At 71.9% G+C, this 97,209-nt stretch carries 87 protein-coding genes and 1 pseudogene; 41 read left to right on the forward strand and 47 right to left on the reverse strand.

Features of this window, described 5'->3' with window-relative positions:
- Positions 1 to 76: 76 nt before the first annotated feature.
- The 9 genes and pseudogenes from Adu01nite_RS28505 to Adu01nite_RS28545 all read right to left on the reverse strand — a co-directional run bounded on the left by Adu01nite_RS28505 (position 77) and on the right by Adu01nite_RS28545 (position 13,712).
- Complete coding sequence (locus Adu01nite_RS28505; RefSeq protein WP_203731117.1) at positions 77 to 1,237, reverse strand: alkaline phosphatase family protein; 1,161 nt, start codon at positions 1,235 to 1,237, stop codon at positions 77 to 79.
- Complete coding sequence (locus tag Adu01nite_RS28510; RefSeq protein ID WP_203731119.1) at positions 1,234 to 2,019, reverse strand: methyltransferase domain-containing protein; 786 nt, start codon at positions 2,017 to 2,019, stop codon at positions 1,234 to 1,236. Before Adu01nite_RS28510 ends, Adu01nite_RS28505 begins: the two co-directional genes overlap by 4 nt.
- An 11-nt stretch (positions 2,020 to 2,030) precedes the next feature.
- Complete coding sequence (locus Adu01nite_RS28515) at positions 2,031 to 2,420, reverse strand: SSI family serine proteinase inhibitor (RefSeq protein ID WP_203731121.1); 390 nt, start codon at positions 2,418 to 2,420, stop codon at positions 2,031 to 2,033.
- 85 nt (positions 2,421 to 2,505) lie between these two features.
- A complete protein-coding gene (locus Adu01nite_RS28520) occupies positions 2,506 to 5,904 on the reverse strand; it encodes an error-prone DNA polymerase (protein WP_203731123.1) in 3,399 nt (1,132 codons plus the stop codon).
- A gap of 155 nt (positions 5,905 to 6,059) precedes the next feature.
- On the reverse strand, positions 6,060 to 8,156 hold the full coding sequence (locus Adu01nite_RS28525; protein ID WP_307836656.1) for a DNA polymerase Y family protein: 2,097 nt from the start codon (positions 8,154 to 8,156) through the stop codon (positions 6,060 to 6,062).
- 430 nt (positions 8,157 to 8,586) lie between these two features.
- Positions 8,587 to 9,393 (reverse strand): annotated as a pseudogene (gene imuA', locus Adu01nite_RS28530) (DnaE2-dependent mutagenesis accessory factor ImuA'); the annotation flags it as partial.
- Positions 9,394 to 9,701: 308 nt separating this feature from the next.
- Positions 9,702 to 10,202 carry an SAV_6107 family HEPN domain-containing protein gene (locus tag Adu01nite_RS28535; RefSeq protein ID WP_239132762.1) on the reverse strand — a complete coding sequence of 167 codons (501 nt, stop codon included), beginning with the start codon at positions 10,200 to 10,202 and terminating at the stop codon, positions 9,702 to 9,704.
- A 393-nt stretch (positions 10,203 to 10,595) separates the two neighbouring features.
- Positions 10,596 to 11,705: an acyltransferase family protein gene (locus Adu01nite_RS28540; RefSeq protein ID WP_203731127.1), complete on the reverse strand. Its 1,110-nt coding sequence runs from the start codon at positions 11,703 to 11,705 to the stop codon at positions 10,596 to 10,598.
- A 57-nt stretch (positions 11,706 to 11,762) separates the two neighbouring features.
- Positions 11,763 to 13,712, reverse strand: a complete 1,950-nt coding sequence (locus tag Adu01nite_RS28545) for an APC family permease (RefSeq protein WP_203731129.1) — start codon at positions 13,710 to 13,712, stop codon at positions 11,763 to 11,765.
- A 39-nt stretch (positions 13,713 to 13,751) separates the two neighbouring features.
- On the opposite strand from Adu01nite_RS28545, the gene Adu01nite_RS28550 reads away from it, so the two are divergent.
- From Adu01nite_RS28550 to Adu01nite_RS28600, 11 genes are read left to right on the forward strand one after another with little or no spacing between them, the layout of a single operon-like run.
- Complete coding sequence (locus tag Adu01nite_RS28550) at positions 13,752 to 14,564, forward strand: SDR family NAD(P)-dependent oxidoreductase (protein WP_203731131.1); 813 nt, start codon at positions 13,752 to 13,754, stop codon at positions 14,562 to 14,564.
- 7 nt (positions 14,565 to 14,571) lie between these two features.
- The gene (locus Adu01nite_RS28555; RefSeq protein ID WP_203731133.1) at positions 14,572 to 15,573 is read left to right on the forward strand and encodes an aldo/keto reductase; all 1,002 of its coding nucleotides are present in this window, start codon (positions 14,572 to 14,574) and stop codon (positions 15,571 to 15,573) included.
- A gap of 5 nt (positions 15,574 to 15,578) precedes the next feature.
- Entirely contained in the window at positions 15,579 to 16,052 is a 474-nt protein-coding gene (locus tag Adu01nite_RS28560) for a YbaK/EbsC family protein (protein ID WP_203731135.1), read from the forward strand.
- Positions 16,053 to 16,058: 6 nt separating this feature from the next.
- Positions 16,059 to 16,727 (forward strand): monooxygenase, encoded by a 669-nt coding sequence (locus Adu01nite_RS28565; RefSeq protein WP_203731136.1) that lies wholly within the window; start codon positions 16,059 to 16,061, stop codon positions 16,725 to 16,727.
- Positions 16,724 to 17,302, forward strand: a complete 579-nt coding sequence (locus Adu01nite_RS28570; protein WP_203731138.1) for a GNAT family N-acetyltransferase — start codon at positions 16,724 to 16,726, stop codon at positions 17,300 to 17,302. Before Adu01nite_RS28565 ends, Adu01nite_RS28570 begins: the two co-directional genes overlap by 4 nt.
- Positions 17,289 to 18,089 (forward strand): carotenoid biosynthesis protein, encoded by an 801-nt coding sequence (locus Adu01nite_RS28575; RefSeq protein ID WP_203731140.1) that lies wholly within the window; start codon positions 17,289 to 17,291, stop codon positions 18,087 to 18,089. The genes Adu01nite_RS28570 and Adu01nite_RS28575 overlap by 14 nt, the downstream gene beginning before the upstream one ends.
- A 58-nt stretch (positions 18,090 to 18,147) precedes the next feature.
- On the forward strand, positions 18,148 to 19,248 hold the full coding sequence (locus tag Adu01nite_RS28580; protein ID WP_203731142.1) for a glycosyltransferase family 2 protein: 1,101 nt from the start codon (positions 18,148 to 18,150) through the stop codon (positions 19,246 to 19,248).
- Entirely contained in the window at positions 19,245 to 20,807 is a 1,563-nt protein-coding gene (locus tag Adu01nite_RS28585; protein WP_203731144.1) for a phytoene desaturase family protein, read from the forward strand. Before Adu01nite_RS28580 ends, Adu01nite_RS28585 begins: the two co-directional genes overlap by 4 nt.
- A gap of 29 nt (positions 20,808 to 20,836) precedes the next feature.
- Entirely contained in the window at positions 20,837 to 22,516 is a 1,680-nt protein-coding gene (locus tag Adu01nite_RS28590) for an ATP-binding cassette domain-containing protein (protein WP_203731260.1), read from the forward strand.
- On the forward strand, positions 22,509 to 23,891 hold the full coding sequence (locus Adu01nite_RS28595; protein ID WP_203731146.1) for an aminotransferase class V-fold PLP-dependent enzyme: 1,383 nt from the start codon (positions 22,509 to 22,511) through the stop codon (positions 23,889 to 23,891). Before Adu01nite_RS28590 ends, Adu01nite_RS28595 begins: the two co-directional genes overlap by 8 nt.
- A 17-nt stretch (positions 23,892 to 23,908) precedes the next feature.
- Complete coding sequence (locus tag Adu01nite_RS28600) at positions 23,909 to 24,508, forward strand: sugar O-acetyltransferase (RefSeq protein ID WP_203731148.1); 600 nt, start codon at positions 23,909 to 23,911, stop codon at positions 24,506 to 24,508.
- Here Adu01nite_RS28600 and Adu01nite_RS28605 read toward each other — a convergent pair.
- Complete coding sequence (locus Adu01nite_RS28605) at positions 24,501 to 26,138, reverse strand: substrate-binding domain-containing protein (RefSeq protein WP_239132763.1); 1,638 nt, start codon at positions 26,136 to 26,138, stop codon at positions 24,501 to 24,503. The genes Adu01nite_RS28600 and Adu01nite_RS28605 overlap by 8 nt on opposite strands.
- A 446-nt stretch (positions 26,139 to 26,584) precedes the next feature.
- Between Adu01nite_RS28605 and Adu01nite_RS28610 the strand changes: the two genes are divergently transcribed.
- Both Adu01nite_RS28610 and Adu01nite_RS28615 read left to right on the forward strand, forming a co-directional pair.
- Positions 26,585 to 26,968, forward strand: coding sequence for a toll/interleukin-1 receptor domain-containing protein (locus Adu01nite_RS28610; protein WP_203731152.1), 384 nt, complete (start codon positions 26,585 to 26,587; stop codon positions 26,966 to 26,968).
- Positions 26,965 to 32,103 carry a HEAT repeat domain-containing protein gene (locus Adu01nite_RS28615; RefSeq protein WP_203731154.1) on the forward strand — a complete coding sequence of 1,713 codons (5,139 nt, stop codon included), beginning with the start codon at positions 26,965 to 26,967 and terminating at the stop codon, positions 32,101 to 32,103. Before Adu01nite_RS28610 ends, Adu01nite_RS28615 begins: the two co-directional genes overlap by 4 nt.
- Here Adu01nite_RS28615 and Adu01nite_RS28620 read toward each other — a convergent pair.
- Positions 32,100 to 33,023 carry a LysR family transcriptional regulator gene (locus tag Adu01nite_RS28620; protein ID WP_203731263.1) on the reverse strand — a complete coding sequence of 308 codons (924 nt, stop codon included), beginning with the start codon at positions 33,021 to 33,023 and terminating at the stop codon, positions 32,100 to 32,102. The genes Adu01nite_RS28615 and Adu01nite_RS28620 overlap by 4 nt on opposite strands.
- A 72-nt stretch (positions 33,024 to 33,095) precedes the next feature.
- On the opposite strand from Adu01nite_RS28620, the gene Adu01nite_RS28625 reads away from it, so the two are divergent.
- From Adu01nite_RS28625 to Adu01nite_RS28635, 3 genes are read left to right on the forward strand one after another with little or no spacing between them, the layout of a single operon-like run.
- Entirely contained in the window at positions 33,096 to 33,827 is a 732-nt protein-coding gene (locus tag Adu01nite_RS28625) for a succinate dehydrogenase cytochrome b subunit (protein ID WP_275414704.1), read from the forward strand.
- 1 nt (position 33,828) lies between these two features.
- Entirely contained in the window at positions 33,829 to 35,769 is a 1,941-nt protein-coding gene (locus Adu01nite_RS28630; protein WP_203731158.1) for a fumarate reductase/succinate dehydrogenase flavoprotein subunit, read from the forward strand.
- A complete protein-coding gene (locus tag Adu01nite_RS28635) occupies positions 35,769 to 36,518 on the forward strand; it encodes a succinate dehydrogenase/fumarate reductase iron-sulfur subunit (RefSeq protein ID WP_203731159.1) in 750 nt (249 codons plus the stop codon). Before Adu01nite_RS28630 ends, Adu01nite_RS28635 begins: the two co-directional genes overlap by 1 nt.
- A 36-nt stretch (positions 36,519 to 36,554) precedes the next feature.
- On the opposite strand, the gene Adu01nite_RS28640 is transcribed toward Adu01nite_RS28635, so the two are convergent.
- Positions 36,555 to 37,142 (reverse strand): TetR/AcrR family transcriptional regulator, encoded by a 588-nt coding sequence (locus tag Adu01nite_RS28640; protein WP_203731161.1) that lies wholly within the window; start codon positions 37,140 to 37,142, stop codon positions 36,555 to 36,557.
- A 35-nt stretch (positions 37,143 to 37,177) separates the two neighbouring features.
- On the opposite strand from Adu01nite_RS28640, the gene Adu01nite_RS28645 reads away from it, so the two are divergent.
- Positions 37,178 to 38,563, forward strand: coding sequence for an FAD-dependent monooxygenase (locus Adu01nite_RS28645; RefSeq protein ID WP_203731163.1), 1,386 nt, complete (start codon positions 37,178 to 37,180; stop codon positions 38,561 to 38,563).
- Between the two features lie 78 nt (positions 38,564 to 38,641).
- Entirely contained in the window at positions 38,642 to 39,457 is an 816-nt protein-coding gene (locus tag Adu01nite_RS28650) for an SGNH/GDSL hydrolase family protein (protein WP_203731165.1), read from the forward strand.
- On the opposite strand, the gene Adu01nite_RS28655 is transcribed toward Adu01nite_RS28650, so the two are convergent.
- From Adu01nite_RS28655 to Adu01nite_RS28665, 3 genes are all read right to left on the reverse strand, one after another.
- Positions 39,424 to 40,584 (reverse strand): MFS transporter, encoded by a 1,161-nt coding sequence (locus Adu01nite_RS28655; protein WP_203731167.1) that lies wholly within the window; start codon positions 40,582 to 40,584, stop codon positions 39,424 to 39,426. The genes Adu01nite_RS28650 and Adu01nite_RS28655 overlap by 34 nt on opposite strands.
- A gap of 61 nt (positions 40,585 to 40,645) precedes the next feature.
- Positions 40,646 to 41,131, reverse strand: a complete 486-nt coding sequence (locus tag Adu01nite_RS28660; RefSeq protein WP_203731168.1) for a hypothetical protein — start codon at positions 41,129 to 41,131, stop codon at positions 40,646 to 40,648.
- 19 nt (positions 41,132 to 41,150) lie between these two features.
- Entirely contained in the window at positions 41,151 to 41,381 is a 231-nt protein-coding gene (locus Adu01nite_RS28665; protein ID WP_203731170.1) for a TetR/AcrR family transcriptional regulator C-terminal domain-containing protein, read from the reverse strand.
- Positions 41,382 to 41,450: 69 nt separating this feature from the next.
- Between Adu01nite_RS28665 and Adu01nite_RS28670 the strand changes: the two genes are divergently transcribed.
- Positions 41,451 to 42,632, forward strand: a complete 1,182-nt coding sequence (locus Adu01nite_RS28670) for an MFS transporter (protein WP_203731172.1) — start codon at positions 41,451 to 41,453, stop codon at positions 42,630 to 42,632.
- Here Adu01nite_RS28670 and Adu01nite_RS28675 read toward each other — a convergent pair.
- Positions 42,589 to 43,155: a sigma-70 family RNA polymerase sigma factor gene (locus Adu01nite_RS28675; protein WP_203731174.1), complete on the reverse strand. Its 567-nt coding sequence runs from the start codon at positions 43,153 to 43,155 to the stop codon at positions 42,589 to 42,591. The two genes, Adu01nite_RS28670 and Adu01nite_RS28675, sit on opposite strands and share 44 nt — an antisense overlap.
- A 142-nt stretch (positions 43,156 to 43,297) precedes the next feature.
- Between Adu01nite_RS28675 and Adu01nite_RS28680 the strand changes: the two genes are divergently transcribed.
- From Adu01nite_RS28680 to Adu01nite_RS28690, 3 genes are read left to right on the forward strand one after another with little or no spacing between them, the layout of a single operon-like run.
- Positions 43,298 to 43,828 carry a copper chaperone PCu(A)C gene (locus Adu01nite_RS28680; RefSeq protein ID WP_203731176.1) on the forward strand — a complete coding sequence of 177 codons (531 nt, stop codon included), beginning with the start codon at positions 43,298 to 43,300 and terminating at the stop codon, positions 43,826 to 43,828.
- Positions 43,825 to 45,003, forward strand: coding sequence for a Dyp-type peroxidase (locus Adu01nite_RS28685; protein WP_203731178.1), 1,179 nt, complete (start codon positions 43,825 to 43,827; stop codon positions 45,001 to 45,003). The genes Adu01nite_RS28680 and Adu01nite_RS28685 overlap by 4 nt, the downstream gene beginning before the upstream one ends.
- The gene (locus Adu01nite_RS28690) at positions 45,000 to 45,593 is read left to right on the forward strand and encodes a copper resistance CopC family protein (protein WP_203731179.1); all 594 of its coding nucleotides are present in this window, start codon (positions 45,000 to 45,002) and stop codon (positions 45,591 to 45,593) included. The genes Adu01nite_RS28685 and Adu01nite_RS28690 overlap by 4 nt, the downstream gene beginning before the upstream one ends.
- A 57-nt stretch (positions 45,594 to 45,650) precedes the next feature.
- Here the strand turns inward: Adu01nite_RS28690 and Adu01nite_RS28695 are convergent, their stop codons facing one another.
- The gene (locus tag Adu01nite_RS28695) at positions 45,651 to 47,078 is read right to left on the reverse strand and encodes a PepSY-associated TM helix domain-containing protein (RefSeq protein ID WP_203731181.1); all 1,428 of its coding nucleotides are present in this window, start codon (positions 47,076 to 47,078) and stop codon (positions 45,651 to 45,653) included.
- A 150-nt stretch (positions 47,079 to 47,228) separates the two neighbouring features.
- Complete coding sequence (locus tag Adu01nite_RS28700) at positions 47,229 to 47,939, reverse strand: CTP synthase C-terminal region-related (seleno)protein (protein WP_203731183.1); 711 nt, start codon at positions 47,937 to 47,939, stop codon at positions 47,229 to 47,231.
- A gap of 73 nt (positions 47,940 to 48,012) precedes the next feature.
- Between Adu01nite_RS28700 and Adu01nite_RS28705 the strand changes: the two genes are divergently transcribed.
- Positions 48,013 to 48,873 carry a LysR family transcriptional regulator gene (locus tag Adu01nite_RS28705; RefSeq protein WP_203731185.1) on the forward strand — a complete coding sequence of 287 codons (861 nt, stop codon included), beginning with the start codon at positions 48,013 to 48,015 and terminating at the stop codon, positions 48,871 to 48,873.
- Here the strand turns inward: Adu01nite_RS28705 and Adu01nite_RS28710 are convergent.
- The 3 genes from Adu01nite_RS28710 to Adu01nite_RS28720 all read right to left on the reverse strand — a co-directional run bounded on the left by Adu01nite_RS28710 (position 48,857) and on the right by Adu01nite_RS28720 (position 52,518).
- A complete protein-coding gene (locus Adu01nite_RS28710; protein WP_203731186.1) occupies positions 48,857 to 49,738 on the reverse strand; it encodes a deoxyribonuclease IV in 882 nt (293 codons plus the stop codon). The genes Adu01nite_RS28705 and Adu01nite_RS28710 overlap by 17 nt on opposite strands.
- On the reverse strand, positions 49,729 to 51,678 hold the full coding sequence (gene pknB, locus Adu01nite_RS28715; RefSeq protein ID WP_203731188.1) for a Stk1 family PASTA domain-containing Ser/Thr kinase: 1,950 nt from the start codon (positions 51,676 to 51,678) through the stop codon (positions 49,729 to 49,731). The genes Adu01nite_RS28710 and pknB overlap by 10 nt, the downstream gene beginning before the upstream one ends.
- A 135-nt stretch (positions 51,679 to 51,813) precedes the next feature.
- Positions 51,814 to 52,518 (reverse strand): hypothetical protein, encoded by a 705-nt coding sequence (locus Adu01nite_RS28720; RefSeq protein ID WP_203731190.1) that lies wholly within the window; start codon positions 52,516 to 52,518, stop codon positions 51,814 to 51,816.
- A gap of 32 nt (positions 52,519 to 52,550) precedes the next feature.
- Here Adu01nite_RS28720 and Adu01nite_RS28725 point away from each other — a divergent pair, with 32 nt between their 5' ends.
- Genes Adu01nite_RS28725 through Adu01nite_RS28735 form a run of 3 tightly spaced genes read left to right on the forward strand, consistent with a single transcriptional unit; the run spans position 52,551 to position 53,574 of the window.
- Positions 52,551 to 52,901 (forward strand): Rv2175c family DNA-binding protein, encoded by a 351-nt coding sequence (locus Adu01nite_RS28725; protein WP_203731191.1) that lies wholly within the window; start codon positions 52,551 to 52,553, stop codon positions 52,899 to 52,901.
- Positions 52,901 to 53,227, forward strand: coding sequence for a lycopene cyclase domain-containing protein (locus Adu01nite_RS28730; RefSeq protein ID WP_203731193.1), 327 nt, complete (start codon positions 52,901 to 52,903; stop codon positions 53,225 to 53,227). Before Adu01nite_RS28725 ends, Adu01nite_RS28730 begins: the two co-directional genes overlap by 1 nt.
- Entirely contained in the window at positions 53,224 to 53,574 is a 351-nt protein-coding gene (locus Adu01nite_RS28735) for a lycopene cyclase domain-containing protein (protein ID WP_203731194.1), read from the forward strand. The genes Adu01nite_RS28730 and Adu01nite_RS28735 overlap by 4 nt, the downstream gene beginning before the upstream one ends.
- Positions 53,575 to 53,587: 13 nt before the next feature.
- Here the strand turns inward: Adu01nite_RS28735 and Adu01nite_RS28740 are convergent, their stop codons facing one another.
- The gene (locus Adu01nite_RS28740) at positions 53,588 to 54,655 is read right to left on the reverse strand and encodes a polyprenyl synthetase family protein (protein WP_203731196.1); all 1,068 of its coding nucleotides are present in this window, start codon (positions 54,653 to 54,655) and stop codon (positions 53,588 to 53,590) included.
- Between the two features lie 42 nt (positions 54,656 to 54,697).
- Here Adu01nite_RS28740 and metF point away from each other — a divergent pair, with 42 nt between their 5' ends.
- The 4 genes from metF (at position 54,698) to Adu01nite_RS48000 (ending at position 58,473) form a co-directional block, all read left to right on the forward strand.
- Complete coding sequence (metF, locus tag Adu01nite_RS28745; RefSeq protein ID WP_203731198.1) at positions 54,698 to 55,621, forward strand: methylenetetrahydrofolate reductase [NAD(P)H]; 924 nt, start codon at positions 54,698 to 54,700, stop codon at positions 55,619 to 55,621.
- Positions 55,622 to 55,629: 8 nt separating this feature from the next.
- The gene (locus Adu01nite_RS28750; RefSeq protein ID WP_203731200.1) at positions 55,630 to 56,280 is read left to right on the forward strand and encodes a CDP-alcohol phosphatidyltransferase family protein; all 651 of its coding nucleotides are present in this window, start codon (positions 55,630 to 55,632) and stop codon (positions 56,278 to 56,280) included.
- Positions 56,281 to 56,347: 67 nt separating this feature from the next.
- Positions 56,348 to 56,785, forward strand: coding sequence for an HNH endonuclease (locus tag Adu01nite_RS28755; RefSeq protein ID WP_203731202.1), 438 nt, complete (start codon positions 56,348 to 56,350; stop codon positions 56,783 to 56,785).
- 119 nt (positions 56,786 to 56,904) lie between these two features.
- On the forward strand, positions 56,905 to 58,473 hold the full coding sequence (locus tag Adu01nite_RS48000; RefSeq protein ID WP_239132764.1) for an HNH endonuclease signature motif containing protein: 1,569 nt from the start codon (positions 56,905 to 56,907) through the stop codon (positions 58,471 to 58,473).
- A gap of 241 nt (positions 58,474 to 58,714) precedes the next feature.
- Here the strand turns inward: Adu01nite_RS48000 and fdhA are convergent, their stop codons facing one another.
- Positions 58,715 to 59,959: a formaldehyde dehydrogenase, glutathione-independent gene (gene fdhA / locus Adu01nite_RS28765; RefSeq protein ID WP_203731204.1), complete on the reverse strand. Its 1,245-nt coding sequence runs from the start codon at positions 59,957 to 59,959 to the stop codon at positions 58,715 to 58,717.
- Between the two features lie 221 nt (positions 59,960 to 60,180).
- On the reverse strand, positions 60,181 to 61,167 hold the full coding sequence (locus tag Adu01nite_RS28770; protein WP_203731206.1) for a S66 peptidase family protein: 987 nt from the start codon (positions 61,165 to 61,167) through the stop codon (positions 60,181 to 60,183).
- Positions 61,168 to 61,342: 175 nt separating this feature from the next.
- On the opposite strand from Adu01nite_RS28770, the gene Adu01nite_RS28775 reads away from it, so the two are divergent.
- Entirely contained in the window at positions 61,343 to 61,810 is a 468-nt protein-coding gene (locus Adu01nite_RS28775; protein WP_203731208.1) for a MarR family winged helix-turn-helix transcriptional regulator, read from the forward strand.
- 67 nt (positions 61,811 to 61,877) lie between these two features.
- Positions 61,878 to 63,494, forward strand: a complete 1,617-nt coding sequence (locus Adu01nite_RS28780; RefSeq protein ID WP_239132765.1) for an MFS transporter — start codon at positions 61,878 to 61,880, stop codon at positions 63,492 to 63,494.
- Between the two features lie 42 nt (positions 63,495 to 63,536).
- Here the strand turns inward: Adu01nite_RS28780 and Adu01nite_RS28785 are convergent, their stop codons facing one another.
- Together Adu01nite_RS28785 and Adu01nite_RS28790 are read right to left on the reverse strand one after the other, a co-directional pair.
- On the reverse strand, positions 63,537 to 63,893 hold the full coding sequence (locus tag Adu01nite_RS28785; protein ID WP_239132766.1) for a PCC domain-containing protein: 357 nt from the start codon (positions 63,891 to 63,893) through the stop codon (positions 63,537 to 63,539).
- A gap of 182 nt (positions 63,894 to 64,075) precedes the next feature.
- The gene (locus Adu01nite_RS28790) at positions 64,076 to 65,317 is read right to left on the reverse strand and encodes an MFS transporter (protein ID WP_203731211.1); all 1,242 of its coding nucleotides are present in this window, start codon (positions 65,315 to 65,317) and stop codon (positions 64,076 to 64,078) included.
- 363 nt (positions 65,318 to 65,680) lie between these two features.
- Between Adu01nite_RS28790 and Adu01nite_RS28795 the strand changes: the two genes are divergently transcribed.
- On the forward strand, positions 65,681 to 66,838 hold the full coding sequence (locus Adu01nite_RS28795; protein ID WP_203731213.1) for a PP2C family protein-serine/threonine phosphatase: 1,158 nt from the start codon (positions 65,681 to 65,683) through the stop codon (positions 66,836 to 66,838).
- Here Adu01nite_RS28795 and Adu01nite_RS28800 read toward each other — a convergent pair.
- Positions 66,835 to 67,761, reverse strand: a complete 927-nt coding sequence (locus Adu01nite_RS28800; protein WP_203731215.1) for an SDR family NAD(P)-dependent oxidoreductase — start codon at positions 67,759 to 67,761, stop codon at positions 66,835 to 66,837. The two genes, Adu01nite_RS28795 and Adu01nite_RS28800, sit on opposite strands and share 4 nt — an antisense overlap.
- 102 nt (positions 67,762 to 67,863) lie before the next feature.
- On the opposite strand from Adu01nite_RS28800, the gene Adu01nite_RS28805 reads away from it, so the two are divergent.
- Positions 67,864 to 68,706, forward strand: coding sequence for a helix-turn-helix transcriptional regulator (locus tag Adu01nite_RS28805; protein ID WP_203731217.1), 843 nt, complete (start codon positions 67,864 to 67,866; stop codon positions 68,704 to 68,706).
- A gap of 8 nt (positions 68,707 to 68,714) precedes the next feature.
- Here the strand turns inward: Adu01nite_RS28805 and Adu01nite_RS28810 are convergent, their stop codons facing one another.
- From Adu01nite_RS28810 to Adu01nite_RS28825, 4 genes are all read right to left on the reverse strand, one after another.
- Positions 68,715 to 69,689 (reverse strand): sialidase family protein, encoded by a 975-nt coding sequence (locus Adu01nite_RS28810; RefSeq protein WP_203731219.1) that lies wholly within the window; start codon positions 69,687 to 69,689, stop codon positions 68,715 to 68,717.
- A gap of 20 nt (positions 69,690 to 69,709) precedes the next feature.
- A complete protein-coding gene (locus tag Adu01nite_RS28815; protein ID WP_203731221.1) occupies positions 69,710 to 70,738 on the reverse strand; it encodes a threonine aldolase family protein in 1,029 nt (342 codons plus the stop codon).
- The gene (locus Adu01nite_RS28820; protein WP_203731223.1) at positions 70,731 to 72,137 is read right to left on the reverse strand and encodes a class II 3-deoxy-7-phosphoheptulonate synthase; all 1,407 of its coding nucleotides are present in this window, start codon (positions 72,135 to 72,137) and stop codon (positions 70,731 to 70,733) included. Before Adu01nite_RS28820 ends, Adu01nite_RS28815 begins: the two co-directional genes overlap by 8 nt.
- Positions 72,138 to 72,224: 87 nt before the next feature.
- Entirely contained in the window at positions 72,225 to 73,706 is a 1,482-nt protein-coding gene (locus Adu01nite_RS28825) for a glycosyl hydrolase family 18 protein (protein ID WP_203731224.1), read from the reverse strand.
- A 243-nt stretch (positions 73,707 to 73,949) separates the two neighbouring features.
- Here Adu01nite_RS28825 and Adu01nite_RS28830 point away from each other — a divergent pair, with 243 nt between their 5' ends.
- On the forward strand, positions 73,950 to 74,627 hold the full coding sequence (locus tag Adu01nite_RS28830) for a DUF429 domain-containing protein (RefSeq protein ID WP_203731226.1): 678 nt from the start codon (positions 73,950 to 73,952) through the stop codon (positions 74,625 to 74,627).
- On the opposite strand, the gene proC is transcribed toward Adu01nite_RS28830, so the two are convergent.
- The 4 genes from proC to Adu01nite_RS28850 form a co-directional block, all read right to left on the reverse strand.
- Positions 74,614 to 75,441 (reverse strand): pyrroline-5-carboxylate reductase, encoded by an 828-nt coding sequence (proC, locus tag Adu01nite_RS28835; protein ID WP_203731228.1) that lies wholly within the window; start codon positions 75,439 to 75,441, stop codon positions 74,614 to 74,616. The two genes, Adu01nite_RS28830 and proC, sit on opposite strands and share 14 nt — an antisense overlap.
- A gap of 77 nt (positions 75,442 to 75,518) precedes the next feature.
- Positions 75,519 to 76,547 carry a 6-phosphofructokinase gene (locus Adu01nite_RS28840; protein WP_203731230.1) on the reverse strand — a complete coding sequence of 343 codons (1,029 nt, stop codon included), beginning with the start codon at positions 76,545 to 76,547 and terminating at the stop codon, positions 75,519 to 75,521.
- A 189-nt stretch (positions 76,548 to 76,736) separates the two neighbouring features.
- Entirely contained in the window at positions 76,737 to 77,243 is a 507-nt protein-coding gene (locus tag Adu01nite_RS28845; RefSeq protein WP_203731267.1) for a polyadenylate-specific 3'-exoribonuclease AS, read from the reverse strand.
- A 68-nt stretch (positions 77,244 to 77,311) separates the two neighbouring features.
- Positions 77,312 to 78,211, reverse strand: a complete 900-nt coding sequence (locus Adu01nite_RS28850) for a phosphotransferase enzyme family protein (RefSeq protein WP_239132767.1) — start codon at positions 78,209 to 78,211, stop codon at positions 77,312 to 77,314.
- Positions 78,212 to 78,493: 282 nt separating this feature from the next.
- Between Adu01nite_RS28850 and Adu01nite_RS28855 the strand changes: the two genes are divergently transcribed.
- On the forward strand, positions 78,494 to 79,186 hold the full coding sequence (locus tag Adu01nite_RS28855) for a Crp/Fnr family transcriptional regulator (protein ID WP_203731234.1): 693 nt from the start codon (positions 78,494 to 78,496) through the stop codon (positions 79,184 to 79,186).
- Here the strand turns inward: Adu01nite_RS28855 and Adu01nite_RS28860 are convergent.
- On the reverse strand, positions 79,137 to 79,865 hold the full coding sequence (locus tag Adu01nite_RS28860) for a lysophospholipid acyltransferase family protein (RefSeq protein ID WP_203731269.1): 729 nt from the start codon (positions 79,863 to 79,865) through the stop codon (positions 79,137 to 79,139). The genes Adu01nite_RS28855 and Adu01nite_RS28860 overlap by 50 nt on opposite strands.
- A gap of 159 nt (positions 79,866 to 80,024) precedes the next feature.
- On the opposite strand from Adu01nite_RS28860, the gene Adu01nite_RS28865 reads away from it, so the two are divergent.
- Positions 80,025 to 80,852 (forward strand): DUF308 domain-containing protein, encoded by an 828-nt coding sequence (locus Adu01nite_RS28865; RefSeq protein ID WP_203731236.1) that lies wholly within the window; start codon positions 80,025 to 80,027, stop codon positions 80,850 to 80,852.
- A 98-nt stretch (positions 80,853 to 80,950) separates the two neighbouring features.
- Complete coding sequence (locus tag Adu01nite_RS28870) at positions 80,951 to 82,390, forward strand: alpha,alpha-trehalose-phosphate synthase (UDP-forming) (protein WP_203731238.1); 1,440 nt, start codon at positions 80,951 to 80,953, stop codon at positions 82,388 to 82,390.
- Here Adu01nite_RS28870 and Adu01nite_RS28875 read toward each other — a convergent pair.
- Genes Adu01nite_RS28875 through Adu01nite_RS28900 form a run of 6 tightly spaced genes read right to left on the reverse strand, consistent with a single transcriptional unit; the run spans position 82,373 to position 87,845 of the window.
- On the reverse strand, positions 82,373 to 83,140 hold the full coding sequence (locus Adu01nite_RS28875) for an alpha/beta hydrolase (RefSeq protein WP_203731240.1): 768 nt from the start codon (positions 83,138 to 83,140) through the stop codon (positions 82,373 to 82,375). The two genes, Adu01nite_RS28870 and Adu01nite_RS28875, sit on opposite strands and share 18 nt — an antisense overlap.
- Positions 83,137 to 84,480, reverse strand: a complete 1,344-nt coding sequence (locus Adu01nite_RS28880; protein WP_203731242.1) for a flavin-containing monooxygenase — start codon at positions 84,478 to 84,480, stop codon at positions 83,137 to 83,139. Before Adu01nite_RS28880 ends, Adu01nite_RS28875 begins: the two co-directional genes overlap by 4 nt.
- A gap of 25 nt (positions 84,481 to 84,505) precedes the next feature.
- Complete coding sequence (locus tag Adu01nite_RS28885; protein WP_203731244.1) at positions 84,506 to 85,183, reverse strand: endonuclease/exonuclease/phosphatase family protein; 678 nt, start codon at positions 85,181 to 85,183, stop codon at positions 84,506 to 84,508.
- Between the two features lie 2 nt (positions 85,184 to 85,185).
- Positions 85,186 to 86,136, reverse strand: coding sequence for an ROK family glucokinase (locus tag Adu01nite_RS28890; protein ID WP_203731246.1), 951 nt, complete (start codon positions 86,134 to 86,136; stop codon positions 85,186 to 85,188).
- A 22-nt stretch (positions 86,137 to 86,158) separates the two neighbouring features.
- Positions 86,159 to 87,376 (reverse strand): hypothetical protein, encoded by a 1,218-nt coding sequence (locus Adu01nite_RS28895; RefSeq protein WP_203731275.1) that lies wholly within the window; start codon positions 87,374 to 87,376, stop codon positions 86,159 to 86,161.
- A gap of 16 nt (positions 87,377 to 87,392) precedes the next feature.
- Positions 87,393 to 87,845, reverse strand: coding sequence for an SRPBCC family protein (locus tag Adu01nite_RS28900; protein WP_203731248.1), 453 nt, complete (start codon positions 87,843 to 87,845; stop codon positions 87,393 to 87,395).
- Between the two features lie 81 nt (positions 87,846 to 87,926).
- Here Adu01nite_RS28900 and Adu01nite_RS28905 point away from each other — a divergent pair, with 81 nt between their 5' ends.
- Together Adu01nite_RS28905 and Adu01nite_RS28910 are read left to right on the forward strand one after the other, a co-directional pair.
- A complete protein-coding gene (locus Adu01nite_RS28905; RefSeq protein WP_203731250.1) occupies positions 87,927 to 89,624 on the forward strand; it encodes a sensor histidine kinase in 1,698 nt (565 codons plus the stop codon).
- A gap of 7 nt (positions 89,625 to 89,631) precedes the next feature.
- Positions 89,632 to 90,300 (forward strand): response regulator transcription factor, encoded by a 669-nt coding sequence (locus Adu01nite_RS28910; protein ID WP_020512124.1) that lies wholly within the window; start codon positions 89,632 to 89,634, stop codon positions 90,298 to 90,300.
- On the opposite strand, the gene Adu01nite_RS28915 is transcribed toward Adu01nite_RS28910, so the two are convergent.
- Both Adu01nite_RS28915 and Adu01nite_RS28920 read right to left on the reverse strand, forming a co-directional pair.
- The gene (locus tag Adu01nite_RS28915) at positions 90,297 to 90,713 is read right to left on the reverse strand and encodes a DUF4395 domain-containing protein (protein ID WP_203731251.1); all 417 of its coding nucleotides are present in this window, start codon (positions 90,711 to 90,713) and stop codon (positions 90,297 to 90,299) included. The two genes, Adu01nite_RS28910 and Adu01nite_RS28915, sit on opposite strands and share 4 nt — an antisense overlap.
- 54 nt (positions 90,714 to 90,767) lie before the next feature.
- Positions 90,768 to 91,289: a MarR family winged helix-turn-helix transcriptional regulator gene (locus Adu01nite_RS28920; protein WP_239132768.1), complete on the reverse strand. Its 522-nt coding sequence runs from the start codon at positions 91,287 to 91,289 to the stop codon at positions 90,768 to 90,770.
- A gap of 67 nt (positions 91,290 to 91,356) precedes the next feature.
- Here Adu01nite_RS28920 and Adu01nite_RS28925 point away from each other — a divergent pair, with 67 nt between their 5' ends.
- On the forward strand, positions 91,357 to 92,589 hold the full coding sequence (locus tag Adu01nite_RS28925) for an MFS transporter (protein WP_203731255.1): 1,233 nt from the start codon (positions 91,357 to 91,359) through the stop codon (positions 92,587 to 92,589).
- Between the two features lie 80 nt (positions 92,590 to 92,669).
- Here Adu01nite_RS28925 and Adu01nite_RS48005 read toward each other — a convergent pair whose 3' ends face one another.
- The 3 genes from Adu01nite_RS48005 to Adu01nite_RS28940 all read right to left on the reverse strand — a co-directional run.
- The gene (locus tag Adu01nite_RS48005; protein WP_239132769.1) at positions 92,670 to 93,545 is read right to left on the reverse strand and encodes a TlpA family protein disulfide reductase; all 876 of its coding nucleotides are present in this window, start codon (positions 93,543 to 93,545) and stop codon (positions 92,670 to 92,672) included.
- 46 nt (positions 93,546 to 93,591) lie between these two features.
- Positions 93,592 to 95,733, reverse strand: coding sequence for an ABC transporter ATP-binding protein (locus Adu01nite_RS28935; protein ID WP_239132770.1), 2,142 nt, complete (start codon positions 95,731 to 95,733; stop codon positions 93,592 to 93,594).
- Positions 95,734 to 96,113: 380 nt separating this feature from the next.
- On the reverse strand, positions 96,114 to 97,209 hold a 1,096-nt coding region (locus Adu01nite_RS28940), incomplete at its 5' end, for a glycosyltransferase family 4 protein (protein ID WP_203731257.1).

Below are 97,209 nucleotides of genomic sequence, written 5' to 3' on the forward strand. Positions count from 1 at the left end.
GGGCGATCAGCTGCGGGCGATCAGCTGCGGGCGATCAGCTGCGGGCGATCAGCTGCGGGCGATCAGCTGCGGGCGATCAGCTGCGGGCGATCAGCAAGGGGATCGTCATCTCGGCGGCGGTGAGGGCGCCGTGGTAGGCGATCAGCTTGCCGATGATCGAGGGCTCCACGTGGCCGGCCAGGATGACCGCGCGGTCGCGGCAGATCACCACGATCTCGCCGATCCGGCCCAGGTGGTCGGCGGGGACCGGGCCGAACCAGCCCTCGGCGATCGCCTCTTCTCTGGTCAGGACGGAGGCGGCGGGGCCGAGCACGCCCTGCCAGGCGGCGATCACGTCGGCCTGGGCGCCGGGGGCCGGATAGAGGTAGCGGACCCGCGGCTCACCGGCCACCGTCGCCACCCCGGCCGACAACTCCGGAATGGCGGCCATGTCGAAACGGCCGGTGAGCGGGACGTTGAGCTGACCGTGGTCGGCCACGACCAGCAGCGCCGACCGGGCCGGCAGGCCGTGGACCAGGCGGTCCAGCAGCGTGTTCACGTCGGCGGCCGCCGATCGCCAGCTGTCCGCGTCGACGCCGTCCTCGTGCCCGGCCTTGTCCAGGTCGGGGTGGTAGCCGTAGACGATGCCGGGGCCGGCCGACAGCGCGGCGAGCATCTCGGCGGCCAACTCGCCGGGGTTCGCGGCGCCGGCGAACGTCGCACCGCGGTTCGCGGAGACGCTCAGCCCGGTCCCGGCGTACTCCGGCCGGCTGACGACGGTGACCGGCACGCCGGCCGCCACCGCCCGCTCGAAGGTCGTCGGCACCGGCTGCCAGCTGCGCGGATCGGGGATGTCGTCCCAGTGGATGTGGTTGAGGATCGAGCCGTCCGGCTGCCGCACGGTGAAGCCGAGCACGCCGTGCGCGCCGGGCAGCGCGCCGGTGCCCACGGTGACCAGGCTGACCGGGGTGGTCGACGGGAAGCCGGCGGTCAGCGTCCGCGAACCGGCCGCCAGGTCGGCGAGGACCGGGGCGTGCGGGGCGGCGACCGGCAACTGGTACGCGCCGAGGCCGTCCACCAGCAGCACCGCGACCCGGTCGACCCCGTCGAGCGGCGCCGCGAGCCCGAGGACGTCGACCGCCCCGGGCACCCCCAGCACCGCGCAGACGCTGGGCATCAGGTCGGCGAGGCTCCCCGACCCGTAGGCGGGCCGGACGGTCGCGAAGGCCGAGGCCGGCAGCCGGTCGTCGGGGATCATCGGCGGCGGGCGAAGAGGTGCAGCTGGGAGGCGATGTCGCGGAACGGCGGCCGGGCCGACAGCGCCAGCTCGAGGTCGAGCAGGGCCTGCGGGTCCTCCTCGACGACGGTGGCCGGCAGGAGATCGGTCAGAACGCGTACGCCATGGATCTCCTCGACCTCGAGGCCCGCCGAGCGCAGGAGAGCCCCGGCGGTCTCCGCGTCGTAGCGGCGGCGCAGCGTGTCGCGCGCGCCGGCATGCCCGTCCTCGTCGTTGACCAGCGCCAGCGCCGACCGCAGATGGCCGTTGATGGCTCGCCCGAGGACGGCCGCGGCCCGGCTCGCCACCAGCACGCTGACCGCGCCGCCGGGGCGCAGCGCCGCCACGATCGCGGCGACCACGTCGGCCGGCTGGTCGACGACCTCGAGCACCGAGTGGCAGAGGATCAGGTCGACGCTGCCCGGTTCGACCAGGCCGGCGAGCGCGTCGCCGTCGCCCTGCACGGCGCGCACCCGCGCGGCCACCCCGGCGTCGGCGGCCCGGCGGGTGAGGGCGGCGAGCGCGTCGGGGCTGGCGTCGACGACGGTGACGGTGTGTCCCGACTGGGCGAGCGGCACGGCGAAGCCACCGGTGCCGCCCCCGACGTCGAGGACGGTCAGCTCGCGTCCCTCGTTTCGTTCCAGCTCACGGCGCAGCACCGCCCAGACGGCGGCGGTGCGGGCGGGGACGAGCGGTCGGGCCGTGCGCGTCGATGCGGTTTCCACACGGGCAGCGTATCGGCCTGCGCCACCGGTTACCGGCATCGCCCAGCGGCTCAGAAATCGAAAAGGGCACCCGTCGCGCGGCGCATCTCGCACATGTTGCCGAATTTGTGACTCCACGTGACCGGAACGCCGCGCCAGTCGCCGGTGATCTCGGCGGTCACCGGCGCGTAGATCAGGAAGCAGGCGTTCCGGGCCGGCTCGATCCGGTCGACCTGCCCATCGACCAGCGCCAACTCCGCACAGGCAAGGTCGGGATGCGGGTGCCCACCGCCGGCCGGGTCGCATTCGAGCTTGACCGCATCGGCGAACCCGGAATCCGCCATGTAACTCAGCGTCAGCTTCGAGCTCCCATAGCCGCCCGGGTGGTCCCGCGGACCATCCGCCGCTCCGCCGGCAACGAGCGCGGCTGACGCCGCCAGGGCCAGGACGGTGTTGATCATGGTGAGCTCTCTCCCGCTTTTGGTGACTTTTACTGCGTACGCCACCAAAGGTTCTTTTTCAGCAAAGCGGCAGAATACCGACCGATCACCGGAAGTCGCGGGATGCCGGCGTGACCGGCGGGGTGGCCGCGTCGAGCCGATCCGCGACCAGGTTGAGCACCCCCTCGGCCTTCTCCAGGCGCCCGCGAACGATCAGCGCCGAACTGGTCCGCGCCACCCGCCGATACCGCTGCCACAACCCCGGTGAGCAGGTCACATTCAGCATCCCGGTCTCGTCCTCCAGGTTCACGAACGTCACCCCGCCCGCGGTCGCCGGCCGCTGCCGATGGGTGACGATCCCGCCCACCCGGATCCGGGTCCCCGCCTCCACCACCCCGAGCTGCGCGATCCGCAACGCCCCCACCCGCTCGAACTCCTCCCGCAGGAACTGCGCCGGATGCGCCTCCGGCGACAGCCCGGTCGCCCACACGTCCGCGACCAGCCGATCCACCTCGTTCATCCCGGGCAGCATCGGCGCGTCGGTCCCGGTCACCGTCCCCGGCAACCGGTCCGGCCGGTCCTGCGCGGCCGCCCCGGCGGCCCAGAGCGCCTCCCGGCGGGAAAGCCCGAAACCGGCGAAGGCATCAGCGGTGGCGAGAGCTTCCACATGCGAAGTTCCACATCCGGTACGCCGGGAAAGGTCGGTCATGCTGCGATACGGCCCATTCGCCCGCCGCTCCGCCTCGATCGCCTCGGCCAACTCCGTCCCGATCGTGCGGACACTCGCCAGCCCCTGCCGGACGGCCGGCCCGCCCAGCCCCCACGCCTGCGGCGGCTCGTCCGCACCGGCCTTCTTCTTGCCGTCCGGCTCCTGCTCCAGGACGGCGGCGGCGTCGCTGAGGTTGATGTCCGGCCGGCGCACCTCCACCCCGTGCCGGCGGGCGTCGTCGACCAGCGACTGCGGCGAGTAGAAGCCCATCGGCTGCGCGTTCAGCAGCGCCGCGCAGAACGCCGCCGGGTGGTAGCGCTTGAGCCAGGCACTGACGTAGACCAGGTACGCGAAGCTGATCGCGTGGCTCTCCGGGAAGCCGTAGTTCGCGAACGCGCACAACTTCACATACAGGTCGTCGGCCAGCTCGCCGCCGATCCCGTTGGCCGCCATCCCCTGGTAGAGACGCTCGCGCATCTCCTCCATGAGCCGCACCGACCGCTTCGAGCCCATCGCCCGGCGCAGCTTGTCCGCCTCCAGCGGGGTGAATCCGGCCGAGTCCATCGCGAGCTGCATCAACTGCTCCTGGAAGAGCGGCACGCCCAGCGTCTTCTCCAGGGCCCGGGCCATCGTCGGGTGCGGCATCTCCCATTTCTCCAGGCCGTTCTTGCGGCGGATGTACGGATGGACCGAACCGCCCTGGATCGGTCCCGGCCGGATCAGCGCCACCTCGACCACCAGGTCGTAGAAGACCTGCGGCTTGAGCCGGGGCAGGGTCGCCATCTGGGCCCGGCTCTCCACCTGGAACACCCCGACCGAGTCGGCCTTGCACAACATCTCGTAGACGTACGGATCGGACGGCCGGATGTTGGTGAAGTCGAGTTTGGACTCGATCATGTCGAACGCGTAGTGCAGCGCCGACAGCATGCCCAGGCCCAGCAGGTCGAACTTGACCAGGTTGATCGCGGCGCAGTCGTCCTTGTCCCACTGCAGCACGGTCCGCCCCGGCATCCGGCCCCACTCGACCGGGCACACCTCGCTCACCGGACGGTCGCAGATCACCATGCCGCCGGAGTGGATGCCGAGGTGCCGCGGGAACGTCTGCAGCTCGTTCGCGTACGCCACCACCTGCTCGGGGATGTCCTCGACATCGACCGTGGCGACACTCCCCCAGCGGTCGATCTGCTTGCTCCACGCGTCCTGCTGACCGGGCGAAAACCCAAAAGCCTTTGCCACATCCCGTACGGCTGACCGCGGCCGGTAGGAGATGACGTTGGCGACCTGTGCGGTGTGCCGGCGGCCGTGCCTGCGGTAGACGTACTGGATGACCTCCTCGCGCCGGTCCGACTCGATGTCCACGTCGATGTCCGGCGGCCCGTCCCGTTCCGGCGCCAGGAACCGCTCGAAGACCAGGTCGTACTCGAAGGCGTCCACATTGGTGATGTAGAGGGCGAAGCAGACCGCCGAGTTCGCCGCCGAGCCGCGCCCCTGGCAGTAGATGTCCGCCTCCCGGCAGAACCGGACGATGTCGTAGACGATCAGGAAATATCCCGGGAAGTCGAGCTCTTCGATCATCCGCAACTCGTACTCGAGCTTCGCGTAGACCTCCGGCATCTCCTCCCGCGTCCCGTAGCGGGCCCGGGCGCCGCGCATGGTCAGCTCGCGCAGCCAGCTCATCTCGGTGTGCCCCGCCTCCGGGATCGGGAAGGCCGGCAGCTGCGGCGCGACCAGCTGCAGGTCGAAGGCGATCTCGGCGCCCAGCTCCGCGGCCCGTTCGACCACCCCCGGGTAGGCGGCGAACCGGCGCGCCATCTCGGCGCCGCTGCGCAGGTGGGCGGTGCCGGCCGCGGGCAGCCAGCCGTCGATCTCGTCGAGGCTGCGCCGGGCCCGGACCGCGGCCACGGTGGTGGCGAGCCGGCGCCGGGCCGGGGTCGCGTAGTGCACGTTGTTGGTGGCGACCGCGCTCAACCGGCGGCTGCGGGCGAGCTGGTGGAGCACGTCGTTGCGGTCGTCGTCGTAGGGGTGACCGTGGTCGGTCAGCTCGACCACCACGTTCCCGGCGCCGAACAGCTCGACCAGCCGGTCCAACTCGCCGGCCGCCGGCCCGACCCCGCCGGTGGCGAGGGCGTCCGGGACCAGCCCCTTACGGCAGCCGGTCAGCACCAGCACGTGCCCCGCCAGCGTCTCGGCGATCCGCTCCACCGAGCCGTAGTCCGGTTTGCCCTTCTCGGCCCCCGCGAGCTGGGCCTCGCCGATGGTCCGGCCCAGCGCGGCGTAGCCCGCCGCGTCCCGGGCCAGCACCAGCAGATGCCGGCCGGCCGGATCGGGCTCGCCGTTCTGCGGCCTGGTCAGGCCGAGCGAGAGCTCCGCCCCGAAGACGGTCGGCAGCCGCAGGTTCGCCGCCGCCTCGGAAAACCGGACCACGCCGTAGAACCCGTCGTGATCGGTGACGGCCAGCCCGGTGAGCCCCAGCCGCGCCGCCTCCTCGGCGAGTTCCTCCGGGTGACTGGCCCCGTCGAGGAAGCTGAAGTTGGTGTGACAGTGCAGCTCGGCGTAGGGGACGGCGGTCTCGGTGGCGCGCACCAGCGCCGGCGCCTGGTAGGGCTGCCGTTTCCGGCTCCAGGCCGGCGAATCCCCGCCGTCCGCGTCCACCGCCAGCGGATCCACGGTGAACGGCTGCCGCCGCTGCTCGCCGATCCGGTGGGTGCCCTCCTCCGGCGGCGGCGGTTTCACCGGCCGGCCGGTGAGCTCCTGCTCCAGCTCCGACCAGGACTTACGCGGGTTGTGAAAGCCCATACCCGCCCCCTGCCGGTGCCGATGCCGGCCACGCCGGCCACCGGCGGCTCCGTCGTGCCGCCATCTCGGTCATAGATCGCCCCTCAGCCGTAGCCCGGCCCTCAGCCACAGCCCGGCCCCCAGCCACAGCCCAGCCCTCAGCCACAGCCCCGCCCTCAGTCATAGATGGCCTCCACCGCCCAGTGGCCGCCGGCCAAGGCCAGCAGCAGCGCCCGGCCGTCGGTCAGCGCCACCTGAAATCTCGCCCGCCGCCGACTCTCGCCGGCTGCCCACCAGCGTTCGTCGACCGGCCACGGGCCGGCCCACCCGCTGATCTCGATCGGGCCGCCGCGCTCCACCACCAGGGCGGCCGGCTCGCCGGTCAGCTCCAGGCGGGCGCTGACGCCGACCGGGGTGCCGCTCTCGTCGAGCACCACCGCGGCCAGCGGATGCAACGGCACCACCGCGGGCGAGGGTTTCGGCAGCCGGCCCGGCCACGGCGGCAACCCGACCACGGGCGCGGCCGCCTGCCCGCCTTTACGCCGCCCCGGCGGAACGGTCACCACCGTGAGCCCAGCGGGCGGGCTCACGGATTCCGCACTGTCCCGGCCGGCTCCGGCCGGGGCCGGCTCGACGGCCGGGCTCGCCGATTCCGCACTGTCCCGGCCGGCTCCGGTCCCGGCCGGGCCGGCGGCCGGTGCCGCCTCCTCGAGGCCTCGAATCGGCGCGGGGCTGCCCTGGGCGGGACCTTCCTCCTTACCCCCGCGCTTACCTGTGCGCGACGAAACCGGCAGGTGGGAGACCGTTGCGAGGCCCTCCTGTTCCGCGGCGGGAGCGGGCCGGCGGGACGACAGCTCGATCACTTCGGCGTCGGCGTCGGCGGGCTCCGGGCGTACGCCAGGAAGCGGCGGCGCCGGAACGCCTGGGTCTTGGGTCTCGGGGTTCTCCGTCTCCGGATCTTCGGGGAGGGCGGGGACCAGGGAAAGTGTGGGCAGCGGGGTGGCCTCGGCGTAGGTCTGCAGCGGGACGGTGGTCAGATCCGGGATGGGGTCGTGGTGCGGGGCGGTGGGGTGGTGCGGGTCCCGTTCGTCGCCCCAGGGGATCAGGCGAATCTGGTCGTCGGCGGAGCGGCCGCCGGTCGGGATCGGTGTCACCAGGGACTCCGGGCCCAGCAGTCCCTGCACCCGGCTGAAGGCCCGGTGGGCCCGCTCACGGTCGGCGCCGGCGTCGCCCCACAGGCCCGGTTGGAGTCCGAGATGGACCAGGACGCCGTCGGGGATCAGGCGCAGCCGCACCAGACCGGCCGTCGGACGGGCCGGGGCGCCGCGACGGGCGCCGGTGAGCCAGCCGTCGAGTTGCCAGCGGACCCGTTCGGCGATGGCGGCCGCGGTCAGGGTGCCGTCGTGCCGCCACACCCGGTGCAGCTCCTGGCCGTCCGCGGTGACCGCCTCGATGCCGAGCCGGGTGCAGGCCAAGCCGTGCGCAGCCAGCCGGTCGTGCAGGCGCTCGGCCAGATTCTTCCCGGCGAACGCGGCCACGTCGACCCGGTCCAGCGGTTCGTCGTAGGTGTCGGCGACGTCCAGGTCCAGGGGCGGCTGCCGGACCGCGAGCGGACGGTGGTCGCGGCCCGAGGCGAGCCGATGCGCGAGCGCGCCGTCGAACCCGAACCGGGTCAGCACATCCCCGGCCGGCAGCGCCGCGAAGTCGCCGAGCGTCTTCACCCCCAGGCGTTTGAGCAGGTCGACCAGCTCCGGCCGCTCCAGCGCGCTGATCGGCATGCCGGCCAGGAACGCGACGGTCTCCCCGTCACCGAGCACCCGGCCGTCGCGGGCCGCGAGCCCCGCCGCGAACACTCCGTCCGCGATCCCGACCTGACTCTCCACCGCGCAGACCTCGGCGATCTGCTCGACGATCCGCTCGGCCGCGGCTTCCTCACCGCCGAAATACCGGGCCGGGCCGCGAGCGGCCAGCGCACAGGCCCCCGGCCGGATCACCTCGACCCCCACCGCGACTTCTTCGACCGCGGCCACAACCGGCTCGAAGGCCCGGGCATCCCGCCCCGGATCATGATCAACAACAACAAGCCGCGGTGACCGGCTCTGCGCTTCCCGCCGCCGAAGCCCTCGGCGCACGCCGTCCTGCCGCGCCGCCTCCGAACAGGCGATCACCCGGTTCTCCCGCAGCACGGCCACCGGCCCGGCCGCCGGCACCCCGTCAACGATCTCCGCCGCCGTCACCGGCCAATCCGGACACCACACCAGCAGCGTCCGCACCTCACCCACGTCAGACCACCGCCCCAGCCGGCGGCTCCCACCAGGCTTCTGCTTCCGCCGCCGTCGTCCAGCAGGGCGAAGCGATCGGGTAAGGCGAAGCCGGCCGGCCAACCGAAGCCGCCAGGCCAGGCGAAACCGTCCGGCCAGGCGAAACCGTCCGGCCAGGCGAAACCGTCCGGCCAGGCGAAACCGGCCGGCCAGGCGAAACCGCCAGGCCAGGCGAAACCGGCCGGCCAAGCGAAACCGCCAGGCCAGGCGAAACCGGCCGGCCAGGCGAAACCGTCCGGCCAAGCGAAGCCGCCAGGCCAGGCGAAACCGGCCGGCCAAGCGAAACCGCCAGGTAAGGCGGAACGGACGGAAACCGGATCATGCGCGAGCCGGGAGCAGAGACGGCTCGCAGGCCGAGGATCGAGACAGCGCGCAGGCCGGAGGCCGGGACGGCGCGCAAGGCGGGAGTGGGAACGGCGCGCAAAGCCGGTGACGGGACGGCGCGCAGGGCGGGGGTGGGCGTTGGCTCGGGGGTGGTTGTGGTGGGGGGTTCGGGGGTGGTGGTTCTGGTGGGTGGGGGTGGGATGGTGGACGGGCGGAGGGTTACGCCCGGCATCCACATGGTTATTTCCTTCGGGCGGGCGGCGGCGCCCCGGCCCCGGGCCAGGACCGTCACCTTGCGGCGGCGCAGCCGGCCCCGGCCGGCGCCCAAACCCTCCCAGCGGCCCTCGGTGACGCGCAGCGTCACGTCAGCGCCGTCCCACTGGCCGAACGGCACCAGCACACAGCCCCGCTGCCGGGCCCGGGCGGCGAGCCGGCCGGCCACGGTCGCGGCTATCGGGCCGGGCACGGCGGTGACCACCACGTCGACGCCGTCGATCAGCGCGGCCACCACGGTGGGCCAGTCGGGGCCGGGGTTGGGCACGAGCGCGAGTCGTTCCAGGACGATGCCGCTCTCCTGAGCGGCGAGCGCGCCCAGGGCCGGCACCCCGACCACCGCGCACCAGGAACCGGCCCGCGATGCCTCGGCCAGCAGCGCGAGCATCAGCGACGTGCCGCCGCCGGCCGGCGCCGCGCGCCCGGTGGCGACCGAGACGGTGCTCCCCCGGCGCAGCCCACGGCCGGGCAGCAGACCGCTCAGCTCGGGCGCCACCGGCAACACCCGGTGCACGCCCGGTTCATCGGTCTCCCCCGCCGTCCGGATCAGCTCCGCGAGGGCGGCCGCACCGTTGATCATGCGTCCCGCCATCGTTGCCCCGCTCCGTGTCACCAGTGTTCCCACCCGTCCGCAGATCAGACGGGCCCTACCAGGCCGAACAGCCGCCCCCAGCGCGGCGGTCAACTACTCACCGACCGCCGACGCGGACGGCCGGCCAAGCCGAACCAGCCGGCCAACGCCGGTAACGTGGATCGCTCGTCCGCAGCGGGCAGGCCGCAGGAGCCTGGCGGCCCGGGCCGCCTCGGCCGTCAGCGTCTTTGGTTACCGGGCAGCCTGCTCGGATCGAGTCGGCCGACCATGCAGCGGCCGGCCTGATGCGGCGCGAAAAGAATGGGTGGTCAGGCGGCCAGGGGTGGCTGGTAGCTCACGCCCAGGGAGGACTCGACGACCGCTACGAACTGTTCGGCTGCTCGCAACAGGTCGTCGGCCTCTCGGGGGCTTACCACCCTCGGGATGCCGGCCTCGGCGGCTGCTCGTTTGGTGGCGCCCAGGGCGAAATAGCTTGCCCAGTCGCCGAACTCGGGGGCCACCAGCACCAGCAGGGACCAGACGCTGGTCACCCGGCTTCGGCGGGTGGGGGCGGCGGGGCGGGCGCGGGCCGCGAGGATCGCGGCGGCGGCTCGCAGGGCGGCCAGGTGGGCCGCGGCGTAGCGGAGGCCGTCGGGGCGGGTCAGGGCCGCCTCGGTCAGGCCCTGCCGGGCTATCACCAGCAGCTGGGCCGGGGTGCGGTGCGGCAGCATGTGCGCCGGGACCGTGGGGGCCTCCGTCTGGACGGCCGCGGTCGGCGCGTGCGCCAAGCCGGGAACCTGCCGAAGGCCCGGCGCCGTATTGCTCGCCATAGGTCGTTCTCCTCGCGTATCTCGCATCCGACGTGCCGGGGTCGAACCGAATCCGCTGCGGAGGAAGACGCAGCTGCCCTTGGGGGGCGAACCGGCCGGGTGCGAAGCTTCCCCACACCGCACCCGGCCGGAACTGGCGGCGGGTCCGCCGCCCGCCTCCCGGGGGTCGGGGGGTGACGGACGGCGGTCCTGCCTTGTCTTGAGGGCACCGGACCCGCGAATGCCCGGAACCTCATGTGCAGCACTTCGCGGGTGCCGCACCCGGGGGCCGTGCCGCGAAACATCGCTCCCGGCGTCAGAGCGAGCGCTCGGAGCCTTCAAAGAAGAGGCTTTCGAACATCCGTTCTAACTACGGAGAAGACTAGCACTGCTGTACGACAAAAATGCAACCCCTCAGGTGGACACCGGCGAAGGCGCCGGCACGACCGCGGGCGGGCGCCGCGAGACGAACGGCGAAAGCCTCGGCCGGCGCCGGGCGGCCAGGTCCTCCACCCAGCCGAACGCGAGCACCGCCACGCCCAGCAGGGCCGACATCACGGCCAGGCCGGCCAGCGCGGCCGGCCAGTGGGACGAGACGCCCGGCCAGGGCGCGCCCCAGGCCGGCGCCGAGCCCGCCCCGAGCGGTTCGCAGAGGTGCACGGCGACCACCAGGGCCGCGACGTGCCACAGGTAGATGGTCACCGCCCGGTTGTTGACCAGCGAGACGAACCCGCCGACCGGCCGGAGCCGGTCCATCCACCCCATCGGCGGCGCCCAGCGGAGCAGCACGAGCACGAACCCGAACATGTAGACCGGCCACGCGATCGGCAGCGCGTGCGGGGCGAACTCGCCGTCGACCGGATGCCGCCACGCCCAGGCCGACGCGCCGGCGACGCAGGCCACCGCCACGCCGAGCACGACCGGCGCGCGCAGCCGGGCGAGATCACCCTCGCGGTGCGCGATGCCCAGCACCCAGAACGTCCCGTACGTGAAGATGTTCTGCAGCACCCAGAAGACCTCGACGCTGAAGATCCCCTGGTAGCCGAAGAGCAGCAGCAGGCAGACGAACGGCAGCAGCACGGCCGGGAGATTCCACAAGCGATAGAGACGCAGCAGCCACGGCGAGAGAAGCACGAGCCAGACGTACGTGTAGATGTACCAGAGCACGCCGGCCCCCAGGTGCTCGCCGAATTCGCTGGCCGGCGGCAGCCCCACCGGCACGGCCCAGAGCAGCAGCGACGACCATCCGGGCCGGTCCGGCCAGCCACGGTAGAACATCAGCGGCACCAGGATCAGGCCCATCAGCCAGACCGCGGGCAGCAGCCGGCGCAGGCGGTTACGCACCGCGCGCCCGGCGTCCCGGTCCACCGACCTGGCCATGAGCGACCCGCCGAGCGCGAACATCACCCCCATCGCCGGGAAGGCGAGCTGCAGGGCGACCACGGACATGAACGAGTGGTGCAGCACCACCCGGATCAGCGCCAGCGCCCGCAAGAAGTCGAAATACCGATCACGGCCGGACACCGACACGTACACCCCCGAATTTGAAGTTTCAGGGATGTTAATCGATACGTAAGAAAGTCAGACGCCGCCGACGTGGATCACCGGGCGGCGTTCGATGTCGGGTTCGGTCTTGCGGATGATCTCGCGGACCACCGGGGCCGTGTCGCCGCGGCCGAGCAGCAGGTAGCGGAACAGGTGGACCAGCGGGCTGCCCTCGGCCCAGGCGAAATAGCAGTGCGGGCGGACGCCGGTGGCGTCCCGCAGGGCGAGCAGCACCGCGGCGATCGCGTTCGGCGCGGCCGGGCTCTGCACCCGCAGCACCCGGTGGCCGCCGACGTCGGCGCCGTGCACCTGGAGCACCTCGCTGAACTCGGACGGGTCGGCCACCGCGACCTCGAGGAAGAGGATGTCGTTGCGACCCGGCACCGGGTTCATCCGGCGCTGCTCGTCCTCCTTGTGCGCGTACTCGGCCGAGTCGCCGGCCTCCCGCCGGTTGGCGACGATGTCGAGCTCGCCGTCGTTGGCGATGGAGTCGGCGATGTAGGTGCGCGCGACCTCGTCGAACTCGATCCGCTCGGCCCGCAGCTCGGTGGTGCGGCTGACCCGGGAGATTAGCGAGACCAGGATGATCCCGGCGACGAACACGGCGGAGATCGCGATGCCGTCCGGCTTCTCGATGATGTTGTCGCCCAGGGCGTACAGCAAAATGAGGGTGAGGATCGCGAAGCCGGCGGCGGCTCGCCGGTGTTGCGCCCGCCAGGCGGAGATCGTGACCGCGACCGCGCCGGAGACCATCATCGCCAGGATGCCGGTCGCATAGGCACCGGCCTGCGCGTTGACGTCGGCCCCGAAGGCGATCGTGATGCCGATGCTGATCACGGTGTAGACCAGCACGACCGGGCGGACGGCCCGGCCCCACTCCGGCGCCATGCCGTAACCGGGCAGGTAGCGCGGCACGATGTTGATCAGGCCGGCCATCGCCGAGGCGCCCGCGAACCAGAGGATGAGGACGCTGCTGATGTCGTAGGCGGTGCCGAAGACCTCGCCGAGCTTCTCGTGCGCCAGGAAGGCGAGGGCCCGGCCGTTCGCCGCGCCGCCGGGCTGGAACTCGTCCGCCGGGATCAGCACGGTCGTCACGAACGACGTGGCGATCAGGTAGACGCTCATGATCAGCGCGGCCGTGGTGAGCAGTTTGCGGGTGTTGCGGACCCGTTCCTCCATGGTGGCCGCCTTGATCAGCGGCATCATGCTGACCCCGGTCTCGAAGCCGGACAGGCCGAGCACCAGCGCCGGGAAAGCGAGAATCGCCGGTCCGAGGAAATTGCCGTGCGACGAGGTGAGCGAGGAGGTCCAGGCGGAGAAGGCGCCCGGCGTGGTGAAGACGTCGACCAGGCCGACCACCGTGATCACCGCGTTGAGCAGCAGGAACACCGCGACCAGCGGGATCGCCACGCCGACGGCTTCGCTGAAGCCGAGCAGAAAGACAAAACCGAGAACCAGGAGCAGAACCACGGTGATGAGTACGGCGTGACCGTGCAGGAAACTCGGCAGATACGGATTTTCCGTCATATGGACGGTGGCATCCGCGGCCGACAGGGTGATCGTGATGATCCACGAGGTGCACACGAACCCGAGCAGAACCAGCACGAACAGCTTGCCCCGCCAGAACGGCAGCAGGTGTTCGAGCATCGCCACCGAGCCCTGCCCGTGCGGGCTCTCCTGGGCCACCCGCCGGTACATCGGCAGCATGCCGAACAGGGTCAGCGCCACGATCAGCAGCGTCGCGAGCGGCGAGAGCGCACCGGCGGCGAGGGCCGCGATGGCCGGCAGATAGGACAGTGTGGAGAAGTAGTCGACCCCGGTCAGGCACATGACCTTCCACCAGGGCTGCTCATGATCGGTCCGGGCCGCCTCCGGGCCGACCGGCTGCACCTGGTGGGCGAGCAGCCAGCGGCTCAGCGCGTGTTGCGGCACGTGCGGATGGACCGGGCTGTCCACCACCGCCGGCACGTTGATCTCGGTGCTCATCCGCTCCCCGATCGTGAGTTCAGGTGCCAGGATGCACCCATGGACCGGACAGTAGTCATCACAGGTGCCAGCTCCGGCGTGGGCCTGGCCGCCGCCGAACAACTGGCCGCGCAGGGCGATCAGGTGGTCGTCGTCGGGCGCAACCCCGAGCGACTCGCTGCCGCCGTCGCGAAGGTACGGCAGGCGGGCAACGGGCGTGAACCGGGGCAGTTCCGGGCTGATTTCGAATCGCTCAAGCAGGTCCGGGAGCTGGCCGCGCACCTGCTCGACACGTACCCGAAGATCGATGTCCTGGCCGACAACGCGGGCGGCATGATCGCCGGTCACCGGCGGACCGAGGACGGCTACGAAGCCACCATCCAGGGCAATCATCTGGGCCCCTTCCTGCTCACCAACCTGCTGCGCGAGCGGCTGGCCGGCGGCCGGGTGGTCAGCACCGCCTCGGACGCGCATCGGTCCGGCCGCCCCGACCCGGCCAACTTCGCCGGCGACGAGAAAACCTACAAAGCCTTCCGGACGTACGGCGGTGCCAAGTCGGCGAACATTCTCTTCGCGGCCGAGGCGGCCCGCCGCTGGCCGGACATCACCAGCGTGAGCTTCCATCCGGGGGTGGTCCGCACCAACTTCGGCGACGGCACCCTGACCCGGCTGTTCTACCGGTTCGCGCCGTTCCTGGTCACCCCGGAGAAGGCCGGTGCGCTGCTGGTCTGGCTGGCCACCGCGCCCAAGGAGGATCTGGTCGACGGCGGTTACTACGTGGGGCACGACGTGAAGAAGCCAGCTTCACACGCGGCCGACCCGGTCGCATCGGCCAAATTATGGGCAGCGAGCGAAGACGCCGTGGGGATATAAAACCGGGATGAGATACCGGACTCTCGGCCCGAGCGGCCTTCGTGTGTCGGAGTTGATCCTCGGTGCGATGACCTTCGGCGAGCAGGGTGGCGTCGGCGCGCCGATCGAGGAGTGCCGCAAGATCCTCGACGCGTATGCGGAGGCCGGCGGCAACACCGTCGACACCGCGATCAACTACCGGGACGGGCAGAGCGAGCAGATCCTCGGCGAGCTGCTGGCCGGCCGCCGCGAGTCGTTCGTGCTGTCCAGCAAATACACGGCGACCCGCAACCCGGACGACGCGAACGCCGGCGGCAACGCCCGGAAGAACCTGCGTGCCTCGCTGGAGACCAGCCTGCGCCGGCTGCGCACCGACTACCTCGACATCTACTGGGTGCACGTGTGGGATTCGGGCACCCCGATCGAGGAGACGATGCGGGCGCTCGACGATGCCGTACGCTCCGGAAAGGTGCTTTATGTCGGCATCTCGGATGCGCCGGCCTGGGTGATCGCGCGCGGCCAGACCCTCGCCGAGCTGCGCGGATGGTCGCCGTTCACGGCGCTGCAGATGCCCTACAACGTGATCGACCGCGACATCGAGCGCGAGCTGCTGCCGATGGCCGAGTCGCTCGGCCTCGCGGTCACCGCCTGGAGCCCGCTGGCCGGCGGCATCCTCTCCGGCAAATACACCGACAAGTCGGTCACCGGCCGGCACAAACCGGAGAACATCGACGAGCGGCAGTTCGCCGCCGCGGCCGCCGTGCAGAAGGTCGCCGACGAGGTCGGCGCCACCCCGTCGCAGGTGGCGATCGCCTGGACCGCCGCCCGCTCGGCGGCGATCGTCCCGATCATCGGTGCCCGCTCGCTCGCCCAGCTCACCGACAACCTCGGCGCGGTCGACGTGACGCTGACCGCCGAGCAGGTCGGCGCGCTGGCCGCGGCGACCGACTTCAGCCTGGGTTTCCCGCACGACTTCATCAACGGCATTGCGCCGTGGGTCTTCGGCAAGGGCATGATCGGGAAAGAATGAGCGACATGGAAAAACACCCCAACGTGGTCGCGGTCCGGGATGCCCTGGACGCGGCCGGCGCGCACGGCATCCAGGTGGTCGTGCTGGACGACGCCGTGCACACCGCGGCCGCGGCGGCCGAGGCCCTCGGGGTCGAGACCGGCCAGATCGCGAACTCGCTGATCTTCGACGCGGACGGCGAGCCGCTGCTGGTGCTGACCTCGGGTGCGCACCGGGTGGACACGGCCAGGCTGGCCGCCGGGCACGGCATCGCCAAGCTGCGCCGGGCCACGCCGGAGTTCGTCCGCGAGCACACCGGCCAGCCGATCGGCGGCGTCGCCCCGCTGGGTCATCCCAAGCCGGTGCGCACGCTCGTCGACACCGCTCTGGAGCAATATGCGGTGATCTGGGCGGCCGGCGGGGTCCCGCGCGCGGTCTTCCCGATCACCTACGCCGAGCTGGTCCGGGTCACCGCGGGCACGCCGGCCGAGGTGGCCTGACGGCCCATGCCGGTCACGCTGCACGTCTGGCGGGTGCCCGGGCGCCGGGTCGGCGCGGCCATGCTGCGCATCCCGCTGTCTTGGCTGACGGTCAAGAACGTCCGCTTCGCGAAATTCCTGGGGACGGGTACGGGTACGAGTTTCGGCCCCGGCGATGCCGATCTGACCCGGTATGCGGCGGTGACCGTCAGCGACGACCCGATCGAGCTGCCCGGCTGGGACCGCCTGGCCGTCGCCCGGGCCCGGGTCGACCTCACCCCGCTGACCAGCCGGGGCACGTGGTCGGGCCGCAAACCGTTCGGCGATCCGAAGCCCGGCAGGAGCGACGGCATGGTCCTCGCCCTGACCCGGGCCCGGCTGCGGCCGCGGGCGGCGCTGACGTTCTGGCGGGCCGTCCCGCCGGTGGCCCGCGAGCTGCACGCCGCTCCCGGCCTGCTCGCCCGGTTCGGCATGGGCGAGGCGCCGATCGGCTGGCAGGGCACGGTCAGCGTGTGGCGGGATGCGGCAGACCTGACCCGCTTCGCGTACCGTCAGCCGGAGCACCGCGCCGTGATCGCACGAACCCCGGCCGCCCGGTGGTATGCCGAGGAGCTGTTCGCACGGTTCGCGGTCGACCGGATCACCGGCGATCGCGCGGTGCTGGGCTGGCTGGAAGAGGGGCAGACTGAGGTATGAGGCTCGTTGCGTGGCAGCCGGACGACCTGCTCCGCCGCCTGGACGACGTGGTGACCGTCTACGGCGAGGCGATGGGCTACCGCCAGGAGCTGCTGCAGACCCGGCGCGGCTACATCGGCGCCCACGTGCGACGGGCCGGTTTCCGGGCGGTGGCGACCCTGACCACCGACGGCCGGCTCGCCGGTTTCGGCTACGGCTACGCGTCCGGGCCCGGCCAGTGGTGGCACGACCAGGTGCGGTCCGCTCTCGACGAGCCGTCCCGCGAGCACTGGCTGAGCAACTGCTTCGAGGTCGTCGAGCTGCACGTCCGGCCGGCCGCGCAGGGGCACGGCGTCGGCGCCCGCCAGCTGCGCGCGCTGCTCGCGATGGCCGACGGCAAGACGGTGCTGCTGTCCACGCCGGAGGCCGACGAGAAGAAGTCCCGGGCCTGGCGGCTCTATCGCCGGTTCGGTTTCACCGACGTGCTGCGCGAGTTCATGTTCCCGGGTGACGAGCGGGCGTTCGCGATCCTGGGCCGCGGGTTGCCGCTGGTGGAGCGGCCCGCCGAGGACGCACCCGGCATTGTCGGCATTTAACCGCATCCGCTGGCCATGGGCGCTACTCGTCGTCCTGGTTCTGGCGCAGATCTGCTATCCGCTGACCGGCGGCGGCACCCGCGCCGGGCTCACCGTCGCGACCGTCCTGCTCGGCTACGCGATGTCGGTCACGCACGCTCTGGTCACCCGGGGTCCGCGGGCGGGCGCCGCGCTGGTCGGCACGGCCACCGTGGGCGGTTTCGCGGTGGAGGCGATCGGCGTCGCGACCGGCTTCCCGTTCGGCACCTACGACTATTCGGGCGAGCTCGGACCGAAGCTGCTGGATGTTCCGCTGATCATCCCGCTGGCCTGGACCTGGATGGCGTGGCCGGCCTGGGTCGCCGCGACACATCTGACAAAACGGCCGGCGGTGCGGATCGCGCTGGCCGGGCTCGGGCTGGCCGCCTGGGACCTCTTCCTCGACCCGCAGATGGTCGCCGAGGGTTACTGGCGATGGCACTCCCCCACTCCCGCGCTGCCCGGCGTGCCCGGCATCCCGGTCGGCAACTACCTGGGCTGGCTGGGTTTCGCCCTGCTCCTGATGGCCGCCCTGGCCTACGCGGGCGGCCGGGCCGTCGAAATCCCCACCGAGGGTGACGCGCCGATCATCACGCTCTGGTTCTGGACGTACGCTTCGTCAGTGCTCGCCCACGCGGTCTTCCTGGGCCTCCCGGCCTCCGCCGCCTGGGGTGCCGTAGTCATGGGCGCCGCCGTGCTCCCGCTGGCCGCCCACCTGATCCGTCCCCATCTGATCGGCCGCCGTCGCCGGATCCGGGCGCAACCATGACCTGCCACCTGATCGGCGCCCGCCTGATCAGCCCCCGGCGCCGGGTCCGGGTGTAGCCATGATCTGGCTGATCCTGCTGCCGTGGCTGGCCCTGACCGCGCACACCGCCGTGAACGCCGTCCTTCTCCGCCGCCTCCCGCGGACGCCGGTGACCACCACCGAACGTGTCGCCGTGCTGCTTCCGCTGCGTGACGAGGCGTCGCGGGTCACGCCCTGCTTGGAAGCGCTGCTGGCCCAGCGCGGCGTCCCCGGCCTGACCATCCACGTCCTCGACGACGGTTCGACGGACGGCACCGCCGAGGTGGTCCGAGCGATCGCCGGCGACAAGGTCTCGCTGCTCACCGGCGCCGGCCTGCCGCCCGGCTGGCTGGGCAAACCACATGCCTGCCAGCAGCTCGCCGACGCCACCAAAAACGCCGATATATTGGCCTTTGTGGACGCGGACGTGGTCCTGGAGCCGGACGCGATCGCCCAGGCCGTGACGACGATGCGCGAACTCCGGGTGACCCTGCTCTCGCCCTACCCCAGGATCGTCGGCGCCGGAAGCGCCCTGATCCAACCCCTCCTGCAGTGGTCCTGGCTGACGTTTCTCCCGCTCCGCGCGATGGAGCGGTCACCGCGCCCGTCGCTCGCGGCGGCCGGCGGCCAGTGGCTGATGATCGACGCGGAGGGTTACCGCCGGGCCGGCGGCCATGCCGCGGTCCGCACCGAGGTCCTCGAGGACATCGCCCTGGCCCGCCGGATCAAGCGATCCGGCGGCCGGATCGCCCTGGCCGACGGCTCCGCCGCCGCCACCTGCCACATGTATTCCACCTGGCCGGAACTGACCGCCGGCTACACCAAATCCCTCTGGGCGAGTTTCGGCTCAGCGCCGGCGGCAAGCACCGTCGTGGCTTTTCTCCTTTTTCTGTACGCGCTTCCGGCCGCGGCCACGCCGATACTGGCCGTCACCGGCTCAGGCGCACTCGCGGTAGTCACCCTGTGCGCCTACCTGCTGGGCGTAACCGGCCGTGTCATCACGGCCGCCGCCACCGGCGCCAAGGCATGGCCCGCGGCCCTGGCCCACCCGATCTCGATCATCCTGTTCGCCCGGCTGATAGCCCGCTCGTTCCGCCTGCGCCGCCAGGGCGCCCTGACCTGGCGAGGGAGGCCGGTGTGAGTCGGATCGTGGTGGTCGGGGCCGGGGTCGGTGGGCTGGCGGCGGCGATTCGGCTGGCTTCGGCCGGGCATGACGTTGAGGTCCACGAGCGGTCGGCGGGCGTCGGCGGCAAGCTGGCCGTCCATGAGCGGGACGGCTTTCGCTTCGACACCGGGCCCAGCCTGCTCACGCTGCCGCAGGTTTTCGCCGACCTCGGTCTGCGGCTGCCCGAGTTGCAGCCGCTCGACCCGGTCGTCCGGCATTTCTTCCCCGGCGGCGCGGTCCTCGACTCCTCGTCGGTGCACGAGGTCTTCCTGGAGCGGATCGCCGATGCGCTCGGTGCCGGTGCGGCCGCCGACTGGAACCGCTTCTGGCGCCGGGCCGAGCGGATCTGGCAGGCCTCGTGGCGGTCGGTGCTGCAACGCCCGGTCACCCCGGCGTCGCTGGCCTCGCTCTCCTGGCGCCTGACCGACCTGGCCGCGATCGCCCCCGGCCGCACCCTGCGCGACCTGAGCCTGCGCTACCTGCGCGACCCGCGGCTGCGGATGCTGCTGGATCGCTACGCCACCTACACCGGCGCCGACCCGCGGCGCGCGCCCGCCGCCCTGGCCGCGATCCCCTACGCCGAGCTGCACTTCGGCGGCTGGTACCTACCTGGCGGCCTGGGCACGCTCGGCACCGCGATGGTCGACCGCTGCACCGAACTGGGCGCCCGAATCGTCACCAACTCCCCGGTGACCGCCATCCTGACGGCCGAAGGCCGAGCCACCGGCGTCGCGATTCGGGGAGGCCAGGCGACCGCCGCCGAGATCCCGGGCGGGCAGGCCACCGGCGCCGCGGATCCGGGCGGACAGGCCAGCGCCGCGATCTTGGGTGAGCGGGCCACCGGCGCCGGGGGTTCAGGCAGGCGGATCGACGCCGACATCGTCGTGTCTGATGTGGATGCTCTTGCCCTCTATCGCGACCTGCTGCCCACCCCGGGGCGGCTGGCCGCGCTCACCGATCGCAGCCTGGCCGGCTTTGTCATGCTGCTCGGCATCCGTGGGGAAACTCCCGAGCTGGCTCACCACAACGTTTTCTTTCCCAGCTGGTACGACGCCGAGTTCAACGCGATCTTCGGCTCGGCCTCCCGTCGGGCGGGGCCGGCCGGTGATCCCACCATCTTTGTGACCCGGGCCGACGATCCCGCGGTTCACCCGCCCGGCACCGAGGCCTGGTTTGTGCTGGTCAATGCGCCTCGGCACGGCACTGACTGGTCGGCGGTCGACTGGCGGCGGGCGGGGCTGGCCGAGGCGTACGGGAAGCATGTTCTTGATGCTCTTGCTCGTCGCGGGCTTGATGTTCGGGATCGGCTGATCTTTGCCGAGATTCGCACGCCGGCCGATCTTGCCGATGCCGCGGCGGCTCCCGGCGGTGCCATCTACGGCACCTCGGGTGGGCTGATGCGGCCGGCCAACCGGGGGCCGGTCGACAACCTGTTCCTGGTGGGCGGCTCGGTGCATCCGGGGGGTGGGCTGCCGATGGTCACGCTGTCCGCGAAGATCGTGGCCGACGAGATCGGTAAATATTCGCCGGCTTGAGCCGATCGGCTAGCGTGGCGGGCGTGCCGATGGTGGACGATCCGCGCGCTGCCCTCCGGCCCGGCCTGCCGATCGAGGCCACCGGCCTCGGTCAGGTCGCCCGCGGTGGGCGCCGCCTGCTCGACGATGTCTCCCTGACCGTGCGGCCGGGTGAGCTGGTCGCGATCATCGGGGCCAGCGGTGCCGGCAAGACCACCCTGCTGGAAACCCTGGCCGGAGTGCGCCGGCCCACCAGCGGCGCGGTGCGGCACGATGGCCGGCCGGCTCCGGACGCGGCGATCGGCTACGTGCCGCAGGACGACATCATCCACCAGGAGTTGCCGCTCGCCCGGACGCTGCGCTACGCGGCCCGGCTGCGGCTGCCGGCCGGCACGTCCGGGGCCGCGGTCGCGGAGCGGGTCGCCGAGGTTCTCGCGGTGCTGGGCCTGACCGGGCGGGGCGACACCCGGGTGGGCAGCCTCAGCGGTGGTGAGCGCAAGCGGGCCGGCATCGCGGTCGAGCTGCTCGCCCGGCCGCGTGCCCTCTTTCTCGACGAGCCCACCTCGGGGCTCGACCCGGCCACCGCGGCCGAGCTGCTGACGCTGCTGCGTGCGCTGGCCGCCGATGGGGTGCCGGTCGTGCTGACCACGCACAACCCGGCCGACGTCGACCGCTGCGACACGGTCGTGGTGCTGGCTCCGGGCGGTCGCCTGGTGTTCGCGGGACCGCCCGCGGACGCTCCCGCGCACTTCGGCGCCGACGACGTGGCCGGCGTCTACGGCCGGCTCACGGACGCGCCGGCGTGGCCGCCATCCGCCACCGCCGGGGATAACACGGGCGAGACGGCCGTCGCTGCGGACAAAGTGGACGCATTCCCCGCCGTACCCCCGAAAATCTCTGGATGGCTGAGCCAGACCGCTCTGCTCAGCCGACGCAATCTTGAGATTCTCGGGGCCAACCGGCTCACCCTGGCGATTCTGATCGGCTCGCCGCTGGTGATCCTGGCGATGTTCCTCATGCTGTTCCGGGCGGGCGCGTTCGACCCGGCCCGCCCCGATCCGGCCACCACCGTGATGATCCTGTTCTGGATCGCGTTCGGGGTCTTCTTCTTCGGGCTCACCTACGGCCTGCTGCAGATCTGCGCCGAGCTGCCGATCCTGCGCCGCGAGGTGTTCGCCGGCCTGCGTCTCGGCCCCTACCTGGCCGCCAAGGTCGCCCTTCTGCTGCCCCCGCTGGCCGCCGTCGACCTGCTGCTGCTGGCCGCGCTCCGCGGCCTGGACCGGCTCCCGCCGCTGGCCGCCGGCGACTTCGCCGCGATCTACCTGACCGCTCTGCTCGCCTCGGCCTGCGCGCTCGCGCTCGGCCTGCTCTGCTCGGCGAGCGTCTCCGACGTGGCCCAGGCCAGCCTGCTGCTGCCGATGCTGTGCTTCCCGCAGGTGCTGTTCGTCGGCGCGATCCTGCCGGTCCCGGTGATGGCCCCGGTCGGCCGCGCGCTCAGCTACGCGATGTCGAACCGCTGGTCGTTCGAGGCGCTCGGGCACACGGCCGGCCTGGAGGCGCTGTGGCGGGACGGCGGTTCGCCGCTCGGGCCGCCGCTGCTGGCCAACTACGGCGACTCGTTCGCCCGCGAGCCGTGGCAGAACTGGCTGATCCTCGGCGGCATGACGCTGTTCTTCCTGGCGGCCGCGGTGCTGGTGCTGCGGCGACGCTGCGGGCGACGACGTGGCTGAGCTCGACACCTCCCGGCTCGACGAACTGCGCGCAACCGAGTACGCCCACCTCGACCACAACGGCGAGGTCTATCTCGACTACACCGGCGCCGGGGTGTACGCCCAGGCCCAGCTCCGCGCCCACCACGAGCGGCTCGCATCGCGGGCGTTCGGCAATCCGCACTCGGCGAACCCGGCGTCGGCGGCCTCGACCGAGCTGGTCGAGTCGGCCCGGCGCGCGGTCCTGCGCTTCCTGAACGCCGACCCGGCCGAATACGCGGTGATCTTCACGCCCAACGCGTCGGGGGCGTGCCGGCTGGTCGGTGAGGCGTACCCGTTCGGCCGGGGCCGCGACCTGGTGATGACGTTCGACAACCACAACTCGGTCAACGGCATCCGCGAGTTCGCCCGCCGGGCCGGGGGCCGCCGCCGCTACATCCCGCTCGCCCCGCCCGACCTGCGGATCGCCGACGCGACGGTGGACAGCGCCCTGCGCCGGCGGCGGGGGCTGTTCGCCTTTCCGGCGCAGAGCAACTTCACCGGCGTGCAGCATCCGCTCGAGTGGGTGGAAAAAGCCCACGACGCCGGGTACGACGTACTCCTCGACGTGGCCGCCTACCTGCCGGCCAACCCGCTCGACCTGAGCCGGGTGAAACCGGACTTCGTGCCGATCAGCTGGTACAAGGTGCTCGGCTACCCGACCGGGGTGGGCTGCCTGGTCGCCCGGCGCGACACGCTCGCCCGGCTGCGCCGCCCGTGGTTCGCCGGCGGCACGATCGCCGCGGTCAGCGTCGGCACCGAGTGGCACCAGCTGGCCCCGGACGAGACCGCGTTCGAGGACGGCACCCTCAACTTCCTGCACATCCCGGACGTCGAGTTCGGCCTGTCCTGGCTGACCGGGATCGGCCCCGAGCTGATCCGGGACCGGGTGCGCGCGCTCACCGGCCGGCTGCTGGAGCGGCTGGCCGGCCTGCGGCACGCCAACGGCGCTCCGCTGGCCCGGATCTACGGCCCGTCCGGTCTGGACGGTCGCGGCGGCACGGTCACCTTCAACCTGCTCGACCCGGACGGCCGGATCGTCGACGAACGCCTGGTCGCGACCGAGGCCGCGGCCGAGGGGCTGTCGCTGCGCACCGGCTGCTTCTGCAATCCGGGCGCCGGCGAGGGCGCGTTCGCGATCGGCCGTCGTCAGCTACGCGGCTCGGCCCGCTGGGGAGTCCGCACGATCGACGAATACCTGACCATGATCGGCCTGCCCAGCGGCGGCGCGGTCCGGGTGTCGTTCGGTGTCGCGTCCACCTTCGGCGACGTGCGGCGGCTGCTCGACTTCCTGACCGCCACCTACCTCGACCGCACCGCCGACGCCGCCGGGCTGGCCCCCCGGTTGCGCTGCTGACGACTATCGTGATCGACATGGGGGACGACGAACGTGCGGTGCTGGAACGGATCGGGCAGGGCCTGCTCTACACCGAGTCGGAGGCGTCCTTCCAGGCTCCGCTGCGCCGCGCCGACCTGATCTTCGAGTACAACCGGACCCGGCCCGGCGACGCCGCAGGGCGCCGGGCCCTGCTGGAGCGGATCCTCGGTTCGGTCGGGGCCCGCACGGTGCTCAACTCGCCGTTCCACGCCGGCTTCGGCAGCAACGTGCACATCGGCGACGATTTCTTCGGCAACGTCAACCTGACCTTCGTCGACGACGTCGAGATCCGGATCGGCAACGGTGTCATGATCGCGCCGAGCGTCACCCTCACCACCACCGGCCACCCGATCCACCCGGACCTGCGGGAGGACTTCCGGCGGTTCTCCGAGCCGATCGTGATCGAGGACAAGGTCTGGATCGGCAGCAACGTCGTCGTGCTCCCCGGGGTCCGGATCGGCTACGGCGCGGTGATCGGCGCGGGCAGTGTCGTGTCGCGCGACATCCCGCCGATGACGGTCGCGGTCGGGGTGCCCTGCCGGGTGGTCCGGCCGATCAGCGCGGACGACCTCAAGAATCGGCTGGCACCTAGCTAGGTGCGTGCGCGGCCAGGAACGCCTTGGCCATCGCCGAGGCCAGGTCGGCCGGGTTCTTGGCGGCGATCGCCTTGCCGTCGGTGGCCTTCGCGATGTCGGTCAGGGTGGCCATGTCGGCGTCCGGCCCGAAGCCGACCCCGATCACCGGCACCGGCCGCTGCGGGTCGCTCTCCTTGGCCAGCCGGGTCAGGAACGTCTTCTTCGGCATGGCGTACTTCGACTCGGCGTCCGTGCCGTCGCTGAGCACGATGATCAGCGTGATCGCCCGCGGCTTGACCCGGGGTCTCATCGCGGCCCGGGCGTCCAGAATGGTCTGGAAGAGCGGCGTGCCGGCCTCGTTGGGGGCGGTGTAACCGGTGATCGCCGCGGCCAGCGCGTCCCGCCGGGACTTGTCGCCCACCTTCCCGGTGATCGGCCCGAACGGCACCACGTCGGTGTGCGGCGGGCTCTCCGGCTTCGGGGTGTTGAAGGTCCACAGGCCGATGCTGGTCTCGTCGCCGAACAGCTGGGCCGCCGCCAGCCCGGACTGCCGGAGCAGGCCGGCCTTGGTGGTGACGCGGCCGGTCCGGTCGGTGGCCGGCTTGTTCATCGAGCCGGACGAGTCGATCAGCAGCAGCACCTGGAATTCGAGCGCGCGGTACTGCGCCCACTGCAGGGCCGGGTCGAGCATCCGGTCGGAGCGCTCCGGCACCTCGATGGCGTGCGGCATCGCGTACGTCCGGAAACCCGCGTCGGTGATCGCCGGCATGGTGATCGCCGCTCGCAGCCGCTCGGCCAGACCGGCGTATTTCGTGGTGGCCGAGATCGCGAACGGGTAGTCCGCCTCGATCAGCCCGTCCGACGGATACGAACCCTTGAGCGTGACCGGGTTGTTGCCGCGCTGGTACATGGTGAGCTGCTGCTCGGTGATCGGGAAGGCGCCGACGTCGTTGGCGACGGCGGTCGCGTCGGTCTGCCCGGCGACCCGGCGCAGCAGCTCGGCCGGGTCGGCCGAGGCGTCCTTGAGCCGGCTGCGCAGGGTCAGCGCGCGCAGCTGGGCGATGCCCGCGTCGGGGGTGCTGTGCACCATGGCCGCCTGGATCGCGTAGACGGCGAGCATGCCGACGCTGGAGTGCAGCGGGTCGGGCATGGTGACGGCCGGGATCTGATGCCCGGCGAGGCCGGTCATCAACTGCATCCAGGTGGTCCGGTCGCCCTGGGCGTATCTCGCGGCGACGGCGGTGGGTGCGGCCAGCACGATCGGGCTGCGGGCGATCGGCTCACCCGCCTGGCGGTACGTGTTGACCAGCGCGATCCGCAGCCACACGCTGCTCGACGGGATCCACACGTCGGGTTGCTCGGGGGCGAGCGCGGTGACGGCCGGCTCCTGGGCGGTGACGGTGATCGGCCCGCAGTCGGCACCGGAGTTGAGCCCCTGCGCCGCCTCCCGCACCACCGGCGCGATCTCCGGGGCGGCGACGACGTGCAGCAGGGTGCCGGAGCACGGCCCGGTGGAGGCCGCCCGGTTGGCGGTGTCGGCCGGTTTCTGCGAGTAGATCCACCAGGTGGTGCCGCCGGCCACCAGCACCAGCGTCACCACGATCATCGCGGCGAGAAGCATCCGGGCCGCGAAACTGGGCGGCTGATCCAACTCCGGATCATGCTCCGGCGATTGCTCACGCCACATGGCATCCGACATGACACACCGCCTCCCAGTTTTCTGCCCGGTGATTACGCAAGGTCGAATGTGAACGAGGCCGAATAGTAGCCATGAACTCTCGTCCGGCAACAGTGAAACTTGCATTCCGGCCGTTGGCCACACCCGGAAACCCTGCTCGGAGCGGGTTTGCCGCGTAATTTGGCTTCCCGTGCGACCGAAATCGGCCACCGCCTTGATCGACACGAAGAGTAATTGTCATCGCCAATTACGCACCGTCGCCAAAGGACACGGAATGGCGGCGGAGATCAGGAAAATGGTGGCCCGGGCGCCCAAGATCGGAATACCGCGAATGCACGCGGTAGCGCCGCTCGCCGCGGCCGCAACAGATCGTCAGGGCCGAATGATTTTGTCGCACCGGGTCGGTATGGTGCCGAGTCGTGGCCAACGTGTTCGTGAGCTATCGCACCCCCGACGTCACCACGGCCATGAAACTCGCCGAGGCCCTGCGCGCCGCCGGGCACGAGGTCTGGCTCGACCGCTGGGAGATCACCATCGGCGACTCCATCGTGGAGCGGATCAACCAGGGCCTGACCGGCCTGTCCTATCTGGTGCTCTGCTGGTCCGCGTCGGGTGAGAGCACCTGGCAGCGCCGCGAGTGGCAGCCCACGCTGGCCCGCCAGCTCGAGGGCGAGCCGGTCAAGATCCTGCCGGTACGGCTCTCCGGCGGCACCGGGCCGGCCATCATCCGCGACCTGCGATACGCCGATCTGGAGCACGACTGGGACGCGGGCGTCCGCGAGTTGCTGGCGGCCATCCGGTGAGCCGCCCGGTCCTCATCGCGCACGCCACCGGCGACGAGGAGTTCGCGCAGCTCCTGGCGGCCCCGATCGCCGCGGCCGGCTACGACGTGGTGCACGGCGGCACGGTGCTGGTCGGCGAGAGTGTCGTCGAGGTGGTCAGCCATGCCCTCGCGGCCGGCGCCCCGGTGGTGCTGTGCGGCACGATCCGCGCGATGGGCACCGGCTGGGCGTGGCGCACGGTCATGGCGGCCCGTGGTCTCCACCCCCAGGTCCGGATCTACGGTGTGGCCGTCGAGCAGGACGTCTACCTGTCGCCGCTGACCCTGGACGGGGAGGTCACCGAATACTGGCGCGATCCGGCCGGGGCGCTCGGCGCGGTGGTCGCCGCCCTGCTGCGGCACTATCCGCCGAGCCTGGAGCCGGGGCCCGGCCCGGCCGCCCTGCCGGCCGGCCGGCGGGAGGCCGCCGAGCAGCGTTTCCGCGACCTGCTGCTGCGCAGCTGCGACATCATCGACCTGGCCAACCTGCCGGCCGACCGCCGGCTGGTCACCCAGGAGCTGACCCTGCGCAGCCTGTTCCTGCCGCTGAACGTGCGGGTCGAGAGCGAGGCCGGTCCCGACCCGGAGCGGTTCCTGGAGGCGATCGAGCAGCGCCGGGTCACCGGCGGCCGGGCGCTCCCGGCCGGCGAGTCCGGGGATCCGGAACCGCCGGGGGCGCGGCTGCGGGAGAGCCGGCGGCTGGTCGTGCTCGGCGACCCCGGGTCCGGCAAGACCACGCTGCTGCGCTGGATGGCCACCGCCTACCTGCTGCGGCTACGCCGCGACCCGTCCTGGGGGTTGCTGCCGGGTGTGGCCACCCTGCCCGACGAGGATCTGCTGCCGGTGCTGGTGCGCTGCCGCGATCTGGGCGCGGCCCAGGTGGACGGCGCGTTCGACGACGTCCTGCGGCACGTCCTGCGCCGGGCCGAGCTCACCGCCGACGAGATCGAGGCGATGCGGGCCGGCCTCGCCGAGCGGCTCGAGGCGGGCACGGTGCTGCTGCTGATCGACGGCCTCGACGAGATCGGCGACCCGGGCGCCCGGGCCCGCTTCTGCCAGCTGCTGGAACGCATCCACCTCACCCGTCCGCTGGTGCCGATCGTGGTCACCAGCCGGATCGTCGGCTACCGCGAGATGGGCCGGCGGATCGGCCGCGGCTTCGAGCACCTCACCATCGCCGAGCTGGACGGCCCGGCCAAGGACGACTTCCTGCGCCGCTGGTGCGCGGTCACCGAGCCGCCCGACCGGCGGCAGGGCGCGGCCGACGAGCTGATCACCGACATCCACCGCACCGACCGGATCGAGCGGCTCACCGGCAACCCGATGCTGCTCACCACCCTCGCCCTGGTCAAGCGCAGCATCGGCCGGCTGCCCGACCACCGCGCCGACCTGTACGCCGCGGCGGTGAAGGTGCTGCTCAGCTGGCGGGCCGAGGTGGACGCGCCGATCAGCCCGCGGGAGGCCGAGCCGCAACTTCAATACCTGGCCTACGCGATGTCCGACGGCGGCGTGCAGCAGCTGACCGAGGACGAGGTGCTCGACCTGCTGGAGCGGATGCGCATCGAGTACCGGCAGCTGCGGGCGATCGGCCAGCACGATCCGGCCGACTTCGTGCGGCTGCTGGAGCAGCGCACCGGCATCCTGGTCGAGACCGGCCACGTCCGCCGGGCCGGCGATCTGATCCCGCTGATCGAGTTCCGGCACCTGACGTTCCAGGAGTATCTGACCGCCCAGGCCCTGGTGCAGGGCTATTTCCCGGGCCGCGACCAGGCCGAGGACCTGGCCGTCCACATCGGCCGGCTGACCGCCCGGGTGGACGCCGGCACCGACGCCGCGGACACCTGGCAGGAGGCGATCCGGCTCTGCGTGACCCTGTGCCACAGCGACGACGTCGACCGGGTGCTGCGCGCGGTGCTCGGCGCGCACCCGCTGCTGGCCGCCCGCTGCCTGCTCGACGAGCCGGACGCCGGCCCGGACGTGGTGGCCGCGATCCTGGGCGCGCTGGCCGCGGCCCTGCCCGGCGACGACGCCACGGTCGCGGTGATGTTCGCGCTCGCCCGCACCGCGTGGGCGGCCGACCTGGTCGAGCACATGGTCGGCGAACTGCGCTCGCGCGGCCCGGGGGCGGTGCCGACGCTGGGCGCCCTGATCGGCGAGGTCCTGGTGGAGCGGCGGGCCGGCCGGGACGAGGAACCCACCGCCGAGTCGTTCCTCGCCGACCTGGCCGCCCCGGGTGACCGGGCGGTGACCGCGGCGCTGGCCTTCCAGGCCGCCGAGCTGACCGACATCGGCCCGGACAGCGCGCCGCTGCGGGAGCTGCTCGACCTGCTGGAACGGCCCGATCCGCTGGCCGCCGGCGCGGCGGCCTGGGCGATCCTGCGGGTCCAGCCGCCGGCCGACGAGTGCTGGTGGACGGACGCCGACCTCGACCGGCTGATCGCCGTGGCCGGCCGGGCCGGCACGCACACCACCACCCGGCTGTCGCTGATCATGGTGGTCGGTCCGCGCCGGTGGCCGGCGGTGGTGCCGGTGCTGACCGCGGCGGCCGGCGACCCCGACCCGGGCAACCGGGCCAAGGCGCTGCTGCTGCTCGGCCAGTCCGGGCAGGAGTCCGCGCTGCCGGCCCTGACCGCGGCGGTCGCCGGCAACGACCTGAACGCCCGGCGGACCGCCGCCGCGGCGCTGGGCCTGCTGCGCACCTCGTCGGCCGGGCCGGCCCTGATGTCCCGGCTGACCGACCGGGACGCCGAGGTGCGAGCGGCCGCCGCCGAGGCGCTCGGCGACCTCGGCGAGAGCACCGCGACCGGCCTGCTGATCGCCGCCATGAAGGACCGGGAACAGCGGGTCCGCAACCGGGCCGCCCAGGCCCTCGGCAAGATCGGCGACTCGGCCGCGGTCGCCCCGCTGATGGACGTGCTGATCCGGCAGCCGGACGGCGAGCTGGGCTGGTACCTGATCGACGCGCTGGCCGACCTGGGCGACGGCCGGCCGGTCCCGGCGCTGATGGCCGCGGTCGAGACCATGGCCGGCAGCACGTTCTGGCCGCTCTACGCGCTGGGCACGCTCGGCGACCGCCGGGCCCGCGAGGTGGTGCTCCGGCACCTCGGCGGCGAGCAGCCCGCGCCGTGGGCGGTCCGGGTCCTGGGTGATCTCGCCGGCGCCGACCCGGCCGACCGGGCCACCATCGAGGCCGCCGCCACCGCCGCCGACCCCGACCTGCGGGAGAAGGCGGCCGACGCGCTGTGGGCGCTCGGCGACGACCTGGCCCTCGATCCGCTGCTCGGCCTGGTCGCCGACCCGGCCGACGAGGTCCGCGCGCAGACCGCCCGGGTGCTGAGCATCTTCGAGACGACCCGGGCCGCGGCCGCCCTGGTCACCCTGGCCGGCGACCGGAGCGGCAAGGTCCGCGCCCAGGCGATCGCGTCGCTCGGCGACATGTGCTTGGACCTCGGCTTCGCCGCGATCGCCGGGGCGGCCGCCGGCGACGACCCCGACCCTCAGGTCCGCCGGGCCGCGGTGGCGGCGCTGCGGGGCTGGACCGGCGACCGGGCGCGCGAGCTGCTGACCGCCGCCGCCGGGGACCCGATCGCCGTGATGCGCGCCGAGGCGGCGGCCGCGCTCGGCCAGGCCCGCGGGCCGGCGATCCGGCCGGCGCTGCTGCGGCTGGCCGGCGACCGCGACCCGGACGTCCGGTCCCGGGCCCTCGAATCGCTCGGCGCGTTCGGTGGCGCCGGCGCCGGGCCGCTGCTGACCGCGGCCCTGCGCGCCCCGGACGCGACCGTCCGGGCCCGGTCCGCGACCGGCCTCGGGCTGCTGCTCGACGACGCGGCCGCGGTGCCGCTGGCCGGCCTGCTCACCGACCCTCAGCCGATGGTCCGCGAGGCCGCCGCCGAGGCCCTCGGCGACCTCGACTCCGACCGGGTCGCCGAGGCGCTGATCGCGCACGCCGGCGATCCGGCGCCCGGGGTCCGCAAGGAGATCGCCATCGCCCTCGACCACGGCGGGACCCCGGCCGCGCGGCCGGTGCTGCGGACCCTCCTGGCCGATCCACACCCGCAGGTCCGGGCGGTCGCCGCCGAGGCGATGGCGGTCCTCGAAACGCCGGACCGCTTCGCGGTCCTGCTCCCGATGCTCACCGACCCGCACCCGGAGGTGCGGCGCAGCGTGATCGGCGCGCTCGACGACGAGGCCGCCGTCGCCGAACTGCTGCCCCTGCTCGACGACCCGAACAAGGACGTGCAGACGGCGGCGGTCTGGACGCTCGGCCTGATCGGCGACCGGGTGGCCACCCCGCGCCTGCGCGCCCTCCTCCTGGAGGTCGACGGCGACCAGCGGGCCATCACGGTCGAGGCACTGTCGAGGCTGGAGGGTGCGGAAGCGGTGCGGATGCTGGGCATGGCGCTCGGCGACCCCTACCCGGCCGTCCGCTTCACCGCGATCACCGAGATCCGGCACACCCGCGATCTGTCCTGGGCGCCGCTGCTGCGCGACGCGCTGGACGACCCGGAGGGCACGGTGCGTGCCGAAGCGGCCCGGTCGCTGGCCGGCCTCGGCGACCTCGACGCGATCGGGCCGCTGACCGCGATGCTGCACGGCGATCCGGCGCCGTGGGTGCGCAGCCACGCGGCCGGCGCGCTCTACCGGCTGGGTTCACCCACGGCCCGGGCCGCCCTGGAGCGGGCCACCACCGACCCGCACTACGACGTCCGGGAGATCGCGGCGCTCGGGCTGGCCCGGCTCGGCGACCCCGGGCCGCTGCGCACGCTGCGGAAACAGATCACCGACGGCAACGCCGGCAGCCGCCGGTCGCTGATCGGCGTGCTGGCCGCGGCCGGCGACCGCCCGGCCGGGCGGCTGGTCCGGATCGGCCTGACCTCGCCGTCGTGGCGGGCCCGGCAGCTGTGGGCGACCGCCTTCGCCAGCGCCCTGCCCGACCAGTTCGACCGGGACCTGCTCACCGAGCACCGGTCCGGCGGCCAGTCCGGGGTCGACCCGGCCCGGGTGATCGACCGCCGGCGGGTCGAGCGGATGGCCCGGATCCTGTGGCGGACACCGGACGAGATCCGGCAGGCGTACATCCGGCTCTCGGGGCAGATCCCGCTGCGGGTCGATAACTAGAGCGGGCGTACGCCGGAGGGCAGTTCCTCGGTGGCCACGTGTGCGAGCAACGTCGTACGCAAAGCCTCTGCGGCATGGGGGAGCACGGACCGTTTGCGATGCGCCAGAGCGATCGTCCGGCGCATGCCGGGCGGAGCCAGCGGGGTCGAGCGCAGCATCGGGCGGTTGGCCAGCACCATGCTCGGCACCAGGGCCACGCCCAGGCCGGCCTCGACGAAGGCGAGCACCGCGTCCATCTCGCCGCCCTCGACCGCGAACTTCGGGGTGAAACCGGCCTGGCGGCAGGCTTCCAGGGTGACGCCGCGGATGTCGTAGCCGGCCCGGAACATGACCAGCGGGGTGTGTTCCAGCTCGGAGAGGGCGATCTGGCCGTGCGTGGTGGGCGGCGGGCGGTCGAAGGCGGACGCCACCACCAGGCTCTCCCGCAGCACCGGCGTGGTGGTCAGGGCCGGGTCGACGCCCTCGTCGGGATGCACGATCAGGGCCAGGTCGAGGGTGTGCGCGAGCAGGTTCTCGATGAGGTCCTGGGAGCTGCCCTCGTTCACGTACAGCTGGATGTCGGGGTGTTCGGCGCGGAAGGTGCGCAGCACCTCGGGGACCAGCGACGAGCAGAGGCTCGGGGTCGCGCCGAGCCGGACGTCGCCGCGACGCAGGCCGACGATGTCCTGCACCGCCTCCCGGGCCGAGTCGGCGTCGGCGACCATCCGCTGGGCCATCGGCAGCAGCGTCTCGCCGGCGACGGTCAGGGTGGCGGCGCCGCGGATCCGTTCGAAAAGCGGCGCGCCGAGGCTCTGTTCCAGCGTGTGAATCTGCTTACTTAACGTTGGCTGTGAGACGCCCAGATTGTCGGCCGCTTGGGTGAAATGTCGGGTTTCTACGACTGCCAAGAAGTAACGAAGCTGCTGGAGCTGCACCTCGATAGCCTATCTCTATCGTTACCTACCCGATCATGCATTAGACGAATGGGCCAGGGACTTCATACCGTCATTGCTGTGGCGGTAGACACGAAAGTTCCCCAGGCGGCGGTTGCATCCAAGGCCGCACTCGCGCCGAGCAGAAAACGGACCTCGTCCGTCCTGCTGAAGATCATCATGGCCGTTACCGGCATCACGCTGATCCTGTTCCTGTACCTGCACATGATCGGCAACCTGAAGATCTTCTTCGGTGCGGAGGCCTTCGATCACTACGCGCACTGGCTGCGGTCCGTCGCCACGCCGCTGCTGCCCAGGACCTGGTTCCTGTGGATCCAGCGGGGTGGCCTCACGGTCGCGGTGATCGCGCACATCGCGTCGGCGGCCATCCTGGCCCGCCGGGCCCGCGCGGCCCGCCCGGTCAAGTACGTCCACCGGCCCAAGGTGCAGGGCAGCTACGCGGCCCGCACGATGCGCTGGGGCGGCGTGATCGTCCTGCTCTTCGTGATCTTCCACGTCCTCGACCTGACCACCGGCACGCTCAACCCGGTCGGGGACAAGCAGCACCCGTACGCCAACGTGGTCGCCGACTTCGCGCTCGACCGCTGGTACGTGACGCTGTTCTACACGCTCGCGATCGTGGCGGTCGGCTTCCACCTGCGGCACGGCATCTTCAGCGCCGCCCGCACCCTGGGCCAGCAGACCGCCCGCGGCGAGCGGATCGCCCGGGCCTCCGCCCTGGTGCTGTCGCTCGTCCTGGTAGCCGGCTACCTCGCCGTGCCGTTGGCGGTCATGACCGGATTGGTGGACTGACGTGACTGAGTTCTGGAACGACGGCGACCCGATCGCCGACACCGCCGCCCCCGACGGTCCGATCGAGACCCGGTGGGAGCGACGAAAGTTTTCCGCCAAGCTGGTCAACCCGGCCAACCGCCGCAAGCTCACGGTGATCGTGGTCGGCACCGGCCTGGCCGGCGGCTCGGCCGCGGCGACCCTGGCCGAGGCCGGTTACCACGTCAAGTCGTACTGCTATCAGGACAGCCCGCGCCGGGCGCACTCGATCGCGGCGCAGGGCGGCATCAACGCGGCCAAGAACTACCGCAACGACGGCGACTCGGTCTACCGCCTCTTCTACGACACGGTCAAGGGCGGCGACTTCCGCGCCCGCGAGTCGAACGTGTACCGCCTGGCCAGCGTGTCGGTCAACATCATCGACCAGTGCGTGGCGCAGGGTGTGCCGTTCGCCCGCGAGTACGGCGGCCTGCTCGACAACCGCTCGTTCGGCGGCACCCAGGTGTCGCGCACCTTCTACGCCCGGGGGCAAACCGGTCAGCAGCTGCTGCTCGGCGCCTACCAGGCACTGGAGCGGCAGATCGGCCTCGGCAACGTCGAGATGAACGCCCGGCACGAGATGCTCGAGCTGATCATCGTCGAGGGCAAGGCCCGCGGCATCGTGGTGCGGGACATGGTCACCGGCGAGATCACCACCGAGATGGCCGACGCGGTCGTGCTCGCCTCCGGCGGCTACGGCAACGTCTTCTTCCTCTCCACCAACGCCAAGGGCTGCAACGTCACCGCCTCCTGGCGCGCGCACCGCAAGGGCGCGCTGTTCGCGAACCCCTGCTACACCCAGATCCACCCCACCTGCATTCCGGAATCGGGTACGCACCAGAGCAAGCTCACGCTGATGAGCGAGTCGCTGCGCAACGACGGCCGGGTGTGGGTGCCCAAGGCCCGCGGCGACAAGCGCGCCCCCGGCGAGATCCCCGAGGTCGATCGCGACTACTACCTCGAGCGGATCTACCCGGCCTTCGGCAACCTGGTGCCGCGCGACATCGCGTCCCGGGCCGCCAAGAACGTCTGCGACGAGGGCCGCGGCGTCGGACCGGGCGGGCTCGGCGTCTACCTGGACTTCGCCGACGCGATCGGCCGGCTCGGCCAGAAGGCCGTCGAGGAGAAATACGGCAACCTCTTCGAGATGTACGCGCGGATCACCGGCGAGAACCCGTACGAGACGCCGATGCGGATCTACCCGGCCGTGCACTACACGATGGGTGGCCTGTGGGTCGACTACGACCTGCAGTCGACGATCCCCGGCCTGTTCGTGGTGGGCGAGGCCAACTTCTCCGACCACGGCGCGAACCGGCTCGGCGCGTCCGCGCTGATGCAGGGCCTGGGCGACGGCTACTTCGTGCTGCCGACGACGCTGGGCAACTACCTCGCCGCGGGGCCCTTCGCTGCCGTTCCGCAAGATCACGAGGCGGTGGTCGAGGCCCGCACCGCGGTCGAGGACCGGATCAACCGGTTCCTGGAGATCGACGGCGACCGGACCGTGGACTCGTTCCACCGCGAGCTCGGCCACATCATGTGGGAGTACTGCGGCATGGAGCGCACCGAGGAGGGCCTGACCAAGGCGATCGGGCTCATCCGGTCGCTGAAGGACGAGTTCTGGCAGCGGGTCAAGGTGCCCGGCACCGGTGAGCAACTCAACCAGAACCTGGAGAAGGCCGGCCGGGTCGCCGACTTCTTCGAGCTGGGCGAGCTGATGTGCATCGACGCGCTGCACCGCCGGGAGTCCTGCGGCGGCCACTTCCGCGCCGAGTCGCAGTCCGAGGACGGCGAGGCGCTGCGCCACGACGACGAGTTCGCCTACGCCGCGGCCTGGGAGTACTTCGGCGCCGACCGCAAACCCACCCTGCACAAGGAACAGCTCGAATTCGAGTACGTCCACCCGAGCACCCGGAGCTACAAGTAATGGACATCCAGGTTCGCGTGTGGCGCCAGACCGACTCTGCCGACAAGGGCCGGATGGTGACCTACGACGTCAAGGACATCTCCCCCGACGCATCCTTCCTGGAGATGCTCGACGTCCTGAACGAGAAGCTGATCCTCGACGGGGACGACCCGGTCGCGTTCGACCACGACTGCCGCGAGGGCATCTGCGGCATGTGCAGCATGGTCATCGACGGTGTGGCGCACGGCCCGGAGCGGGCCACCACCACCTGCCAGCTGCACATGCGGCACTTCGCCGACGGCGACGTGATCGACGTCGAGCCGTGGCGCGCCGCCGCCTTCCCGGTCATCAAGGACCTGGTCGTCGACCGCACCGCGTTCGACCGGATCATCCAGGCCGGTGGCTACATCACCGCGCCGACCGGGGCCGCCCCCGAGGCGCACTCGGTGCCGGTGCCCAAGAAGGACGCCGACCTGGCGTTCGAGGCGGCCACCTGCATCGGCTGCGGCGCCTGCGTCGCGGCCTGCCCGAACGGCTCGGCGATGCTGTTCACCGCGGCCAAGGTCGCGCACCTGGGTCTCGTGCCGCAGGGCCAGCCGGAGCGGGACACCCGGGTGCTCGACATGCTCCAGGCCCAGGACGACGCCGGCTTCGGCGGCTGCACCAACGCCGGCGAGTGCACCACGGTCTGCCCGAAGGGCATTCCGCTGACGCTCATCGGCCGCCTCAACGCCGACTATCGCAAGGCACTGCGCAACAGCAACAGCTGATCTCCGGTCCGGGCACAACGGCGTGCCCGGCCCGGCTCACCGAGCCTTGTTGCCACCGATACCGCCGTAGATGAACGAGGTCAGCGTCTCGATGGCCTCGTCATCCGGCAGCTTCGACATCCACTCCGCCGCGAAGCTCGACACCAGCGCCCCGAAGATCGACGCGATGACGAGCGGCTCCCCCGGCAGGTCGAGTTTCGCCAGGTGCGCGGCGATGTGCCCGCGGTCGGGCTCCATCATCGCCTGCACCACCCGGTCGAACTCCGCGTCGACGATCGCGGCCTGCCGCAGCGCGTCCATCACCACCCGATGCCGCCGGTAGAAACCCCAGAACGCGGCCACGTGGTAGCGCACCGCGGCCCGGTCGGTGAAGTCGTCACCGTGCCCGTCGGCCGCCGCTGACGCGTCCCCCTCGGCGAGCAGGTCGGCCAGCAGCGCCTCGAGCAGCTTCTCCTTGCTCGTGAAGTGCTGGTAGAACGACCCGGTCGCCCGCCCGGCCTCCGCCGTGATGTCCGTGATCTTGGCGTTGAGGTAGCCGGCGCGCTCGAACACCCGGATCGCCGCGGCCTTCAGCTCCGCCTCGGTCTGCGCCGCCCGCTGCTTGCGCACACCCGTCTCCGCCATTGACGCAGGATATCAACCTGCCTTACGGTGAATCTATGTTCACTGAATCGGGATTCACTCTCATCGTCGGCGCCGGACCCACCGGCCTCACCCTGGCCCGCGAGCTCCAGCGCCGCGGCGCCCCGTTCCGGATCATCGACAGGGAGAAGGAGCCGTTCACCGGCTCCCGCGGCAAGGGCCTGCAGCCCCGCACCCAGGAGATCCTCGACGACCTCGGGCTGATCGACGCGTTCCGCGCGCACGGCGGCGACTATCCCGAGCTGCTCATCCACCTGCCCGGCGGCCAGGAGATGCGGCAGCGGATGGACGAGCTGCACGACCCCACGCCCTCCGTGCCGTACCCGAATCTGCTGATGGTTCCGCAGTGGCGCACCGCGGAGCTGCTCGCCGAGGGGGTGCCGGTCGAATACGGCACCGGCCTGGCCTCCTTCACCGAGGACGCCGGCGGCGTACACGTCACCCTCGACACCGGCGAGACGCTGACCTGCCGTTATCTGGTCGGGGCCGACGGCGGGCGGAGCACCGTCCGGCACCTGCTCGGGGTGCCGTTCGAGGGCGAGACGCACGAGACCGAGCGCCTGTTCATCGCCGACGTCCGGATCAACGGCCTCGACCGCGACAACTGGCACATCTGGCCCGGCGCCGGCGCGGGATCGTTCCGGCTGGGCCTGTGCCCACTGCCCGGCACCGACGACTTCCAGCTCACCGCCCCGCCGACCGAGCAGTCGGTGGCGGAGCTGGTCGCCTCGGTCGACCCCGCGCTCGAGGTCACCCACGTCGGCTGGACGTCGCACTTCCGGGCCAACATCCGGATGGTCAGCCGCTACCGCATCGGCAACGTCTTCCTCGCCGGCGACGCCGCGCACGTCCATTCCCCGGCCGGCGGCCAGGGCCTCAACACCGGCATCCAGGACGCCTGGAACCTCGGCTGGAAACTCGCGAAGGGCAACGATCAATTGCTGGCGACGTACGAGGCGGAGCGCCTCCCGGTCGCCGCCGATGTCCTGGGCATCAGCACCCGGCTGCACCAGCGCCACGTGGACGGCGACCCGGATGCGATGCGTCGTGACGACCCGGTGCTGCGCCAGCTGTCCCTCAGCTACCGCGGTGGGCCGCTGGCCGCCGAGCACCGCGCGGCCCCCGGCCCGGTCCGGGCGGGCGACCGGGCACCGGACGCGCCGCTGGCCGGCGGGCGCCGGATCTTCGACCTGCTGCGCGGCCCGCACCCCACGCTGCTCGCCTTCGACTGGACCGGCGACCTGCCGTTCGCGCCGGCCCACCGGATCGCCGACCCGGCCGCCCTGGCGGCGTACGACGTCCGCGAACCCACGCTCATGCTGATCCGCCCGGACGACTACATCGGTTGCGCGACCACCGACCCGGCCGACATCACCGCCTACCTAAATCGGATCGGAGACTGAGTTTCCCCAGTTCAGCGTCGGTCGTTGGAGATCTTGGAGCCCATCTGCACCGCCCTTCCGCCGCCGACGAGGAGTCACATGTTCCGGTCCCGTGCCGTCCTGGCGCTCACGCTGTCCTTCGTCGTGGCGATGTCCACCGAGAGCAGTCATGCCCTGCGGCTCGCCGCCGACGAGGTGACCGCCCCGGCCCCGCGATATGTGGCGCTGGGTGACTCGTACTCGGCCGGGCTGGGAAGTGGTGGCAGCGAGAGTGGGGGAAGCTGCCTGCGCAACACCAATGCCTTCCCGGCCCGGTGGGCGAACGCCCATCCGGGCTTCGACTCGGTGCTCAACGCCTGCTCCGGCGCCGGGACCGAAGCGGTGCGGCGGAGTCAGCTGGAGCCGCTGACCGGGAACACCGCGCTGGTCAGCCTCACCGCCGGCGGCAACGACATCGGCTTTTCGCGCACCATGACCGTCTGTGTCGTCGACCCCCGCGACTCGTCCTGCCTGACCGGTGCCCGAAAGGGCGCCGACCAGGCCCGGACCGTGCTGCCCGAGCGGCTCCGGCTGCTCTATGCGGCGATCCGCGACCGGGCGCCGAAGGCCGACGTGCTGGTGTTCGGCTATCCGCGTTTCTTCCGTACGGCCAAGATCGGTTGCCGTTTGCTCAAGCCGGCCGAGCGCGAGGCCATCAACGACACGATCGACGCCCTGAACCGGGTGATCGAGCAGCAGGCGACGGCGGCCGGGTTCCGGTTCGTGGCGGTCAGCCCGGCGTTCGCCGGTCACGGGCTCTGCGCGGCCAAGCCGTGGCTGAACTCGGTGACGTTCCCGGCGGTCAACTCCTTCCACCCCAACAACGCCGGCCAGCGCGACGGCTACCTGGCCGCGATGACCGCCCTGGCGCCCTGAGCGACCAGCGCACCCGCCGCCGCCACCGCCGCGGCGGTCAGCAGCGGGGCAACCGCTCCGAACCGGACCATCACCGAGCCGAGCGGGATCGCGATCGCCACCGAGCCGAACATGACCGTGTTCGCGGTGGCGCCGACCCGGCCGAGCAGGTGGTCCGGGGTTTCGGTCTGCACCGCGGTGATCCCGGCGATCAGCGCCCCGACCAGGCCGATCCCGGCCAGCACGCTGCCGACGATCATCGACGGCCACCACGGCAGGGACCACGTCACGCAGGCGATCGCGAAGGTGGCCGTGCCGAGGGCGGCGATCGCGGCCGGGCCGAAGCGGGTCAGCAGGCGGCCGACGAGCAGGCCGCTCACGAGTGAGCCGGCGCCCTGCGCGGTGGAGAGGAAACCGAGGCGGGTGGCGGGCAGGTGCAGCCCGTGCACCAGTTGCGCGATGACGCCGGCGCTGGTGAGGCCGGACAGTCCGATGGCGACCGCCGCGACCAGGACCGGCCTGCGCACGGCCGGGTTGCCGAACAGCGCGCGCAGGCCCTCGCGGATCTCCCCCCGCTCCGGTTTCTCCATCGGCAGCGCCGGGGGCAGCCGGAGCAGGGCGTAGCAACCGGCGGCGATCAGCGGCGCCACCGCGGCCAGCAGCACCACCGGCACCGGGCCCGACCACGCGTACAGGCCGGCTCCGGCAAGCGGTGCGATCAGCTTCATGCCCTCCTGGGCGCTGGCCCGCCAGCCGTTGACGTCGCCGAGCCGGCCCGGCGGCAGCGCGGACGGCAGGATCGCCGTCTCGGCCGCGTCGTTCAGCACGTAGCTGAGGCCGCGGGCCAGCAGCACCACGTAGATCAGCCACACCTCACGGACCGACGAGACGGCCAGCAGGGTCAGCATGATCGCGGCCAGCAGCACGTCGGTCCCGATCACCAGCGGGCGGCGGGGCAGGCGGTCGGCCAGCGTGCCCAGCCAGGGTGCGCCCAGGGTCGGCGCGTAGATGCACAGGCCGGTCAGCGCGGCGACCGCCGGCGAGCCGGTGAGGTCGAAGACCCAGATGCCGGCGGCGAGGGTCATCGCGGTGCTGCCGAACCCGGACACCAGCGAGATCACGATGAACAGGACCACGTTGCGCCGCACGCGCGACCTCCCTCAGGCTTGAGCCGGTGCGGCTCATCCTCGGGAGTTGAGTGGCAATCTGTCAACCCTGCGCGGTGGCCTCCCCCAAGGCGGTCCGCAGCCGGTCGATCGCCGTTTCGGTCGGCTGCGGCAGCGCCGGCCGGGCCGCGGCGAGGTCGTCCAGGACGTCCTTCACCAGCGAATACAGCCCTCCACCGGGCGCTTCGGGGGCGGCCCCGAGGGTCTGGCGCACGAGGGCGGCGCGGACGAATCGGCCGTCCCATCGGCGGTCGGCTCCGATCCGGCGGTGCAGCTCCACGGCCGCTTCGCGGACGGCGGTGAGCTTTTCGCCGTACGCAAGATCGAGCTCGCGCCGCACCGGGCGCAACGCCGCCGCCAAGCGCAATCGTCGCTGCTCGGCGGCCTGCCGGCTGGTCAGGCCGAGCGCCGCGGCGATCTCCGCCCAGGTGGCGCCGCCCCGCCGGGCCGCGTCGATCAGCGCGAGCTCCTCGGCGTCGAGCCGGGCCCGGCGCTCGTGAATCTCGCGCAGATCACCCAGCTCGGCCATGGTGCCACCCTAGCAGTTGTCAACGGTTCATTGACAACTCAAGGCCGTCGAGAACGACGGCCAGGCCCTGCTCGAAGGAGTCGTCGGCCGGGTCGGGGCCGAAGCCGCCGTCGGCGACGGCGGCAGCGAGCGCCGGGAACCGCTCCGGCCGGACGAACCTGGTCAGCAGCTCCTCGTAGTCGCCGAACGCCCGCGCCGGATCGCCGAGCAGGATGGCCATCACGTGCGCCTCGCCGCTCGTCGCCGTCACCGATCCCGCCTCGGCCTCCGTCTTGTAAGGGGTTGAGAACTACTCACTCATTACCGCAAGCTGTTCTCCATGCGCTGGATCATCCTTGCGGTTGCCACCTTCACCCAGGCCGCGGCCGCGTTCTTCGCCCAGGGGCTCGGGGCGCTCGGCGTTCAGCTTCAGCACGACCTGGGGATCGGCGTGGCGCAGCTCGGCCTGCTGATGTCGGCCGTCCAATTCGTACCCCTGGTCGGGCTGCTGGTCGCCGGGGAGATGCTGGACCGCCTCGACGAGCGCTGGGTGGTGGGCGGCGGCGCCGGGCTGATCGGGGTGGCCCTGATCGCCGGGACGCTGGCGCCGGGCTACGCCGGCCTGCTCGTCGTCCTGCTGGTCGTCGGGGCCGGCTACAGCACCGTGCAGCCCGGCGGCAGCAAGTCGGTGGCGTCCTGGTTCGACGCGTCCCGGCGGGGCACCGCGATGGGCATCAGGCAGGCGGGCCTGCCGCTGGGGGCGGCGATCGCGTCGGCCACGCTGCCGGCGATCGGGGCGGTCCACGGATGGCGGGCCACCCTGCTGACCGGTGGCGCGGTCGCGCTGGCCGGGGCGGCCGCGTTCGTCCTCGTCTACCGCCGGCCGCCGGGGTTGGTGGTGGCGCCGGCCCGCGCCGCCGGTGGGCGTCTCGTGCTGCTGGGCGATCCGGCGCTGCGCCGTGCCCTGCTGTGCGGGGTCAGCCTGATCTCGGTGCAGACCGGCCTCGGCCTGCTGACCGTGCTGCACCTGCACGAGGTGGCCGGGCTGTCGCCCGGCCGGGCGGCGGCGATCCTGGTCGCGGCGCAGGGCGCGGGCGTCGCCGGGCGGATCGCGCTGGCCGCATTCAGCGATCGGGCACGGGTGTCCCGGCAGAGCGTGGTCACCGGCAGCCTGCTCGCGGTCGCGGTCGCCCTGGTGCTGCTGCTGACCCCGCTGGGCGGCTCGCCGGTGGCGGCCACCGTGGTGTTCGTCTGGCTCGGATTCTTCGGCATCGGCTGGTACGGGCCATGGGTGGCGCTGGTGACCGAGGCGGCGCCGGCCGGGCGGACCGGTTTCGCGATCGGCCTGGCGATGGCCGTCAATCAGGTCGCCATCGTCGGCGTACCGCCGCTGCTCGGTCTCTTGCGTGACGTGACCGGCGGCTTCGCCACCTCATGGGGTGTCCTGGCTTTTTGTGTCGCGCTCGCCCTGGCCGGCCTCAGCCGGACAACCGTGACGATTCCTGGCTCTGCATCGCGGTGACCAGGTCCTCGCGGGCCCGGGCGATCCGGGAGCGGATCGTGCCGACCGGGCAGTCGCAGATCTCGGCCACCTCGGCGTAGGAGAGGCCGGCCACCTGGGTGAGCAGGAACGCCTCCCGGCGGTCCGGGGCCAGGGCGCGGATCAGCTCGGTCAGCGCGTGGTGCTCCTCGAAACGGGACGCGCCGCGGGTGGCGGTGACCGCCTCGGCGTTCGACTCCCAGTCGGGCAGCGCGGCCGTCCGGGGCCGGCGGGTGGCGTGCCGGACGTGGTCGGCGGCGACCCGGCGGGCGATCGAGAACAGCCAGGTCCGCACCGTGGAGCGGCCGGCGAACCGGGGCAGCGCCCCCACCGCCCGCAGGTAGGTCTCCTGGGCCAGGTCCTCGACCTCGGCCGGGGACGTCAGCGGCGCCAGGAAGCGCAGGACGTCGCGCTGGGTGAGCCGGATCAGGTCGGTGAGTGCGTCCCGATCGCCACGGCCGGCCGCAAACGCCAGGGCGGCAAGAGGATCGGTCGGCGGAGTCACGGGCGGTGATACGCGGCGCCGGGCCGAAAGGTTCACCGGCGGGAACTGAGCCGGCGCCCGCGGCGACTTATGGGAGGACGGGAACTTTTTCCACGTCCGGTGGGACCAAAGAACCGCAGATCCCACCAACGAATCGGATGTCATGAAAAATTACCGATTTTCGGCGACGGTGACGGCCGCGCTTCTGGTCGCGTTCGGTACAGCCGGTTGCGGCAACAGCGATGACACAGCGAGCCCGGCGGCCTCGGCGACCGCCGCCACGACCCTCACGATCAAGGACCCCTGGGTGAAAGCGGCCGCGGCCGGCGAGATGACCGCCGCGTTCGGTGTTCTGACCAACGACACCGGCGCCGACATCACGGTCACCGCGGCCGAGTCGCCGGTCTCGCCGATGGAGCTGCACGAGATGACCATGAAGGACGGCAAGATGGTCATGCAGCCCAAGGAGGGCGGCTTCGTGATCAAGGCGCACGGCACCCACGAGCTCGGGCCGGGCGGCGACCACCTGATGATGATGAAGCCGAGCGCGGCGATCGAGGCCGGCGACGAGGTGACCTTCACCCTGAAACTCGCCGACGGCAGCACCGTGCCGTTCAGTGCGATCGCCAAGCCGTTCGCGGGTGCGGCCGAGAGCTACGCGCCCGACATGCCGATGGGGAGCAGCGCTCCGTGACCTCCCGCCGCCGCCTGCTCGCCGGGGCCGCCGTCGCCGGTCTCGGCGCGGCGGCCGGTGCCGGCGCGGTCACGGTCGCCGCGGGCGATCGGGACACCCCGGTGCCGGCCGCGCTGGACACCACTCCGGACACCGGCACCGCCACCGTCGCGTTCCACGGCCCGCGGCAGGCCGGGGTGTCCGAGGATCCGCCCGCGCACGCCGCGTTCGTCGCGTTCACCCTGGCCGCCGGCGTCGACCGGCGGGCCCTGGCCCGGATGCTGCGCCTGCTGTCCGACGACGGCCGGCGGCTCACCCAGGGGCGGCCGGCGCTCGGCGACACCGACGCCACCCTCGCCGTGCTGCCGGCCCGGCTGACCGTCACGTTCGGCTTCGGGCCGGGCCTCTACCGGGCCGCCGGGCTCCCCTCCCCGGTCGCCGACCTGCCGGCCTTCCGCATCGACCGGCTCGAACGACGCTGGTCCGGCGGGGACCTGCTGCTGCAGATCTGCGCCGACGACCCGCTGACGGTGGCGCACACCCAGCGGATGCTGATCAAGGACGCCCGGCCGTTCGCCGCGATCCGCTGGGTTCAGCAGGGTTTCCGGCGCAGCCCGGGCGTGCAGGCTCCGTCGTATACGCAACGCAACGTGCTCGGCCAGCTGGACGGCACCGCCAACCCCCGCGGTGCGGCCGAGATCGACCCGGCCGTCTGGCATCCGGACGGCTCCACCACCCTGGTGGTACGGCGGGTCCGCGCCGAGATCGAGAAGTGGGACATGCTCGCCGTCTCCGACAAGGAGAACGCGGTCGGCCGCCGGCTCGAGTCGGGGGCGCCGCTCAGCGGCCACCAGGAGCGCGACGAGCCGGACTTCACCGCGCTCGACGACTCCGGGCTGCCGGCCATGCCGGACTTCGCCCACGTCACCCGGGCGCACGTGACCGACCCGGCGCTGAAGATCCTGCGCCGGCCGTACAACTACGACGGCGTGCCGGACGCGGCCGGCCGGCCCGACGCCGGGCTGATCTTCGCGGCCTACCAGCGGGACATCGCCCGGCAGTACGTGCCCATCCAGCAACGCCTCGCCGACAAGGACCTGCTCAACGAATGGATCACTCCGATCGGCTCCGCGGTTTTCGCCATCCCGCCCGGCTGCGCCGACGGCGGCTGGATCGGCGAGCAGGTGCTGGCATGAGGCGTACGCTGCTGGCCGCCGCCGCTCTGCTCGTCGTGCTGCTGCCGGGTGCCCCCGCGTGGGCGCACACGTCGCTGCTCTCGTCGGTCCCGGCCCGGGACGCCACCCTCGCCAAGGCACCGGCCTCGGTCGCGTTGACGTTCAGCCAGCGCCTCAACCCCGACTTCACCACGATCGTGGTGAGCGACGCGGCCAAGCAGCGGGTGCCGGCCTCCAAGCCGGCGGTCGAGCAGGCGGTCGGCACGGTCACGTTCGATCAGCCGCTCGGCAACGGCGTCTACACGGTCGCCTACCGGGTCGTGTCGTCGGACGGGCACACGGTGCAGGGCTCGTACCCGTTCACGGTCGCCGACCCGGCCCTGACGGCCGCGACCGCTCCCGCGGCGGCGGCGTCCGCGGCGGCACCGTCCGCCGTGGCACCGTCCGCCGTGGCACCAGCCGCCGCAGCACCGGCCGCCGCGGACGGGCCCGGCTCCGGTGGCATCCCGGCCGGGGTGCAGCTCGGGCTGGCCGCCGCCGGGGTGCTTCTCGCCGGCGGCGCGATCTATCTGTTCGTGTCCGCGCGGCGAAAGGCCACGGCCCAACGCTGACGGCCCAACGCTGACGGCACGGCCCGGGGCGGTCAGCCCCGGGCCGTCCGGCTCGGATCAGCTTCCGGCGGGCGCCGGTGACACCGGGATGTCCCGGCGCCCCCGCGCTACCCCGATCACGTAGTCGACCAGCAGGAACGCGGCCAGCGGGACCCCGAACAGCGGCACCACCCAGGCGAACCCGAACACCAGCGGAACGCCCACCGCGATCCCCCACGGCGGCAACTGCTGCCAGGCGCCGCGCGCGGGCGGCGCCCCGGCCATCGCCCGGCGGCCGGCCCGGGTCGGCCGCCGCTGCCACCACATCCGGTACCCCCAGACGATCACGCAGATCAGGCCGAGCGCGAGGGCCGCGAGCAGCAGCTGGTTGACGAGACCGAACAGCTGTCCCATGTGGGCGTAGATGCCCCACTGGGTCAGCTTGGCCATGAACGGCCAGTCGGCGAAGTCGGCCCGGTCGGTGACCTGCCCGGTGGCGGCGTCGATGGCGACGCTGTCCCGCTCGATCGGCCAGAGCGCCCGCGTCTCGGTCACCGACCAGGCGGTGGCGGTGTCGCCCGGAACGGTGATGCTGACCGTGCCGTCGACCCCGTTCGCCCGAGCCACCTTCAGCACCGCGTCGACGGCGGCCGGATCGACCGAGCCGGTAGCCCCACCGGCGGCGGCGTCATGGTGCCCACCGGAAGCGGCGGGCGCGCCACCGGTCAGCGCCGTGGACACGGCCGGCCGGCTGCCGTCGAGCGCATCGACCGCCGCCCCGAAGTTCCCGCCGGCATACTCCGACCAGGTCAGCCCGGTCAGCGACAGGAACAACAACCCGACGGTCAGCCACACCCCGGTCGCGGCATGGAAGCTACGGGTACGGCGTACCCCCTTCTTCGCCCCCAGATCGGGCGTGAGCATCTTCCGCCCGCGCTGCCGCCGCCACCACAGAAGCAGCCCGCCGAGCGCGATGACCGCGAGCCAGCTGGCGGCGAACTCCGAGTAGTACCGGCCGACCGTCCCGAGATGCAGGCTGGTGTGCAGGTCGTCGAGCCAGGTCTGCAGCGGCGTGCTGGTCCACCATGTGGTGAGCTGCCCGGTGACCGCGCCGGTGTACTGATTCACGTACACCGTGTGCTGATGCTCGACGTCGAGCGCGGGCGAGCTGAAGTCGACCTGAGTGGTCCGGTCGCCGTCACCGGGCCGGATGGCGGTGACGGCGCCCTCCGGGTGGGCGACACGGGCCGCGGCGATCTGCTCGGCCAGCGGCTTGACCGGACCACCCGGATCAGCGACGACGAGTTCCTCGGCGTACACCATGCGGTCGAATTGGGGTGTGAACGTGTATGCGAGCCCGCTCAACGCCGCGAGCAGCAGAAACGGCGCCACAAAAATGCCGGCGTAGAAGTGCAGCCGCAACAGCAGCGGCCCGAAACCGGCGGCCCGCGCGGGACGAGTTCTCGGTAACGGTGGGGCGGAGGACGGCGGAGCTTCCGTGGACATGGGCACCTCGCTCGACTGGGGATGTGCGCATTGGTCGGCCCCATCCGGCGAAAGGTTCCCGCGATGACAGTCGTCATCGGATCACATGCCAATTGTCATCGACGCTGTGTACGACCGCCGGAACCACGAAGCTCCAGGATTCTCGCAGGGCTACTCCGACGGCGCTCCGGCCGGGATCCGGCGAGCGGCCGCCTGGGCGAAACCCCGGATCACCGGGTGTACGCCGTCCGTGTGCAACTCCGGCTGGAAGAGCGTGGCCAGGAAGAACGGGTGCTCGGGCAGCTCGGCCACCCGCACCTCACCGGCGTCGTCGTGCCCACTGAAACGCATGCCGTGCGCGGCCAGCAGATCGATGTAACCGGCCGCGATCCCGTAGCTGCAGTGGTAGCGCTCCACGGTGCGACCGGCGCCGAGCAGCGTCTCGGCCCGCGACCCGGCGACCAGATTGATCGCCCCTTCGTGGCCGACCAGCGAGCAGGTCAGCTCGGCGATCAGCGCGTCGCTGCCGGGCCCCTCGTCGTTCTCGGCGTGCCGGGCCTCCGGCATGCCGCAGACGTTGCGGGCGAACTCCAGCATCGCGTGCTGGAACCCGCCGCAGGTGCCGAGGAACGGAATCCCGGCGGTCCGGGCGGTGTGCGCGGCGGCCACCGCCCCGGCCTCGCTGCGGTAGGGACTGCCCGGCGCCAGCCAGATCCCGGCGAAGCCGCGCAGCGCGGCCGGGTCCTCCGCCTCCGGCGACGGGATCCAGTAGGCGTCCAGGTCGATCTGCTCCTCCTCGCGGAGGGCGTCGAGGATCGCGGGGATGCGCGAGTGGGCGCGCACGGCGGGTGATCGGTCTCCGACCAGGGCAATCGAAATCATGCCCCCAATGCTGCGGCCGCCGGTGACATCACGTCCAACGATGAAACCTGCACGCTCCATTAGCATCCCTGATGTGGATCCCCACCTGCTCCGCACGTTCCTGGCCGTGGCCGACACCGGTTCCTTCTCGGCGGCCGCGCAGCGCCTGCAATACACCCAGTCGGCGGTCTCGCAGCACATCGCGACCCTGGAGGCCGATCTCGGCACCCCGCTGTTCACCCGGCGCCCGGTGACGCCAACCCCGGCGGGCGAAAGGTTGCGGCGGCATGCGGCGCTTATTCTGGTACGCCTGGAAGCCGCCCGCGCCGACGTGACCCGTGCGCTCGCCCCGCCGGGCCGACTGGTTCTCGGCCTCACCCCGCTGGCCTGGGCCGCGCCGGTGGCGGCCGCCCTGGCGACGATCCGGGCCGAGTCGGCGCTGCTGCGCACCCACCTGAAGGTCGCCGCCCGCGACCGGATCGTCGACGCGGTGGCGACCGGCGAGTACGACCTGGGCCTGGTCGACGGCTTCGCGGCGCCGAGCGACCCGTTGCGGCTGCCGGACGGCGGCCCCCGCGCGATCGGCGTCGCGGAGAGCCCGGCCGTGCTGGCGGTGCCGGCCGGCCACCCGTTGCGGGGCCGGAAACGGGTCGACCTGACCGACCTGACCGACGCCTACTGGATCGACGCGCCCGAGGTGGCCCCGTTCGCCCGGCTGCCGGTCGACGGCCTGCGCGCGGGCCTGCGCTACGACGGCGGCGACACCGCGGTGCTGGCCGGCCTGGTCGCCGCCGGCCACGGCCTGGCCGTGCTGCCCGCCCCGCTGGTGGCCGCGCACGACGGCCTGACCGGCGTGCCGCTGGCCCGCCTGGTGCACCGGGTGGAGCTGCTGTCGCTGCGCGACGAGGAGGGACCGGCGGCCCGGCTGCGGGAACTTCTCAGCGCAGCGACTTGAGCAGCGCGATGTCGGCCGCGTGCCCTTCGTGCTCGACCGACGGGGTCTCCACGATCACCGGCACCGCGGCGACGGCCGGGTGGGTCATCAGCTCGGCGAACGCGGCCTCGCCGATCCGCCCCCGGCCGATCGTCTCGTGCCGGTCGCGGGTCGAGCCGCACTCGTCCTTCGAGTCGTTCGCGTGGATCAGCATGAGCCGGTCGGCGCCGACCGTGGCGATCAGCGCGTCCAGCGTCGCGGTCATCCCGCCCGGGGTGGCCAGGTCGTGCCCGGCCGCCCAGGCGTGGCAGGTGTCGAAGCAGACGCCCAGCCACGGGTGCTGCTCGGCGGCGGCCAGGTAGGGGCCGAGATCCTGCACCTTCGACGCCAGGCTGCGGCCACCGCCGGCGCTCGGCTCGACCAGAAGTTTCGGCAGGCCGCGGGCGGCCGCGTCGTCGAGCAGCGGCATCAGCGCCTCGTGCAGCTGGTGCATCGCCTTCTCGTCGTGCTCGGCGTCGACCGAGCTGCCCGCGTGGTAGACCACCGCGGCCGCGCCGATCGCCCGGCCGCGCTCCAGGGCGTGGGCCAGGGTCGCGATCGAGCGTTCGACGGTCAGCTCGGTCGGTGACCCGAGATTGACCAGGAGCGACGCATGAACGTACGCCGGGAGGCCGCGCTCGCCGATCCCGTCCCGGAACAGCGTGTCCTGCTTCGGGTCGCCGGGCGGCAGCGCCCAGCCGCGCGAGTTGGAGACGTACACCTGCAACGTCTCCGACCCGGCGGCGTCCACGTACGGCAGGGCGGCCTTCGCCAGCCCGCCGGACGTCTTGGTGTGCGACCCGATCCGCCGCTGAGCGGGGATCGCGGCGACTCCGTCTAGAAGCATGCGATGACCACTTCGGTCTGCGGTGCCACCTGGGTGTTGGCGCCCGGGTTCTGCTGGCGTACGAAACCGTTCTGGTTGAAGCCCTCGACCCGCACCCGCAGGTTCATCCCCTGCAGCGTGGCCTGCGCCTGCTGGCAGGCCTGGTTGTTGAGGTCGGGGACGGTGACCAGCGGCGGGCCCTTGCTGACGTCGAGGGTGACCTCGGCGTCCTTGGCCGCGCCGGAGCCCGACTTCGGGGTCTGCGCGATCACCGTGTCGGCCGGCTGGTCGCTGTCCTTGTACCGCTCGACGGCGGTCAGGCCGAGCCCCTGCAGCTGGTTACGGGCGTCGTTGATGTTCTTACCGACCAGGTCGGGCACGGAGATCGGCGCGCGGCCCTTGCTCACCACGAGGGTGACCGTGTCGCCGCGCTTGAGCTCGGTGCCCTTCGCCGGGTCGGTGGACAGCACCGAGCCCTCCGGGACGATGTCGTCGTACTGTGCGGTGCCCTGCTTGACCTTCAGGCCGTTCTGCTCCAGCTCGGCCTTGGCCGCGGCCAACTCGATCCCGTTGAGATCGGGCACCTGGAAGCGCTCCGGGCCCAGCGACAGCACGAGGTTGAGCCGACCGCCGTTGACGATCCGCCCCTTCGGCGCCGGGTCCTGGCTGATCACCGAGTCCTTGGGGACGGTCTCGTTGTAGGCGCCGTCGCCGTAGAAGATCTCGAAGTTGTTCTGCCGGGCATACAGCTCGGCCTGCACCTTCGTCATGTTGATCATGCTCGGCGCCTCGGTGTAGCGACCGAGCGTCACATACCAGGTGCTGCCCAGCACGACCAGCACCATCAGGGCGACGGCCGAGGACAGCAGGATGCGGCGGCGGTCGAACCGGGGGCCGCCGGAGAGCCGGGCGTCGCCGCGCCGGTACGTCTGCGCGGCACGGGCCTGCTCGGGCAGCTTCGCCCAGCTGGGCCGGTCGGTCACCGCGGACATCATCGCGGTCGCGTCGGCGGCGCCGGGGGCGCCGGGAGCGCCGGGCCGGGACTGCGGCACCTGGCGCAGCAGGGCGGTCTCGACGTTGGCGGCACCCAGGTCGTCGCGGACCGACTGGACCTCGCCGAGCAGCGCACCGGCGTCGGTGGGCCGCGCGCCCGGGTCGCGGCGGGTGGCCCGGGCGACCAGGTCGTCGAGCGCCTTGGGGACGCCCTTGACGATCGCCGACGGCGGCGGGACGTCGTTGTCGACGTGCTGCCAGGCGACCTCGACCGGGTCGTCGCCGTCGAACGGGACGCGGCCGGTGAGCATCTCGTAGAGCACGATGCCGGCCGAGTAGACGTCGGTGCGGGCGTCCGCGTGCCCGTCCGTCACCAGCTCGGGGGCGACGTAGGCGACGGTGGCCATCAGCTGGCCGGAGTCGTCGACGCTGCTCGCCTCGACCGCGCGGGCCAGGCCGAAGTCGGCCACCTTGACCACGGCGTCGACCAGATTGCCGGAACCGCCGCTGGGCGCCTCGGCGACCAGCACGTTCTCCGGCTTGACGTCGCGGTGGACCAGCCCGGCCCGGTGCGCGGCGGCGATCGCGGCGAGCATCTGCTCGAGGATCGCGCAGGCCTCGCTGGGGCTGAGCCGGCGGCGCTGGGTGAGCACGTCACGCAGCGTGCGACCGTGCACGTACTCCATGACGAGGTAGGGCAGGCCCTGGTGGCGGCCCTGGTCGTACACGGCCACGACGTTGGGGTGGGTGAGCCTGGCGATCGTCTTGGCCTCGTCGGTGAACCTGTCCACGAAGTGGACATTCGTCGCCTGCGAGGGATGAATGATCTTCAGGGCCACGGTGCGTTCGAGTCGCTGATCGGTGGCCGTGTAGACGGTCGCCATGCCACCACGGGCCACGCGACCGGTGATCCGGTAGCGGCCGTCAATCGTCGTGCCGATCAACGTGTCGGCGACTGTGGTGTCCATCGGCGTGAAGTGTATGTGTCTTTCGTGTGGGGGCAGACCAGGATGTCACAGCTGAGTCCAAACGGGTACGCCCGCGAGCCTGACCAGCGGCTTCCATGAGCGGCCCATCGGACGTCTGCCCCGACAAAGGGCGATTTAGTTGTGTCGGCGGCGATACCAGGAATCCGGTGATTCGCCGGGTTCGACCGAATCGGCGGGTGTGGCCGAGGTCTCGCTCGATGAGACGGAGGCACTGGGCGACGGCGAGCCGGAGGGCGACAGCGACACCGACGGACTGGGCACGGTCGGCGTCGGCACCGGCGGGTGCGCACCGGCGACGGCGGTCTTCGCCGGCTTGGTGGTCCGAATCGGACTCACCTTCCGTGCCGGCATGGTCACCGGATCGGTCGTGGCCGGGGTGGGTGCGGCCGGCCGGGCTTTCGCGGCCCGGGTACGGGGTGCGCTCGTGCGCCCCGCCGCCGGCCCGGCGCCGATCCCGGCGTTGGGGGTGTAGACGCTGGTCACCGCGGGCTGCGGCGGAAACGTGTCCGCGGCCGCCGGCGTCTCCCCCAGCAGCGACCCCAGCCCGCTGACCACGCCCAGGTAGGCGCCGACCGCCCCGACCACGGTCAGCACCCCGAGAGCGGTGACGGCAAGGGCCCGCCGCGGCCGCCTGACCTGTGCGACGGGAAGACTCTGGGAGTGAATGTCGAAGCCGGTGAAGCCACCGAACGTGTTCATCCCGGTCGACGTCATGTCCGGTCCGCCCGACGGCGGCTCGACCGGTCGCCGGCCCATGTCGTAGCGGACCGAGCGCACTGCGCCGGTCAGCTCGGTGCGGACTCTCCGCAGCAGGCTCATGCGTTCGTTCTCCGATCTGGCACGCTGTAGGTGTGAGCGATTCCGTAACCGCCGGGCCGGCCGCCTGGGTCAACCTGCCGGACCTCGCCGAGAAATTCGACGTGTCGATCAGCAAGATCCATCAGATGATCCGGGACGGGCACCTGCTGGCCGTCAAGCACGACGGGGTCCGCAAGGTCCCCGCGGAACTGGTGGCCAACAGCACCGTCCTGAAGCACCTCCCCGGCATCCTGACCTTGCTGCGCGACGCCGGGTATAACGACGAAGAAGCCCTCCGGTGGCTCTACGAGCCCGACCCGACCGTCGACGGCAACGCCGCGCTCGGGCTGGGCGGCGACCGGGCACGCGAGGTGAAGCGGCGGGCGCAGGCCCTCGGCTTCTAGTGCTGCACCTCGCCTACCTGCTGGTCCTGGCAGGTTGCTTCGGGGCCGCGAGCTGGCTCGAGCCGGTGCTGCGGGTGAACGTTTTCCGCCGGTGGCGGCGGCTGTTGCTGGCCGTCGTCCCGGTGGTGATCGTCTTCGTGCTCTGGGACCTGGCGGCGATCGCGGCCGGGCACTGGCACTTCGATCCGGCGCAGACCACCGGGATCGTCTTCCCGGGCGGCCTGCCGCTGGACGAGGTGCTGTTCTTCGCGGTGGTCCCGGTCTGCGCGATCCTCGGTTTCGAGGCGGTCCGGGCCGTCCTGGGCAAACCGGCCGGCGACGAGTGACCTACACCGCAGCTGCCATCCTCGGCGTTCTGATCGCCGCCGTGCTGGATCTCTTCGTGCTGCGGGTGCGCCTGCTGCGCCGGGCGGTCTTCTGGGCGACCTACCCGATCATCATCACGTTCCAGCTGCTCTCGAACGGCATCCTGACCGGCCGGAACATCGTGATGTACAACCCCGGCGACATCCTGGGGCTACGGATCGCGTACGCCCCGGTCGAGGACTTGATCTTCGGTTTTGCCCTGGTTCTGCTCACCCTCGATCTGTGGGTGTGGTGGGGCCGCCGCGGCGTGCAACGCGAGCCGAGGGCCGGCGAGGGAAGCGCGCTACTCCGCCGGCTTCGCCGATAACCCCCAAAAGCGCTTATACCGTACGTCGGGTAGCGGCGTCCGCAAGCGCACGGAGCACCGTGCGCGCCTCCTCGTCCAGGTCGGCGCCCTCGAGCGCGGCCAGCGACGCCGTCATCAGCTCGTCGATCCGCCGCTCGGTGGCGGCCAGCGCCCCGCTGTCCCGGATCAGGGCCCGCAACCGCTCCACGCCCTCGTCGGTGAGCGACTGGTCGCCCAGACCGGTGTCCAATTCGTCCCACGCGCCGTCGCCGAGCGCCCCGAAGGCCGCCGCGACCAGGTACGTCCGCTTTCCCTCGCGCAGGTCGTCCCCGGCCGGCTTGCCGGTCTGCGACGGATCGCCGAAGACCCCCAGCACGTCGTCGCGCAGCTGGAACGCCTCCCCGAGCGGGAGCCCGAACGCCGTGTACGCCGCGAAGATCTCCGCCGGCGCTCCCGCGATGGCCGCGCCCAGCAGCAGCGGTCGCTCGACCGTGTATTTCGCGGCCTTGAAGCGGGCCACCTTGCCGGCCCGCTCCAGCGAGGTGTCCGCGGTCGCCTGGGTGAGCACGTCCAGGTACTGGCCGGCGGTCACCTCGGTGCGCATCTCGTCGAAGACCGGCCGGGCCCGGGTCAGCTCGGCCGGCGTCAGCCCCGACGTGTGCAGCAGCTCGTCCGACCAGACCAGCGCCAGATCGCCGAGCAGCACCGCCGCCGCGTCACCGAACGACGACGCCGCACCCCGCCACCCGGCCGCGGCGTGCCGGCTCTCGAACCGGCGATGCACCGACGGCTCGCCACGCCGGGTGTCCGAGCGGTCCATCAGATCGTCGTGGATCAGCGCGCTCGCCTGCACCAGCTCGAGCGCCGCGACCGCGGCCACCACCAGGTCGCTGTCGGTGCCGCCGGCCCCGCGGTAACCCCAGTAGGCGAAGGCGGGCCGCAGCCGCTTGCCACCACCCAGCACGAACGCCTCGAGCGCGTCGGACACCTCGGCCAGGGCCGGATCGATCCCGGCCAGCCGGGTGCGCTGCTCGGCGAGGAACGCGGCGAGGGCCTTGTCGACCCGAGGTCGCAGGCCGGCCACTTCGACAGGGGAGGTCACGGGGCAAACGCTAGCCGACACCCCGGCGGTAGAGTCTCCGACGTGGCTCTCGGACTTCCTTCACGTTTACCCGGCACACCGGCGATCGGTGAGCTGATCCGGGGTGCCGGGCCGACCTTCTCGTTCGAGTTCTTCCCGCCCAAGACGGCCGAGGGCGAAAAGCTGCTCTGGCGGGCCATCCGCGAGCTGGAGACGCTGCGGCCGAGTTTCGTCTCGATCACGTACGGCGCGGGCGGCACCACGCGGGACACCACCGTCGCGGTCACCGAGCGGGTCGCCACCGAGACCACCCTGCTGCCGATGGCGCACCTGACCGCGGTCAACCACTCGATCGCCGAGCTGCGCAACGTGATCGGCCGGCTGGCCGGCGCGGGCATCCGCAACGTCCTGGCCGTGCGCGGCGACCCGCCCGGCGACCCGATGGGCGAGTGGGTGCAGCACCCCGAGGGCGTCCTCTACGCCGAGGACCTGGTCCGGCTCCTGAAGGAGTCGGGCGACTTCAGCGTGGGCGTGGCCGCCTTCCCCTACAAGCATCCCCGCTCGGCCGACACCGACACCGACACCGCCAACTTCGTCCGCAAATGCCGGGCCGGCGCCGACTTCGCGATCACCCAGATGTTCTTCGACGCCGACGAATATCTGCGCCTGCGCGACCGGGTGGCCGCGGCGAGCTGCGAGACCCCGATCGTGCCCGGCGTGATGCCGGTGACCCGGATGGCCACCATCGAGCGATCCTCGCAGCTGTCCGGCGCGCCGTTCCCGCCGAAGCTGCTGGAGCGTTTCGAGCGGGTCGCCGGCGACGAGGCGGCGGTGCGGGAGCTGGGCATCGAGGCGTGCGCCGAGATGTGCGCGAAGCTGCTCGACGAGGGCGTGCCGGGCATCCACTTCATCACGCTCAACCGCTCGACGGCGACCCGCGAGGTGTGGCAGCTGCTCTCCCCCGCCCAGATCGCCGCCGCCGCATAACACCCCACATGACCTGGGACGAGTACGCCGTGGCCTGGTCCCGGCTGCACGGCGGATTCAATCCGTCCACGGCCATGCCCGTGGTCCGCGGTTGGGTGCACACGGCGTACACCATCGGCTCTTTTCTCGGTAGTAAGCGCATCGGGCCCTCGGCCGTGACCACCGGGGGTCTGATCCTGTGTTTCGGTGTTCCCGCGCTCGCGCCGCTGAGCGGATGGGGCCTCGTTGCCGGCGCGATCCTGGTGCTGCTGGCGGCGCTCGCCGACACGCTCGACGGCGCCGTCGCGGTGGTCACCGGCAAGGCCAGCCGGCTCGGCTACGTGTACGACTCGGTCGCCGACCGGCTCGGCGAGGCGGCCTGGCTGCTCGCGTTCTGGCTGGCCGGAGCGCCGGGCGGACTGGTGGTCGCGGCGGGCGCGGCGAGCTGGCTCCATGAATACGTGCGGGCCCGCGCGACCGCCGCCGGAATGACCGAGATCGGCGTGGTCACGGTCGCCGAACGCCCGGTACGGGTGATCGTGGCGATCGCCGGACTGCTGGGCACCGCAGCCCTGGGCTCTTTTCTGGCCCAAATGTCGATGATCGTGTGGATCTTCCTGGCCGCGACCGGGTTGCTGCAGCTCACCGTGGCCGTGCGACGACAGCTCGGAGATCGTTAATCGGTTGTCCGAGGTGGACCACTTTTCTACCGTGTTGTCATCGCTCAGTCACGGGGAGGTGGCCACGATGAGCGCGGTTCTGGTCCTCAACGCCGACTGCGGCCCGCTGCACCGGGTCAGTCTCCGGCACGCCGTCCGCATGCTGTTCCGGCAGGTCGCCGTGGTGCACGAGGCCGAGCCGGACCGCCGGATCGGCGTCTACCCGATGCCCACCGTCGTGCGGCTGGTCAGCTACGTGGTGACGCGCTGGCGGCACAGCCGCGGCCCGGTGTGGTCACGCGCCGGCGTGCTGGCCCGCGACCACGGCGCCTGCGCCTACTGCGGCGCCCAGGCCTCCACCATCGACCACGTGCTGCCCCGCTCGCGCGGCGGCGCCAACGAATGGACCAACACGGTGGCCGCGTGCGGCCGCTGCAACAACCGCAAGCGCGACCGGACGCCGGCCGAGGCCCGGATGCCCTTGCGGACGCGGCCGTACGCACCGACCTGGGCGACGTTCGCATAATTCGCGGCCGGCGGGCCGACACGGGGGCAGGCCCGCCGGTCGTCAGTATTCGGGGCTGAATTCCGAGCTGTTTCCGCAGCTCAGAGCGTTTTGTCGTACAGGTGTGCGAACATGTCGGGGTGCTGGAGGACCTGACCGAGATCCGCGACCTGCTCGCCAAGTGCGACGGACCGCTGTGGTCGCGCGCCGACAGCGAGGTGCTGGCCGGCCTGGAAACCGCGTGGGCCTGCGCCCAGCAGACCCTGGCGATCACCGCCCGCCTGATCCACGAGGCCGAGTCGCGAGGCATCCCGCAACAGGAGGCGCAGTCCAGCACCCCGGTGTGGCTGCGGCAGCGGCTGCGCACCAGCATCTGGGAAGCCAAGCAACTGACCGCACTCGCCGCTGCCCTGGCCCGCTTCCCCGCCCTCGACGCCGCGATCACCGCGGGCACCCTCTCCGCCGACCAGGTCCGCACGATCGCTACGGCCCTGACCGCCCTGCCCACCGACACCGGCCCCGCCAAGACCACCGAGGCCGAGTCCGCGCTGATAGCCTTCGCCGCCGACTTCGACCCCACCAACCTGGCCAGGCTGGGCGCCCGCATCCTCGCGTACATCGACCCGGAGGCCGCCGACCGCCACGACGCGGAGCTGCTGAAACGCCAGGAGGAAAACGCCCGCCGCAGCCGGGGTTTCACGATGAGCCCGTTCGGCGACGGCCGGGTGCGCCTGTCCGGCTGGCTGGACACCACCGCCGCCGCCACGGTGAACGCCGCCCTCGATCCACTGTGCCACCCCGGCCAGGACGCCCAGATCGACGCCGACCTGACCCGCACACCGGCCCAGCGCCGAGCAGACGCCCTGGTCGACATCTGCAACCGGGTCCTACGCCAGGGAGACCTGCCCACCTCCGGCGGAGACCCGGCCCAGCTGGTGGTAACAATCCCCCTCGACACCCTCCGAACCACCCCGGCGACCGCGTTCACCCCGACCAAGGCGCCCACCCCGCCCACAGCGGCCAGCGCAGCCAACCCGCCCAGCGCGACCGGCGCGCCCAGCCCGACCAGCGCGCCCAGCCCGGCCAGCGCCGCCGCCGCGGCCACCCCATCCAGCGTGCCCAGCCCGCCGAGCGCCGCCGACCCGCCCAGCGCCGGCGCCCCGCCCAGCGCGACCACCGCCACCAGAGCGCGCAGCGCCGCCAGACCGCCAAGCCCGACCGCCGCGACCAGCGCGGCCAACCCGCCCAGCGCGGCCAGCGCGGCAGCCTCGGTCGGCGGGGGCGGTTGCGGTCGGCTGGATACCGGAGCCCCGGTCGGCGCCACCGAAGCACGCCTGCTGGCGTGCGACGCCCGGGTGGTCCCAGCCGTTCTCGGCACCGACGGGCAGGTCCTCGACGTCGGGCAAGCCCGCCGCCTGTTCACCGGCCCGCTACGCCGGGCCCTCGTCCTCCGGGATCGGGGCTGCAGCTTCCCCGGCTGCGATCGCCCTGCCGCGTGGTGCGAGGGCCATCATCTGATCCCGTGGGCCGACGGTGGACCAACAGCGCTGTCCAACGCCTGCCTGCTCTGCCGACATCACCACCGCGTCATCCACCACACCGATTGGAAGGCCCGCCTCGCCACGGACGGCCACCCCGAATTCATCCCACCCGCCACCGTCGACGCACAACGCCGCCCCCGGCGCAACATCTTCCACCGACGCGAATAGGCAAGACCCGCCATCGGCGGCGCCCCTCAGCCAGCCGCACTCCTCAGCGGCGGAGCCCAACGGCCCGCCCGCCCAGCCACGTGCTGCGCCCCAGCTACGTGTCGCACCCAGCCACGTGTCGCACCCAGCCACGCATCGCACCCAGCCACGCATCGCACCCAGCCACGCATCGCACCCAGCCACGCATAGGCGGCCATGACCGGGTGCGGGCCGGCGTACGCGCGCCGGCCCGCATCGGACGTCACCCCTTCGATCGCACCATGCCGTGCGGGTCCAGCACGTACTTCTTCGCGGCGCCGGAGTCGAAGTCCTGGTAGCCCTGCGGCGCCTGGTCCAGGGGGATCGCCGTGGCGTTGACGTTCTTCGCGATCTGCACCCGGTCGTGCAGGATCGCCATCATCAGGTTCCGGTTGTACTTCATCACCGGGCACTGGCCGGTGACGAACGAGTGCGACTTGGCCCAGCCCAGACCCAGGCGCAGCGACAGCGAACCAACCTTGGCCGCCTCGTCGACGCCGCCCGGGTCGCCGGTCACGTAGAGGCCGGGGATACCGATGGCGCCGCCGGCCCGGGTGATCTCCATCAGCGAGTTCAGCACCGTTGCCGGCATCTCGGTCTGCGCGTCCTGGCCGTGCCCCCGGGCCTCGAAGCCGACCGCGTCGACCGCGGAGTCGACAAGCGGCTGGCCGATCGCCGGGGCGTCCCTGCCGAGGATCTGCTGGACCTGCTCGGCCGGGTCGCCGTCCGCGACGTTGACGGTTTCGCAGCCGAAACTGCGGGCCTGCGCGAGGCGTTCCTCATTGAGGTCGCCGACGATCACGACGGCTGCGCCGAGCAGCCACGCCGAGGTGGCCGCGGCCAGACCGACCGGGCCGGCGCCGGCGATGTAGACGGTCGAGCCGGTGGTCACGCCGGCACTGACACAACCGTGATAGCCGGTCGGGAAGATGTCGGTGAGCATCGCCAGGTCGAGGATCTTCTCCAGGGCCTGGTCCCGGTCGGGGAACTTCAGCAGGTTCCAGTCCGCGTACGGGACGAGCACGTACTCCGCCTGCCCGCCGACCCAGCCGCCCATGTCGACGTAGCCGTACGCCGAACCCGGCCGATCGGGGTTGACGTTGAGACAGACGCCGGTCTTGCCCTCCTTGCAGTTGCGGCAGCGGCCGCAGGCGATGTTGAACGGCACCGAGCAGATGTCGCCGACCTTGACGAACTCGACGTCCGAACCGACGTCGATGACCTCGCCGGTGATCTCGTGACCGAGCACGAGCCCTTCCGGCGCGGTGGTGCGCCCGCGGACCATGTGCTGGTCGCTGCCGCAGATGTTGCTGGCCACGGTCCGCAGGATCGCCCCGTGCGGCGTACGGCGGCCGATGTTGGCCTTGTTGACGCCGGGACCGTCCCGCATCTCGTAGCCCGGATAAGCGATGTCCTGGATCTCGACCTTGCCGGGGCCCTGATAGACCACTGCGCGATTGGCTGGCATCGTTGCCTCCCATCGTCGGAACGGCGACGGATAGTCACGCCGCCATTACGGCCATGTAACGCCGACCGGGCCGGAAACAGAACCGTCGATTGTGACAAGTCCTGCCGATTCAGACATCCCTGCTTCAGACATCCCTGCTTCAGACATCCCTGCTTCAGACATCCCTGCTTCAGACATCCCTGCTTCAGGCATCGCCGCTTCAGACATCGCTGCTTCAGGCATCACCGCGCTACCGCAGGGTCGAGCAATGACAGGGTCCGCTGCTGCGCATCGAGGTCGGCGCGGATGCCGACCGGCATCGGCAGGTTCGGGCCGGCGTGCCCGATCTCGACGTTGCCCAGCACCGGGATGTCACGGTCGCCGAGCACGTCGAGGACGATCTCGGCAAGGGGCGATTCGTCGAGCCCGGCGATGTCGCGCGGGATGCCCACGACCATGCCGGCGATCCGATCGAGGATGCCGGAGTGCCGCATCACCTGCAGATAACTCCATACGTACGAGGCATGGCCGCCGAGCTCCTCCCAGAACAGCACAGCACCGTCGAACCGCTCGAGCGGCACCGCGAACGGCGTCGCCTGCACCAGCGCGATGCGGTTGATCACGCCGCCGATCAGCGGGCCCTGGACGCGACCGGGTCGCCAGCACTCCCACGACGGGCTCGCCGGCAGCGCACCGATCGCCGCGGTATCGGTCAGCAACCTCGCGTACAGCTTCTCGAGCTCCGCCCGGCGTGCCGCAGGCGCCGCCTGCCAGTGTCCGCCGAAGCCGGGCACGGCCATATCGGCATGAAACCCGACCAGGCCCGTACGGGCATGCAGCACCAGATGCAGCAGGGAGATGTCGCTGTAGCCGAGAATCGGCTTGGGATCGGCCCGGATCGCTTCGAAGTCGATCAGGTCGAGGTAACCGAACACCGTCTGGCCGCCGTCACTCGCCACGATCGCCCGGACCTCCGGGTCACGAAGAAGACCGTTGAGCTCCGCGGCGATCTCGGCCGGCGCGGCCGCACTCCACCACCGCTGCCGCCCGACCTGCAGCAGCGGTGCCCGGCGCACCCGAAACCCCATTCCCTGGAGTACGGCCACCGTCTGCTCGACATTCCTTTCGTACGCCGAGGGCAGCGGCCCGGACAGCGCAGCGATGACGACGAGATCGCCGGGCCGCAGCGCACGGGGTCGAAGCAGCCGAGGTGACGCCGAAACGGTCATCAGCGCAGTATTCGCACCCGCGCGACAGCCGGCCACGCATTTCCGCCCGCCCCGCACATCCGGCCACCACGCACATCCGGCCACTACGCACATCCGGCCACTACGCACATACAGGCAGAGTCGTCCCGGCGACGGATCATCTGGTAGCGGATGATCCGCGGCTAGGATTGCCCCCATGGCAGCACCTGATCGCACCGAGCGTGACATCACCGGCCTGCTCAACATGGCCGGCCACGTGCTCTCCAACCGGCTCGGCGCCGCGCTCGCCGACGTCGACCTCACGCCCCGCATGCAGTGCGTGCTGATCCACGCCCTGGAGGAGGAGCGCACCCAGATCCAGTTGGCGGCCCTCGCCGACCTCGACAAGACCACCATGGTCAGCACCGTCGACGACCTGGAGCGCCGCGGTTACGCCGAGCGGCGCCCCTCGGCGACCGACCGGCGGGCCCGGATCATCGCGGTCACCGAGAAGGGGCGCGCTGCCGCCGAGGAGGGCCAGCGCATCGTCGACCGGGTGCACGCCGACGCCCTGCACGCGCTGACCCCGGCCGACCGGGCCGCGTTCGTGGCCGCCCTCGGCGTACTCGCCGAAACCCCGAAGGACCCCGGCCCGCAGCCGATCCGCCGCGCGCGCGGCCGGTAGGCAGGGAGGCAAGCAGGTAGGTGGCTTTCAGATAGTCCGCTAGCGGATTATCTGCTACGGTCGAGTCATGAGCCCTTCCGCGAACCATCGCGCGGCCGCGCTGGCCGTGCTCTGCGCCATGTCGCTGATGATCGTGCTGGACAGCACGATCGTCGCCGTCGCCGTCCCGGACATTCAGCGCGACCTCGGCTTCTCTCCCGCCGGCGTCTCCTGGGTGGTCAACGCCTACCTGGTCGCCTTCGCCGGCCTGCTGCTGCTGGCTGGCCGCCTCGGCGACCTGCTGGGAGCATGGCGGGTCTTCCTGGCCGGGCTGGCCGTGTTCACCGTGGCCAGCCTGCTGTGCGGGCTGGCTCCGACGGCGGGCTGGCTGGTCGCCGGCCGGTTCGTCCAGGGAGCCGGCGGCGCGCTGGCCGCCGCCGTGGTCATCGGCATGATCGTGCGGCTGTTCCCGGAGCCCGGCGCGCAGGCGCGGGCCATGGGCATCTACAGCTTCACGCAGGCCGGCGGCGCCGCGTTCGGCTTCGTGGCCGGCGGCATCCTGACCGACGGGGTCGGCTGGCCCGCCATCTTCCTGATCAACATCCCGATCGGCATCGCGGTATATCTGGCCGGCCGCCGCCTGCTCCCCCGCGAGATCGGCCCCGGCTTCGCCGCGGGCCTGGATCTTCCGGGCGCGTTGCTGATCACCGCGGGTCTTTCCGCCGGGGTGTACGCCATCATCGCGAGCTCGGTCCTCGCCGGCGCCCTGTCCGTGCTGCTGATCGCCGCGTTCCTGCTGAGGCAGCGGTTCGCCCGCCGCCCGCTGATCGCCCTGCGGGTGCTGTCCCGCCCGTGGCTGCTGATCGCCAACGCCGCCGTCCTGCTGCTGTTCGCCACCGGGATGGGTTTCCAGTTCCTGAACGCCCTGTTCGTCCAGCGTGTGATGGGCTACGACGCCCTGGCCACCGGCCTGGCCTTCCTGCCGACCCCGGTGGTGATCGGCGCCGTCTCCCTGTTCGTGGCGCCGAGGGCGACGGCCCGCTTCGGCCCGCGCCCGGTTCTGCTCGCCGGCCTGACCGTGCTGCTGGCCGGCCTGCTGCTCCTGAACCGGGTCCCGGTGACCGTGTCCTACGTGTCCGACCTGCTCCCACCCCTGATCGTGATGGGCCTGGGCATCGGCGTCGCCATCCCGGCCATCATCATGCTGGCGATGGCCGGCGCCGCCCCCGCCGACACCGGCATGGTCTCCGGCTTCACCAACACCGCCCAGCAGGCCGGCGGCGCCCTGGGCCTCTCGATCCTGGCCGTGGTGGCCGCCAACCGCACCGCCGGCTCCGCCGAGGTGACCGCCCTGCACGACGGCTACATCCGGGGCTTCCTGGTGGCGGCCGGCTTCGTCACGGCCGCCCTGCTGATCACCGCCCTGTTCCTGCGCCACCTGCCGCAGACCCCAGAGCCGGGCACTGCACCGCCCGCGCCGGAGCCGGGAGCCACCGCGCGGCCCGCGCCGGAACTGGGAGCCGCCACACCACCCTCGACGGAAATGGAAGCCGCCCTCGCACCGCCCGAGCCGAACACCGTCCTCGCGCCGCCCACGCCCGGGCAGCCGGGCGCCGCAGCACCGCCCGCGCCAGGGTCAGCCGTCCACACCGCCACGGCCGTCGACGACCGGCAGCAGCAACCGGCGTGCGAGGCCTCGCGCTGACCAGCTTCTACCCGTGCAGTAGCTTGGCGCCGTCTCGGGCTTCTACGTCTCACGCGGGTAAATCTCGAGCGGGCTGAGGTAGGCGTGGACGAAGAAGTCGCGCACCGTGGCCGCATGGAGATGGCCGGCAACCGTCAGGTCCTCGCCGGCGAGGGTCGCGTGCACGTGAATCTGCCCGCCGGCCAGTTCCCCGGTGCCGGTTAGCTCGAACGGCTGGGCGTAGTCGCGGATCAGGTCGGTCAGCGCATCGTTCTTGCGCATCACGGAGATCCGTACCTCATGGACCGCACCGATGAGCGTGATCGCGCCGTCGGTGATGCCGAGGCCGGCCGCCGCGGCGGCGATCGTTGCCAGGACCTCCTGGCCCTTCGCCACCTTCACCAAATACGAACCGGTCACCGACTCAGTCTGCACCGGGCCGGGCGGCTCGGACTGAACGGCTCGGGAACAGGCAGCTAGGGACATGCGACTCGGGAGCACGCGACTCGGGAGCACGCGACTCGGGAGCACGCGACTCGGGAGCACGCGACTCGGGAGCACGCGACTCGGGAGCACGCGGTTTGGGATCAGGTGGTTTGGGATCAGGTGGTTTGAGGGTGGGCGGTCTGGCGCCGGGCGGCCAGGGACAGCGTGAGCAGGAGCAGGCCGGCGGCCGGTGCCAGGGTGAAGGCGGCGGGAGCGCCCGCGGCGTCGGCCAGGTGGCCGGCCAGGGAAGCGGCCAGGGCCGACCCGGCCGCGCTGCTCGAGTTGTTCCAGGTGAAGGCCTGGGTCAGGACTCCCGGGTGGACGGATCGCTCGGTTCGGATGCTCAGCAGGACCAGCGTCGGCGGCACGGCCGCCTCGGTCAGCACCACGGCGGCGCCCAGCCAGATCGGCGATGGAGCCAGCGGGAGCAGCAGGCCCGCGCCGGTCAAGTAGGCCGTGACCAGGATCAGCTGTCGGTCGGCGGGGGTGCGGTGCCGGCGCAGGCCGTACAGCCAGCCGGACAGCAGGCCGCCCAGGCTGGCGGCGGCCATGATCGGGGCGGCGGCGCCCGGTGTGCCGCGGCCGACGGCGAAGGCGCTCACCGCGACGCTCAACGTGCCGAAGTAGAGCCCGATCGCCAGGTTGAGCATGGCGGTCAGGAGGAAGGCCGGTCGTAGCAGCGAACCTTCGGTGCCGGGGGCGGTGCTCGCGGCCGGCGGGGGTGCGGTGCGGGGCTGGGCGGTCAGGGCGGCGCCGCCGGTCACGATCAGGGTCGCGGCGATGGCGGTGGCCACGGCCGGGTGACCCGCCGCGCCGAGGGTGGCTGCCAGGACCGGGCCGAGGAGGAACGCGGTGGCGTTGGCCAGGGACTCCAGGGCGAAGGCGGCGGGCAGCTCGGCGGATCGTTCCGCGCGCAGCAGGTGCGCCCAGCGGGCGCCGGAGAGCGCGCCCAACTGGGGCACGGCCGCGCCGGCGCAGATGGCCGCGACGATCAGGGCGGCCAGGGACGTGGTGGGCAGGGACGTGGTGGGCAGGGACGTGGTGGGCAGGGACGTGGTGGGCAGGGACGTGGTGAGCAGGACGGCGGTGATGGCAGCGCCGTGCGCCAGGAGCGAGAACGGCAGGACGCGGGTCTGGCCCAGGCGGTCGACCACCCGGGCCAGCTGCGGGCCGATCAGGGCCTCGGCCAGGGCGAAACCCGCCGTGACCAGGCCGGCGGTGCCGTAGGAGCCGGTGCGGGCGTGCACCAGCCAGACCAGGGCGAGGCCGGTCATCGCGATGCCGACCCGGCCGACGGCCGCGGCCAGGAAGAACGCGGGGGCACCGGGGATGCGCAGCAGCGATCGATAGCTGGACATGGAGAGTCCTCGTCGCCGCCGGGCGACGCGGACCAACCGGGGTCGCCGGCGCCTGATCAAGCAGGTGAAGCAGGTGAAGCAGGTGAAGCGGGTGAAGCAGGTGAAGCGGGTGAAGCAGGTGAAGCGGGTGAAGCAGGTAGAGCAAGGGTGCGACCCGTGGCCCGACCGGGACGCTCAGGACTGCGGCGGGACGGGGCACGCGTCCACACCGCCACCCCGATCGCCGGGCGGAAGTGAATAGCGGAAGTGATTAGCGGAAGTGAATATCTGGCCCGGGCCATGACGGGACCGGGCGACTAGCGGTGACTTTAGCAACGGGCCGGTCCGGTGGCGGTGTTGCCGCAACCGCTGAATGATGGGCCGATGCTCGCGATGGAGGCGATCCGGCGGCTGCTCGCGCTGCGGCACCGGGGCCGGGCCGAAGATCTGCCCGCGGTGATGGCGCACGTCGCGCCGCTGCTGGACGCCGAGTCGGCGGGGGTTCTGCTCATCGACTACGGGCAGTTGACGCTCTGCCCGCTGTTCGGCGGCGCGGACGGCGAGGTCGAACCGCAACAGGTCGAGGGGACGGCGGCCGGGCGCTGTTTCACCACGGCGGCCGACACCCACGAGGATGGGCGGCTCTGGCTGCCGCTGCTGCACGGCGCCGAGCGGCTCGGCGTACTCGGGCTGGGGTTCAAGGAACTGCCGTCGCCGGCGGCGCGGCGCGACCTGGAGGTGATCGCGGCGCTGGTGGCCGAGCTGATCGCCAGCCGGCGGTTCTACGGGGACGCGGTCGAGCACACCCGGCGGCGGCTGCCCATGCAACTGGCCGCCGAGATCATCTGGAATCAGCTACCGCCGCTGACCTGCGCGGTCGACGGCACGGTGGTGACCGCGGTGCTGGAGCCCTGCTACGACGTCGGCGGGGACTCGTTCGACTACGCGGTCAACGGGGATCTGCTGCACGTCGGGCTGTTCGACACGGTCGGGCACGGGATCAGCGCCAGTGCACTGACCACGCTGACGCTGAACACCTACCGCAACGCCCGCCGGTCGGGGCTGTCGCTGATCGACACGTGCCGGTCGATCGACAAGTGGATCCACGCGCAGTACCCGGGCAGTTTCGTGACCGCCCTGCTGGTGGAGCTGGACACGACGACCGGGCGGTACCGGCGGATCAGCGCCGGCCACCCGGCCGAGCTGATGCTGCGGGGCGGCCGGCACCTGCCGCAGCTGCGCACGCCGACGGCCCTGCCGCTCGGTCTCGGCCACATGATCGACCGGCCGCCGGGGGTCACCGAGCAGCAGCTCGAGCCGGGCGACACGATCGTCCTCTACACCGATGGCATCACCGAGGCGCGCGACGCAACCGGCACCCAGTTCGGGCCGGAGCGCCTGGCCGACTTCATGCTCACGGCTCTGCGGGCGGGCTTGACCGCCCCGGAGATCATGCGTCGGCTGGTGCTCTCCATCGTCGACTACGAGGAGGGCGAGCTCCGCGACGACGCGACCGCGGCGATGCTGCAGTGGCGCCACTAGGCTGATGTTCGCTGGAGGAGCTCGGCGGTGGCTGCCCACAGGCGGCGCTCCCGGTCGCGGTCCTGGGCGACCGGCTTCACCTCGGTGACCTTGTCGTGCACCACGAAGGCGCCGTCGCGCAGGCCGGCCCACCTGTCGTCGAGGGCGATCGAGGCCAGCTCCGGCCCGGAACTCTCCGGGGTGGACACCCCGGGCAGCCGCGCCACGCCGCGCGCGATCGCCTGGAGGGCTTCGGGCGCTCCCCGGCCGAGGGAGCTGCCGGGCATCCAGCCGGGTTCGAAGACCGCCACGTTGACGTCCCGGCCGGCCTGGCGCTGCAGCTCATGGGCGTAGTAGAGGATCGCCAGCTTGGCGTTGGAGTAGGCGACCCCGGCCGCCTTCATCCCCGGGTTCGCCGCGCCGGTCGCGGGCCGGGCGATCTCGACCGGGTCGCGCCAGTCCGCCTCGGGCACGCTCAGCAGCTTCCGCCAGAAGTTCGCGCTGTACGTGTTGGAGCCCAGCAGCACGATCCGGCCCGAGCCGGCAACCCGGTCGAGCAGGTCGCCGATCAGTTGGGCGTGGGCCAGGTAGTTCACGGCGAAGGTCATCTCGTAGCCGTCGGCGGAGGCGAGCCGGGTGTCGGTGGTCATGGCGCCGGCGTTGGCCACGATCGCGCCCAGAGGCCGCACCGCGCCGGAGTCGAGCAGGTCCCGGACGGTGGCCGCGGCCGCCCGCACGTCGGCGAGCCGGGCCAGGTCACATCCGATCTCGTGAACCACAGCGCCGCGGGCGCGGGCCGCGGCGGCGACCTCGGCGAGCGCCTTGCCGCTGCGGCCCACCAGCAGGAGGTCGGGGCGTTCACCAGGAGCACGGCCGGCCATGGCGAGGGTGGCGGCACGCCCGAGGCCGCGGGTCGGGCCGGTGATCAGCACGGTGTTTGTCATGGTCAGGAGCGTGGCGGAGCCGGAGCATCGCAGGCAGTCGTTCCGTTTTCGTAGGACTGCCAGGGCCAGGACAACCATGCCCGGGCCGCGCAGACTGGAGGCGTGGAGAGCTGGGAGTTCGGCCGTACGCTGCGCCGCTGGCGGGACCGGGTCAGCCCCGACGCGGTCGGGGTGCCGGCCGGGCGGCGCCGCCGGGCGAGCGGACTGCGCCGCGAGGAGCTGGCCGGCCTGGCCGGCATCTCGGCCGACTATCTGACCCGCCTCGAGCAGGGCCGGGCGACCGCGCCGTCGGCGCAGGTGGTGGAGTCGCTGGCCCGGGCCCTGCGGCTGTCCGGCACCGAGCGGGACCTGCTCTATCAGCTGGCCGGGCACGCCGCTCCGGGGCTCGACGTGGTGCCGTCCAGGGTCACCCCGAGCGTGCAGCGCCTGCTCGACCGGCTGGCGCACACGCCGGTCGTGGTCTACGACGCCACCTGGACGCTGGTGCTGGCCAACGCGCCCTACGACGCGCTGATGGGCGACACGACGGCGTGGCGCGGGCTGGAACGCAACGCGGTCTGGCGCAACCTCACCCGGCACCCCAGCCGCGTCGTGCACACCGAGCAGGAGCAGGCCGACCACGAGGCGCGACTGGTCGCCGATCTCCGGCTGACCGCTTCCCGCTACCCCGCCGACCGGGAGCTGCGCCGGCTGACCGGCGAACTGGCCGAGCAGTGCCCGCGCTTCACCGAGCTGTGGGACTCGGAGGCACCGCCACCGCCGGCCGACATGTCAAGGCACAAGGTGATCGACCATCCGGCGGTCGGCCGGATCACTCTCGACTGCGACACGCTCATCGTCGCCATGGACGATCTGCGGATCACGGTCTACACCGCCGAACCGGGCACCGAGGACGCCGAGCGCCTGGCCCTGGCCGTGGTCCTGGGTACCCAGACGCTGGTCTGAGCGAAAACCTAGGGATAGTCCTCGGCCGAGCTGGAGAAGGCCACGACCGTCGCCGCCGGGATGTCGAAGCCGAGGGTCAGGAAATGCCCCGGAGACAGTTCGACGCTGGACGGATTGGCCTGGTCGTGGTGGCCGGAGTCGTAGAGCTGGACGTCGGCGTACCCGTCCCAGGTCTCCAGGGGTCGCCGGACCAGGCGCCCGACGGTTTCCCGGTGCTCGGAGAACCGCTTCGAAAGGTCACCGTAGGTGACCAGGACCTCGCCGCCGGCCAGCGGCAGCGCATGGTGCGACGAGGCCGGCATGTCGGTGGGCACGGGGGCGGTCCAGGTGCGGCCGTCGTCAAAAGATCTTGCGAGGTACGCCGTTTCGACGGTGGTCCGGATCAGCGCGACGAGCTGACCGTCCAGGACGGTGAGGGTGGGTTCCTGGAAGTGGAATGTCGTCCCGGTCGCCAGCGCCACCTCGGACGAGGCCGGCCAGGTGTGGCCGCCGTCGGTGCTGCGGACGACCACCGCCCGGTGCCACCGCTCGCCGGGCGGCCGGTTGTAGACCGGCAGCAGCAGGTCACCGCCGGGCAGTTCGACGGCGGCGCCGTGCGAGGCCCACCACAGGCTGCCGACCAGCACCGGGTCGCCCCAGGTGCGGCCCTCGTCGGTGCTGCGGCGTACCTGTACGCCGTGGTTCTTGTGCTCCCGTTCGCTCGTCCATTCGAGGACGAAGTAGCTGAGCAGGATCGTCCCGTCGGCGAGAACCGCCAGTTTCGGGTCGCGGTCGTCGTGCGGGCCGTCGACCACGACCTGCGGCTCGCTCCAGGTGCGGCCGTCGTCGTCGGAGGCCACGACCGCGATCCGGCCCTCGTGACTGATGTGACCGGCACCTTCGCGATAGGCCGCGACAAGCTTGCCGCCGGCCAACCGGACCACGTCGGGAAAGTGCGCCTGCAGACCGTCGGCGGCCGTTGCCACCACTACCGGCTCGGACATGTCACGCCTCCTCGGCGAGACTAGGCATTTTCGGAAAGGATGGCGGTCAGCACCGTGATTGCCTGATCGAGGGCGCTGTCGTCGATGTCCAGGTGGACCACGATGCGGGCCAGGTGCGGCAGCATCGCGGCGAGGTGGACGTCCTTGGCCGCGGCCCGGGCGACGAACCCGGCGGCGTCCAGCTTCGTGGTGCTCAGGTCGATCAGGATCAGGTTCGTCCGGACCTGGGTGGGGTCGACCACGCCGTACTTGGCGAGGGCCACCGCCACCCGCTGGGCGCGCTCGTGGTCCTCGGCGAGCCGGGTGAGGTTGTGGGTGAGCGCGTAGTCGGCGGCAGCGGCGAGGATGCCGGCCTGCCGCATGCCACCGCCCATCCGCTTGCGGATGATCCGCGCCCGCGCGATGCGGTCGGCGCTGCCGACGACGAGCGAGCCGACCGGCGCGCCCAGCCCCTTGGACAGGCATACCGAGAGGGTGTCGAAGAGCCGGCCGTACGCGTCGAGCGGAACCCCGTCGGCGACGTGCGCGTGCCAGATGCGCGCACCGTCGCAGTGCAGGGCGATCTCGTCGGTGTCCGCGATGTCGCGCAAGGCCTGCAGCGTCGGTAGCGGGACGACTCCGCCGCCGCCCAGGTTGTGGGTCTGCTCGACGGCGATCGCCCGGGTCGCCACCGTGTAGCCGCCCGGCTTGCGGACCATCGCGGCGATCTGCGCCGGGTCGAGGTCGGCCCCGACCGAGCCCCACGTGCGCGACGAGATCCCGCCGGCCACCGCGGCCGCGCCCATCTCGTAGACCAGCACGTGCGCGTCACCGCCGGCCAGCAGTTCGCCGCCCGGCGGCACCACGAGCTGCAGGGCGATCTGGTTGGCCATCGTGCCGGACGGCGCGAACAGCGCCGCCTCGTGCCCGAACATCGTGGCCACCCGGGCTTCGAGCGCGTTGACCGTGGGGTCGTCGCCGAAGACGTCGTCGCCGACGATCGCCTCGGCCATCGCCCGGCGCATCGCGATCGACGGGCGAGTGACCGTGTCGGAACGCAGATCAACCACGGAGCATCTCCGCCACCAGGAAGGCGAGTTCGAGGCTCTGCTGCGTGTTCAGGCGCGGGTCGCAGGCCGTCTCGTAGCGGTCCGGCAGGTCGAGGTCCTCGATGCCCTGCGCGCCGCCCAGGCACTCGGTGACGTCCTCGCCGGTCAGCTCGATGTGGATGCCGCCCGGGTGGGTGCCGAGCCCGCGGTGCACCTCGAAGTAGCCGAGCACCTCGTCGACGATCCGGTCGAAGTGCCGGGTCTTGTAGCCGTTGGACGACTCGTGCGTGTTGCCGTGCATCGGGTCGCACTGCCAGACGACCTTGGCGCCGGTCGCGGTCACCTTCTCCACGATCGGGGGAAGCGCGTCGCGGACCTTGCCGTTGCCCATCCGGCTGATCAGGGTGAGCCGGCCGGGGATGTTGTCCGGGTTGAGCTTCTCGCACAGCTCGATCGCGGTCTCCGGGGAGGTGCCGGGGCCGAGCTTCACGCCGATCGGGTTGGCGATCCGGCTGATGAAGTCGATGTGCGCGTGGTCGAGCTGCCGGGTGCGCTCCCCCACCCAGAGGAAGTGCCCGCTCAGGCCGTACGCCTTACGGTCGCTGACCCGGGTGAGCGCCCGGTCGTACTCCAGCGCGAGCGCCTCGTGCGAGCAGTACAGGCTGACCGTACGCAAGGCTTCGTTGTCGGTCATGCCGCAGGCGCGGATGAAGTCGAGCGCGCGGTCGATCTCGCGGGCGATCGCCTCGTAGCGCTCGCCGGCCGCGGAGTCCCGGACGAAGTCCTTGTTCCAGCTGTGCAGCCCGTTCAGGTCGGCAAGACCACCCGAAAGGTACGCCCGGAGCATGTTCATCGCGGCGGCCGAGTTCGCGTACGCCCGGATCATCCGCTGCGGGTCGGCGACCCGGGCCTTCTCGTCCGGCTCCAGGGAGTTGATCAGGTCGCCGCGGTAGGCGGGGAGGCCGAGCGAGTCGGTCGGCGCGGAACGGGGCTTCGTGTACTGCCCCGCGACCCGGGCCACCTTGACCACCGGCATCGACGCGCCGTAGGTGAGCACGACCGCCATCTGCAGCAGCGTGCGGGCGTTGGCGAGCAGGTGGCTCTCGGTGTTGGCGTCGAACGTCTCGGCGCAGTCACCGCCCTGGAGCAGGAACGCCCGGCCCTCGCACACCTCGGCGAGCTTGACCCGCAGCTGGTCGACCTCGTAGGGCGCGACGATGGACGGGACGTTGTCGAGCACCTTGCAGACCGAGGCGACCTCATCCATGTCCGCCCATGGCGGCATCTGCACCCGGGGCAGCGAACGCCACCGGTCGAGGCCGAGGGCTTCGTCCTCGGCGGAGTCGGTGGACGGACGGGAGGTCTGGAAGGCCGGGTTACCGACCCCCGGGTAGCTCAGCTGGTGCCACTCACGGCGCATGCCACCAAGCCTACGAAAGCGGGGCACCGGACTTTCGCCCGGTGCCCCGCCTCTCACCTGAGGAGATGAGTTTGTTGCGCGTACGGCCTAGAGGTTGTTCTTGATGGAGGTGATCAGCTCGCCGTTGCTGGTGTCGCCGGAGAACTCCCAGAAGAAGGCGCCGCCGAGACCCTGGTTCTTCACGTAGGTCATCTTTCCGGCGACGGTCGACGGGGTGTCGTAGCTCCACCAGTTGCTGCCGCAGTAGGCGTAGGCGGTGCCGCCGACCGTGCCGGTGGCCGGGCAGCTGCTCTTGAGGACCTTGTAGTCCTCGATGCCCGCCTCGTAGGTGCCGGGCGCCGCACCGGAGGCCGAGCCGCCGGGTGCCGACTGGGTGACCCCGGTCCAGCCGCGGCCGTAGAAGCCGATGCCGAGCAGGATCTTGCTGGCCGGTACGCCCTTGCTCTTCAGCTTCTGGATCGCCGCGTCCGAGTAGAAGCCGGCGGTCGGGATGCCGGTGTACGAGGTGAGCGGCGAGTGCGGGGCGGTCGGGCCCTGCGGGGCGAACGCGCCGAAGTAGTCGTAGGTCATCGGGAAGACCAGGTTCAGCTTCGCGATGCCGGACGCGTAGTCGGCCACGTCGAGCTTGCCGCCGTTCGAGCCGTCCGCCGAGATCGCCGAGGTGATCAGGAAGGACGAGCCGAACTTGGTACGCAGCGCGGAGATCACGTTGTTGTACGCGGCCGGGCCGCTGGCGTCGCAGGACAGGCCACAGGCGTTCGGGTACTCCCAGTCGATGTCGATGCCGTCGAAGACATCGGACCAGCGGGAGTCCTTGACCAGGTTGTAGCAGGAGTTGGCGAAGTTGGTCGGGTTCGCCGCGGCCTGGGTGAAGCCACCGGACCAGGTCCAGCCGCCGAACGACCAGATCACCTTGATGTTCGGGTACTGCTTCTTGAGCTTGCGCAGCTGGTTGAACGAGCCGCGCAGCGCGCCGGCGTCCCAGGTGTCGGCGACGCCGTCGACGCTCTCGGCCGAGGTGTAGGCCCGGTCGTAGTCGGCGTACGAGTCACCGATCGAGCAGGCGCCGCCGGTGGTGTTGCCGAACGCGTACAGGATGTGCGTCAGCTTGGCGGCGGAGCCCGAGGTCACCAGGTTCTTGACGTGGTAGTTGCGGCCGTAGACGCCCCACTCGGCGAAGTAGCCGACGACGTTCTTGCCGCTCGTTCCCGAGGTCGGCGACGTGGTGGGCGACGTCGTCGGCGGGGTGGTGGTCGGCGCCGTGGTGGGGGTGGTGGTCGGGGCCGTGGTGGGGGGCGTGGTGGGGGTGGTGGTGCCGCCACAGGTGCCGTTGTCGATCCAGACGTCCCACTGTCCGCTGTGCGTGGCGGGCGACTCGTTCTGAGTCCACCACTTGGCGGTGTAGTTGTGGCCGTTCTGGGAAGCGGCGTTGTCCTTGACGTACACGGCGGTGGAGGACCAGGCGGGGGCACAGGCCGTCGCGGCTGACGCCTGGACGACGGGAACCGTGGCGGTCGTCGCCACCACGATCAGCCCGGCCCAGAGAGCGCGGCGGAGGGATTTCTGCACTTCGTCTCCTTGCAACCGACGGGGAATCAACCGTTAGGAAACTTTCCAAAAAGCTGAGTGAGGGAGACGGTAGTCACAGGTATTCACAATCGTCAAGATGGGTGACCTGGATTAAGCACGGTCTTAACTTCCGGAGCCCGAGATGTACGGGGTGCACATGAACGGGCACAGCGCGTAGTCTGCCGTCATGACCATCTTCGACGGCATCGATGGCCGGACCGGTGGCCCTGCGTTGAGCGGCCGATGAGCATTCACGTCATCGGCGTCGACGCGTACGCGCTCGGATGGGTGGGTGTCGAGCTGCGCGACGGTGCTTTCGGCCGGGCCGTGCTAGCCGCCTCGCTCTACGAGATCGTCGCGAACAGCTCCGGCGCCGCCGTCATCGGTGTCGACATCCCGCTCGGCATGCTGCCCGACAAGTGGCGGGCCGCCGACACCCTCGCCGCCGACCAGCTCGGCCCGCGCCGCGGCAGCATCTTCCGGGTGCCGCCCCGCCAGGTCTGGATGGAGGCCGACTTCTCGGCCGCCAACCGGCTCTGCCGGGAGCTCACCGGGGCCGGCCTCAGCCGGCAGTCCTGGGCCCTGCGGCCCAAGCTGCTCGAGGCCAACGCGATCTGGGAGCGGCATCCGGGCCTGCTCTTCGAGGCGCACCCCGAGGTCTCGTTCCGCACGATGGCGGGCGAACCGATTGCGTACGCCAAGAAGACCTGGGCCGGTCAGGCAAGGCGCCGGGAGCTGCTCGCCCGCAACGGCATCGTGCTGCCCGACCAGATCGGCCCGGCCGGCCAGGCCCCGCCCGACGACATCCTGGACGCGGCGGCGGTCGCCTGGTCGGCGCACCGGATGGCGACCGGGACGGCGCTGAGCCATCCCTCGCCACCCGAGGAGAACAACGGTTCGAAGATAGCTATTTGGTATTGACGGTGGCCATCTGCGTCGCGATCTCGGCCGCGCGGTCGCGGGCGGCCTCCAGCGCGGACAGGAAGGCCGCGCGGACGCCGTGATTTTCCAGCTCGCGGATCGCCGAGATGGTGGTGCCGGCCGGCGAGGTGACCGCCTCGCGCAGCTTCACCGGGTGCTCGCCGGAGTCGCGCAGCATGGTGGCCGAGCCGATCGCGGTCTGCACGATCAGCTCGTGCGCGACCTGGCGCGGCAGCCCGAGCAGGATGCCCGCGTCGATCATGGCCTCGACCAGCAGGTAGAAGTAGGCCGGGCCGGAGCCGGACAGCGCGGTCACCGCGTCCTGCTGCGACTCGGGCACCCGCATGGTCCGGCCGACCGGCTTGAAGATCTCCTCGGTGAGTGACAGGTGCTCCTCGGTCGCGTACGGCCCCGGGGAGATCACCGTCATCGCCTCGTCGACCAGCGCCGGGGTGTTGGTCATCACCCGCACCACCGGGATGCCGCCGGGCAGCCGCTCGGCGAAGAAGCTCGTCGGCAGGCCGGCACACAGCGACACGACCAGCTTGCCCGGCGGCACCTTCATCCCGAAGTCGTCGAGCAGCTTCGCCGCGTCCTGCGGCTTGACCGCGATCAGCAGCACGTCGGCCTGGGTGACGGCGGTCAGGTTGAGCACAGGTCGGATGCCGTAGCGCTCGGCCAGCTCGGCCGCGCGCTCGGGACGGCGGGTGGTGGCCAGCAGCTCACCGGCCGGCCAGCCGGAGCGCAGCAGTCCGGAGAGGACCAGCTCGCCGAGCTTGCCCGCGCCGATCACGGCGACACTGTGCTTGGTCATGGAACCCTTCCTGACGCGAACCCTGATGCCAAAAAAAAAGAGGGGCGACCTCGCGGCCGGCCCCCCTTTTAAAAAGATCAACTACCGAAGAAGACCTCAGCCTCTTCGTAGCGGGAGAGCGGAACCGTCTTCAGCTCGCCGGTGCCCTCGATCAGCGGCACGCGGACGATGTCGGTGCCCCGCAGCGCCATCATCTTACCGAAGTCACCCTCGTGGACGGCGTCAATCGCCTGCAGCCCGAAGCGGGTCGCGAGGACCCGGTCGAACGCGGTCGGCGTACCACCGCGCTGGATGTGACCGAGGACGACCGTACGGGCCTCCTTGCCGGTCTTCTCCTCCAGCTGCTCGGCCAGCCACTGGCCGATGCCGCCCAGGCGGACGTGGCCGAACGAGTCGAGCTCCTGGTTGTGCGTGACCATCTGGCCCTCGAGCGGCTGCGCGCCCTCGGCGACCACGACGATCGGCGCGTACTCGACCTGGAAGCGCTTGGTCACGTAGGTGGCGACCTGCTCCACGTCGAAGTTGCGCTCCGGCAGCAGGATGACGTTGGCGCCACCGGCGAGGCCGGCGTGCAGCGCGATCCAGCCGGCGTGCCGGCCCATGACCTCGACGACCAGGGTGCGGTGGTGCGACTCGGCGGTGGTGTGCAGCCGGTCGATCGCCTCCATGGCGATGTTCACCGCGGTGTCGAACCCGAAGGTGTAGTCGGTGGCGTTGAGGTCGTTGTCGATAGTCTTCGGCACGCCGACAACGTTGACGCCCAGATCGTTCAGCTTGGTCGCGACACCGAGGGTGTCCTCGCCGCCGATCGCCACGAGCGCGTCCACGCCCTGCTCGGCCAGGTTGGCCTTGATCCGGTCGACGCCACCCTCGATCTTGAAGGGGTTGGTGCGCGAGGAGCCCAGGATGGTGCCGCCGCGCGGCAGGATGCCGCGGACCTCCGCGATGCCGAGCGGCTTCGTCAGGCCCTCGAGCGGGCCCTTCCAGCCGTCGCGGAATCCGACGAACTCGTGACCGTACGCGGCGACGCCCTTGCGGACCACCGCCCGGATCACCGCGTTGAGACCGGGGCAGTCGCCGCCGCCGGTGAGCACGCCGATACGCATGATTTGCTCGTCCTCCCTGATCGGGTTGCGAGATTGAGATAGCCCGTCAAGCCCCAGGAAGCTGATGCTCGGCAGCGTTGCCGGCCCGGGGCGGGCCGCGGACGGAACTTTAGTCCCAGCCGGAAACGCGAGCGTAAGCGCCCCGTCATCAGCGTAGACACGTAACCGCGCGTTCGGGCGGAGTTGACCTCAGGGCTTCATCGCGTGCCAGCGCGCCAGGTTGTGCTTGGCGTCGACCAGCGCGTCGTGCCGCCCGGCCATGCTCGGCAGGTGCGGCCGGTCCAGGTCGTCCCAGAGCTGGCGCAGGTCCTTGGTGAAGCGCGGGATCTCCCGGGGCAGGGCCGGCATCGCCCCCCACAGCTGCGCCAGCGCCACATGGTCGTAGGCCGCGTACCAGGCCCAGAGCTCCATCTGGTCGCCGCCGCCCCTCCTGTCATCGCCTCCACGTATGGGCTCCATCAGGAACGCGTAGAGGTCGTCGCGGATGCGCTCGCGGGAGCGCCACGCCTTGTCGGCCGGGGACGGGAGCTTGTCGAGGACGTTGCGGCGGACCCAGGGAATCGCCTTGGTGTCGTCGAACTCGGTGCTGATCGCGTAGAACTCGCGCCCGAACTCGTCGACGACCCCGATCGACACCAGGTCGACCGTCCGGCCGTCCTCGATGAACTCGCAGTCATAAAAGTAGCGGTATGCCACCATCCGCCGCCCCTCCACCGCCCTTGGACGGACTTAAGACTCAATTCCTCGAACATCCTTGCCGATCGTCAACCGAGGTTCGACTCCAGGGCCTCCCGGGCGCAGTGCAGCCTCCGTTCGTCGCCCCGGCGGGCGGCCCGGTCGGCGAACACCGCCATCCGCAGCCGCATCAGCACCGGCAGCGCCGCCTCCAGCTCGTCGCGGCGGACCGGGCCGGCCGCCACGTACCCGTCGATCAGGTCGGTGGCCCGGTCGGCGCCGCCCGCGTAGCCGACCGCGGCGGCCACGTCGTAGACCAGCGGACCGACCCCGCTGGCGCCGCAGTCGAGCAGTCCGGCCCGCCCGGTGCCCGGGTCGACCACGAAACTCGCCGGGCTGGGGTCACCGTGCAACACCCCGTACGTCAATCGGTCGGTGACGGTGAGCCGGGTGGCCGCGCCGACCGCGTCGGCGACGGCACCGCGGAGCCAGGGCTCCGCGGAGAGATGCGCCGCGGCGGGGTCGAGCGGCTGCCAGGGGCGCAGGCCCGGGTGGTGAAAATGCTGCAGAGCCTTGTGTACGACCCCCAGCCGGTCCCCCCACCACTGCTGATCGATCGGGTCGCCGCCGTTCAACCGCCGGCCGGGCACCCGGCGCAGCAGGGCCAGCGACCCGGCCCGGGTCTGCGCGGTGAGTCCACCGGCGAGGGTGCGCACGGGTTCACCGGCCTCGATGTCGCGCACCCGCAGATGCTCGGCGGCGATCAGACCGGCCTCGACCGGCTGGCGGGCGCCCGGCTCGGCGAGCCGGCAGATGTAGCGGCCCGGCCCGGCCGTCACCTCCCAGCCCCGGGAGTGCAGCTGGTCGGGCAACGCGACGATCTCGCTGGGCTGCAGATGCCATTGATCGCGCAAAGTGGAGAGAACTTCGGTGGCGAGATCTTGGGTGGAGGGACGGGGGGTGGAGGGGGAAGGCTCATCGTCCGGCACGGCCGGATTATCGCCGCGCGAGCCGCGAATCCGACGGACAGAGTGGCCGACGGTGGATGAGTGATAGTCACGCCCGGCTATCGAGAGGTTTACAGATAGCGACGAGCGCGACATGATCGTACGAGGCCCTGGCGGCCCGCCCGCGTGTGTCTCTTGCGCAAGTCTTGTCCAAGAGAAATGGCGCTGGGGGGTTGCTTCGTGCTATTAGTGATCGTTCGCGTCGAGGGGCCGACGCCGGCCGGGGGTCGTCGACGCGGTCCCCACCGGGGGAGGGATAGCGCCGTGGACCATCGTTTGCCGGATTCCGGCGACGCGCTCGCCGGCGTGGAGATGTTCGCCGGCCTGGAGCCGGACGTTCGGCAGCGGGTCATCGCCACTGCAGTTCCACGCAACTATCGCAAAGGTCAGATCCTTTTCGTCGAGCACGATCCCGGCGAGTCGCTGATCATTTTGAAGCGCGGCGCCGTCGCGATCTTCCGTACCGCCCCGACCGGGGAGCGCGCGGTCCTCACCGTGGTCCGCCCGCCGGACGTGCTGGGCGAGGTGTCCCTTCTGGACGCGTCGACCCGCAGCACCTCGGCCGAGGCCATCGAGGACTCCCAGGCGCTCACCCTGTCGCGGGCGGCGTTCATGGATCTCGTGCACTCCAACCCGCGCATCCTGGACGCGGTGATGCGGTCGGTGGGTGCACTGATCCGGCGGCTGACCGAGCAGAACACCGACCACGTCTTCCTCGACCTGCCCGGGCGGGTCGCCAAGACGCTGGTCCGGCTGGCCGGCGAGAGCCAGGCGCCGATGATCACGATAGAGCTCAACCAGAGTCAGCTGGCCGAGATGGCCGGCGGCTCCCGGCAGAGCGTGAACCAGGCGATCGGCTCGTTCGCCAGCCGCGGCTGGTTGCGCACCGAGGGCCGCCGGATCGTGGTCACCGACCTTCAGGCTCTACGGCGCCGCGCGGGGATGGCTGTGGGGTAGGAGCCTCGATAGAGGTCTTCAAGCTGCTGGCATACACGTCGACGTAGTCACGGCCGCTGAGCACCATCAGCTCGTACATGATCTCGTCGGTGATCGCCCGCTCGACGAAGCGGTCCCCCTGCGCGTCCGCGTAGCGGGAGAAGTCGAGCGGGTGGCCGAACCGCATCCGGACCCGCTTGATCGTCGGGACGAAGGTGCCGGTCGGCTGGATCTCGTCGGTGTTCAGCAGCGCCACCGGCACCACCTTCGCGCCGCTCTCCAGCGCCAGCCGCGCCACGCCGGTCTTTCCACGGTAGAGACGGCCGTCCGGCGAGCGGGTGCCCTCCGGGTAGATGCCGGCGATGCCACCCTCACGCAGCACCCGCAGCAGGGTGTCCAGAGCCGCCTGGGCGGCCCGGCCGCCCGAACGGTCCACCGGGATCGTCCCGGTCGAGAGGAAGAACTGGCGCATCAGCCGGCCTTTGAGGCCCTTGCCGGTGAAGTATTCGGCCTTGGCGACGAACGTCACCCTGCGCCCGACCATCAACGGTGTGAAGATCGAGTCGGAGAACGAGAGGTGGTTGCAGGCCAGGATCACCGGTCCGGAATCGGGCACATTCTCCCGGCCGCGCACGTCGGGGCGGAACAGGACACGCAGCAGCGGCCCGAGAACCACGTACTTCAGCAGCCAATAGAACACGAGGGTCCTTTCCGGGACGACCCGGCTCATTTCCGGCAGACGGCTTGCCCGGTCGCAGAGGGAAGCGTACGAAGCGGGACGGCGCGCGCACAACGCACTCCCGCAACCGGCACTTGGCGTGTCACCATTCAAGGCACGGTCGGCGAGGGAGTGTAAAGGGTGACAGCGGGTGGCGCCCGCCGCGGGCGGCGGGACAACGGGATCGACGCGGCTGACTACGCGGTAGCCGGCGACGTCGATCCGCGCGTCGGTGAGCACCTTCTCGACGTACTTCAGGCAGTCGGTATCGCGGCGTACCTCCAGCCCACGGCCGACCTCAATCCGATTCTGCGCGCCACGACCCTGCCGGCCCGGCCGACGGATCGGCTCTACGTGGACCGCGCGCACCTCGACGTCGCCCGGGCGCACCTGCACCAGGTGACCGGCGGCGAACTGCCGACCCCACCGGCCGACCCCACCGTCGTCGCCGAGCCTTCCGGGTCGAAGGGTCTCGCCGAGTCCGAGGTCGAGGCCGAGTGGGCCAAGATCGTGGCCGGGTTCCACACCGCGGTCGATCCGACCGCCGCGCCCTGGCCCACGACCGAGGACCTGCCGGCCGAGCCGACCCGGGAGCCGTCCGCCCCCCCGGCCGCCGACGGTGTCACCTACGGCCGCCGGCGCACCGACCAGAAGCCCGAGCCGTCGCTGCTCGACGGGCTCGACACGTTCGGCGCCGACCTGGCCGAGGACGACGACGAGGAAGACGAGCGGTACGTCCCGCCGCCGCCCCCGCCGCTGCCGCGCATCTCGAAGTACGCGGTGATGGGCCTGCTCGGCGTCACCGTCGGCTTCGTGCTCTTCCTCTTCCCCGGCATCCTGCCGATCGCGCAGGACTACGTGACCCTGCTCGGCTTCGCCGCGATCGTCTCCGGCGCGGTCATGCTCGTCTGGCGCCTGCGCTCGGGCGACGACGAGGAGGACGACTACGACGACGGCGCAGTGGTCTAGCCTCCCAAAACGCTTGGTCCGAGTCTGATTCCTGCCCGAGCGGTGGAATTGACCACTATCTGTGTAGCGCTTTGGTGGGGCTCTAGTAACCTTCGGTGATGCGCCAGAGCTCGTTGGTCGTGGTCGCGAACCGTCTCCCGCTCGACGACAACGTCGCCCCGGACGGGGCCTGTGAGTGGCGGCGAAGCCCTGGAGGGCTGGCCAGCGCCCTGCACGCGATCCTGGAAAGCACCCCCGCCACCTGGGTGGGCTGGGGTGGCGGGGTCGGTCCGGCGCCCGCCCTCGCCGACATCGGCACGCTGCGGCTGCGCCCGGTCGCCCTGACCGAGGACGAGCTGCGCGGCTACTACGAGGGCTTCGCCAACTCGACACTGTGGCCGCTCTACCACGACGCGGTCGAGACCCCGGTCTTCGACCGCGGCTGGTGGGAGACCTACCGGACGGTCAACCGCCGGTTCGCCGAGGCCGCCGCCGAGGTGGCCGAGCCCGGCGCCGCCGTCTGGATCCAGGACTACCACCTGCAGCTGGTCCCGCAGTTGCTCCGCGAGCTGCGGCCCGACCTGCTGATCGGCTTCTTCATGCACGTGCCGTTCCCGCCGCCCGAGCTGTTCATGCAGCTCCCCCGCCGGGTCGAGCTGCTGCGCGGGATGCTCGGCGCCGACCTGGTCGGCTTCCAGCGCCCGCAGGCCGCGCACAACGTGGCCCAGCTGGCCGGCAAGCTGCTCGGCGCGAAGGGCGCCGACGACGCGATCCTGGTGGACGGGCGGGTGGTGCGCACCGGCGCGTTCCCGGTGTCGATCGACGTGACCGAGATGGAGGCGCTGTCCGCCCGGCCGTACGTTCTGAATCAGGCCCGGCAGCTCCGGCACGATCTCGGCCCGCACAAGAGGGTGCTGCTCAGCGTCGACCGGCTCGATTACACGAAGGGCATCGAGCACCGTCTCACGGCGTACAGCGAGCTGCTGCGCGACGGGCGGGTCAAGGTGCGCGACACGGTGATGGTGCAGGTGGCGGTGCCGAGCCGGGAACGGGTGGAGAGCTACCGCGGCCTCAAGGACCGGATCGAGCGCGAGGTCGGCCGGATCAACGGGGAGTACGGGCGGGTCGGCGAGCCGGCCATCCACTACCTGAACCAGCCGTTCGACCGGGCCGACCTGGCCGCGCTCTACCAGACCGCCGACGTCATGGTGGTGACCCCGCTGCGCGACGGGATGAACCTGGTCGCTAAGGAGTATGTGGCGGCCCGCGCCGACGACACCGGGGCGCTGGTGCTCAGCGAGTTCGCCGGGGCGGCCAACGAGCTGGAGGACGCGTTCCAGGTCAACCCGCACGATGTGGACGGGTTGAAGGAGACGCTGCTGCAGGCGCTGGACGCCGCACCGGCCGACCTGTCCCGGCGGATGTCGGCGATGCGCGCGCACATCACCGAGAACGACATCCACGCGTGGGCCCGCGCCTACCTGACCGCCCTCGACCACACCGGCCAGCTGGCCCGCCACCTGCCCCGGCAGCGGGAAGCCTCAGCTCGCCGCAGTTAACTCTTTCGTCAGCCAGTCCAGGGTCGCGTCGATCGGCTCCGCCCAGCCGGCGTCCAGCATCAGGGCGTGGCCCATGCCGGGGAACAGCAGCGGGGCACCGCCGTAGTGGGCGGCCACCCGGTCCAGCGACTTGCGCGGCACCACCCGGTCGTCCGGCGAGCCCACCACCAGCACCGGCGGCTTACCCACCGGGCTCGGCACCTGCTTCGGGAACGCCAGGCGGTGGGCGAAGGTCATCCTGGCCAGGTACGCGTCGGCCTCCTCGGCCGGCAGCGACGCGCTGAACAGTTGCTTGCGGTTCAGGCGGGGGCGGCCCCGCAGCGTACCCAAAGGATTGGTCTTGATCGCCGCACCGAAGGTGGCCCAGCGGTCCATCGCCGGCGCGACCAGCACCGCCGCCCGGGCCGGATAGCGGCCGAGCGCCCGCGACACCACCAGCGCCCCCACGCCGTGCCCGATCAGCACCGCCTGCCGGGGCAGCGACGCCGCCGTCTGCACCACGTCGTGCACGTGAGCGCGCAGGTCACCGCCTTCGCGCGGGGTCAGCGCGTGCGCCGGGAAACCGCGGCCGGCCGTATGCGCGAGCCAGTGCTCGGCGAACGCCCAGGCGCCCACGCCGGGCCCGGTGACGAACAGCAGCGGCGGGTGCTCGTGCTCGTCCTCCCCCTCGACCAGGCGGGACAGCACCTCCCGCTCGACCGGCGGGACCGGCGACGTCCAGTCGTCGAAACGCAGCAGGTCGTGGCTCACTTGGCCGGCTCCATCTCGCGCAGCAGCTCGTCCATCGCCTTCAGGTAGGCGAGGTGGTCGACCTCGAACCAGTGCCGGCGACTGGCCACCACCCGGCGTTTGGACCAGCTCGGGATCGGCCGGGCCGACTCCTTCTGCTGCACGGCCGCGGCCCGCTCCGGGTCCTCCCGGCGCAGCTGCAGCCAGCGGGCCACCGCGACGCTCTGCCAGTGCGCGAGCGGCAGCAACCCGGCGTCCGGCTGCAGCAGGCCGACCACGGCGAGCGTGGGGTGCTTGCGGGCGAACGAGTGCAGGTGCAGGTCGGGGCGGCCGTCCGGCTCGGTGTCGATCAGGTCGGGGGCCAGGAACTCGAACCGCGGGGCGTAGCCGGTCGCGGTGATCACCAGGTCGGGGTCGATGCGGCGGCCGTCGGCCAGCTCGACCTGCCCGCCGGCGAAGCGGGCCACATCCGGCACCGCCTTGATCCGGCCGTGGCCGAGGTAATAGGGCAGCTGGCTGTTGACGATCGGGTGGCTCTCGTACGGCTTGTGGTCGGGCTCCGGCAGGCCGTAACGGGTCAGGTCGCCGGTGGTCAGCGCGAGGGTGCGGCGGTAGAGCCACTGCCGCAGCTTGAGCGGCACCCGCCACTTGAGCAGGCCGTCGTTCACCTGGTCGGCGGGGCGACCGAAAATGTACTTGGGGGCGTACCAGTAGCCGCGGCGGGTCGAGTGCCAGACCGTGGTCGCCTGCTGGGCGGCCTCGACCGCGATGTCGCAGCCGGTGTTGCCGCCGCCGATCACCAGCACCTTGCGGTTCCGCAGCTGGGCCGGGTCCTTGTACTGCGCCGAGTGGATCACCGTGCCCCGGAAATCCCCGGGGATGTCCGGCTTGGCGGGCGACCAGTTGTGCCCGTTCGCGGCGATCAGCGCCGCGTAGCGCTGCACCCGGGACGAACCGCCGCCGGTGGACCGGGTGGTCACGTCCCAGCGGCCGTCGCCGACCGGCACCGCCGACACCACCTCGGTGCCGAACCAGATGTGCTCGCCCAGCCCGAAGTGCTTCGCATACCGCTCCAGGTAGGACAGAACCTGGCTGTGGTGCGGATAGTCGGGCCAGCTGTCCGGCATCGGGAAGTCGGGGAACTCGGTGAGCGGGCGGGACGAGATCAGGTGGGTGTTCGCGTAGACCGGGCTGCGATCGTGCCGCCAGTTCCACGCGCCGCCCACCGAGGTCTCGCGCTCGTAGCAGTCGACCGCGAAACCGTGCTCGCGAAGGTTCTTGATCGTGGCAAGTCCGCTGGCCCCGGCCCCGATGACGCAGACCGCGTCCCGACGGTCGGCGATGTCCGGAGTGTCGTGCACGCGGCGATACTGCCAGATCCGCGGGCTAGGAGGAAGGGAGCAAAAGGTCCGCCAGAACCGGAAGATGATCACTCGCCTGGCGGGCCAGGTCGGACTCGACCACCTCGTAGCGATCGACGGTGATGTCCGGGGTCACGAACAGGCCGTCGATCAGCCGGGCCGGCAGCGTCGCCGGGTAGGTGAAGCTGCCCGCCGACGACGACACCAGGCCGTCCTCGACCGTCCGCCAGGCCCCGCCGCCCGGCCCCTCGTTGAGGTCGGCGGCCGCGATCACCGGGCCCTCGACCCGGTCGAGGGCCTCCTTCCAGAGCGCCGCCTGGGCGGGCCGCTCGGCCGGGTCGGTGGCCAGGTGCGAACCGGACACGGTGAACTGGCCGCCGCGCACCGAGCCGCGCAGGAACGCGGCGCCGCGCAGGTGCCGGCCCGGGGTCAGCGGGAACCGCATGCACCAGGTCTCGTGCACCCGGACCCGCAGGTTGACCAGCAGCAGGTTGCCCAGCGCCGGCAGGCCGCCGGCGCCCATCACCATGCCGGTGTCGTTGGCCAGCGCCGCGCACCGGTGCTGCCAGAGGAAGCGGCGCGGCGCCTCCTGCACCACCAGAACGTCCGGGGCGAGCTCACGGACCAACGTGACCAGGGCGGCCCGGTCGTCCTTCAGGCCGTGCACGTTGTAGCTGAGAACCCGCAGCGGCACCCCGGTCATGGTCAGGCGCTCCGGGCCAGGTCGGCGGCGCCGACCACGCCGGCCGTGTTGCCGGTCTCGGCCGCCACCACCTCGGCGACCGGGAAGCGGTCGCGCTGTTTCAGCTGGTCGCGATACGTGTTTTGAGTCGGCACCATGAGCAGGTCACCGGCGTCGATCACGCCGCCGCCGACCACCAGGATCTGCGGGTCGAAGCTCTGCGCCAGGTCGGCCATCGCCACCCCGAGCCAGTAGCCGATCTGCGCGAACGCGTCCCGGGCCACGCCGTCGCCGTCGTGGGCCGCCGCGGTGATCTGCCGCCCGGTGATCGCCAGTGGGTCGCCGCCGGCCAGCGCGAGCAGCTTGGCCGCCCGCTCCGGCTCCTGGCGGGCACCGGCCCGGGCGAACCGGACCAGGGCGTTGCCGCTCGCGTACTGCTCCAGGCAGCCCAGCCGGCCGCACCCGCACGGATGGCCGTCCGGCACCGACTGGATGTGGCCGAGCTCGCCGGCGATGCCGTTGGCGCCGCGCCACAGCTTGCCGTTCAGCACGATGCCACCGCCGATCCCGGTCCCCACGGTGATCATCACCATCGAGTCGTCGGCGTGCTTGGCGACCCCGAACCGGAACTCGGCCCAGGCGGCCACGTTCGCGTCGTTCTCCAGCACGGTCGGCAGGCCGACCGCCTTGGTCACGTAGTCCCGCAGCGGCTCGTCCCGCCACGCCAGGTTGGGAGCGAACAGCACGGTCGACCCGGCCGCGTCGATCCAGGCGGCCGCGCCGATCCCGATCGCGGTGGCCTGCGGGTACTGAGCCGCCAGCTCGCAAGCCACCTCGACGATCGTGTCCCGGGTGCCGGCCGGGTCCTCGGCCGGGGTGTCACGGCGGTTGGACGCCAGCACCGTGCCGTGCTCGTCGACCACACCACCGGCCACCTTCGTGCCGCCGACGTCGACTCCGATGGTCAGCGTCACGCTTTGCTCCTCTGCTACCCGCTTACTTCGCGCCGTCGCCGGGGGCTTCATCGCCCGCCGCGCCGTCGCGCTCGCCGGGCGCCGCGGCACCCGGAACATCATGATCCACCGCGGTGGGTCGCGCCACGTCGCCAACACCCGCATCCGCGGTGGCCGCAGCCCACACATCAAACCTTTGAGGTGTACGGGCGGAGCGCCGCGCCCCGGCTTCCGTGTCCCCCGTCTCCGCGCTCCGCGAGGTTGCCCCGGCATTCCCGACATCGGCGGACTGTTCGGCCGCGCCCGCTTCCGCCTTCGCCGCGGTTGCCAGCGCTGCTGCCTCGGCAACCCGGCGGGCCGCCTCGGCGGCTGCCTCCCGGGCCTCCTTCGCTGCCTTGCGCCGGGCCGCGTCGGCAGCGCGGCGGGCGCGCAGGCGCTCGGCCTCCGCCTCGGCGCTCTCGGCCGCGCTCGCCGCCGATGCCGCGGCCCACGGATCGCCCGCGAAGCCCGGCGCCGGCGGACGACCGGCAGCCGGAGCCGGCGCAGCGCCCGGGGCACGGGCGGGCCACGTCGCGGCGCGCTTGGCCGCCACGAAACCGTCGTCGGCGGCAAAGCCGTCATCCGGCCAGAAGGCGGGGTCGGGCGCGGCCTCGCTCGTCTCGCTCTCATTCGCGTCGCGGTCGCCCTCGTCGCGCTGCACGCTCTTGCGGGTGGCGAACGCCCACGTCTCGTCCGGGTCGCCCTGATCGCGCTGGTCGCTCTGATCGGCCGGGGACGGGGTCGGCGGCGGGGGCTTCGGGCGGTCGCCGGCCAGCGACGACAGGGCGCGCATCATGCTCGCCACGCCGGTGGCCAGGTCGCCGACGCCGGTGGCCAGGCGGGCGGCCGTCTCGGGGCTCGGGTCGCGGACCGCGGCGATCGCCCGGCAGACCGGGCAGACACAGCACTCGGCGCTGCCCGTCGACCAGCTGTGCTCTCCGCTGCCGCGCTCGCCGCCACTGGGCTCGCCGCTACTGGGCTCGCCGCTACTGGGCTCGCCGCTACTGGGCTCGCCGCTACTGGGCTCGCCGCCGCCACCCGCGATGCGGCTCACGATCCCCTGGACCGAGTCGGCGATAGCGCCCAATCCGGCGGTTACCGCGTCCCGCGTACCGGAAGAATCGCCCGAAGCTCTCGCCGCGGCACCCAGGCCGCCGCTCGCCGCCATCGCGATCATCGTCGCGACCAGCCGCTCCGCTTCCTCCCGTGCCGACGCCGTCATCCCCCGAACCTCCCGCTCAGCTCGCCGGCAGGCTCTCGACCCGGCGCTTGAGCTGCTTCAACGCCGTGTCCATGATCATCTTTTCGGCCTTGCGGCGGAACATGCCCAGCATGCCGATGGAGAGCTCCACCTCGAGCGTGTAGGTCACCGTGGTGGTGTCGTCGCCGTTGTCGGTCAGGTCGTAGGAGCCCTGCTGCGACTTCTGCGTCTTGGACGGCTCGACCAGATGCCACTCGATGCGGCTGACATCCTCGGCATACGCGTACTCGAGGGTGTATTCGTCGGCCATCACCCCGGCGTCGATCACCCACCGGACCCGGGCCGCATAACCGTCCTCGTACTCCTCGATGACCTCGATCCGCTTCAGCGCATCGACCCACTCGGGGTAGCGCGGGAAGTCGCAGATCACCGCGGCCACACGGTCGACGGGCGCGAGAACCTGGATCGACTGCGTCGAGGTATCCGCCATGCACGGAGGCTACCCCGTCGGTACGACAATCCCGATGACCGGGCCGAGCCGTTCCGGCCCACTACGGCTACCATCCGTCAGGTGCCGGTGCTAGCCAATGTTTCCGCGCGCGTCCAGCCGCTCGCGGTGGCCGCCCGCATCATCATGCTCGCGCTGGTCGCGGCCCTGACGCTGATCGCCACCCAGGAGCCCGCGCAGCTGCGCTGGATCGCCCTGCTGGTGGTGGCCGCCCTCCCCGCGTTCCTCGCTCCGGACCATCGGGTCTTCGGTCCGCTGGGCCGGGTCGCCGAGGTCGCCATCACCGGGCTCGCGGCCGGTTCGATCGCCGCCGCCGCCGACCTGACCGGCACAGTGGACGCGGGGTTCGGCGCCGAGGCGGTGCTCCCCTACCTCGCCGTCCCGCTGCTCACCGCGGCGCTGCGCCGGCGGCCCACCGAGGGCGCCGCCCTGCTCGGCGTCGCCGCGGTGTCGCTGGTCGCGGGCGGCACGCTGATCGGCCACTCGAGCGCGGACAGCCCGATCACCCAGCCCGGCTTCCTCGCCGCGGGGGGACAGTGGCTCGTTCTGGGCGCGATCGTCACCTTCGCGGCCGATACAATGCGACAACTGATGCAACCCGCCGAACCCACTCCCCAGCCGTACGCGGAAGCCACCCGCCTGCTCACCCAGCTGCGGAGCGTGGCCCGCTCGCTGCCGGGCGCCACTCTGGACCCGGGCGGCATCTCCGAGCACCTCCTCGAGGAGCTGCGCCTGGTCGCCCCCGGCGATCGCGCCGCGGTGCTCTCCACCAGCGGCGGCGGCCGGCTCGTGGTGCTCGCCCAGACCGGCGCCGAGCGGGTCGACTGGGAGACGACGCTCGACTCCGACTCGGCCATCGCCGAGGCCTGGGCCACCCAGCAGCCGCAGACCGCCAGCCGGTCGCAGGCCCGCTCGCACCGCCGCGGCGAGGTCTCGTCGCTGGTCGTCCCGCTGGTCGCCGGGGTCCGCACGATCGGCCTGGTGATCCTCGAAGCGGATGTGTCCAGCGCGTACCCCTCGTCAATTGTCTTCGATGTGACCGGGGTGACCGAGCCGGCCGCGATCCGGCTGGAAGCCGCTCTGCTCTTCGACGACGTGCGGTCGCTGGCCACCAATGAGGAACGTCAGCGGCTCGCCCGGGAGATCCACGACGGCGTCGCGCAGGAGCTCGTGATGGTCGGCTACGGCATCGACAACGCGCAGGCGACCCTGCCGGAGGGTGCCGAGGAGACCGCCCAGGAGCTGCAGGCCCTGCGCAACGAGGTCACCCGGGTCATCACCGAGCTGCGGCTGAGCCTGTTCGAGCTGCGTTCCGAGGTGGACCGCAACGGCGGCCTGGCCGCCGCGATCGCCGAGTACGCACGGACTCTCGGCACCTCGGCCGGCCTGCGGGTGCACTTCACGTTCGACGAATCGACGGCCCGGCTACCCGCCGCGACCGAAGCCGAGCTGTTGCGCATCGCCCAGGAGGCGATCACCAACGCGCGGAAACACGCAGGTGCCTCTAATCTGTGGGTTACCTGTACGGTAGACCCACCTTATGCGGAGATCGAGGTCTCCGACGACGGCAAGGGGTTCGCCGACGACCGCCCGGACGGTCGTTACGGTCTGACCATCATGGCCGAACGGGCGGAACGGATCCGGGGCCGATTGAAGATCACGCCGCGACACCCCAGCGGGACAACCGTGGCCGTAGTGCTCGGATCGTCGGGGCGGCGCGATAGCGTGCGGGATAGCGTTTCCGCTCCAGAAGGGGAGTAACCCGAGCATGTCGACCAGTCCTGCGCCGACCACGCGCACCAAGGTCCTCCTTGTCGACGATCACGATCTGATTCGTAAGGGGCTGCGACACGCATTCGAGCGCGACCGTCAGTTCGAGGTCGTGGGCGAGGCGGCCACGGCCGCCGAGGCCGTCCGCCAGGCCGGGGCGCTGCAGCCCGACGTCGTGATCATGGACCTGCGCCTGCCCGACGGCAGCGGCCTCGAGGCCACCAAGGCCCTGCGGAAGAACAACGCCAACATGGGCATCGTCGTCCTCACCATGTATGCGGGTGACGACCAGCTGTTCGGTGCGCTCGAGGCCGGCGCCAGCGCGTTCGTGCCGAAGACCGCCCCGGCCGACGAGGTCGTGGCCGCCGCCCGGCACGCCGCCTCGGCGCCGAGCGCGTTCACCGCCGCCGACCTGGCCGAGGCCATGAAGCGCCGGCTCGCGCCGTCCGGCCCGCAGCTCTCCCCGCGCGAGGGCCAGGTGCTTCGCCTGCTCGCCGACGGCATGAGCGTGGCCGGCATCGCCAAGCAGCTGTTCGTCTCGGAGTCGACGGCCAAGACGCACATCTCGAAGCTCTACGAGAAGCTCGGCGCGGCCAACCGGGCCCAGGCCCTGATGACCGCGCTGCGCCTGGGCCTCCTCGAGGCCCCCGACGCTCCGAAGTTCTAGGCGCTCCGGGCGGTGGTGAGCCGCCGGAGAGCCAAGTACGCCTCGCAGCCCAGGCAGAGCCCGAAGGCCGCGTTCAGGAATGCCGCAAGCAGACCGAACGCGGCCGCCACCACGCCCAGCGTGGTCAGCCCGGTGAGGTAACCGGCCGCGCTCACGGCGAGGAAGGTAAAACCGACACTCTGGGCGAAACGGACGGGCGCTGCGGGCTCTCGCTCGACCGGCGGGCCGAGGCGCGGCAGGATCAGAAGGCGATAGAGGTACGCGTAGGGTCCCTTGCGGGGATCGAGGGCCGTGATCGCGAAGACGACGGCCTGGGCCAGCGCGAGCCAGCCCGAGCCGGTCGCCAGCACCAGGATGATGACGGCGCTGGTCAATGCCGCGGCGACGCGCTGCCCGCGGGGGTCGAGTTCCATGACTCGAAGCCTCGCTGTTTTTCCCGGCAAGCGCGCCGTGAGGGTCATCACTACTTACTCTATCGATTTAGTCACCTTTCGCAGAAGCGCGTTGAGCTGCACCAACTCGTCGTGCGACAGGGCGCTCAGCATCTGCCGGTCGCGGGCCATCCCCTCGAAGATGTGCTTGTCCCACGCCGCCCGCCCGCTCGGCGTCGGCCGGACCAGCACCCGCCGCCGATCGGCCGGGTCGACCGTGCGGGTCACCAGGCCGGACTCGGCGAGCCGGTCGAGCCGGCTGGTCATCGCGGCCCGGGTCACGTGCACCGCGTCGGCCAGCTGCGCCGGGGTCGCCTCCATCGGATGCGGCTGGACCATCAGCGCGTGCAGGGTCTTGTAGTCCTCCAACGTGAAGTCGTCGCTGCCGGCGAACGCGACCGCGTCGGCCCGCCGGGCCCACGTCGCGATGTCGTTCATCCGGACCAGAGCGCCCTCGATCTCAGGCTCGAACCGCGGATCGTCCTTCCAGAACGCCGCCCACCGCGCGACGTGCTGATCAACGCCGTCCTTCTCGTCCGCCCCAGCTTTCTCTGCCACAGGGACCATTGTTCCACGTCCGATAATTAGATTGTGAATAGTTAGACGCTGAACTACTCTCGTGTTCGTGTTCACCGACTTCCGCCTGCTCGCCGCAGGTCAGACACTCTCCTGGATCGGCAACGGCTTCCAGACCGTCGCCCTCGCCGTCGCCGTCGTGCAGGCCGGCGGCGGCGCCGGCGACCTCGGCCTGGTGATGGCCAGTTCGGTCACGTTCACGCTGTTCTGCTCGCTGTTCGGCGGCGTCTGGGCCGACCGGCTCCAGCCCCGCAACGTGATGATCGTTTCGGACCTGATCCGGCTGGCGGCCGCGGCCGCGATGGCCGCGATGTTCTTCGGCGACGCCTACCATCTGCCGCTCCTCTGCGCGCTGGCGGCGATCTCCTCCGGGGCCGGCAGCTTCTTCAGCCCGGCCATGACCGCCCTGCGCCCGCTGCTGATCCCGGCCGACCGGCGGCAGTCCGCCAACGCGACGCTGAGCATGCTGCAGACCGGCAGCTCGGTGATCGGGCCGGCCCTCGGCGGGCTCACCGTGGCGGCGTTCGGCGCACCGGCCGGCTTCACCGTCAACGCGACGAGCTTCCTCGCCTCGATGGCCGCCTGCCTGCTGCTGCGCACCCGGGCCACCCGCGGCCCGCGGTCGTCGATGCTCCGCGAGCTGGGCGCCGGCTGGCGCGAGATCAGCAGCCGCGACTGGCTGATCGGCGGCCTGTTCGGGGCCACCCTCTACCACGTCGCCAACGGCGTGATCCTGGTGCTGGTGCAGGTGGTGGCGATCGAACGGCTGGGCGGCGCCGCCTCGGCCGGCTTCATCGCCGCCGCCGAGGGCTTCGGCGGCATGATCGGCGCGGCGGTCGCGCTGCGCTTCAAACCCCGGCGCCTGCTGCGGGCAGGCTGGCTCACGCTTCTGCTGATGCCGTTCTGGGCACTTGCGTACGTGTGGCCCGCCGAGCTCATCGCGGTCCTCGCCGGCGCCGTCATCGGCTACGCGGGCCTGATCTTCTTCGACGTCGCCTGGGAAACCGCGCTGCAGGATCAGGTGCCGCACTCGGCCCTGGGCCGGGTCGCCTCCTGGGACTACCTGACGTCGTTCCTGGCCATGCCGATCGGCAACGCGCTGGCCGGGCCGCTGTCGGCCCGCTTCGGCACCGACCCGGTGCTGACCGTCTGCGCCGCCGTCCTGTTCATCGCCGGCCTGTCCCAACTCCTGATCCCGGGATCCCGCAACCTGACCCGCGCAACGGAGACCACCGCCGCCCCGGTCACCCCACCGGAGCTGGCCGCAACCACGACCGGGTAACCGCGGACACGCTCAGCGGCGACCGCGTTTGGCGGGACCGGCTCGGCGGGCAGCCACGCTCGGCGGGCGCTCCGGCGCCGTCAGGCGTCGGGGAGCACGTCGCCGAGCGCGGCGATCAGCTGCGGCTTGCTCGGGACGCCGGTGGCCCGCTTCACCACCTGGCCGCCGGCGTCCAGGATCAGCAGGGTCGGGGTGCGCCAGATGTTCAGCTCGCGCACCTCGGCCAGGTGGCTCTCGGCGTCCACCTCGACGTGCTGGACGCCCGGCAGCAACTCGGCCACCTCGCCGCTGATCCGGCGGACCGCCCGGCAGGGTGCACAGAACGCGGACGAGAACTGCAGGAGCGTGGCCTGGGCCGGCCCGATCCCCAACCGATCAAGCAGACCCTGATCGAGGCTCTCCCCCGCGGCACTCGCGTCCCGCGCGGCCGCCTCGACCACACCGGGCTCCTCCCGCGAATCCGGGACCACGCCGGATTTCCGCTCGGCCGCGACATCACCCGGCTCCCGCACCCCCGGCACGCCAGGCTCCGCCAACTGCGGGTCAGCACCCGCCGGCTCGGCTGATGCTGCTTCATCGACCGGCCCGGCCGGCGCCGGCACTCCGGAATCCACCGGCACCGCGATGCCGGAATCTGCCGGGAGATCCGGAGCTGCGGGGACGCCGGCGGCGGCGGATCGGGCGGCCGCATTGGCGGCGCGGACGGTGTCGTTGCCGTGGACGGCGGCCGCGGCCGCGCCGGAGGCGGCCTTCGCGGCGGCCGAGGCGACGGCATTGGAGGATTTACGGTCCGGGAATTCGACGGTTTCGACGCCGGCCGCGGCCAGGATCGCGGCACGGCGCTTCTTGTCGGCGGCCTCGTCCCGGATCATGCCGTCGGTGCGGCGGTGCCACAGACCGATCGTCGTGGCCACCACGAGCACGGCAACGATGACGGCAATACCCAGCGCGTCCATGGGCCAACTCTGGCACGCCGGGGTTGCGGTGCGACAGCGATGCCGGTCACGCCGACTGGTAGGCGCTCGCCTGCAGCGTGAACAGCTGAGCGTAGATGCCGCCGGCCGCCATCAGCTCGTCGTGCCGGCCCTGCTCGACGACCGACCCGTGATCGAGCACGTAGATCCGGTCGGCCTCCCGCACGCTGGCCATCCGGTGAGTGATCAACACGACGGTACGGCCCTCGGCCAGCTCACGTAACCGCTGGTAGACGTCGTGCTCGGCCCGCGCGTCGAGGTTCGCGGTGGGCTCGTCGCAGATCAGCAGCGGCGCATCCCGGTAGAAGGCCCGGCTCACCGCGAGCCGCTGCCACTGCCCGCCGGACAGGTCGGCGCCGTCGGTGAAGTGCCGGGACAGCAGGGTCTCGTACTGCCTGGTCAGCTCCATGACGAAGTCGTGCGCGTCGCCGGCCCGGGCGGCCGCGTGCACGAGCGCCGTCGTCACCACCCGGTCGTGCCGGCCGATGGTGATGTTGGCCTGGGCGGAGAGCGGCCAGCGGGTGGGTTCCTGCATGACGACGGCCACCCGCTGCCGCAGCGTGTCCGGGTCGAGGCCGGACGCGTCCTCGCCGTCCCAGGTGACGGTGCCGTGCTGCGGGCGGTAGAGGCCGGCGAGCAGCGCGGCCAGCGTCGACTTGCCGGAGCCGTTCTCGCCGACCAGGGCCACCACCTCGCCGCGGCGCAGGGTGAGGCTCACCTCCCGGACGGCCGGGCGGTCGGCGTCCGGGTAGCGGAAGGTGACCTGGTCCAGCCGGATCTCCCGGAAGTTTTCCGGCGCCACCCCGCCCGGCGTCGGCTCGGCCCGCAGCCGGGACAGCTCGCAGAACCCCTGGAAGTCGTTGAAATACAGCCCCTGCTCGAACACCCGGTTGGCGGTGAACGCGAGCTCCCGCAGCTTCCCGATGCCCATGTTGATCGCGTACGCGGCGGCGCCACCGGCGGCGAGCTCCATCCGGCCGGTCCAGAGCAGCCAGAGCAGCACCGCGTAGGTGACGCCGGTGGCGATCGCACTGAGCACCGTGCCGACCAGGGTGGTGCGCACCTGACGGCCGGTCACCCGGATCTCCTCGTTGGTGGAGATCGCGAGCAGTCGGCGTACCTCATCGAGCAGGAACTCCCGCAGCGTGAAGGCCCGGAGCTCGGGCGCCGGCTCGCGCGCGGCGAGAAGCTCGGCGAGCATCCGCTGCCGTCGCCAGACGGCGATCAGCCGCAACACCCGCCGGTGATTGAGCCGCGCCGACCGGACGGCCGCCCACGCCACCGGAACCACCGAAAGAACAAGCAACGGCAGAAGAAGCGGATGGAGTACGGCGAGGACGCCGGCCGCCGCGGCCAGGCCGATCAGGTTGGTGGCGAGCTCGATCGCCCGGTCGACGAGCTGCTCGGCCGCGGAGATGCCCCGGTCGCGGGCGCGTTCCATGGCGTCGCGCCAGTCCGGGTCGTCGAAGGTGGCCAGGTCGACCCGGGTGGTGAGGTTGAGCAGCCGCATCTCGGCGGCCTGGTAGACCTTGGGCGACAGTCGGCCGTTGGCCGCCGACGCGGCCGCGGTGAGCGCGCCCCGCACGGCGAGCGCGGCAACGAGCAGAACGAGCGAGGGTACGGCGGCCCGCACGCGCTCCGGGGTGGGCCCGGCCTGCAGCAACCCGTCGAACACCCCGACCACGCTGATCAGCCCGACCGCGCTGGCCGCCCCCGCCGCCACCTGCAGCACCGCGACGGCGATGGTGGTCCGCCGGTCGGCCTCCCAGGCGATCACCCAGGCGTCGCGCAGCAGCTTGGGCAGCCGCCGCAGCATCCGCAGGAACGACGTGTTGGCGGCCTCTTCGGTGCTGGTCAGCCAGTAGGGAAGCGCCAGCTCCCCATCGTCGAGCTCACGCTCGACATCGCCACGCGCGGTGTCCCGCCCACCATCACCGCGCCCACCATCACCGCGCCCACCATCACCGCGCCCACCATCACCGCGCTCGCCATCACCGCGGTCGCCATCACCGCGGCTGTCCTCGCCGCGTGCAGGCTCACGGCTTGCGGGGATCGCGGCGCCGGGCGGCGGCTCGGACGAGATGGGGTCAGGCGAGGCGGGGTCCGGCAAGGTCGGGTCGGGCGGGTTGGGGTCGGGCGGAAGGTCGGTGTCGGTGAAGGGGTCCGGCATCGGAAGCTCCGTCTCGGTGTCCCTCGACGCGGGCTCCGCATCCGCGCCTGGTCACGCGCGACGCACGGGCAGCGCACGACGCCGCGCACCGGAAGCCCTACGCCTTTCCTACGCCGGGCCGGCGCACCCGTCCATCAGGTTCCGGACGCACGCCGATTCATTCACGCCGACGAGTGAGGCGTGAGCAGCGGCAGCGCCGCGAGGGCGGCAGTGGCGGGCGCGAGCAGTGGGCCGGGAGGGCGACGGAGGCGCGAGGGCAGCGGCGGCGAGGCGCAAAGGGTGGGGCCCGGAGAGCGGCGGCGGCGGCGCGAGGGCAGCAGCGCGAGGGCAGCAGCGGCGCGCGGGTCAGGCGGGGGCCGCGAGGGCTGCGGCGGCGCGGGTCAGGCGGGGGCGTCCAAGAGGCGGGTCAGGCGGGCCGCCTGGGTTTCCCAGCGCCATTCCTGATCCACCCACGCCCGGCCGGCCTGGCCCATCGCCGTTGCCCTGGCCGGGTCGGACAGCAGGTCGGTCAGGCGGGATGTCAGGGCAGCCACGTCGCGGCCGCCGACCACGTAACCCGTCTCGCCCTCGCGGACCGCGTCGGGGGCGCCGCCCGAGTCGCCGCCGACCACCGGCAAGCCGGTGGCCGAGGCCTCCAGGTAGACGATGCCGAGGCCCTCGACATCCAGGCCGGCCGCCCGGGTGCGGCAGGGCATCGCGTAGACGTCGCCGGCCGCGTAGTGCTCGGGCAGCTCGGCCCACGGGACCGAGCCGGTGAAGACCACATCGGACTCGACGCCCTGCTCGCGGGCCAGGCGTTCCAGCTTGGGACGGTAGGGGCCGCCGCTGACCAGCAGCAGCGCGGCGCCGGGGACCCGGCGGCGGATGGCCGGCATCGCCCTGATCAGCATGTCCTGGCCCTTGCGCGGGACCAGGCGGGAGACGCAGACGATCACCGGGCGATCGGTCAGGCCGTGGCGTTCGCGGACGGCCGAGCCGTCGACCCCGGGGTGGAACGCGTCCACGTCGACGCCGGGGGCCAGCCGCTCCAGGTGGGTCAGGCCGTGCAGCGCCCGGTCGAGCCGGGTGCGCTGGTATTCGCCGAGGTAGGTGATCACGTCGTTGCCCCGGGCGATGCGGCGCAGCAGCCCGCGGGCGCCGGGCAGCGCCGCCCAGCCGATCTCGTGGCCGTGGGTGATCGCGACGGCGCGGGTGACCCCGGCGTTGCGGCGCAGGCCGTCGGCGAGCAGGCCGAGCGGGGCGGCGGCGCCGAACCACACCCGGTCGCAGTCATGCGCGCGGGCCAGCTCGGCGGCCCGGCGGGCCACCGCCGGGGTCGGCAGCAGCACGCCGGTCTGCTCGCGCACCACCTCGAACGGCTGCTCGGCGTCGAACTTCTCGGCGCCCTTCCAGGTGGAGGCGTAGACCACCACCGAGCCGGGCGGCTGGCGGACGGCCAGGTTGTGCACGAACTGCTGGATGCCGCCGGGCCGGGGC

The organism is Paractinoplanes durhamensis (genome assembly GCF_016862175.1).
Lineage (GTDB): Bacteria > Actinomycetota > Actinomycetes > Mycobacteriales > Micromonosporaceae > Actinoplanes > Actinoplanes durhamensis.

What these genes read in the sequence shown, in the direction of transcription:
- Adu01nite_RS28505 (WP_203731117.1), bottom strand. Translation starts at nt 1,237, where the DNA reads ATGATCCCCGACGACCGGCTGCCGGCCTCGGCCTTCGCGACCGTCCGG.
- Adu01nite_RS28510 (WP_203731119.1), bottom strand. Translation starts at nt 2,019, where the DNA reads ATGCCGGTAACCGGTGGCGCAGGCCGATACGCTGCCCGTGTGGAAACC.
- Adu01nite_RS28515 (WP_203731121.1), bottom strand. Translation starts at nt 2,420, where the DNA reads ATGATCAACACCGTCCTGGCCCTGGCGGCGTCAGCCGCGCTCGTTGCC.
- Adu01nite_RS28520 (WP_203731123.1), bottom strand. Translation starts at nt 5,904, where the DNA reads ATGGGCTTTCACAACCCGCGTAAGTCCTGGTCGGAGCTGGAGCAGGAG.
- Adu01nite_RS28535 (WP_239132762.1), bottom strand. Translation starts at nt 10,202, where the DNA reads ATGGCGAGCAATACGGCGCCGGGCCTTCGGCAGGTTCCCGGCTTGGCG.
- Adu01nite_RS28545 (WP_203731129.1), bottom strand. Translation starts at nt 13,712, where the DNA reads ATGAGCACCGAGATCAACGTGCCGGCGGTGGTGGACAGCCCGGTCCAT.
- Adu01nite_RS28550 (WP_203731131.1), top strand. Translation starts at nt 13,752, where the DNA reads ATGGACCGGACAGTAGTCATCACAGGTGCCAGCTCCGGCGTGGGCCTG.
- Adu01nite_RS28555 (WP_203731133.1), top strand. Translation starts at nt 14,572, where the DNA reads ATGAGATACCGGACTCTCGGCCCGAGCGGCCTTCGTGTGTCGGAGTTG.
- Adu01nite_RS28560 (WP_203731135.1), top strand. Translation starts at nt 15,579, where the DNA reads ATGGAAAAACACCCCAACGTGGTCGCGGTCCGGGATGCCCTGGACGCG.
- Adu01nite_RS28565 (WP_203731136.1), top strand. Translation starts at nt 16,059, where the DNA reads ATGCCGGTCACGCTGCACGTCTGGCGGGTGCCCGGGCGCCGGGTCGGC.
- Adu01nite_RS28570 (WP_203731138.1), top strand. Translation starts at nt 16,724, where the DNA reads ATGAGGCTCGTTGCGTGGCAGCCGGACGACCTGCTCCGCCGCCTGGAC.
- Adu01nite_RS28580 (WP_203731142.1), top strand. Translation starts at nt 18,148, where the DNA reads ATGATCTGGCTGATCCTGCTGCCGTGGCTGGCCCTGACCGCGCACACC.
- Adu01nite_RS28590 (WP_203731260.1), top strand. Translation starts at nt 20,837, where the DNA reads ATGGTGGACGATCCGCGCGCTGCCCTCCGGCCCGGCCTGCCGATCGAG.
- Adu01nite_RS28600 (WP_203731148.1), top strand. Translation starts at nt 23,909, where the DNA reads ATGGGGGACGACGAACGTGCGGTGCTGGAACGGATCGGGCAGGGCCTG.
- Adu01nite_RS28635 (WP_203731159.1), top strand. Translation starts at nt 35,769, where the DNA reads ATGGACATCCAGGTTCGCGTGTGGCGCCAGACCGACTCTGCCGACAAG.
- Adu01nite_RS28640 (WP_203731161.1), bottom strand. Translation starts at nt 37,142, where the DNA reads ATGGCGGAGACGGGTGTGCGCAAGCAGCGGGCGGCGCAGACCGAGGCG.
- Adu01nite_RS28645 (WP_203731163.1), top strand. Translation starts at nt 37,178, where the DNA reads ATGTTCACTGAATCGGGATTCACTCTCATCGTCGGCGCCGGACCCACC.
- Adu01nite_RS28650 (WP_203731165.1), top strand. Translation starts at nt 38,642, where the DNA reads ATGTTCCGGTCCCGTGCCGTCCTGGCGCTCACGCTGTCCTTCGTCGTG.
- Adu01nite_RS28660 (WP_203731168.1), bottom strand. Translation starts at nt 41,131, where the DNA reads ATGGCCGAGCTGGGTGATCTGCGCGAGATTCACGAGCGCCGGGCCCGG.
- Adu01nite_RS28670 (WP_203731172.1), top strand. Translation starts at nt 41,451, where the DNA reads ATGCGCTGGATCATCCTTGCGGTTGCCACCTTCACCCAGGCCGCGGCC.
- Adu01nite_RS28680 (WP_203731176.1), top strand. Translation starts at nt 43,298, where the DNA reads ATGAAAAATTACCGATTTTCGGCGACGGTGACGGCCGCGCTTCTGGTC.
- Adu01nite_RS28690 (WP_203731179.1), top strand. Translation starts at nt 45,000, where the DNA reads ATGAGGCGTACGCTGCTGGCCGCCGCCGCTCTGCTCGTCGTGCTGCTG.
- Adu01nite_RS28695 (WP_203731181.1), bottom strand. Translation starts at nt 47,078, where the DNA reads ATGTCCACGGAAGCTCCGCCGTCCTCCGCCCCACCGTTACCGAGAACT.
- Adu01nite_RS28700 (WP_203731183.1), bottom strand. Translation starts at nt 47,939, where the DNA reads ATGATTTCGATTGCCCTGGTCGGAGACCGATCACCCGCCGTGCGCGCC.
- Adu01nite_RS28710 (WP_203731186.1), bottom strand. Translation starts at nt 49,738, where the DNA reads ATGCTTCTAGACGGAGTCGCCGCGATCCCCGCTCAGCGGCGGATCGGG.
- pknB (WP_203731188.1), bottom strand. Translation starts at nt 51,678, where the DNA reads ATGGACACCACAGTCGCCGACACGTTGATCGGCACGACGATTGACGGC.
- Adu01nite_RS28720 (WP_203731190.1), bottom strand. Translation starts at nt 52,518, where the DNA reads ATGAGCCTGCTGCGGAGAGTCCGCACCGAGCTGACCGGCGCAGTGCGC.
- Adu01nite_RS28750 (WP_203731200.1), top strand. Translation starts at nt 55,630, where the DNA reads ATGACCTGGGACGAGTACGCCGTGGCCTGGTCCCGGCTGCACGGCGGA.
- Adu01nite_RS28755 (WP_203731202.1), top strand. Translation starts at nt 56,348, where the DNA reads ATGAGCGCGGTTCTGGTCCTCAACGCCGACTGCGGCCCGCTGCACCGG.
- fdhA (WP_203731204.1), bottom strand. Translation starts at nt 59,959, where the DNA reads ATGCCAGCCAATCGCGCAGTGGTCTATCAGGGCCCCGGCAAGGTCGAG.
- Adu01nite_RS28770 (WP_203731206.1), bottom strand. Translation starts at nt 61,167, where the DNA reads ATGACCGTTTCGGCGTCACCTCGGCTGCTTCGACCCCGTGCGCTGCGG.
- Adu01nite_RS28775 (WP_203731208.1), top strand. Translation starts at nt 61,343, where the DNA reads ATGGCAGCACCTGATCGCACCGAGCGTGACATCACCGGCCTGCTCAAC.
- Adu01nite_RS28780 (WP_239132765.1), top strand. Translation starts at nt 61,878, where the DNA reads ATGAGCCCTTCCGCGAACCATCGCGCGGCCGCGCTGGCCGTGCTCTGC.
- Adu01nite_RS28790 (WP_203731211.1), bottom strand. Translation starts at nt 65,317, where the DNA reads ATGTCCAGCTATCGATCGCTGCTGCGCATCCCCGGTGCCCCCGCGTTC.
- Adu01nite_RS28795 (WP_203731213.1), top strand. Translation starts at nt 65,681, where the DNA reads ATGCTCGCGATGGAGGCGATCCGGCGGCTGCTCGCGCTGCGGCACCGG.
- Adu01nite_RS28800 (WP_203731215.1), bottom strand. Translation starts at nt 67,761, where the DNA reads ATGACAAACACCGTGCTGATCACCGGCCCGACCCGCGGCCTCGGGCGT.
- Adu01nite_RS28810 (WP_203731219.1), bottom strand. Translation starts at nt 69,689, where the DNA reads ATGTCCGAGCCGGTAGTGGTGGCAACGGCCGCCGACGGTCTGCAGGCG.
- Adu01nite_RS28820 (WP_203731223.1), bottom strand. Translation starts at nt 72,137, where the DNA reads ATGCGCCGTGAGTGGCACCAGCTGAGCTACCCGGGGGTCGGTAACCCG.
- Adu01nite_RS28830 (WP_203731226.1), top strand. Translation starts at nt 73,950, where the DNA reads ATGAGCATTCACGTCATCGGCGTCGACGCGTACGCGCTCGGATGGGTG.
- proC (WP_203731228.1), bottom strand. Translation starts at nt 75,441, where the DNA reads ATGACCAAGCACAGTGTCGCCGTGATCGGCGCGGGCAAGCTCGGCGAG.
- Adu01nite_RS28840 (WP_203731230.1), bottom strand. Translation starts at nt 76,547, where the DNA reads ATGCGTATCGGCGTGCTCACCGGCGGCGGCGACTGCCCCGGTCTCAAC.
- Adu01nite_RS28870 (WP_203731238.1), top strand. Translation starts at nt 80,951, where the DNA reads ATGCGCCAGAGCTCGTTGGTCGTGGTCGCGAACCGTCTCCCGCTCGAC.
- Adu01nite_RS28885 (WP_203731244.1), bottom strand. Translation starts at nt 85,183, where the DNA reads ATGACCGGGGTGCCGCTGCGGGTTCTCAGCTACAACGTGCACGGCCTG.
- Adu01nite_RS28895 (WP_203731275.1), bottom strand. Translation starts at nt 87,376, where the DNA reads ATGACGGCGTCGGCACGGGAGGAAGCGGAGCGGCTGGTCGCGACGATG.
- Adu01nite_RS28900 (WP_203731248.1), bottom strand. Translation starts at nt 87,845, where the DNA reads ATGGCGGATACCTCGACGCAGTCGATCCAGGTTCTCGCGCCCGTCGAC.
- Adu01nite_RS28910 (WP_020512124.1), top strand. Translation starts at nt 89,632, where the DNA reads ATGTCGACCAGTCCTGCGCCGACCACGCGCACCAAGGTCCTCCTTGTC.
- Adu01nite_RS28915 (WP_203731251.1), bottom strand. Translation starts at nt 90,713, where the DNA reads ATGGAACTCGACCCCCGCGGGCAGCGCGTCGCCGCGGCATTGACCAGC.
- Adu01nite_RS48005 (WP_239132769.1), bottom strand. Translation starts at nt 93,545, where the DNA reads ATGGACGCGCTGGGTATTGCCGTCATCGTTGCCGTGCTCGTGGTGGCC.
- Adu01nite_RS28935 (WP_239132770.1), bottom strand. Translation starts at nt 95,733, where the DNA reads ATGCCGGACCCCTTCACCGACACCGACCTTCCGCCCGACCCCAACCCG.